The sequence below is a fragment of the Citrobacter sp. Cm038 genome, from assembly GCF_030333105.1.
Lineage (GTDB): Bacteria > Pseudomonadota > Gammaproteobacteria > Enterobacterales > Enterobacteriaceae > Citrobacter > Citrobacter murliniae.
In genome coordinates this window covers 689,806-805,148 of sequence record NZ_JAOWGO010000022.1, presented here as the reverse complement: position 1 = coordinate 805,148, position 115,343 = coordinate 689,806, and the positions used below count along the sequence as shown (strand labels likewise).

Sequence of the window (115,343 nt, the reverse complement as noted above, 5' to 3'; positions counted from 1 at the left end):
TAGGTGTATACACTATCGATGGATTGCACTGGTTCACCGCCAGTCGCAATATTCATTACGCCATTATTTATAAACGTTGCCGTGTCGTTCATCAGCAAAGCGTAAGCGTTATAAATATCCTGGTGAGAAGCGAGGTTGATAATGCCGTCATTCTGCACTTTTGTGGTACCTGTCGACAGAATCGCGGTATGTGCACCGACCCATGCGTTTTTCACATCAAGACTGGTACCCCCGTCAATAACACCGTTGTTATTCACGATGCTGTCCCGTGCCGAAATGACATAATCGCCCCCCGATGCACCAGCAGCGGTCCCTAACGTACCGTTGTTGTTCAGCGTGGCGCCTTTGGTCAATGTCACCACGGAGGTATCACTGAACACAGCCTGAATATTTGCATCAGCAGAAATATTAACGACAGAGTGCGCTCCGGTAGCTTTTATGAAACTATTCACATCCCGGTTTGCAAGCTGCAATACAGCATCGCCGGCCGGGATCTTGGTATCGAAGTGGATGCTTTTTTGTTCCGTGGAATAGGCTTTGTTTAACTCAGCCTGATAGTCTGCAGGTGAGAGTTGGCCCGCCTCAACAGCCTTCACCAGGGCATCATTATAGGTTTTTAAATCATCAATATTGTTAACGGTATACTGGCCTAACGCACTGGAGAAGGTGCCATTGTAAGTTGCGGTATTAAAGCTAAACGTTTTTCCAGAAGTATCCGCGACATTACCGATGCTACCGCTTTGCACGATAGTTTTAGAGTTGTAGTTCAGTACGGCATCTTTTGTATCGCTGGCGCTGGTCTCAACGTTATAAATCCCGGAAACCTTAGTGACAGCATTAAACTTGTTCTCTGTGTGTTCTGCCCAATCGTTTCCCTTTGAACCGATATTGACATCAAGCTCACCACCCGACTTTACGGTTGCCAGCTTCATATTGACATACTGTCCGTTGCCAACTGCAACCCCCAGATATGTCGTCAGATCGCCGATATTATTAGTGGAGAAATTATTACTGTCGTAAACCTGTATTGTGCGTGAGGCTCCAGTGACAGGATCGACATATTGAATACTGTGCGTACGACCACCTAATGTCGTTTGTTTCAGGTTTATATTTTCACTACCAGATGAAATATACCCGCTATCCATTGCCTGCTGAATTGTCATCGTCTGGAAACCAGATGCCCCGGAAGCAATACTGCCATATCCTTTAGCGCCTGTGACGATATTCATCGTTTCACCATCGCCAACAACAAGCTGACCAACACCATTACTATTGGTATATGGTGTGTATTCTGGCAGTACATAATCGGCGGCCAGAGCATTTACCGACTGCGTCGCGAATACTGCACCAATTATACTTAACGCCAACGTTGATAAATTAAAGCGATAGTTATTAACTCGAATACCTACGTCGCTATTAGTTTCTACTGAAGCACCAGATCGATTAGCCAATTCAGAAACAACAACTGCACACGAGCGCGACACACTCCATACCACTTTATAAATCTTATTCATAATTACCTTTCCGACGGACTCCACGATGCCTTTATTTACTGGCAAATTTTCGTGGTCACATAGCAGTAGATGAACTCATGAATATACAGCGGACGGACACGACTTCTTCGCTGGAAGTTTTCCGCTGAAACATTGAGCAACTTGTACTCGACGGATGGTATTACTCAAGCATAGCAATATCTATTTATATCGAAAGTGATACATTATATAGATAATATGACTATAAATTTAATACAGCAAAGATTTTTATGTTAATAAAGTACAAAAAACAACCAAATGATTGATAATCATATGTATAAATTTTGTAATTTACACAACACACTCACATCACAACAAATAAACAATTCCAGCTTATTAAAAGGCTGTAAAAATTCAAATGATAATAAGTCTCCATTCATTTAAAATGAGAATTTGAATATAGACAAAGATATCTATAAGACTAATCTCATACTATAATCTTTATAATAAAAAATTCAATCCACTTGATTTGCAAAAAATTACATTCATGGACGATGACTACGACTGCAGTTGGAAAAACTTCACTTCACAATTCGCCAATTTTGCAGGTTCAAAGACTTTGCTTGTCGTATATAATAAGCGAAAAGCATCACACGCTACTGGCCAATGTTTTAAGTCTCTTGATGCTTTGCAATTTTTCTATTATTTTATTAGTGTGATTTTTTAGCCCTTTCATGAAGGGTGAAACACCATCTTCTAAAAACATCGGTCATTTACAAATCAATCAATGACCTAATGACTCTGGAGAACCTTAATCGTTATGAGATAAATATTACCTCGCCACACGTTGATATTAACGCGCCTGATCCCTTATCAACTTGAGCAAATGAATAGCGATGCAGAAACACAAAATCTTGTCCGTATCAGCGCTTTTCAGTAACGTATCAATAGAATAATGAAGGTAAGAACCATGAGTAAGAACGAAGTAATTCCTGTTTAGCAGAACTGATAGCTCCTGTTGTGCGCCTTAACATTCCGGATATCCGAGGGAATAACGACATATTGGAACTGTATGTTTCAGGGAGTTTTTATCAAAAAAAAACGAGTCTAGAATAAAACCCCTCAAAAAAACCAGGTATTTGCATCAAAAAAACACGCATCTATAGATATTTAAACTGATACTTTAAATTTTTATGTCAAAAGACAAAAATAAAACACTACATTTTAGGCAATCAGGCAGTTCATCATTCTGCAACAAGAAAGAAGAATTGTGATGGTTTATAATTAAGTGATACTCTGTTAATGAATAAAAAATGAAATATATTATTAACAATGAAGTTACATTCAGAAGTGATGACGGTGTTTTGACAAGCCTGAGTATACCTGACAATTCAGTAATGCTATCTATTACAGCAAACCGAATCCTGACTTATCTGCTGCAGCAGGAAGGGAAAGTCGTCGCCAGAGAAGAGATGTTCATCAATGTCTGGGACAAAAATGGTCTGCAGGCATCAAATAACTCACTGAGCCAGTATATTTCCCTGATTCGCAAAGGATTGCTGGAGCTTGGTTGTGAGCAAGAAATCATTCAGACTGTGCCACGCGTAGGCTTTTTTATTGCTGAGGGTTTAATATCTGTGGCAGAAGAGCATCCTCGTGTCTCCTTCTCCCCCCCTCACATCGCTAAAATCATCCCTCCGATTTCGAAGCGAGTAAAAATAGCGCTGCTCACTACCATCTGCCTCTCGCTGTTTATGCTTTCTTACCCGGTAATGTCTTTATTTAGTGGCAAAGAAAACAGCATTCCTGTCCTGCCATTGCACAAACTCGGCAACATTGACCAATGTCCGGTTTATACCCTTTATAAAAGTTCGCAAGAAGTGGCTCCAGTCAAGCTTGAGCAGGCCAGAAAGATGGCTGATTTACACCTGAAATGTCAGCCCGGTGCATCATTTATTTTTCAGCCTGACGACCTGTATGTTTACGGCGAAAAGGGGCGTGTTTTCCTGTCCCGCTGTACTTTCAAAAATACAGAAAAAACGAAATTTGCCGGATGCAAGGATGTATATATACATGAATATTAAAAATAAAATATTGCTTTCTTCCTCAGCCATGTTGCTGGTATGCAGCGCCCTGTTAAGTCTTAATGGTGTGACAGTCATTCCTGCTCATCACGGGATAAGTGTGCGCTGCATTTCCATACTTTCGCTTCCTGAACTACCTGGAGGCGGGAAATACAATGGCAGCCTGATGGTTCAACTCCAGAAAGATAACACTGGCATTTTGGATTTTGCTGGCGTCATATCAACGCAAGCAGAATCAGGCAACCGTCCCGAAAAACAACTCATCTTGCAACGTTCTGTCAGCTTCGATTATCGAATTGAAGAAAACGGTACTGTGTTTATGAACGAGATGAAAATGAACAAACATAATATCGATGACGTTCCTGATAAGTTGTTTACCCGTAATATATTTGACCTGTCTATGCCTGAAAAACGCGTACAGATTTATGAAATTAACAACGCTTATCTGTTAGGGAATACCTTTTCTCCGACAAACGTTTGTGTCAGCAAAGCAGAGTACCAAAGCTAACGGCTTATCCTGACCTGTCCCTTTTCAAGGTCACCTCAACCCGTTCCTGTTTACCAGTAAACATATCCGATAAGCACACCTTCCAGCCTGGGTGTGGAGTTTCCCTTGCATATAGTATCGAATCAAAACTACATTGACAGGCGATTCTGCCTGCGCATACAATCGAATGATACCGAGTCGATACTATTATCCCACAGGGAGAGTCGCCATTTTCTTTCACGCGGGTTGGCCGGTATGACGGGCTAATGCATCCGTTCACGCGCTGCTGCTTTGCGTCGAGGATGTATTTAAAGTTACCTTCGTAAGCCAATGCTGCCGGGTAAAGTAAACCAGTAACTGATACTAACCCGCAGATCCATGCGGATTCTGGAGAGAACATGAATAAGATTCGTCATCCGCGCGCACCAGCCCTGACTGTTGAACGCTGGTTTAATACACCACAGCCGATAACCCTGGAGTCACTGCGCGGCAAGGTCGTGGTGATGGAATCATTCCAGATGCTGTGTCCAGGCTGTGTGTCTCACGGGTTACCGCAGGTTTCTCGCGTTTACGCCACTTTTCCGCAGGATAAGGTGGCAGTGATCGGGCTACACACTGTTTTCGAACATCATGATGTGATGACCGCACAAGCGCTGAAAACCTTTCTTTCAGAATACCGTATCCCCTTTCCCGTCGGAGTGGACATGCCGTCTGCGGAAAGCGACATTCCTCAAACCATGCAGGCCTACGCTATGCGCGGTACACCGACACTGACGTTAATTGATCAGCAGGGATACTTACGCCAGCAATATTTTGGTCAGGTAGACGACCTGGCACTGGGGGCAGAAATCGGCGCGTTGTTGAGCGAATCTCTGTCTGTTCCCACAGAAGAACCTGTAACATCAGGGTGCAGCGATGGCCAGTGTGCACTGTAAGTCCAGACCCAACACCACTATTCAAAAAAAACCGCCCTGATGGCGGTTTTTACTTTTTGGATTTTCGATTACGGCTCGCTCGTTAAAACCCCGCTATGGCAAATCAGCCAGCACGGGGATAACAAGGCTACGCTTTCACCACAATCAACGGTTCGATATCGCTCTCTTTTTTAATCACCAGCGACTCATCACCGCGCAGGCAGGTGCCACCGTAGTTACCGCCTACGGTGAACGTACAGACCTGAATATATTTACCAGCAACCTTTGGCAGACACCAAAGCTGTTGGTAAATGTTCTTCTGCTCTGCGAACTTACCGCTGGTCTTATCCAGTAACTCTTCCTCATGACTCACCAGATCGATGTTGCTGCCACAACGTCCTGCAATAGGTTTCACCGCATAACCGGTTTGTGCCAGTTCGTCGTTGACAGTGAAATCCGTATCAAGCAGATAGCGATGATGTGGGAACAGTTGCCACAGGATCGGCAATATCGCCTTGTTGCCAGGGATCACCGTCCACAGTGGCTCAAAGACCAGCACTTCCGGGCGCAGCAGCACGTCGATCAAGCGCACTTCCTGGTGGGTGTGTCCGGTACGAATCGGAACAGCGGCGTACTCGGTTTCGCTCACCTCGCGCACCTGCTCAATCGCGGTTTCCCATGCCCAGGTTTTCCAGACACAGTTCACCAGACGACCGTCGCCATCAATCAGTTGTCCCGCTTCATCCCAACGCAACTCGTCCAGACCACGCAGGATTTTGCTCTCGAAACCAGCCTGATGTAGCGCCTGCTGCATAAACTGCGCGTGGTAGTTCTCCTCAATGTCCTTATCCTGCATGATATGTACGAAAGGACGCGCACGACTGTGCTTCCAGGCGCCCGCCAGTTCGTTAATCAACCCTTCTGCAGGATTGTGCCCCTGCCCCGTGTAACCCCGTTCAGCCCATCTTTCAAGGATCAGGCCGGCTTCAGTATGGCACGATGCAGAATCTGCGTTGTATTCGTATACCTTCAGCCCACGCTCATCCATACAAAAATCCATACGACCGGTGATCATATGATGGCGACGACGCTGCCAGGAAAGGCGCAGTCGTGGCCAGAGGATTTTCGGGATATCAAACAGAGCCAGCAGATTATCGTCTTTCAGCACTTTATCAGTGGCGTGGAGATACATCAGATGCAGCTCGTTGGTCGCTTTTATCAGTTCCTGCTCTGCACTCTCGGTAATGGTGAAGTACTGATGTGGGTCCTGATTAATCACGTGTCCGTTCGCCAGCACGTAGGCTTTTTGTAGCGGATCCTGCTCATCCAGCCATTTGCCATCAAATTGCCCTTTATCTTCCAGGCGTGCACCGTCAATTTTCAATGACTCGTTGGCGATTTCCGGCTGCGGCAGGCTGTATCGGGTGTCGTCAGTCTGGATCATCCAGCCAAGGATCGTGGTGTCATCAAAGGTATCACGCAGCGTGTAGCAGCCATTTTCGACCACCATCTCCAGTTCGCGAGTCCATTGCTGTCCAGGAGGCAGCGGCGTGTGGATCACATTCTGTTCAGCAATGCGGATTTTATTTTCCAGTAGTTGAGTGATAATTGCCACATGGCCGGTATCTTTGAACTCGCCACCTTTTTGCCAAATAAGCAGCGCACCAGCTACCGGTGCCCGGGGTGAGCCGTTGGGGAATGCCTGAAGCGGCAGGATATTGTCATTCACGACTTCACGCAGAAAGCGCAAGGAGAAGATCTCCCACGCCATGCCCACATCCGTGAACACCACACCATAGTTGAGGAAAAGAAAGCGGCGCGCAAACTCAACGCACTGCCATTTGTGGCCCATATATTCATCGTCGATATAGCTGCGAAAGGCGGCATCATCGTCATAGTCCCGCGGGTCGAGGGAGCTGTAATCTGAAGAGTAGATTGCTACGCCGCCTGGGGCGTAGCCCAATAATGTCCCGAATGGGGCATCCTGACTGGTCGTTCCTTTGCTCATGCACCTTACCTCAAAACAATACAGCCTGAGCAGTCTGGCGTGAATTTTCGCTCTGATTGCCTGCTCTGCGACACTAACCGGACAGAGGTCGACCTATCATACACCTCAACGCAGCGACTGGCGCTCAGAGGAGAAAAATTCACATCAGGAACTACGCTTTCATCAGGATAACCGGTACGCTTTTATATGCCGGGGTCAAACTTTCCGTGTCGACCGCATCGAGTGACAGCAGCACGTTCGCTTCCGGCAAATACGCACCAATGGAACCCGCCGCCATGTCGTAAATCACCACCGTTAGCCCGTACATCATGCGTTCAACACAAGGCTGCCCGCTATCGTCCAGTGCCTGAACGTTCACAACATCACCTTGAATCAGACCACGAGCAGTCGCTTCATCTTCACTTAAAAAAACCACATCGCGCCGACCGGTAATGCCACGGTAACGGTCGTTCATCCCATAAATAGTGGTGTTGTACTGGTCGTGGCTACGCAACGTTGCCAGCACCAGCGCATCAGCAGGTTGGTTTTCACGTTCGATTGCGCGCTGACGGCTGACGACAAAGTTGGCTTTACCATTCGCAGTTCGCCACTCGCGACGTGATGCTGGCGTATCCATGCGAAACCCACCCGGCTCAGCGATACGTGCATTGTAATCATGAAACTCCGGGATAACGGCTTCGATAGCCTCGCGGATCAGCGCGTAATTACCTGCTAAGTCTTCCCAGTTTACCGGCGAATGAAGAAGTGTGGCGCGTGCCATTCCAGCCACAATGGAGGGTTCGGATTTTAACCATCTGGAGGCCGGCTTCAGCCCACCGCAGGAGGCATGCACCATCGACATCGAATCCTCGACGGTTACAGACTGAACACCGGTAGCCTGTATATCGCGTTCCGTTCTGCCCAGCGCAGGCAACAGGTAATTGTGTTTTGCCAGCAGCAAATGCGATCGGTTCAGCTTGGTCGCGATATGGACCTGCATATCCAGTTTTTTTATCGCCGCGAAGGTACGTTGCGGTTCTGGCATCGCCACCGCCAGGTTGCCTCCCATGCAAATGAGGGCTTTCGCCTCGCCCCGTTCGATTGCCCGAATACTTTCCACGCTGGATCGACCATGTTTACGCGCAACGGTGATAGAAAAATGTGCTTCGAGCCGCTGCAGGAAATCTTCTGATGCCGCCTCATTGATCCCCACAGAACGGTCACCCTGTACATTCGAATGACCACGCAGAGGGCAAATCCCCGCCCCCGTCTTACCGATGTTGCCTTTAAGCAACAGCAGGTTCACCAGTTGCTGAACATTTTCCGTACCGTTTTTATGCTGGGTGATACCCAGTCCGTAACAAATGATGGTGGCGCGGGACTTATTGTAGTTGTGTGCCAGATCTTCCATCTGGCTACGCGTCAGACCGGAATCCAGTTCCAGTTCCGCCCAACTACGCTGGCGTAAATCCTCATACAGCGCAGAATATCCGGCGGTATGTTCATCAATAAACGCATGATCGAGTGTCGGCGGTTGATCGAGCAAGATCCGCGCCTCATCCATTTCGATCAACGCCTTCATAATACCCTTGAGCAATGAGGCATCGCCGCCCATTTTGACCTGGTAGTAGTCGCTGCTGAGTTCCGTCGCCTGGCCGGTGAACATCTCTTTCGGACTCTGCGGGAAGCTAAAGCGCTCAAGCCCTCTTTCGGTCAGCGGATTGATGGAGATAATTTTGGCCCCACGGTTGGCGACATCGCGTAACGTGGTGAGCATGCGCGGATGATTAGTACCAGGATTATGTCCAATGCAAATCACCAGATCACAATGGTTAAAATCGTCAAGTTCTACGGTTCCTTTCCCCAAACCGATTGCCCGCGTCAGCCCGGCACTGGTTGGGCCGTGGCACATGTTTGAACAATCGGGAAAGTTGCTGCTGCCGTATTCGCGGGCAAACAACTGGTAAAGGAACGCTGCCTCGTTTGAGGTTCTGCCGGATGTGTAAAATTCTACTTGCTGTGCTGAATCATAGCTGCGCAGGCGTTCGCCAATTTCCTGAAACGCAATGTCCCACTCGACAGCCTGCCAGGTGTCAGTTCCGGCATCGTATTTCATCGGATGCGTCAAACGGCCTGTATTTTCCAGTTTATAATCGCTGTATTGCCACAAGGTTGAAACCGGATGGCGGCTAAAAAACGCCGGTGACGCTTTCTTCGTGGTGGTTTCCCAGGAAACTGCCTTTACGCCGTTTTCGCAAAGCTCCATCGGCGCACGATGACCCGGATCTGGCCATGCGCAGCCCGGGCAGTCGAACCCCTTCACCTGGTTCATTTTAAACATCGCGATAATGTCGCGCACGACTGCCTTTTGCGAAAACACTGAAGCAGTGACGGCTTTTACCGCGCCCCACCCACCCGCCGGTCCCTGATAACCGCTTACTCCTGGAACACCCTTTTTCATTATTACTGCTTATTGACCGCCAATGATTGATGGTGAGTACGGTAGCAATTTCCGTCTTACATTGATTTCCTCTTGATGGAGTACGGTCTGAGTACAATGAACGGGTTATATTTATCTTCCCCTTTCAGCACAAAGCGACATAAAGTCCCAATCTGTTAAATTGAGTTCTACCTAACTGCTACACTGCTTCAACACAACCACTCAGAAGGCAGGTCAACATGTCAGACAATACTTATCAGCCCGCGAAAGTCTGGACGTGGGATAAATCAAACGGCGGCGCATTCGCCAATATCAACCGCCCTGTTTCCGGTGCCACACACGAGAAAACGCTGCCAGTCGGCAAGCATCCATTGCAGCTTTACTCGCTGGGTACGCCAAACGGTCAGAAAGTCACGATTATGCTGGAAGAACTGCTGGCGCAAGGGGTGAAGGGCGCGGAATACGATGCCTGGATTATCCGCATTGGCGATGGAGATCAGTTTTCCAGCGGCTTTGTGGAAGTGAATCCCAACTCCAAGATCCCGGCTTTGCGCGATCATTCGCAAAACCCGCCAGTTCGCGTGTTTGAGTCTGGCGCCATCCTGCTTTATCTGGCGGAAAAGTATGGTTATTTCCTGCCGCAGGATCTGGCGAAACGCACCGAAACGCTGAACTGGTTGTTCTGGCTACAAGGAGCGGCGCCCTTCCTCGGCGGTGGCTTCGGACACTTCTATAACTATGCACCGGTTAAAATTGAGTACGCGATCAATCGCTTTACGATGGAAGCCAAGCGTTTACTCGACGTGCTGGATAAGCAGCTGGCGCATCATCAGTTTGTGGCAGGGGATGAGTACACTATTGCCGATATGGCAGTATGGCCATGGTTTGGCAATGTCGTTTTGGGGAACGTCTATGACGCGGCAGAATTCCTTGATGCGGGAAGTTATAAAAATGTTCAGCGCTGGGCAAAAGAGATTGCAGAACGCCCGGCGGTTAAGCGTGGTCGCATTGTAAACCGCACTAACGGTCCGCTTAACGAGCAGTTGCATGAACGCCATGACGCCAGCGACTTCGACATGAATACCGAAGATAAACGTCAGGGTTAAAATAAGATGCCGGATTAGCCTGTTCGCTATCCGGCATTTTCAGAAGTGGTCACGCGCTGGTGACGTCATACTCCATACGGCGAAGTGCATCTAACGTGGCTTTAGCTTCATCTTCATCAATGATGCTCATGGCGAACCCTACGTGCACCAGCACCCATTGCCCAACCAGCTCGGCAGTATCACCTTCACAAATCAGGGCAATATTGACATCGCGTTTGATGCCGCACACTTCAACCTGCGCAAGCTGGTGAATATCCTCACCAACGGCCAGAACCTGACCCGGGACTCCAATACACATATCTGACTCCGCCCCATAGCAACCTATGGGCTATTCGACTTCTATACTTTTAACTTTCAGTGAATCGCCGGCATCAACCCGCAAACGATCGCCCTGACAGAGTGGACACTGCGCATCATGCTGGGTGATCTCCACGACCTGACTGCAATCCCAGCACCAGGCCTGGGCAGGTTTGTAATCAATGTGTAGTTCACATCCCTGCGCCAGCGTGCCCTGGCAGACGATGTCAAAACTGAAACGTACGGCGCTCTCTTCAACACACGAGAGCGCCCCAATTTCCAGCCAAACGCCGGTAACACGTTTTACATCGTGCTGCTCTGCCTGCTGTTGAATAATTTCAACCGCGCTCTGGCAAAGAGACAGCTCATGCATTTTCGCTACTCCGGCGGCCCAACAACAGTGCCCGACGTCCCATTTGCGGCGCATTCGGGTCGCTAACAGGTAACGATAACAACATTCGTGCACAATCGTCAGTCAGACGGACACCCTCTTGTGCCGACATGCTGTGCGAAAGCGGTGACATCAACGAACAGGAAAAGTACTGCGATACGCCATCAAGTTCGCCAACGGTAAATGTCATCTCACCATACGGCAGACGCAGCCCGATTTTCTCACTGACCTTACGTACGGGCCAGACCTGGTCTGGCCCCGGGAAAATCAGTGCGCTGAGCATCCAGGGCGTGATAACACACCCCGTCCACTGCCCTTCAAACAGCGAAAAATCAGAAACATACACCGGCATATTCGGATGCAAGAAAGAAAGATCGTGCATCGAACGTCGGGCTACTTCTTCAAACGCAGCCTGAATCTGCTCCTTCGGGGCCGCCTGAAAGCCCAAAAACTCTTCAGCCATGGGCCGTCTCCCGAGGGATCGCTTCCACACCCGATTCGCGCAGCGCAGCAAGAACCTGCTCAAGAGCAGGTTCAATCATGGCTTCAACCGTCGGGGTGAGACCGATATGCGGCTCCAGCGATTCCGGAATAACACCAACCAGAGTCAGTTTTTTCGGGAACTCGCCGGTAAAGCGCAGTGCCGACAAAACATCGGCCAGGCCAAGCTGGTGCGGTGAGATTTTGTTGGTAAACAGCGCCGGAATCTCTTCATCCCGCAGGACCATCATGGTTCCCGGCGTGTTTTTTCTCGACACAATGGCGTCAGCAATGATCAGATGATCTCTGTTCGCCATGTCGCCGAGAAGTTCCATCCCAGCCGTACCGCCATCCAGAACGTCAACATAGTCTGGCAGGATGTATCGTTGTTCTAATGCCTCAACGATACGTACCCCGATGGCTTCGTCGGTCAGCAAAATATTGCCGACCCCTAAGACTAATATCCGCATTACAGAACCTTAACTGAGACCACTTCGTTCCCGTCAACGTCCACCACATGCACCGCACATGACATACAAGGGTCGAAGGAGTGAATGGTACGAACCACTTCCAGCGGTTTGTTTGGATCAGCGATTGGCGTGCCTACCAGCGAACGCTCGTACGGCCCTACTTCGTCATTGAAGTTACGTGGGCCAGAGTTCCAGGTTGACGGAACAACCGCCTGGTAATTACTGATAATGCCGTCTTTAATCACCATCCAGTGAGAAAGCATACCGCGCGGCGCTTCAAGGAAACCGACACCTTTGAATTCGCCTGTTGCCGGAATATCCGGTTTCACGAAGGTTGTGTGGTCGCCTTTACCGATGTTCACGATCAGCGCATTGTACTGATCCTGCAGAACGTTCTGCAGTTCACAGCAGTGAACGGTACGGCCAATAATACGGCCCAGCGTGGAATGCAGTTGCGCTACTTCGATCGTTTTACCGGTCAGCTTCGTATAGATTGCAACGATTTCATTCAGCTTGGCATGGGTAGATTCGCGTTTCGCTGCCAGCTTACACAGCATGTTGGCCAGCGGACCCACTTCAACCGTTTTACCGTAGAAGGTCGGTGCTTTAACCCAGGAGTATTTGCCATCATCTGACCAACCAGTGTAATCAGGAACCGTTGTGCCTTCCCACGGTGCCTGCGGCGCTTCGTCTTTGTACCACGCGTGTTTCGCACTCTCCTGGATCCCTTTAATCAGGTATTCATCAGAGTGAGAGGTGATCGGACGATAGGTCGACAGATCGGCATCGGTGATGTAACCGCCCGGGAACAGGAAGCTGCCGTTTTTACCGTCAGTCGGGAATTCCGGCGCGCTCAGATAGTTAACCGCACCCTGACCGCGTTCCAGCCACTCCGGATAGAACGCCGCAATGACAGCAGTATCCACCTTGTAAACCTGCTCAACAAAGTCGCTCAGCTTATCGATGAAGGACTTGATGTACATCAGGCGTTCAAGGTTCAACACGCCGAGACCGTCGAGGTTAATTGGGTTCGCAACCCCGCCTACCGCCAGGTTCTGAATGTGCGGTGTCTTACCGCCCAGCAGCGCCACGACGCGGTTTGCATCACGCTGGCATTCCAGCGCCTGCAGGTAGTGTGCGACCGCGATCAGGTTCACTTCCGGCGGTAACTGCATCGCCGGGTGTCCCCAGCAACCATTAGCAAAAATACCTAACTGGCCGCTGGCAACAAGGTCTTTAATCTTGTTCTGAACCTTGGTGAACTCTTCCGCACTGTTCAGGTGCCAGGTCGATACACCGTTCAGCATCGCCGAGGCCTTCGCTGGATCGGCTTTCAGCGCAGAGGTGATGTCCACCCAGTCCAGCGCAGACAGCTGGTAGAAGTGCACGATATGGTCATGCGTGGTGTGCGCTGCCAGAATGATGTTACGGATGTACTGTGCATTCACGGGAACATCAATGTTCAGTGCGCTTTCTGCTGCACGCACAGAAGAGATAGCGTGAGTCGTGGTGCAAACACCACAAATACGCTGCACAATCATCCATGCATCGCGCGGATCGCGATTCTTCACGATCTCTTCCATGCCGCGCCACATGGTACCGGACGCCCATGCTTTAGATACCACGCCATTTTCGATTTCGCAGTCGATGCGTAAATGGCCTTCAATACGGGTTACCGGATCAATAGTAATTCTCTGGCTCATGCTTTGCTCGCCTCATGACGATTTTGATCGTTTTGTTTTAAAGGAGGAAGTATCGGCAGTAGACGAATGAGTACGATGTATGCACAAATCTCAATAGCCACAAAACCAATAGAAATCAACAGTTCTTCCCATGTCGGGAAGTAGTGGTAGCCACCACCAGGATTAAATGCCACCAGCGAATAGGACAGACGCCATGTCGCACAGCCCAGCAATGCACTCAACGCGGACAGATACAGCATACGCGAGTCATTACGCAGCTTAGCGATGCGCAGGACTACCAGCGGGAAGACCATCAGCACGACTTCAATCCAGAACATCACGGAGTAAAGATCGCCTGCAAACGCATACGACAATTTGTCGCGATAGATCAACTCGCCAAAGCGCAGGACGACGAATATCGCCAGCAGGACGCTAATCGTATTTGTCAGCTTGATGAACAAACTTTTCTCGTCCGGACCGTTACCTTTCAGGCCGGCTTGTACCAACGAGCCTTCAAAAATGACGATCGAGAAGCCCATAATGAAGGCGGTTAATACAGAGAAAAGCGGCAACATTTCATAAGCTTGCCATAGCGGATGGACCTTATAGCCTGCAGAAATCATCAATGAACCCATTGAAGACTGGTGCATAGTCGGCAGCAGCGCACCGAGGGCGATAATAAAGAACATCACTTTGTTCAAACGCTTGAGGGAGACTTTCCACCCCAGACGCTCAAACAAGGCCGGAGCAAATTCCAGCGCCATAATGCCGATATAGATGGTCATACAGACCGCCGTTTCGAACAGTACCGAGTTCACGTTAAAGTGGCCCGGAATGTAGAAATACGGCAGGTTCCAGTAGCGACCAACGTCAATGGTGATCGACAGGCCGCCCAGCGAGTAACCAAACAGGCTCGCCAGTAGCGCCGGGCGAACCAGCGGATGATATTGCCCTCTGTTGAAAACATATACTGCCCACGCCAGCGCCCAACCGCCGCACGCGAAGCCAGTACCGATCAACAGGTCAAACGCGATCCACACACCCCATGGGAAACCGCCGTTCAGATCGGAGACAGACCCCAATCCGAAGACCAGACGTTTCACGATCAGGAGCATACACAGGACGATTAACGGCCCAAAAATAATGACCGGTTTGCTGACTATTTTTCCGCCCAGCGGTTTAGGATCATGACTCATGATCGTCTCCTCCATCGTGATGGTCGTTTTTCGTGTTACGACGAACCAGCACGGTTAAGCCCGCCAGCGCAGCCAGGGGTAAAATCATGCCCTTATACAGGGAATGTTGAACATGTTCGGAACGCGCACCGGTTGAAAGATCATCCAGTTTCGGCAGATCCAAATCTTCGTAAGGAACACCGGTCAGCACCATAACCTGCGTACCGCCGCCTTCCTTTTCACCGTACAGGTGCGGGTAGTACTTCGGTACCGTATGCAGATAGGTATCACCGGCTTTCACTGTCTGACGCGGATAGTGGTATTCGCTGCCAGGCTTCAGCGCGAGACGTTTTTTCGCCTCAGCCATCAGCTCTTCACGCGTACCAAAAATCACGGCACCAGCAGGACACACTTCAACACACCCCGGTAAACCACCTTTATCCAGCCGTTCAACACCTTTCTGGTTACAAAGCTCACACTTGTGCAGCGCACCAAACGGGTTGTTGTAGTCGTATTTAGGGACATTGTACGGGCAAGCAACCATGCAGTAGCGACACCCGGTACAAACATCTTTGTCATAGTGGACAATGCCGGTTTTCGGATCTTTTTTCAGCGCGGAGACCGGGCAAACAGAGACACAGTTAGGATCGACACAGTGCATACACTGTTTCTTAATGTATGCGTAACCGTTCTCTTCCTGATCTTTGTTAACGCCTGTTCCGCTACGCCACACCTGAATGATGTTGTTGGTATACGGTGACAATTTGTCATTGTTCGACCAGGTTTGCTCGCCTTCCGGGTTACGCGCCGGGAAGTTGATATCCTGACACTTGGTGACACAGGCCTGGCAGCCTACGCACAGCGTCGAGTCATAGAGCATCCCAAGAGAACCCGGGATCGGCGGACGGTTTTCTGCAGCCGCATGGCTGACGGACGGCGCAGCGCCCAACAGCAACGCTCCGCTGGAGGCTGCTTTAATAAAGTTACGTCTGTTCACGGTTATTCTCCCCGTGAGTCAGCGTTATCTTTCTTTTGCTGACGCCCCAGTTCACGTACCGCCATCACGCTGACGCCGGCAACCAGTCCTACTACGCCACCAAGCAGCCCAACAGCCCCGGCTGAAATGTTGCCGCCTTCTTTTATGTTGACATCAGGCTTCTCAGAACGCGGAGTCTGGTTTTCCACATGGGCGAGCTGGTGAATGCCTTTATGGAAACCAATGCCCTCTTCGTTACAGCCGTAGCACGGGTGACCAATTGCCACCGGCCACACGCCACCAACATCACAGAACTGCAATGTTGAGCAGTTGCCATACGTTTCTGGTCCTTTACAGCCCAGATGGTAGAGGCACCAACCTTCACGGTGACCTTCATCGCCAAACTCTTTGGCAAAGCGGCCAGCATCGAAGTGCGGACGACGTTCACAATGCTCGTGAATCAGACGACCGTAGGCAAATGTCGGACGGTTTTTCGCATCCAGCTTCGGTGGTTTGCCATAGGTGATGATATGCGCGACAGTCGCGAGGAAGTTATGCGGGTTCGGCGGACAGCCGGGGATATTGATGATGGTTTTGCCTGGCAGAACTTCTTGCAAACCGACGGCACCCGTTGGGTTAACGCCAGCGGCAGCAACACCACCCCATGCGGCACAAGAGCCGATAGCAATGATAGCTGCTGCACCTTCTGCCGCTCTACGGATGTGATCCACAATTGGCTCACCGGCAACCATGCAGTAAATACCATTATCTTTTAGTGGGATAGAACCATCTACCACCAAAACATATTGCCCTTTGTACTTCTCCAGAGCGTTATGTTTATTCTCTTCAACCTGATGGCCGAAGGCGGCGGAGAGCACCTCATGGTATTCCAGAGAGATTGTCTCAAGGACGAGGTTTTCCACTGTAGGGTGTGTCGCACGAAGCAGAGATTCAGTACAACCCGTACATTCCTGAGCACCGATCCAGATAACTGGCGGGCGCTGAGGACGGGAAACTGATTCTGCCATTTCTGCGGCGGCTTTGCTACTGAGCCCCATGGTAGCGGCCAGTGCTGCACAAAGCTTCATGAAATCACGGCGATTGATGCCGTTCGAATTGATGAGAGAATTATCTCCAGTCATTTTATTGTTATTCCGTTGCGAAGACCTGGCTTTTTATTTTGCACCATTCGCATGTTGCATATTGCGATCGGCGCGCCATTTACCACACTTTTTATATGGTTATGTGCATTATAATACTTCGGCGGAGCAACAAAACGAAGGCGTAGGTCAATAGTGTAATTAATTAAAGCAAGATAATACCCCTTTTGGATCAAGCTTCGAGCCGATAGCCGGCCATGAAAAACCGAATTGTTGTACTCGACTGGTTCTCTTTAAAGAAATCCATCACCATCTCTTTATCCAGTCCATAACGACGCGTCAGGATCCCCGCCTCCCACGCGCTAAGCTGTCGATCACCCGTTTTTTCAAACATACGATGCGAAAAACCGAGCACAAATCCGCGCTTATAGTCAGCACAAAAACCAGCCACTTTACGTGCACTGTCCGCACTTGAGGCGTTTAACCCGGCCATCAGGCCCTTACCAAAATGGTTGTCCATGCATATTCTCCAATCGCTATATAACAAATTATATAGCGATTTTTTAAGCAAAGACCAGAGGTATCACGCACTTTTTTGTGCCAGATTAAAAGGCCACCCATTCGTCCGTTTTAGGTGTCGCAGGTGTTCTGCTTTCTTCTGCAGAGGAAGCGGTGTTAGTTGAAGCGTATTGCACATCATTTGCAGAAAGCCGGAACTGCTGTACAGAGCGCTGTAGTTCTTCAGTCTGCCGCTCCAGTGCAACCGCCGCAGCAGAAACCTGTTCCACCAGCGCGGCGTTCTGCTGGGTCACGCTGTCCATTTGCGTAATCGCCACGCTGACCTGCGAAATACCTTTATTCTGTTCCTCAGAAGCAGAAGCGATTTGTTTCATAATGACGGTCACTTCGGTCGCACCGCGCAGAATTGCTTCCATCGTCGAGCCAGTCTCTTTAACCAGACGAGCCCCCTGATCGACACGGCGCGCCGATTCGCCAATTAATGTCTCTATCTCTTTCGCCGCCCCGGCACTACGACTGGCGAGATTGCGAACCTCACCGGCGACCACCGCAAAACCACGTCCCTGCTCGCCAGCTCTGGCAGCTTCGACTGCAGCATTGAGCGCCAGAATGTTCGTCTGGAAGGCGATACTATTAATAACTGAGGTAATTTCAGCGATCTGTTTCGAGCTGGCCGCAATACCATCCATTGTGTCGACCACTTGCGAAACTAACGTGCTACCTTTACCCGCCGTTTCTGTCGCAGTGTCGGCAAGCTGGCTGGCTTCGCGCGCGTTTTCAGCGTTCAGTTTTACCGTTGCGGTCAGCTGTTCCATGCTGGCTGCGGTCTCTTCCAGCGCAGCTGCCTGTTCTTCAGTACGTGAAGAGAGATCATTATTGCCGCTGGATATTTCAGTTGCCCCACGCCAGATGTTGTCGCTTCCCGAACGAATCGTGCTCACAGCTTCACGTAAGCTGTCCTGCATCGCGGACAGTAAAGGCACCAGTTGGCCCACGCAGTTACGCCCTAATTCTTCAATTGGATGACTGAGATCGCCCTGCGCAATCTGACGGAACTGTTGGCGAATACGCGCCAGCGGCTTCACCATCATTGAAACGAGGTAACGGTCGGTAAAGATAAGGATTGCAATCCCCAGGATGACGGCAGTGATAATTAACGTCCGGATGATAGACGTCTTGCTGTCAACCATAACACGTGTCGTATCCAGCCTCTCACCCGCAGTGGTATTAAAACGCTCGGCGCTGGCGCCAAATTCACGGCTCAGTGCAGGTGTGACGGTACTGGCATGTTCTGACCATGCCGTGAGGGTTCCCTGCTGCGCCAACTGCATTTGTGGGGTCACGCCTTTGTCCAGCAGTGCTTGCCACTTCGCCAGTACTGCGGCAGCAATTTCCGGATCCATCGGCCCTGGAGACAGTTTCTTCATCTCCTCAAGCTTTTTACTCATGTTATTCAGCGATTGTTGGGCAGGAGCAAAATCAGGTGTTCCCCCGCTAATTTTGACATCCATTGCCCGACTTAAACGCGTCACAAAACGGAAATACTGATCGTTTCCCTGGCTGAGAATCGTCATCTGCTGTACCAGATGGCGATCAATATCATTCCCTTCTGAGATTTTTGATAAAGAATGGAGACTGAATAAACCCACGCCCGACCAGAGCAGGCAAAAAAGTCCAAGTATTGCCAACATAACAATACGAATAGTGAAGTTTTTCAGCAAACGCATAATAATTTCCTTGCCGTTGATGAGGGGATTCGCCATCAGGCGAGACTTACCCTTGTTATCGGCAGAGAGCAGAGAAGATATAATGCGTTTGTTATTTTTTTACTTTTTTAAGTACATCTTGGTCTTTTCCGGCCATATCAATATGAATGCTAATGAAACCAGGTAGCATTCTTATTCAGATAACTAACCAGGTTAACTAAATAATGCCTTGTTTTTTATTGTAAATATTTTTTAAACCATGAGATAGTCCGCTCCCAGGCTAAATCGGCAGCGGCTTTATCATAACGCGGCGTTGAATCATTGTGAAAACCATGATTAACCCCAGGATAGATAAATGCTTCATAGACTTTCTTATTGGCCTTCAGCGCTTCTTCATAAGCTGGCCAGCCTTCATTAATACGCTCATCTAATGCTGCATAGTGTAATAACAAAGGTGCATTGATTTTAGGGACATCTGACGCAGGCACCTGCCGCCCATAAAAGGGAACGGCACAGGCCAGTTCAGGAAAGGTGACAGCCGCTGCATTTGATACGCCACCTCCGTAGCAAAATCCGGTTATGCCGACCTTCCCCGTCGCTGTCGGATAACGCTGCATAAATTCAACTGCGGCAAAAAAATCGTTCATCAACTTAACAGGATCAACCTGTTGCTGTAATTCCCGGCCTTTATCATCATTCCCCGGATAGCCCCCTACTGAACTTAATCCATCCGGTGCGAGTGCCATATAGCCAGCTTTAGCCACCCGCCGGGCGACATCCTCAATATACGGATTCAACCCACGATTCTCATGTACAACAATGACCGCAGGTATTTTCCCCGACACTTTCACAGGCTTAACCAGATAAGCCCGCACATCGCCGTGCCCTTCAGGTGACGGGTAGGTAATGTACTCTGCCAGAATATCGGGATCGGTAAATTCCACCTGCACCGCCTGGGCATAATTCGGTTTCAACAAATTAAATAATGCCAGCGCCGTCATGCCGCCAACTGCATATTTCGCCGCTATATTGAGGAACTCTCGTTTAGATATTTTACCGTGAGCATAATAGTCATAGTAATTGAGTAGCTCCTGTGGAAAGTCTTTGGCTGTCAAACGCGGCATAGTTCCACTCCTGCATGATGTTTTTTTAAGCAAAGCACAGCGGCCTGTTTTTGCCCAGTTTTTCATCCCAATGTGACTTGTGAACGGGATATTCATCGCTAACCCGCTAGAATAGAAACGTTGTTTCGAAATTCACCTGCACTAAGGAGATCTCATGGCCTGGTTTGCCAATACTGAACGTTATGAGCAGATGCTCTATCGCTACTGTGGCCGTAGCGGTTTGCGCTTACCCGCGTTGTCGCTGGGTTTATGGCATAGTTTTGGACACGTTCAAGCACTGGATTCACAGCGTGCCCTGCTGCGCAAAGCATTTGATCTGGGGATCACCCATTTTGATTTAGCCAATAACTACGGGCCGCCTCCGGGTAGCGCGGAAGAGAATTTTGGCCGATTACTGCGCGAAGATTTTGCTCAGTATCGTGATGAATTGATCATCTCCACCAAAGCAGGCTATGACATGTGGCCGGGACCATACGGTTCGGGCGGATCGCGCAAGTACCTGCTTGCCAGCCTTGACCAAAGCCTGAAACGGATGGGACTTGATTACGTTGATATCTTCTATTCTCACCGCGTGGATGAAAACACGCCAATGGAAGAGACCGCTGCTGCGCTGGCCCATGCCGTGCAAAGTGGCAAAGCGCTGTATGTCGGTATTTCATCCTATTCGCCCGAACGAACACAAAAAATGGCAGAGCTGCTGCGGGAATGGAAAATTCCGCTGCTGATCCACCAACCCTCCTACAACCTGCTTAACCGCTGGGTAGACAGCAGTGGTTTGCTCGATACGCTGGAATCCAACGGCATGGGCTGCATAGCTTTTACGCCACTGGCCCAGGGATTACTGACGGGGAAATATCTCAACGGCATTCCGGAAGGTTCGCGCATGCAGCGTGAAGGGAAAAAGGTCCGTGGACTGACGGAAAATATGCTGTCGGAGGCGAATATTAATAGCCTGCGCTTGCTGAACGAAATGGCGCAACAACGCGGACAGTCAATGGCGCAGATGGCGTTGAGCTGGTTACTGAAAGATAACCGGGTGACGTCAGTCTTAATCGGTGCCAGCCGACCTGAACAACTGGAAGAAAACGTTCAGGCATTAAGCAATCTGACATTCAGTGCAGAAGAGCTGGCGCAGATTGATAAACACGTCGCCGATGGTCAGCTTAATCTGTGGCAGGCGTCATCAGACAAATAATCGTCTTTAATACTGTGCCGGGTGGCGGCGTTGCCGGCCCCGGCCAGAATGTTTCAGTACTTATGTCATATCAGCTGGTCATCACAACTACCGAGAGCACAAAGTTCAGAGGCATGATGATGTAGTACAGTACTGAAATAACAGACGCCTCAAATCTCTTCCGCTTTGATCTGCGGACGCTGGTACTCCGGCCATACCAGCGCGACGAGTGTGGGGTAGGCTTCCAGACTGAACTCCCTGAAGCATTGTCGCAAATTGAGCACGTCCAGATCGGCATGTGGTACTTTCTCCCCACTCAGACAGCGCTTTTTGATGTTGTCGTAATATTTATACACCGCAGAGTTGAGATCGCTACAGCGTCGCTGTGAGTCAAATAGCCCAGGAGTTTCATTCAACTCCACCATTGTCATCCGTTTTATCGTCGAGTGAATAAAATCAATATATTCGTGGTTAACCCGCCAGTACCATACTGGGGTGATCGAATTCATCAGTACCGCAAAATGATCTTCACCCTCTTCTTTGCTGAGTATTTCTGGTTGGTTTGCTGATGTAAAATCCTCTGCATATCGGTTTTTATTTGTACTACGCATCAGAAAAAGTACACCGCAGGTAAGTAATAGCAGGGTAATAACAGAATAAAATATACTGTTCATATGCAGGCTCCGTTTTTTTTGATTTTAAATTTACCCCATGTTATTGTCAACGCGGCCTATCTTATTAAAAACATCCTATCATTGGCAGCAAAGGATATATCAACATGCTTCCCGAGCATCTTGTTCCCTCTCACTTTCATTTATCCACTTCCCCGAGCAATACCAGCACCACAGAAAATAGTGAAAATTTGACTCAGGGAAAGATTACGTTAAACGATTATGAAAAAGATATTTTGATCAGTTCCGCAGCGACCGGACAGTCACGAAATATGCTGTTTGAAGAGCGCGATCGTCATTTAAAAGAACGCCTTTTTCACGTAGCAAAAATTGAATCGTTCACGCGCTTGCTAAATGCCTTACAGGCAGAGGGTGACATTAACTCTCAAGAATTAAGTGAAATTCTGACCCAAAAAACGAACATGATAAATGAACATGGCAATAAAATTTGGCTTAATTTAATTACTCGTGAAACCGACGCCCCCATTTTTTATTCTCTGGTAGAAAAATAAGATGAAAGATGTTGAGGATAATAATGTTTATTTAGCTTTAGATAACCATAAAAGTGATGAGTTTGTCTTAAAGCAAAATCTGGCGGTGTTAATTGCCAATAAGAACGCGACGCTGGAAAGCGTAGCTCAGGATATGGTCTCAATACCCGCAGCGCTGGTACGTATGAAATGGCAAAATCGCCGTGAAATCTATGCCCTGCAGGTTAAAGAAGAGATCTACGGGGCCGCTATTGAAGCCATCATTGCCCGGCAACCAGAGTTGCGCGACAAAATCATGGCACGCCTGGAAAGCACATATCAACATATACTCGCTCGCGAAACAGCCACATTACGCCTGACACGCAAGCTGTCAGAGGGGAACTACGAAGCGACCAGAATCACTACAGTTGCATTGGACGAAGACAGATAGTCTAAGGTGATAACGGGGGAAGAAAACGCGGAAGTGGAAGGCCGGGTAAGGCTAACAGCATCACCCGGCAACAAAGAGGTTATTTTGCTTTCACAACCTCTTCACCAACCAAACCAATCTTCAGGAACCCTGCCTGGTGCAGCGTATCCATTACTTTCATCATGGTTTCATAGTCGACGGTCTTATCAGCACGGAAGAAGATAGTGGTATCTTTCTTCCCTTCCGTCAGCGCGTTCAGCTCGCTAATCATGGTTTCATCCGTCACCTGCTCGTTACCGATGAACATGGTGTTATCGGCTTTCACTGACAGGTAAACCGGTTTCTCCGGACGCGGTTGCGGCGTACTGGTGGATGCAGGGAGATTCACCTTCACATCCACAGTTGCCAATGGCGCTGCCACCATAAAAATGATCAACAAAACCAACATCACGTCGATAAACGGCGTCACGTTTATTTCGTGCATTTCACCGTTATCGTCCAGGTTTTCATTAAAACTCATTGCCATGGAACATTATCCTACACGTAATTTCTGCGCAGCACGTACCGGATGAGCAGCAGCACTTGCGCTCAGGTCCAGATCGCGACTTTGCAGCAACAACACCTGTGCCGCGACATCACCCAGCATAGCTTTGTAGCTGCCTATCTGACGTGCGAAGATGTTGTAGATAACAACTGCAGGAATTGCCGCTACCAGACCAATTGCAGTCGCTAGCAGAGCTTCTGCAATACCCGGTGCAACAACGGCCAGGTTAGTCGTTTGAGTTTGAGCAATACCGATGAAGCTATTCATGATGCCCCATACCGTACCGAATAGCCCCACAAACGGAGAAATGGCCCCGATGGTCGCCAGGTATCCATTACCGCGGCCCATCTGACGGCCGACTGCGGCGACACGACGCTCAAGGCGGAATCCGGTACGCTCTTTGATCCCTTCGTTGTCATCACTGCCTTCTGACAGTTCCAGCTCGTTCTGTGCTTCGTTAATTAGCAGTGAGCCCAGGCTTTTGGTATCAAATCCAGCGGCAATCTCACTTGCCTGATCTAAAGAGCGGGCTTCAGCCAGCATTTGCTGTTCACGCTTAAGGCGGCGCTTCTGTGTAAAGAACTCAAGGCTCTTGCTAAAGAAGATAGCCCAGGTGACCACTGATGCCAAAATCAGCCCAATCATCACGCACTTAACCACGATATCGGCGTGCTGATACATACCCCAGACGGAAAGGTCCGTCTGCATCAAATTATTACCCACTCTGTATCTCCAGGACGCAAATCACAAAATCTGAGCGTAATCATATCAAAACGACGTCGAATTGATAGTAGTTCTCATTACTATTTACATAGTGCCGCACCTTTGGTTTCTTTTCCTTGCGCTTACGCAGTAAAAAAGTCACCAGAATCATTTTGAGATTATTTTCTACTTTATGACCGCCGAGCAGGGTGCATGATGCTGGATCCATGCTAGTTTAGACATCCAGACGTATAAAAACAGGTATTAAAACATGGCAGACAAGCATCTTGAGACCAAACTTGTTCAGGCAGGGCGCAGTAAAAAGTACACGCTGGGCTCAGTTAATAGCGTGATCCAGCGCGCTTCTTCGCTGGTGTTTGAGTCCGTTGAGGCAAAAAAACAGGCTACGCACAACCGTGCTAACGGCGCTCTTTTCTATGGTCGTCGCGGAACGCTGACACATTTTTCACTACAGGAAGCAATGTGTGAACTGGAAGGCGGTGCGGGATGTGCCCTTTTCCCATGCGGTGCAGCAGCCGTCGCCAACACAATTCTGGCCTTTGTTGAACAAGGCGACCATGTGCTGATGACGAACACGGCCTATGAACCAAGCCAGGATTTCTGCACAAAAATTCTCGGCAAGCTCGGCGTCACAACCGGCTGGTTCGATCCGCTGGTGGGCGCCGATATTGTGAAACACATCCGGCCGAACACCAAAGTCGTATTTCTGGAGTCACCCGGCTCAGTCACGATGGAGGTACATGATGTTCCGGCCATCGTTGCCGCGGTCAGAAGCGCTGCACCTGACGCAATCATTATGATCGATAACACCTGGGCTGCCGGAGTACTGTTCAAAGCATTGGATTTTGGTATCGATATCTCGATTCAGGCTGGCACCAAATACCTGATTGGCCATTCCGATGCGATGGTCGGTACGGCGGTGGCAAATTCCCGTTGCTGGGATCAACTGCGCGAGAACGCTTATCTGATGGGACAAATGCTGGATGCAGATACCGCCTATATGACCAGCCGTGGATTACGTACCCTGGGCGTTCGCCTGCGCCAACATCATGAAAGCAGTTTAAAAGTTGCCGAGTGGCTGGCAAGCCATCCGCAGGTTGCCCGCGTAAATCATCCTGCGCTACCGGGCAGCAAAGGCCACGAATTCTGGAAACGTGATTTCACGGGCAGCAGTGGACTGTTCTCATTCGTGTTGAATAAAAAACTGAATAATGAAGAGCTGGCGGCATATCTTGACCACTTTAGCCTGTTCAGCATGGCTTACTCCTGGGGGGGGTTTGAATCACTGATTCTGGCGAATCAACCTGAACACATTGCGGCAATCCGTCCGGAAGGAGAAGTGGACTTCAGCGGGACACTCATTCGTTTACACATCGGTTTAGAGAATGTTGATGATCTGATTGTGGATTTAGCCGCAGGATTTGCCCGAATCGAGTAACATTGCCGCAGATGGACATATATGCAGACACTTCTGGTGGAAAAGTCTGCAATTGTTGCGTCCGGGATCAAGGCATCCCGGACAATTCAGGAGTACAATCCACTCATAAACGCTGTTCCACAGGAAAGTTCATGGTCGTCATTCAAGATATTATCTCCGCGCTCTGGCAACACGATTTTGCCGCGCTGGCAGATCCGCACGTTGTGAGCGTTGTGTACTTTGTAATGTTTGCCACACTGTTTTTAGAAAACGGCCTGCTGCCTGCCTCCTTTTTACCCGGAGACAGCCTGCTGTTGCTGGCAGGGGCACTGATTGCACAGGACGTGATGAGCTTTTTACCCACCATCGCTATTCTGACAGCTGCAGCCAGTCTGGGCTGCTGGTTGAGCTACATTCAGGGACGCTGGCTGGGCAACACGCGCACGGTAAAAGGCTGGCTGGCACAACTACCCGAAAAATATCACCAACGTGCCACCTGTATGTTTGACCAACATGGACTAATGGCGCTGCTCGCCGGGCGTTTCCTGGCGTTTGTTCGCACTTTGCTGCCTACGATGGCGGGAATTTCAGGCCTTCCTAACCGTCGATTCCAGTTTTTTAACTGGCTGAGCGGTCTGCTGTGGGTCAGCGTCGTCACCAGCTTTGGCTATGCGCTCAGCATGATCCCGTTCGTTAAACGCCATGAAGACCAGGTCATGACCTTTTTGATGATCCTGCCGATTGCACTGCTAACCGCAGGTCTGCTGGGAACCTTATTTGTGGTGATTAAAAAAAAATACTGTAGTGCCTGAGTAACAGCCATCGCCATCCGGTACACATTACCGGATGGCGCTTCTGCGACATCCTCAAAATCAACTCCCCTGCATCGTTCGAATTCTTGCCGCATCCTCACCCGGCGTCACACCAAAGTAGCGTTTGAACTCGCGGCTAAACTGCGATGCACTCTCATAGCCTACCCGCATCGCCGCCGCACTGGCTTTCATGCCGTCATGAATTATCATCATTCGCGCTTTATGCAGGCGATAACTCTTCAGATATTGCAGCGGGGAAGTGCTGGTTACCGATTTAAAATTATGATGAAACGCCGATACGCTCATATTGGCCTCTGCCGCCAGTTGCTCGACGTTGAGGTTCTCGGTGTATTTGTTCTCAATCCGCTTCAACACACGGCTTATCAAACTGAAATGCGTCTGGCGGCTGACCAGTGCGAGTAATGCGCCACCACGTGGCCCGGTCAGCACATGGTAAAGGATCTCGCGAATAATCTGTTTCCCCAGGATGCGCGCGTCCAGCGGTCGCTCCATTACATCCAGTAAACGCTCAGCTGCGCAGAGAATCTCGTCCGAAAGCGTGGCAGAGTTGATTCCGCTTGCCGCCATTGAGGGTTGAAACAACTCGTCCTCACCAATATCCATCAGCAACTCCTGCAATTGCAGAATATCAACATTCAGGCGGATACCGGCCAGCGGAACCTCCGGTGTCGCATAAGTTTCACATTCGAAGGGTAAAGGTACTGTCAGTAACAGGTATTCGTTGGCGTCATAACGAAATACACGTTCGTTTATGTAACCGATTTTATGCCCCGAGAAGAGAAATATGATGCCAGGCTGATACATCACTGGCGTACGCTGTCCCGGCTCAGTGCCATACAGTAAGCGCACATCAGGCAGTAGTTCGTTTAATCTATTTTCATTGTTTTTCAGTTTGTTAACTTTATCTGTCAACAGAAGACAGATCTCATCACGGTTCATAGAGCACCATTTCATTATCGGTTTTCGACCTTGATATAGTGCGCATATTTATCCGTTTTCTCCAGCAGTCTGTAGAAATGGGCAAGACATTGGCAGAAATGAGCATTGAGAGGAGCGCTTCTGGCGACCACAATGTTCACCATCAGGCAGACACTCGCCTGCCCTCTTTTTTACCCACATAAGGGAACGAGCAATGAACAACTTTAATCTACATACCCCTACTCGCATTTTGTTCGGTAAAGGCGCTATCGCAGAGCTGCGCGATCAAATCCCTCAGGACGCTCGCGTGTTAATTACCTACGGCGGCGGCAGCGTTAAAAAAACCGGCGTTCTGGCGCAGGTACAAGATGCCCTGAAAGGACTGGACGTACTTGAGTTTGGCGGAATTGAACCAAACCCGTCTTATGAAACCCTGATGAACGCAGTAAAAATTGTGCGTGATGAGAAAGTGACGTTCCTGTTGGCTGTAGGCGGCGGTTCTGTACTGGATGGCACAAAATTCATCGCAGCTGCTGCGCATTACGCTGATGGTATCGACCCATGGCGCATTCTGGAAACCCGCGGTAACGACGTGAAAAGTGCAGTACCAATGGGTTCTGTACTGACGCTACCAGCAACCGGTTCAGAGTCTAACTCCGGGGCCGTGATTTCCCGCAAAACCACCGGCGATAAACTGGCTTTTATGACCCCGTTTGTACAGCCTGTATTTGCCGTACTGGATCCGGTTTACACCTACACCCTGCCGCCGCGTCAGGTCGCTAACGGTGTGGTAGATGCGTTTGTCCACACCGTGGAACAGTACGTGACGTACCCGGTAGACGGGAAAATTCAGGATCGCTTTGCCGAAGGTATTTTGCTTACGCTGGTAGAAGATGGTCCGAAAGCGTTGCAGGAACCAGAAAACTACAACGTACGTGCTAACGTCATGTGGGCGGCAACGCAGGCACTGAATGGTCTGATTGGCGCAGGTGTACCGCAGGACTGGGCAACCCATATGCTGGGTCACGAGTTGACTGCGATGCACGGTCTCGACCACGCTCAAACGCTGGCGATCGTCCTGCCTGCACTGTGGAATGAAAAACGCGATACCAAGCGAGCCAAATTACTGCAGTACGCAGAGCGCATCTGGAATATCACCGAAGGTTCCGATGACCAGCGTATTGATGCTGCCATCGCTGCCACCCGTCGTTTCTTCGAGCAAATGGGTGTACCAACGCGTCTGTCTGACTACGGTCTGGATGGTAGCTCCATCCCGGCGCTGCTGGAAAAACTGGAGGCACACGGTGGTACTAAACTGGGCGAACATCAGGACATTACACTTGACGTCAGTCGCCGGATTTACGAAGCAGCACGCTAAGCTTTTTTCACCTCTGACTTTCGTTTTTGGTCATTTAGTCCAGACTTAAGTCACACAAACCTCACCGGAGCCTGCTCCGGTGAACTCAATTTACACCTAATCATTCATGATGCATCGAGGCGGCAATTGAGAGAATCCCCAGGAGCGTACATAAGTACGTGACTGGGGTAAACGAAAGCAGCCAACAAAGAGGCAGCTTGAAGGATTCAGTGTATGGGGGGAATTATGACTAATCCAACTGTTATCAAGCTACAGGATGGTAACGTAATGCCACAGCTGGGCCTGGGCGTCTGGAAGGCAAGTAATGAGGAAGTAATCTCCGCTATTCATAAAGCGCTGGAAGTGGGTTATCGCTCTATCGATACTGCCGCCGCGTATAAAAATGAAGAAGGTGTTGGGAAAGCGTTACGTAATTCGGGCGTACCCCGGGAAGAGTTGTTCATCACCACCAAACTGTGGAATGACGATCAGAAACGTCCCCGTGAAGCTTTGCTCGAAAGTATGGAGAAACTCCAGCTTGATTACCTTGACCTTTACCTGATGCACTGGCCCGTCCCGGCTATCGACCATTACGTTGAAGCGTGGGAAAACATGATTGACCTGCAAAAACAGGGTCTGATTAAAAGCATCGGCGTGTGCAACTTTCAGATCAACCACCTCCAGCGTCTGATGGATGAAACGGGCGTTTCGCCGGTGATCAACCAGATCGAGCTTCATCCACTGCTGCAACAACGTCAGTTACATTCATGGAATGCGACGCATAAAATCCAGACCGAGTCCTGGAGTCCACTGGCACAAGGTGGGAAAGATGTGTTCGATCAAAAGATTATTCGCGACCTTGCTGAGAAATACGGCAAATCGCCGGCACAAATAGTTATCCGCTGGCATCTGGATAACGGTCTGGTGGTTATCCCGAAATCGGTAACCCCTTCCCGCATCGCAGAGAACTTTGATGTTTGGGACTTCCGCCTGGACAAAGATGAATTAGGCGAAATAGCTAAACTCGATCAGAGTAAACGCCTGGGTCCTGATCCAGACCAATTCGGCGGTTAATTCCCCTCTCCCGCCCGGCATTCTGCTGGGCCTTTTCATTTCATGAAATATCAGGAAACAATAAAACACCTGTTTATATGTGTATTTCCTGCGTTCACAAGCGCAGCATTACTACCAAATAACCACCTAATTATTAATGGTTATTATACTTAAAGAATACACATATCAATTTTTTATAGGTGTCAAACTGTGGCGGAAAACAAATCCCAGGGAGTTAAATGGCTCCCATTGATTCTTATAATATTAATCTCTTCTGGTCTCTGGCAACTCACCCCACCAACAGGGTTAAGTGCCCCAGCCTGGCATTCGGCGATTATATTTGTCGCCACTATCGCCTCTATCGTGGCAAAAGTTCTGCCGATTGGCGCTGTCGGCATTATTGGCATTACCGTTTTTGCACTCGCCTATGCCGCGGGGGATAAAACGGCCAGTGGTGCTATAACTACAGCACTAAGCGAGCTGAACAGTTCGCTTATCTGGCTTATCGTCGTCGCTTTTATGATTGCCCGTGGATTTATCAAAACCGGTCTGGGTCGGCGTATTGCGTTACAGATGATCCGACTGCTCGGTAAACGCACGCTGGGGCTCGCCTACGGTCTGGCTTTTGCCGATCTGATCCTCTCTCCCGCCATGCCAAGTAATACGGCGCGCTGCGGCGGCGTTATCTATCCGATTGCCGATTCTCTGGCACGCAGTTTTAACTCAAACCCGGAAGATGAATCTCGCAGCAAAATCGGTACCTTTCTCATCACTTGTATCGGCAATGTCAACGACGTCACCGCCGCGCTCTTTATGACTGGGTATACCGGTAACCTGCTGGCGGTGAAACTGGCGGCAAACGCAGGAATCACGTTGACATGGGGAAGCTGGTTTATGGCAGCGCTGCTGCCTTGCCTGGTGTCACTACTGCTGGTTCCGCTGCTGGTCTACTGGCTGGTGCGCCCGGAAATTAAACATACGCCTGATGCCCCTAATCTGGCCCGTAAAGAGCTGGCAGAAATGGGCCACATGTCACGCGGCGAGTGGTTGATGCTGGCGACCGTCGGCGTTCTGCTGGTGTTGTGGATCTTCGGTGATACGTTAGGTGTCGATGCCACTACGGCCTCGTTTGTTGGCCTGTCGATTTTATTACTTAGCGGCGTTCTGAGCTGGGAAGATGTGAAAAGCGAAAAAGGCGCATGGGATACGCTGATTTGGTTCGCCGCGTTGCTGATGATGGCAAACCAGTTGAAAAAACTCGGCTTTACCACTTGGTTTGGTAACCTGATTGGCGATAGCCTTAGCAGCACCATGCACGGTACCAGTTGGGTGATCGTTCTGCTGCTGCTTAACGCCGCCTACTTCTACACCCACTACTTTTTTGCCAGCGGAAACGCGCAGATTGCCGCACTGTATGCCGTATTCCTTGGCGTCGGCCTGCATCTGAATATTCCGGCTGCTCCTACAGCATTAATGTTGGCCTTCACCAGCAGCCTGTACTGTTCTCTCACTCAGTATACTCACGCCCGTGGTCCGATCCTGTTTGGCGCGGGATATGTACCAACGGGAGTCTGGTGGCGAACAGGATTTGTCATCAGCCTGTTTAACCAGGCGGTCTTCTTGACCGTGGGTTTGATGTGGTGGAAGGTGTTGGGTCTGTACTAAGCTGAAGTGAAACTGGCCCGGTAAGCGTTGCGCCACCGGGCTACACATTTAGCGCCCTGCCACTTTCCCGCGTTTTTTATTCGCCGCCGGTGTCTGGCGTTGATGTGCCACTGGCGTATGTTTGGTCAGCGCCGGACGTGTATGTCGGTTCTGGCGACGCGCTTCACGCATCTCTTCCAGCGTAGGAGACGGAACCAGACATTCGCGACGACCACCAATCAGATGCTTTTTACCCATATCTTCCAGCGCCTGACGAATTAGCGGCCAGTTGGCTGGATCGTGATAACGCAGCAACGCTTTATGCAGACGACGTTGTTTGTCGCCCTTCGGCACCACCACATCCTCACTCTTATAACCAATTTTACCCAGAGGATTTTTCCCGGTGTAATACATGGTTGTCGAGTTCGCCAGCGGCGATGGGTAGAAGTTCTGCACCTGATCCAGACGGAAACGACGCTGTTTCAGCCACAGCGCCAGATTTACCATATCCTCGTCACGCGTACCCGGGTGCGCAGAGATAAAGTATGGGATCAGGTACTGCTCTTTACCGGCCTGTTTAGAGTAGGTATCGAATAGTTCTTTAAAGCGATCGTAGCTGCCCATGCCCGGCTTCATCATCTTCGACAATGGGCCTTCTTCGGTGTGTTCCGGCGCAATCTTCAGATAGCCCCCCACGTGGTGGGTCGCCAGCTCTTTGATATAGCGCGGATCTTCAACCGCGATGTCATAACGCACACCAGAGGCGATAAGGATCTTTTTAATACCTTTTAAATCACGCGCACGACGATAGAGATTAATGGTCGGCTCGTGGTTGGTATCCATATGCGGGCAGATATCCGGGTAGACGCAAGACAAGCGACGACAGGTCTGTTCCGCGCGCGGCGACTTACAGCGCAGCATATACATGTTGGCCGTTGGGCCGCCAAGATCGGAAATCACACCGGTAAAGCCCGGAACGGTGTCACGAATCGCTTCGATCTCGTTGATGATCGAATCTTCCGAGCGGCTCTGGATGATGCGTCCTTCGTGCTCGGTGATCGAACAGAAAGAACATCCGCCAAAACACCCACGCATAATGTTGATCGAGAAACGGATCATTTCATAAGCCGGGATGCGGCTGTTACCGTACGCCGGATGAGGAACACGTTGATACGGCAGCGCGAAGACGCTATCCATCTCTTCAGTCGACAGCGGGATCGCTGGCGGGTTGATCCAGATGTAGCGATCGCCGTGTTTTTGCATCAGGGCGCGCGCGCAGCCAGGGTTTGTTTCGTGGTGCAGAATTCGTGATGCATGTGCATACAACACTTTATCGCCCTTCACCTTCTCAAAAGACGGCAGCAGCACGTAGGTTTTCTCCCACGGCTTTGGACGTGGCGGCTGAACGGTGACCGCTTTTGCTTCCTGCTTTTTAGGTGCAACAGGCTTGTTATCCGCGCAAGGCAGATCTTCACCATACGGATGTGGGATAGGATCAATTTTCCCCGGCGTATCCAGACGCGTGGAATCCACACCGCTCCAGCCTGGCAGCGCTTCTTTGACCATGATCGCGGTGTTACGCACGTCGCGGATCTGATCAATTGTCTCGCCCATCGCCAGACGGTGCGCCACTTCTACCAGCGGACGTTCGCCGTTGCCAAACATCAGCATATCCGCTTTGGAATCCACCAGCACAGAGCGACGCACGGTATCAGACCAGTAATCATAATGCGCAGTACGGCGCAGGCTGGCTTCAATACCACCGAGGATCACCGGAACATCTTTCCAGGCTTCTTTACAGCGCTGGGTATAAACCAGCGTAGCGCGGTCCGGGCGTTTGCCTGCAACGTTGTCCGGCGTATAGGCATCGTCATGGCGCAGTCGGCGATCGGCGGTATAACGGTTGATCATCGAGTCCATATTGCCGGCAGTCACGCCGAAGAACAGGTTCGGTTTACCCAGACGCATAAAATCGTCTTTGTTGTTCCACTCCGGCTGCGCGATAATCCCGACACGAAATCCTTGGGATTCCAGCATACGACCACAAATGGCCATACCAAAGCTTGGGTGATCGACGTAGGCATCACCGGTAACCAGAATAATGTCGCAGCTATCCCAGCCAAGTTGGTCCATCTCTTCTCGCGACATCGGCAGAAACGGCGCGGGACCAAAACAGGCGGCCCAGTACTGCGGCCAGGAGAAAAGGTCTCTGTCCGGTTGGATCAGGGATATTGCGCTCATATTGCTTCCAAAAATGGTAAAAAAATAATCAAAGGCCGGGGATTATACGCTGTATGTCCGCAAGAAATGAAGTGGAGTCTGAGCCAGACGGGTAGAAAGCTTTATAAATTGTTAAATTTTACTACACCCATTTTTTTCAATCATAATTAACACCATGCCGACCTGTTGAGATATCTCTTTTTCGGCGGGGGATTTTTCATTGCGACTCAACGATTCACTGCATATTTCCCAGTTACGGGTTGTTGTTCATCTGTGCGGATTTTTGGTTCTTCTGTACAGCTTCTCTATGCTGCCACCGATGGCCATCGCTCTGTTGCATAAAGAGCGGAGCTTTTTCGCTTTTTTCAGTACATTTATGACTTTCTTTACCCTCGGCGGCGGTGCATGGCTGGTAACAAAACATGCCGGTATTCAGCTACGAACCCGGGATGGTTTCGTCATCATCGTTCTCTTCTGGCTGCTTTTTTCATTTATCAGCGCGATGCCGATGTGGATGGACGATGGCTTAAATCTCTCCTTTTCCGATGCCCTGTTTGAAGGGGTCTCCGGCATTACCACTACCGGAGCAACGGTGATTGGCGACGTCAGCGCCTTGCCAAAGTCCTATCTGTACTATCGGGCTCAGCTCAATTTTATTGGCGGCCTGGGGGTTATTGTCCTCGCCGTAGCGGTATTGCCGCTGCTGGGTATCGGGGGTATGAAACTCTATCAGTCTGAAATGCCCGGCCCCTTTAAAGAAGAACGCCTCACGCCAAGACTTGCTGACACTGCACGCACGCTGTGGCTAACCTATTTCATTCTGGGACTTATCTGTACTCTGGCTTACTGGATTGCCGGTATGTCGTTTTTCGACGCTGTATGCCACGGGCTTTCGACGGTCTCCCTTGGCGGATTTTCCACCCGCAGCGAGAGCATCGGCTTTTATAACAGCCATGCTATTGAGCTTGTCGCCGGGCTGTTTTCGCTGTTATCTGCATTTAACTTCACCCTCTGGTACGTCGCTATCGTAAAACGTACCTTCAAGCCATTTCGCCGTAATGCCGAACTGCAATTCTTCTTGATTATTGCGCTGGTTATCACCCTGATCAGCACCTGGCAGGTCTGGCGAGCGGGCATGTACGGTATATCAGACAGTCTGGTGCACGCCTTTTTTCTGGCCAGCTCCATGTTGACAGATAATGGCCTGTCGACGGCGGATTACGCACAGTGGCCCTCACACACAATTTTCATGCTACTCAGCGCCAGTTTCTTTGGCGGTTGTGTGGGCTCGACCTGCGGAGGAATTAAGGTGCTGCGCTTTCTAATTATGTTCAAGCAGTGTCGTCAGGAGTTACACCAACTCGCGCACCCTCGCGCATTGCTGAATATCAAAGTTGGCAACAACGTGGTTACCGACCGTGTGGTTCGCTCGGTATGGAGCTTCTTTTTTCTTTATGTTTTGTTTACCAGCTTTTTCATCTGGGCACTCAATTTGATGGGCTACGATCTCTTCTCATCTTTCGCCACCGTCGCCGCCTGCATCAATAATATGGGACTGGGATTTGGCGTAACCGCTACAACGTTTGGCACTTTACACGACGAGGCAAAGCTTCTGATGTGCGCAGCTATGATCATGGGGCGTCTGGAGATTTACCCCATTTTGATCCTTTTCTCGCGCATGTTCTGGCGGGCCTAACAGGCCCTCCTGCGCATTACGGTGCCGGATTCACCAGCATCTGTCCGATGGAGCCACGATCCGCCATTTCCAGCGTCTGGCTGTTGAAGTAGAACGGGAAATGGGCCCAGGAAGGCTGTCCGTAATAGACCAGCAACTCCACCTGACCATCCACCCAGACGGTATCTTTCCAGCCCCTGTCTTCCGGGAACGGCATTGCGCCATTCACATTACGGACCAGGAAAGAGACGCCTTCAATATGGAACGCCTGCGGCATATCCGCGCGTACTGTCCAGCGCTCCCAGGTTCCCTGCTGAGCGGTGATATCCATGCGGTTTACATCCCACAGTTGACCATTGATACCAGGGTCGTCATCGAGGCTGATATCGCGGCTACGAATCGGCGTTCCACTCAAAATTTCTGTTGGCAAAAGACGCATCGGCAGACTGTCAGTCACCAGCGGTAGCAGGCCTGTGGGTCGCAGCGTTAATACCAGTGTGGAGACCAGAATACTGGAAGGTTCAAAGAATCCCCGGATCCGGTCAACAATACTGGCTGCCTCACCACAGGTGATCGACACTTCGTCACCGTTAGTCATATCCACCAGAATCTCACGCCGCTCGCCAGGCGCCAGCGATAGCTGTTTCACCGACACCGGAGCCGGTAAAAAACCTTGATCGCCGGAAATAACATGCAGTGCGCGCCCGTCGCTCATTTGCAGTTGGTAACGACGAGAGTTAGACGCGTTCAGCAGACGCAAACGTACCCAGCCACGAGACACTTCCACATAAGGACTCTGCGCCCCGTTGACCAATAACGTATCACCGACAAAACCACCACTGCCCGGTTCGCTGTATTCCGGCGTACCAAAGTTATCCAGACGCTTATCCTGAATAATGATCGGAAAATCATCCACGCCATAATGGTTGGGAATAGGCAGTGATTTACTCACTTCATCTTCGACCAGCCACATCCCGGCAAGACCGTTATAGACCTGCTGTGCGGTACGGTTTGGCGTATTGGCGTGATACCACAACGTCGCGGCGCTCTGGCGAATCGGCAGGACCGGCGCCCAGTCCGCATTCGGCGACATCATTCGTGCCGGACCACCCATCAGTGGGCCAGGTACCTGCAATCCGGCGATGGTCATCGAGACATTTTCAGTCAGACGGTTGCTGTAGATAAGCTTAACGTCATCCCCTTTCCAGACGCGGATTGTCGGCCCCAGGTAGCGCCCGTTAATTCCCCAGACAGGCGCGCGCGTACCTTGTGTAAAGGACCAGTGAGCGCGTTGCAGGGTCATAAATAACGGCTGTCCCCGGCGGGACTCCAGCAGTGGCGGAACAGGTAGAGGTTGTTGCTGACCGGCAGCATTAGCCTTCAGCGGAACAGCACCTGCACACAGTGCGATTCCCGATGCCTGAATGAACTGACGCCGACTGAGTGACATATAAGCTCCATGTAAAACTGGCTATTAACACGCAGGAAATCACTTCCTGTAAAAAACTCGAATTGCGCGAATCAAACCTTACCGGCAGCTTCCCGCTCGGCAACTTCTTTGTCGAGTTCGGCGATTTTTTGTTCCATCAGCGTACGGCAATGCGCTGCCAGTTCACGAACCTGATCCTTACCAAAATGACTGATATCCACTGGCGGTAACATCTCTACGATCGCCAGACCATTATTCAGCCGGTTAAGTTTAATCTTATTCGAGGTCGTTGAAACACATACCGGGATAACAGGGACGCCAGCAGCAATTGCCGCATGAAACGCGCCAGTTTTAAATGGCAACAGGCCACGGCCACGGCTACGCGTTCCTTCCGGGAACATCCAGATGGAAATACGGCGTTTTTTGAAATGGTTTACCACCGCTGCAATCGTACTGTGCGCTTTCGCACGATTATTTCTGTCAATCAACAGATTACCGGTGAGCCAGTACAGCAGACCGAAGAAAGGGATCCACAGCAGGCTTTTTTTACCAACCGTTACTGTCGGTGGCTGAACAATATTCGCGGCAGTAACCATGTCGTAGTTATTCTGGTGGTTACAAATATAGATGGCATTACCATAGTCCTTCGCGTCCGCTGGCATACGGCACTCAACCTTCAGGCCGTAAAGAGGAGCCAGCCGACCAAACATATGGCCGAACGTCGCGACGTGTTTTGGATTTCGCGGGCTGAAAAGACAGTATATACAACCGAAAATACAGACCAGAATGCAGTAAATAACAGTAATGAATAAACGAAAAATATATAGCATAACAACCTCTAAGGCCTAAGAGCCTGGCATTTTACGTCACCTGATCCAGAACACAGTATCAGGTTAGGGCTTTGTTAAGAGCGGCTCTCTGGAAAAGCGTATTGTTAATCGCAACGCACGAATAAACAACGGTTTCACGGGAATTTTTAACGTTTGCTCTCCCTCCGTAAAAGAAGGGAGAGCCAAACGACAGCGTTATTCTTCGCTGTCGCCGTTGCTGGCACGTCGAGGCGAGTCAATCTCAATACGATCAATGCGCTGCAGACCGCGCATTAGCGTACCGCGACGACCACGCTCGCCGGTTACCTTCTGCAACTCTTCTGGACGCAGTTTAATTTTGCGTTTACCGACGTGAATTGTCAGCGTGCTTTGCGGCGGTAATACATAGAGCAGTGCCAGACCATCTTCACCTTTTGCCGCTTCCGCAGAAGGAATGTTGATTATCTTATTCCCTTTGCCTTTCGACAATTGCGGCAGATCGCTCACCGGGAACATCAACATACGTCCGGCCTGGGTGATCGCCAGCAACATATCGGTTTCATCTTCGATCACTACCGGTGGCATGACATGCGCATTCTCCGGTAACGTAATCAACGCTTTACCCGCACGGTTACGCGCTACCAGGTCATTGAAAGTACAGACGAAGCCGTAGCCAGCATCTGACGCCATTAATAGTTTCTGGTCATCGCCTTCCATCAGCATGTGCTCAACCGTCGCACCTGGCGGCAGCGTGAGTTTACCGGTCAGCGGTTCACCCTGACCACGTGCTGACGGCAGAGTAATCGGATCGATAGCATAGCTTCGCCCGGTCGAGTCAACAAAGACCACCGGTTGGTTGCTCTTACCTTTCACCGCAGCTTTATAGCTGTCACCCGCTTTATAGCTTAATCCCGGCGCATCGATATCGTGCCCTTTCGCGCTACGTACCCAGCCACTCTGAGACAACACAATGGTGACCGGCTCAGACGGCAGCATGTCATGCTCGCTCATTGCTTTGGCTTCTTCGCGCTCCTTCAGAGGGGAACGGCGATCGTCACCATAAGCGTCTGAATCCGCCTGCAACTCTTTCTTCAGCAGGTTACTCATTTTGCGTTCGGAGGCCAGAATGCCCTGCAGCTGATCGCGCTCTTTAGCCAGTTCATCCTGCTCGCCACGGATTTTCATCTCTTCGAGTTTGGCAAGATGGCGCAATTTCAGCTCAAGGATGGCTTCAGCCTGCGTTTCGGAAATACCAAACCGCGACATCAGCTCGGGTTTGGGTTCATCTTCATGACGAATAATTTCAATCACTTCGTCAATGTTGAGGAACGCCACCAGCAAACCTTCGAGGATATGCAGGCGCTTGAGTACTTTTTCCAGACGATAGTTCAGACGACGACGCACCGTGTCGCGACGGAACGCCAGCCACTCGGTCAGGATCTCCAGCAGGTTTTTCACCGCCGGGCGACCGTCGAGACCTATCATGTTCAGGTTGATACGGTAGCTTTTTTCCAGATCGGTGGTAGCAAACAGGTGGTTCATCACCTGCTCCATGTCCACGCGGTTAGAGCGCGGCACAATCACCAGACGGGTCGGATTTTCGTGATCCGATTCATCGCGCAGATCGTCCACCATCGGTAGCTTTTTATTGCGCATCTGGGCAGCGATCTGTTCCAGCACTTTTGCCCCGGAAACCTGGTGCGGTAGCGCAGAGATCACCACCGCGCCGTCTTCTTTCGTCCATACTGCACGCATACGTACAGAGCCGCGCCCGTTTTCATAAATCTTACGAATTTCTGCGCGAGGAGTGATGATTTCCGCTTCGGTCGGATAATCCGGTCCCTGTACGATATCCAGCAGTTGATCCAGCGTTGTTTTCGGCTGCTCAATCAGCGTAATCGCCGCTTTCGCCACTTCGCGCAGGTTATGCGGAGGAATGTCCGTAGCCATCCCGACGGCAATCCCGGTGGTGCCGTTAAGCAGAATATTCGGCAAGCGCGCAGGCAGCATCTTCGGCTCCTGCATGGTGCCGTCAAAGTTAGGCACCCAGTCCGACGTCCCCTGACCAAGCTCACCCAGCAGGATTTCCGCGTATTTGGACAGTCGGGATTCGGTATAACGCATCGCCGCGAAGGATTTCGGATCGTCCGGCGCCCCCCAGTTCCCTTGCCCGTCAACCAGCGGATAACGGTAAGAAAACGGTTGTGCCATCAGTACCATGGCTTCATAGCAGGCACTGTCACCATGTGGATGGTATTTACCCAGCACGTCACCGACGGTACGCGCGGATTTTTTAAATTTGGCGCTGGCATTCAGCCCCAGTTCGGACATCGCGTAAACGATGCGACGCTGAACGGGTTTCAAACCATCGCCAATAAACGGTAACGCCCTGTCCATGATGACGTACATGGAATAGTTCAGATAGGCGTTTTCCGTGAATTCATGCAGCGCAAGGCGCTCTGCCATATCGCTCATTAATCGTGGTTCCTCAACTGTAAGCCCGAACAATACCCAGTATCTGTCAGGCAATATTGCCGCAGATACTACCCTATCTGGCGTGTTGAGTCACAAAGTTCAGTGGTTTTACCGCCGCAGATAGCGACGGCAATCGTCTCCTTAGTACTTCGCTCTTAATGCGCCCGGATAAAGAGCTCTTTGCTATACACATAGTCTTGGGGATTATGCACAGGAAACCCTCCCACATAGGGTTTAAGTAATTTGATCAACGGCTGATAATAGATAGGGATGATGGGGGCTTGCTGGTTAATAATACCTTCCGCTTGCGCATACAGCTGGTTTCGCTGTGCAGCATCGGGCGTACGAGCCGCCTGCGCCAACAACGCGTCATAGCGCGCATCGCGCCACTGACCGACATTTTCTGCATTGCCTGACTGCAACGTATTCAGGAACGTTGACGCTTCATTATACGTCGCGTCCCACGACTGGCGAGACAACATGAAGTCCCCCTCGCGACGTGCATCCAGATATGTTTTCCACTCCATGGTGCGCAACTTAACATCAGCCCCAAGCCATTTTTTCCACTCTGAGGACAAGGCAATAGCCGTTTTCTCATGCAGGTCGTACTTATTGTAAAACAGCTCAAACGTTAACGGATGCTGCTCGTCAAATCCGGCTTGTTTCAATAACGCTTTCGCTTCGGCAACCCGCTCATTCCACGGTGCCTGAAGATCGGTCAGCACAGGCGGCGTGAAACCGGTAACCTGCGGCGGTGTTAGCGTCGTTGCAGGTGTACGCAATCCAAGGACTTTCTCAGCAATAAGCTGTCGATTGGCCGTTAAGTACAGTGCCCGACGCACCCGGACATCGTTGAACGGCGCTTTGCGGATGTTGAAGTTGTAATACTCGCTGTTCAGGCGAGGGATCACCCGTAGCTCGCCCGGCAAATTCTTTTTTATCGCCGGAATTTGCTGAGTCGGAACCCAGGTGAGATCAACATCGCCGGCACGATAGCGATTGTACCCCGTCACGGCGTTATCTAACGACAGATAGTCGACCTGCTGTAAAACAGTATGTTGCGCATCACGGTAACGAGGATTTTTACGCTCAACGATCTTCTCGTTCACCACCCATTTATCCAGCACAAATGCACCATTGGAAACCAGATGTTCAGGCTTACTCCACGCATCACCATATTGCACAATGGTGTGCTGCGGGACGGGAAATAACGTGGGCCACGCCAGCATGGTAGTGAACCACGGTACAGCCTGTTCGAGAAAGACTTCAAGGGTAACATCGTCCACAGCCTTCACCCCCAACGAACTAACGGGGGATTTACCGTCAACAATCGCCCGCGCATTTTTAATATGCGCCGCCGCCAGATATCCGGCAAACGGGCTGAGGGTATGCGGGTCAACCGCTCGCTGCCATCCCGCCACGAAATCCTGTGCAGTCAGCGCCACACCATCTGACCATTGCAGCCCTTTACGCAGGTGAAAAATATAGCGTTTACCGCCATCCAGAACGTCCCAGCGCTGAGCCTGAGCAGGCTGCACTTTCCCTTCACCATCCATCCAGACCAGCCCTTCAAAGAGATCGAGTACAATTTGCGCGGCGGTATTTTCTTCCACTTTTTGCGGATCCAGGGTGCCCGGATCGCTGTGGTTGTTGTAACGAAAAATTTGTTGTGGGGCGAGAGGTGTTCCGTCTGGGATCGTTGCGGCAAAAAGCGAGGGACTGCACATCAGGCTGACCAGCCATAATAATGGATGCGTTTTCATGATTTCTCTGTCGATAAAAATGATACCGCTACTTTACATGTTGTGGCCCTCTACAGGCTGATTTGTATCACATTTAGGACAAAGAAAAGGGCCGCGAATGCGGCCCTGATGCTGATTACTTGGCGACTTTAGTAATCTGTTTCACATCGATTTCGACGGAGTTCCAGTCTTTATCAACTTCCCCCTGGATTTCCACAACATCCTGCGGTGTTACGGTTACGCCATTCCAGCGTTTATGGTCAATATCTACATTCACCGTACCGGTGGCGTCTTTAAACAGGTACAAATCGTCGGAAATACGCTCGACGATATTACCGCGCAGGGTTACCCAGGTATCATCACGCAGGGATTTGGCACTTTCTACCGTCGTGCTGCTGCCGTTCGGACCAACGAACCCACCGCTTTGGCTTTGCGTCGCGGTCGGGCCAGAGAAGCCGCCCTGCTGCGCTGCCAAAACAGGTGCGGAACACAATGCCATCACGGCAACCATTGCAGCTAATTTTTTCATGTTCATGTCTCCCTTTCATGTTGTTTCACGACTATTTAATAAGTTAATCCTTAACAACTTCTTAAGCCAAAAAAAGATTCTTTTTTGCTGTACAGCATCCGCTGCCACAAGGTTTACTGACAGGCAACAGAGTTATCGCAGGGAAGAACATATGCGTATTTTACTGATAGAAGATGACACGTTGATTGGCGATGGTCTTAAGACAGGTCTGAGTAAAATGGGTTTCAGTATCGACTGGTTTACTGAAGGTCGTCAGGGTAAAGAAGCTCTCTACAGCGCCCCTTATGATGCTGTGATCCTCGATCTGACGCTACCGGGTATAGACGGGCGCGATATCCTGCGTGAATGGCGCGCAAAAGGGAAACAGGAGCCGGTACTTATTTTGACGGCCCGCGATGCGCTGGCAGAACGCGTTGAAGGCTTACGCCTGGGCGCGGATGATTATCTGTGCAAACCCTTTGCGCTAATCGAAGTTGCTGCCCGTCTGGAAGCTCTGGTGCGTCGCGCCAGCGGCCAGGCCAGTAGCGAACTGAGTCACGGACAGGTAACGCTTAATCCCGGCGCACTGACCGTCACGCTGACGGGGGAGCCGTTGTCGCTCAAACCAAAAGAGTTCGCGTTGCTGGAACTGCTCATGCGCAACAAAGGTCGGGTACTGCCGCGCAAACTTATTGAAGAGAAACTGTACAACTGGGACGAAAACGTCTCCAGTAATGCGGTTGAAGTACACGTCCATCATTTACGCCGTAAACTCGGCTGCGATTTTATCCGAACGGTGCATGGCATTGGCTACACCCTGGGTGACGCATGAAACTCACACAACGTCTCAGTCTGCGCGTCAGGCTCACACTTATTTTCCTTATCCTGGCCTCGATAACCTGGGCAATCTCCAGCTTTGTCGCCTGGAAACAGACAACGGATAACGTAGACGAACTGTTTGATACACAGCTGATGCTGTTCGCCAAACGGCTAAGTACGCTGGATATCAGCGACGTCACCGCCTCGCGTGATATGGCCCGCACGCCGAAGAAGCTGAAGCACGGTCATATTGATGACGACGCGTTGGCGTTTGCTATCTACTCCACCGACGGAAAAATGGTGCTGCACGATGGCGACAATGGCCAGGATATTCCCTACAGCTACCGCCGGGAAGGGTTTAGTGATGGCCAGCTCAATGGGGACAACGACCGATGGCGCTTTCTGTGGCTGAACTCTGCGGATGGTAAATATCGCATCGTGGTCGGTCAGGAGTGGGAATACCGGGAGGATATGGCACTGGCGATTGTTACCGCACAATTAACCCCGTGGCTTATTGCGCTCCCGCTGATGTTGCTTATTCTGGTGGTCATGCTCAGCCGTGAACTCAGGCCGTTAAAAAAACTGGCGCAGGCCCTGCGCTGGCGTTCCCCTGAATCGCAAGAACCGCTCGATCCTAAAGGCGTGCCAAGCGAAGTGCGACCACTGGTCGAGTCCCTCAACCAGCTATTTACCCGCACACACTCTATGATGGTCCGCGAACGGCGTTTCACCTCCGACGCAGCCCATGAGCTACGTAGCCCATTAACCGCGTTGAAGGTGCAAACTGAAGTGGTGCAACTGTCAGATGATGACCCGCAAACGCGAGAAAAAGCGCTCCTGCAGCTTCACGCAGGCATTGAGCGCGCCACGCGTCTGGTTGATCAGCTGCTGACGCTTTCACGACTCGACTCCCTCGACAATCTGCAGGATGTAGCAGACATCCCACTGGAGGAGTTGTTGCAGTCCGCCGTTATGGACATTTACCACCCGGCTCAGCTGGCTCATATCGACGTGCGTTTGCAGATTAACGCACACAACGTTAAGCGTACCGGTCAGCCACTCTTACTCAGCCTGATGGTACGCAATCTGCTGGATAATGCGATTCGTTATAGTCCCCAGGGTAGCATTGTGGAAGTGACGCTCAATGCCCGATTTTTTAGCGTCAAGGATAACGGCCCAGGCGTGGCAGCGGAAGTTCTGGCGCACATTGGTGAGCGTTTCTATCGCCCGCCGGGACAAAGCGTTACTGGTAGCGGTCTGGGTCTGTCGATCGTCCGTCGTATTGCGACTTTACACGGGATGTCAGCCTCGTTTGGCAACGCTCCGGAAGGCGGGTTTGAAGCAAAAATCAGCTGGTAGCAACAATATTATTGCTAATAATGCAAAAGACTTTGCACATTTTGCTAATTTCACCGCGCCACTGGTGGAGGTAAAATCGCCTTCAAACGTATATTCTTGAGGACGAAAAATGAGCAACATTCTGATTATCAACGGTGCGAAAAAATTCGGCCATTCCAATGGTCAACTGAATGACACCCTGGCCGAGGTCGCGGACGGCATCCTGCGCGACCTCGGGCATGATGTTAAAGTTGTACGCGCTGACAGCGATTATGACGTACAAACAGAAGTGCAGAACTTCGTCTGGGCAGATGCGGTTATCTGGCAAATGCCGGGCTGGTGGATGGGTGCTCCATGGACGGTGAAAAAATACATCGATGATGTTTTCACTGCAGGACACGGTACGCTGTATGCAAGCGATGGTCGCACACGTTCAGATGCTTCTAAAAAGTACGGTTCTGGTGGATTGATTCAGGGAAAAAAATACATGCTGTCCCTGACCTGGAACGCGCCAATGGAAGCTTTCACTGAAAAAGACCAGTTCTTCCATGGCGTTGGCGTTGATGGCGTGTATTTGCCGTTCCATAAAGCAAACCAGTTCCTGGGAATGGAATCGCTGCCGACGTTTATCACCAATGATGTGATTAAAATGCCGGATGTCCCGCGTTATATCGCAGAATATCGCAAGCATCTGACCGAGATTTTTGGTTAACTAGTTATTCAAAATTAGACCCAAATAATTCGAGTTGCAGCAAGGCGGTAAACGAGCGAGTCCCGATAAGCTTACTCAAGTATGTGATTTGGACGAGTAAACGCAGCTACAGCCTGAAGAATGCCGGTTATAGAAGGAGTTAACCATGCTTACAGTCATTGCAGAAATCCGCACACGTCCAGGTCAACATCACCGTCAGGCGGTACTGGACCAGTTTGCCAAAATCGTTCCGACCGTACTGAAGGAAGAGGGTTGCCACGGCTATGCACCGATGGTGGATCATGCCGCAGGTGTGAGTTTTCAGACTATGGCACCTGATTCCATCGTGATGATTGAACAGTGGGAAAGCATCGCGCATCTTGAAGCACATTTGCAAACCCCACATATGAAAGCCTACAGCGAAGCCGTAAAAGGCGATGTGTTGGACATGAATATTCGTATTCTGGAATCTGGTATTTAATTTTTCGTCATGGCCGCAAGGCCGGATGAGCACAGCGCCATCAGGCATTAGCATATTGCCGGATGGCGGCTTAAACCGCCTAATCCGGCCTACACAATGCCGCTCTACCCTTCGAGATCCGCCAGGTCGCCTTTTTCCTGCAACCAGTTGCGGCGGTCTTCAGAACGCTTCTTAGCCAGCAACATATCCATCATCGCGTTAGTACGCTGATCGTCTTCGTCATCAATGATAAGTTGCACCAGGCGACGGGTGTTCGGATCAAGCGTAGTTTCACGAAGCTGCATCGGGTTCATTTCACCCAGACCTTTAAAGCGCTGAACGTTCGGCTTGCCTTTCTTACGCTTCAACTGCTCCAGTACGCCTGCTTTCTCTTCTTCCGTCAGAGCGTAATAGACCTCTTTACCGAGATCGATACGGTATAACGGTGGCAACGCCACATAGACGTGTCCATGTTTGACCAGCGTGCGGAAATGCTTCACAAACAACGCGCAAAGCAGCGTCGCAATGTGCAGGCCATCGGAGTCCGCATCCGCCAGGATACAGATCTTGCCGTAGCGCAGCTGGCTCAGATCGTCGCTGTCCGGATCGATACCGATCGCCACCGAAATGTCATGTACTTCCTGGGATGCCAGCACTTCATCAGAAGAGACTTCCCAGGTGTTGAGGATCTTGCCTTTCAGCGGCATGATCGCCTGGTATTCACGATCGCGCGCCTGCTTGGCCGATCCGCCTGCCGAGTCCCCTTCCACCAGAAACAGCTCTGTACGATTAAGATCCTGCGCGGTGCAGTCCGCCAGCTTACCCGGCAACGCCGGACCACTGGTGAGCTTTTTACGCACCACTTTTTTCGCTGCGCGCAGGCGACGCTGGGCGCTGGAAATGGCCATTTCGGCCAGGAGTTCTGCTGACTGCACGTTCTGATTCAGCCACAGGCTGAAGGCATCTTTCACCACGCCAGAGACAAATGCCGCGCACTGACGCGAAGAAAGGCGTTCTTTAGTTTGGCCGGCGAACTGCGGGTCCTGCATTTTTACCGACAGCACGTAAGCACAACGGTCCCAGATATCTTCCGCCGACAGTTTCACGCCGCGCGGCAAAATATTGCGGTATTCACAGAATTCACGCATTGCATCCAGTAACCCCTGACGCAGGCCATTGACGTGCGTACCACCCTGCATGGTAGGGATCAGGTTGACGTAGCTTTCAGTCAGCAGCTCACCGCCTTCCGGTAGCCAGAGCAGCGCCCAGTCAACGGTCTCTGTTTCACCGCTAAAATTACCGATAAACGGTTTTTCCGGCAGCGTTGGTAAACCATTAACGGCTTCGCACAGGTAATCATTCAGACCGTCCTGGTAGCACCAGCGCTGCTCGCTGTTGTTGACCTCATCCTTAAACGTGATTTCAACGCCAGGGCACAGAACCGCTTTAGCTTTCAGCACATGCGTTAAGCGAGAAACAGAAAAACGAGGGCTGTCAAAGAAGCTTTCATCCGGCCAAAAGTGCACGCTGGTACCGGTATTGCGTTTACCGCAGGTACCGACCACCTGTAAATCCTGTACTTTGTCGCCGTTTTCAAACGCGATGTTGTAGACCTGCCCATCGCGGCGCACATTCACTTCCACACGCTTTGAAAGCGCGTTGACTACGGAAATACCGACCCCATGCAAACCGCCGGAAAACTGGTAGTTCTTATTGGAGAACTTACCGCCCGCATGCAGGCGGCACAGGATCAGTTCGACCGCCGGAACGCCTTCTTCAGGGTGAATATCCACCGGCATGCCGCGTCCGTCATCAATGACTTCCAGTGATTGATCGGCATGTAAAATCACGTCCACGCGTTTTGCGTGGCCCGCCAGTGCTTCATCCACACTGTTATCAATAACTTCCTGCCCAAGATGGTTAGGACGGGTCGTATCGGTGTACATCCCTGGGCGACGGCGTACCGGCTCAAGCCCAGTGAGTACCTCAATGGCATCAGCGTTATAAGTTTGCGTCATGGTTTAAATTAGCAATTCGAATTGATCGTCAGAAACTGTGCAGTCCAAGGAAATCGACAATCTGGTTGAAATAATCTTCGAAGCCCGTGAATGCGTGATTCCCGCCCTCAATAACTGTCTGACGGCAGGAGGCGTAATACGCCACCGCCTGGCGGTAGTCCAACACTTCATCGCCCGTTTGTTGTAGCAACCAGAGCAAATCCGGCGCTTCCAGCGGGTCAATCTGCATGACTTTAAGATCGTAAATATGGCGAGACTCTAGCACATATTGCTGCCCGGTGTAGGGGTTCTCGTTTTGGCCGAGGTAGTCAACCAGCAGTTCATAAGGCCGCACAGCGGGGTTCACCACCACTGCAGGCAGCATAAAACATTGCGACAGCCAGGTGGCGTAATAGCCCCCCAAAGAAGAACCGACAATCCCCAGCGACTCTCCGCCATGCTCAAGGATAATAGATTCCAGCATTTCTGCCGCCTGGGCAGGATACGGTGGCAGTTGCGGTACGATCATCTCAACGTGCGGATGATGCTCCGCCAGCCAGCTTTTCAGCAGGCATGCTTTCGCAGAGCGAGGCGAGCTATTAAATCCGTGTAGATAGAGGAGCGTAGACATCAATAACCTTCTGAAGCTGTATCAGGGTGGAACCGATTACCCTGCAGACGACAGACCTGGGTTTGCAGTGTACCGTCAGCAAAAAGTTCCAGCGTACGCCAGCCTGGGCTTATCGTATCTAACGTGAAATTGGAACAATGAGGCTTAAACTGCACGCAGGTCGACGGCGTAGCCAGCAGGCGGCGTCCGTTCCAGTCAAGGTCCAGTTCCTGATGAATATGCCCACAGAGCAGGTACTTTGCGCGCGGATAGTTCACCAGCACGTTGTCCAGTTCGGCAGCGTTACGCAGGCTGTGCTGATCGAGCCAACTGCATCCCGCAGGAAGTGGATGATGATGCAAAAGCAGCAAGGTATTACGCTCAGGCACATCAGCGAGTTTGCGCTCCAGCCATTCGAGCTGAAATTCGCTTAACTCACCATGTGGGACGCCGAAAACCTGGCTATCCAGCAACAAAATTTGCCACTGTTCGCCAATGAAGACGCGCTTGGCAGGGGAAATTCCTGCCTCCTGAAGGGCGCTGTACATTGCCGGCTGAAAATCATGATTGCCTGGCAACCAAACGCAGGGCGCACGAAAACTTGCGATGCCCTCAGCAAAGTGCTGATAAGCCGCAGCGGATTGATCCTGCGCCAAATCTCCAGTCGCCACGATCAGATCGTATTCAGGCGACTCAGCATGTATTGCATCCAGTACGGACTGATAGCTATCCCAGGTATTCACACCCAGCAGCGTTTCATGCTTTTCGGCAAACAGGTGAGTATCTGTAATTTGTAAGATCCTGACTCTGGCCTCACCAGCCAAAGGAAGGGTTAACAGGCTTTCCAAATGGTGTCCTTAGGTTTCACGACGCTAATAAACCGGAATCGCCATCGCTCCATGTGCTAAACAGTACCGTAACCAGTCGGCCAGAAACTGATTAATTTGATGCTTTTCGTCGCGTTGATGCAACTTTTTATTTGGATAATCATACCGCGCTTTGAAGCGAAAGATCTGCTGGCTTGAACACACTTCAGCCACCCTCGCATCATGATACAGGCGTACGGTCAGCGATGGCAGGCTCCAGTAAGTAACGGCTGGCGCCGTCTGTTCGATCGCAACAAGCGTAGTGTATCGGGTCGATTCAACAATCGTTAACCGATATTGTGCGTTTGCCACCTGATAGCTCACTGTTTCGCCGGCTGCGTCATTGCGCGGCAACAGGCGGCGCAATTGCGAAAAGTTGGTCTCGCACAGACGCATCATTTCAGGGAAGTCAGGTGTGTAACGCTTCATTTTTTCCACTCAGTTTTTAACTCTTGATAGTGCAGCTGTAACCATTGCAAAGCGATGACAGAGGCCGCGTTGTCGATTATCCCCTCTTCTACCCACTGGTAAGCCTGTTCCCGGCTAACCACATGAACACGAATATCTTCGTTTTCATCCGCCAGACCGTGGATCCCGCTTGCGGTCGTGGCGTCCACTTCACCTACCAAAATAGACAGGCGCTCACTGGTGCCACCAGGGCTTGCCAGATAGCTCAGAACGGGCTTCGTCCGCTTCACATCCAGTCCAGCTTCTTCCATTGCTTCACGGCGGGCAACATCCTCAACGGTCTCACCTTCTTCGATCATCCCGGCCACCATTTCCAGTAGCCACGGGCTTTCGCTGGTGTCATATGCCGCGATACGAATCTGCTCAACCAGTACAACTTCGTCCCGCTTAGGGTCAAAGGGTAGCAAGACTGCCGCATGTCCGCGCTCAAAAATTTCGCGCTTTACCTCTTCACTCATTCCGCCGTTAAACAGTCGATGGCGGAACCGATAAAGATCCAGTGAAAAAAAACCGCGGTGTAGCGTTTCTCGTGCAATAATTTCTACATCATTTTTAGTGAAAGTCATTGGCAAGTTGTCTGGTTTACGCATCGTGCTGTCCTGATACCAATAGTGATTAAAATGTGAATTTCAAGGTCGTTTGACTGCTGTTTGAGCGCCCTTGTGTTAAATTGATGCAAATTAACGCCGTATGGCACGTAACGCCAACTTTTTGAAGTGGCGGATTCTGCTAGAATCAGCAATTATTTTTACAATTTGATCAGCGCTAAATACTGCTTCACAACAAGGAATGCAAATGAAGAAATTGCTCCCCATCCTTATCGGCCTGAGCCTGTCGGGGTTCAGTGCTTTGAGCCAGGCAGAAAACCTGATGCAGGTTTATCAGCAAGCACGCCTGAGCAACCCGGAATTACGTAAATCCGCCGCCGATCGCGATGCTGCATTCGAAAAAATTAACGAAGCGCGTAGTCCTTTACTGCCGCAACTGGGTTTAGGTGCCGATTACACCTACAGCAATGGCTACCGTGACGCAAACGGCGTTAACTCCAACGCCACCAGCGCGTCGTTGCAGTTGACTCAGTCTCTTTTCGATATGTCGAAATGGCGCGCCCTGACGCTGCAAGAAAAATCAGCAGGCATCCAGGACGTAACTTATCAGACCGATCAGCAAACGCTGATCCTGAACACTGCCACAGCCTATTTTAACGTATTGAACGCAATCGACGTGCTTTCTTACACCCAGGCACAGAAAGATGCCGTCTACCGTCAGTTAGATCAGACCACTCAGCGTTTTAATGTTGGTCTTGTCGCCATCACTGATGTGCAGAACGCCCGTTCACAATACGATACCGTACTGGCAAATGAAGTTACCGCACGTAACAATCTGGATAACGCGGTAGAACAACTGCGCCAGGTAACCGGTAACTACTATCCGGAACTGGCTTCGCTGAACGTTGATGGCTTTAAAACCAACAAACCGCAGGCGGTTAATGCCCTGCTGAAAGAAGCGGAAAACCGCAACCTGACCTTATTGCAGGCGCGTTTAAGCCAAGACCTGGCACGTGAACAAATTCGTCTTGCGCAGGACGGTCATTTACCGACCCTGGATTTAACCGCCTCTACCGGTGTTTCCGACACCTCTTACAGCGGTTCTAAAACCCGTGGTGCTACTGGTTCCCAGTACGACGATAGCAATATGGGCCAGAACAAAATCGGTCTGAGCTTCTCATTGCCGCTGTACCAGGGCGGGATGGTTAACTCTCAGGTGAAACAAGCGCAGTACAACTTTGTTGGCGCGAGTGAGCAGTTGGAGAGCGCACACCGTAGCGTGGTGCAGACCGTCCGTTCATCCTTCAACAACATCAATGCTTCTATCAGTAGCATTAATGCGTACAAACAAGCGGTTGTCTCTGCGCAAAGCTCTTTAGATGCGATGGAAGCAGGCTATTCCGTGGGTACACGTACTATCGTGGATGTGTTGGACGCAACCACCACGCTGTACAACGCTAAGCAACAGTTAGCTAATGCGCGTTATACCTATCTGATCAACCAGTTAAACATCAAGTCTGCGCTCGGTACGTTAAACGAGCAGGATCTGGTAGCGTTGAATAATACGTTGGGCAAACCGATTTCTACCGCGCCCGAAGCGGTTGCACCGGAAAACTCACAGCAAGACGCAGCTGCTGATGGCTATACCGCGAATAACGCGGCGCCAGCGGCCCAGCCGACTGCAGCACGTACAACCAGCAGCAGTAACGGCAACAACCCGTTCCGTAACTGATGCTGATGACGGGGCTTCGGCCCCGTCTGAACGTAAGGCAACGTAAAGATCCGCCCCTTCTTCCGCATTCTCGCCTCTTCCCGCTTCAATTTCGACCAGTCATCCACTATTCTGAGCAGTATTTACTACTGGGTCCTGGAAGACATAAATGAAACGGACAAAATCTATACATCACGCGTCATTCCGCAAAAGCTGGAGCGCACGCCATTTAACTCCTGTCGCTCTGGCAGTGACTGCTGTTTTTATGCTGGCGGGCTGTGAGAAGAGTGACGAAACAGTTTCGCTTTATCAAAACGCAGATGACTGCTCTGCAGCGAATCCGGGTAAAAGCGCCGAATGTACTACCGCATTCAACAACGCGCTGAAAGAAGCAGAACGTACCGCGCCTAAATACGCCACTCGCGAAGACTGTATCGCTGAATTTGGCGAAGGCCAGTGCCAGCAAGCACCAGCACAGGCAGGTATGGCACCGACCGGTGAAGGCCAGGCTCAGGCGCAGAACCAAAGCAGTGGCAGCTTCTGGATGCCGCTGATGGCGGGTTATATGATGGGTCGTATGATGGGCGGCGGAATGGGCGCTCAGCAGCCTCTCTTCAGCTCGAAAAACCCAGCCAGCCCGGCATACGGCAAATATACGGATGCAGGTGGTAAGAACTACGGCGCTGCACAGCCAGGCCGCACGATGACCGTACCGAAAACGGCAATGGCGCCAAAACCGGCAACCACATCAACCGTAACTCGCGGTGGTTTTGGTGAGTCTGTGGCAAAACAGAGCACCATGCAGCGTAGCGCAAGCGGTACCACCACACGTTCAATGGGTGGCTAATCTACATGGAAAGAATCAGTATTGTCGAGCGCCCGGACTGGCGCGATAAGGCCACCGAATACGGTTTCAACTTCCACACCATGTACGGCGAGCCATACTGGTGTGAAGACGCCTACTACAAGCTCACGCTTGCTCAGGTTGAAAAGCTGGAAGATGTCACTGCTGAGCTGCACCAAATGTGTCTCAAAGTCGTTGAAAGAGTCATCGCCAGCGATGAACTGATGACGAAGTTTCGCATTCCCAAGCATGTCTGGGGCTTTGTCCGCCAGTCCTGGCAGACCCAGCAACCATCGCTCTATTCGCGCCTTGATCTGGCGTGGGATGGCACTGGTGAACCCAAGCTGCTGGAAAACAACGCTGATACGCCAACGTCTCTGTACGAAGCCGCATTTTTCCAGTGGATCTGGCTGGAAGATCAGCTCAATGCAGGGAACCTGCCGGAAGGTAGCGATCAGTTCAACAGCCTGCAGGAAAAGCTGATTGAGCGCTTTACCGAGTTGCGCGAACAGTATGGTTTTCAGTTGCTGCACCTGACCTGCTGTCGCGATACCGTCGAAGATCGCGGGACTATTCAGTATCTGCAGGATTGCGCGGCCGAGGCGGAAATCGCGACCGAATTCCTCTATGTCGAAGATATTGGCCTTGGCGAAAAAGGTCAGTTCACAGACTTAGAGGATCAGGTTATTGCCAACCTGTTTAAGCTCTATCCGTGGGAGTTTATGCTGCGCGAGATGTTCTCCACCAAGCTGGAAGACGCCGGTGTTCGCTGGCTGGAACCGGCCTGGAAAAGCATTATCTCTAATAAAGCGCTATTGCCTCTGCTGTGGGAAATGTTCCCCAACCATCCGAACCTGCTGCCTGCGTATTTCGCCGAAGATGACTATCCGCAGATGGAAAAATTCGTCGTGAAGCCGATCTTCTCCCGTGAAGGCGCTAACGTGTCCATCATTGAGAACGGTAAAACGATCGAAGCGGTAGAAGGTCCGTACGGTGAAGAAGGAATGATCGTACAACAGTTCCATCAGCTACCGAAGTTTGGCGACAGCTACATGTTGATCGGCAGTTGGCTGATTAACGATCAACCTGCCGGGATCGGCATTCGCGAAGATCGGGCATTGATCACTCAGGATCTCTCTCGCTTCTATCCGCATATCTTTGTCGAGTAATGTGCGTGTGCCGGGTGGCGATTTCGCCTGACCCGGCCTTCACTCAATTACTGCGGGTAAAAATCAGCCTACCTGCACCGACAGCATACTCAGGCTACCCATCTCAATACCGTCCACCGGGATCGTGACAGGTTCTTTGCCATCCCATGCACCTAAAACGTACAGCAGCGGCAGATAGTGATCCGGCGTCGGGTTCGACAGCGAACCGCCTTCATGGTCGAGATAGATGATCAGTGGATGCTGCTCAACAGGTCCCTGCCAGGTCAGGTTTGCCTTCACATAATCATTAAATGAGGTCGCCCATGGGTATGGCGTATTCTCGCCGTGCCAACGTGCTGTCCGCAGGTTATGCACCACGTTACCGCTGGCAATCAGCATGATGCCCTCATCACGCAGCGCCGCCAGTTTGCGTCCTGTTTCAAAATGCCAGGCAGCAGGCTTAGTGCTGTCGATGCTTAGCTGTACCATCGGAATATCTGCATTCGGGTACATCTTGATCAACACACCCCATGAGCCGTGGTCGAAACCCCAGGCTTCTTTGTCTAACGTAACCGGTACGGGTGAAAGCAAATCCACCAGATGTTGCGCCAGTTCGGGTGAACCGGGAGCCGGATAATGGGTGTCATACAATGCCTGTGGAAACCCACCAAAATCGTGAATCGTTTTTGGTGCTTCCATGGCGGTCACGCCAGTCCCACGAGTGAACCAGTGCGCCGATACCACAACGATGGCTTTTGGACGCGGCAACGTTTCCCCCAGTTGCTGCCAGGCACGGGTATAAACGTTATCTTCCAGAACATTCATCGGGCTGCCATGACCCAAAAACAATGCTGGCATACGAGTTGAAGACATGATGATATCCTTACTGAGGGAGTCATTTTGATATCACCACAATACGCTTTTTCGGTTGATGAAGAACTCAGATAACCATGATGGAGATCATCAGTTATTTTGACGATCTGGCCGGATAGCAGATTGATAAGGAGTTGGATTTGTCGATGTCAGTACCTTTACTTCTGACTTTGCTGGCGGGGGCTGCCACCTTTATTGGCGCGTTTCTTGGCGTTCTGGGACAAAAACCCTCTAATCGCGTCCTCGCCTTTTCTCTGGGTTTTGCCGCAGGTATTATGCTGCTTATCTCCCTGATGGAAATGCTGCCCGCCGCGCTGGCCGCTGAAGGGATGTCGCCAGTACTCGGCTACGGGATGTTTATTGTTGGTTTGCTGGGCTATTTTGGTCTGGATCGCCTTCTGCCACACGCACATCCTCAGGATCTGGTGCAAAAAACAAAACTGCCTTTACCCAGCTCCATAAAACGTACCGCAATTTTATTAACTCTTGGCATTAGTCTGCACAACTTCCCGGAAGGGATTGCTACTTTTGTTACCGCCAGTAGCAATCTCGAACTGGGTTTTGGCATCGCCCTGGCTGTTGCATTACATAATATTCCTGAAGGTCTAGCCGTTGCCGGACCAGTCTATGCCGCAACCGGCTCCAAACGCACAGCGATATTCTGGGCAGGGATCTCAGGTATGGCGGAAATACTGGGTGGGGTGCTGGCGTGGTTAATTCTGGGTAGTCTGATTTCACCGGTTGTGATGGCAGCAATTATGGCCGCTGTAGCCGGTATTATGGTCGCATTATCAGTAGATGAATTGATGCCGCTGGCTAAAGAAATCGACCCCAATAATAATCCGAGCTATGGCGTGCTCTGTGGAATGTCAGTAATGGGGATGAGCCTGGTGATCCTGCAATCAATGGGCATCGGGTAATACAGATGGCGGATGTTACGCTGTAGTTCAGCCATCCGCCTCAACTACAGCAGAAATTATTCCTGATCCCTGACCGTGCTGCCATCTTCGCCCGTGCGACGAAAGAGCTTGTTACGTGCCTCCAGTAATGCATCTCTGTCTTGTCGAAACGCTTTGCAATAACGCTTCATATGGCAATAATAACCAACAGCAACGAGTGCAATTAATACAATCCAATACCAGGCAATAAACATTCTTTTACCCTTAAAATTTAACATCATTAAACATTTAACGTTAAAATTTCACATAACCTTATTTTGACCTACCCCTATAGTGGCATAATGTAGAAACAAATATATGATTTCGATCATATAAACCAGTAGACAAGGTCAATCACAGAACATGTATTAAAAAGAAAACAATGTCGAAACGATCACACTCCATAATAATATTTATTGTTCTGAAAATATCACTCACTTACTATCAAAAGTATTAAAGACACCGAATATTGATAATTTATATATTTCAAAAAACAAATAAATTATAAAGCTATGCTCTCCCCTATATTTTAATCAAGTCATACATCACTACAAACATAATATATTCATCGTCATTATATTTACAGGTAATATAAGGAGATATATCCATGTTTAAGCAATACCGTAAAAAACTACTGGTCGGTACTATTGCCCTGGCATGCGGATTAACCTCAGCAAATTCTTTTGCTGCAGGTTTTAAACCGGCACAACCAGCAGGAAATCTGGGCGCGGTAATTGTTGACCCTTATGGAAATGCACCGCTAACCGCATTGGTTGAATTAGACAGCCATGTCATTTCAGATGTCAAAGTAACCGTACACGGCAAAGGTGAAAAAGGAGTTCCCATTACCTATAACGTAGGCAAAGAATCGTTAATCACTTATGATGGCGTACCTATTTTTGGCCTTTATCAAAAGTTCGCCAATAATGTTACCGTTGAATATAAAGAAAATGGTAAACCGATGAAAGATGATTATGTAGTGCAAACTTCTGCCATCGTTAATCATTATATGGATAACCGTTCTATATCCGATCTGCAACAAACCAAGGTTATTAAAGTCGCGCCAGGTTTTGAAGATCGCCTTTATCTTGTAAATACCCACACCTTTACTTCCCAAGGATCAGATATTCACTGGCATGGCGAAAAAGATAAAAATGCCGGCATTCTTGATGCAGGACCTGCAGGAGGTGCACTTCCCTTCGACATCGCTCCGTTTACCTTCGTCGTTGACACAGAAGGTGAGTACCGCTGGTGGTTGGATCAAGAGACGTTCTATGACGGGCATGATGTTAATATCAATAAACGTGGTTACCTGATGGGGATTCGTGAAACGCCTCGCGGAACGTTCACAGCTGTACAGGGGCAACACTGGTACGAATTCGATATGATGGGGCAGATTCTGGAAGATCATAAACTGCCACGCGGCTTCCTTGACGCTACGCATGAGTCTATCGAAACGGTTAAGGGCACGGTATTACTGCGCGTAGGAAAACGCAATTACCGTAAAGAAGATGGAGTACATGTACATACCATCCGTGACCAAATCCTCGAAGTCGACAGATCCGGCCGCGTTGTTGACGTATGGGACCTGACAAAAATTCTCGACCCGCTACGCGATGCGTTACTGGGGGCACTGGACGCAGGTGCGGTATGCGTGAATGTCGACCTCGCTCATGCCGGTCAACAAGCAAAACTGGAGCCAGATACCCCTTACGGCGATGCTCTGGGTGTGGGGGCTGGCCGTAACTGGGCGCACGTCAACTCTATCGCCTACGACGCCAAGGATGACTCGATTATTCTTTCCTCTCGCCACCAGGGCGTCGTCAAAATTGGTCGTGATAAGCAGGTTAAGTGGATCCTCGCACCATCTAAAGGCTGGAATACAAAGCTGGCGAGCAAGCTGTTAAAACCGGTAGATGCGAAAGGTAATGCACTGAAGTGTGACGAAAATGGCAAGTGCGAAAACACCGATTTCGATTTTACCTATACCCAACATACCGCCTGGCTATCCAGTAAAGGAACATTAACCATCTTTGATAATGGTGATGGCCGAGGGCTTGAGCAACCAGCATTACCAACCATGAAGTACTCCCGTTTCGTCGAATATAAAATTGACGAGAAAAAAGGAACCGTCCAACAAATCTGGGAATACGGTAAAGAGCGTGGTTATGATTTCTATAGTCCCATAACTTCCGTTATCGAATATCAAAAAGACCGTGACACAATGTTTGGATTCGGCGGTTCTATTAATTTATTTGATGTTGGCAAACCGACAATCGGCAAGATCAATGAAATTGACTACAAAACAAAAGAAGTCAAAGTTGAAATTGATGTCCTTTCAGATAAACCCAACCAGACCCACTACCGGGCATTACCGATTCGTCCACAACACATATTTAAATAAAATCGTTGTATTAAGGATAAACTATGTCAGCTAAATGGATTACTTCATTATTTAAAAGCATGGTGTTAACTGCAGCGCTTGTCGCGCCTTTTACGGTGTCCGCTTTTACCGAAGGCACCGATTATATGGTTCTGGAAAAACCTATTCCTAATGCCGATAAAACATTAATCAAAGTATTTAGTTACGCCTGTCCGTTCTGCTACAAATACGATAAAGCCGTCACCGGCCCTGTATCAGATAAGGTTGCAGATCTCGTCACCTTTACGCCGTTCCATCTGGAAACTAAAGGTGAATATGGCAAACAAGCCAGCGAAGTGTTTGCCGTGATGATATCCAAAGATAAAGCAGCAGGTATTTCATTATTTGATGCGAAGTCACAGTTCAAAAAAGCGAAATTTGCTTACTACGCAGCTTATCATGACAAAAAAGAACGCTGGTCAGATGGCAAAGATCCAGCATCATTCATCAAAACAGGTCTGGATGCTGCAGGTATGAGCCAGGCAGACTTTGAAAGCACCTTAAAAGAACCTGCCGTTCAGGAAACACTAGAGAAATGGAAAGCGGCCTATGATGTTGCCAAAATTCAGGGCGTTCCGGCTTACGTCGTCAATGGTAAATACCTGATCTACACCAAGAGCATCAAATCCATTGATTCTATGGCTGAACTTGTCAGGGAACTGGCAGCGAAATAAACAGGGATAAGGCTATGGCTTTCATAAAGGGATTGTGGCGGAATTTACGTACTACGCCGGTTGATACTCTGGTGAGATGGCAGGAACACCGCTTTCTGTGGTTGTTTATGGCACTCGCAATGGGTGGGTTAATTATACTGGCGCACTCTTTCTTCCAGATCTATCTCTACATGGCACCCTGCGAGCAGTGTGTTTACATTCGCTTTGCCATGTTCGTGATGGTTTTTGGTGGGTTGATTGCGGCAGTAAACCCGAGAAATATCATTCTGAAGCTCATTGGCTGTATCGCGGCGTTTTACGGCAGCATCATGGGTGTTAAGTTCTCGATCAAGCTTAATAGCATTCATCATGCAGTACATAACCCAGACCCGGATTCACTGTTTGGTGTGCAGGGATGTTCCACCGATCCGACATTCCCTTTCAATTTGCCACTGGCAAACTGGGCACCAGAATGGTTTAAACCCACTGGAGATTGCGGGTATGACGCGCCTGTCGTTCCTGATGGCGTAACGCTTAGTAGCACACAGCAATGGTTTATCGATCTCTACCAGCAATCCGAAGGCTGGTATTTGATCCCGCCATGGCAATTTATGAATATGGCGCAATCCTGTTTGCTGGCCTTTGGTTTATGTTTAGCGTTTTTACTGGTGATGAGTTGTGCGTGGATACTCAAGCTGATCAGCGCAAAATAGCCTGGCCGCAGTAACAAAAAACCGAAGTCAGAAAACTGACTTCGGTTTTTTTATGCATCGCCACGACAGGCATGGCCAAAAACTCAGCTGGCTTTACGCTCGTGCGCCTGACGGTAAGCCACTAAATCTTCGATAGTGACAACTGCCATATTGTGCTTGCCTGCAAATTCGATGCACTCTGGCGCACGCGCCATGGTGCCATCATCATTGGTCAATTCACACAACACACCAGCCGGTTTAAAACCTGCCAGCGTCATCAGATCAATGGTGGCTTCAGTATGACCACCACGCGTTAACACACCGCCTGCCTGAGCGCGCAGCGGGAAAACGTGTCCCGGACGGTTCAGATCAGAAGGTTTCGCACCATCCTTAATCGCAGCGCGAACCGTGGTGACACGGTCAGCAGCGGAAACACCGGTAGTTACGCCTTCTGCAGCTTCGATAGTCACAGTAAAACCAGTACCGTAAGCACTGGTGTTATTTTCCACCATCATAGGCAGATCGAGCTGTTTACGGCGGTCTTCAGTGATGCACAGGCAGACAATACCACTGCCGTGACGGATGGTCAGCGCCATCTGTTCAACGGTCATGGTTTCTGCCGGGAAAATCATATCGCCTTCGTTTTCACGGTCTTCATCGTCAAGCACCATTACACCGCGTCCTTCACGCAGCGCAGACAGCGCATGTTCAACACGTTCGAAAGGCGTACCAAAAGAGGAAAGTAGCGTCTGATTCATGGTAAAAAAACCTCACTAAAATTATGGTTACCAGAATCAGGGCAGTCTTAGGAGTACCGTTTAAGCGGCAAAAAAATAACGTGAGCGGGTCCATGCCCGGCTGGATCGTTACTCTCTCCCATCCGGACTCTAACCGTCGGCCCCGGAATTACACCGGATCTGCTGACCTTTGAGTTTGCACTCAAAGCGCTCGCGGGCTTTCAACATCAGTTGATTTACCGCCGGTGGGGAATTTCGCCCCGCCCTGAGAATAAGCGGGTTAACTATAACGCTATTGATTACTGTCATCAACGCCTTTACTCGACTTAGCTTCACACAATTCTGGTTTATGCCTGTGCCATATCGCACTACAATAGGCAGCAACACGTACCAGTTCAGGGAAACCACCATGATTGACCCGAAAAAAATTGAGCAGATTGCTCGTCAGGTTCACGAGTCGATGCCGAAAGGGATCCGCGAGTTTGGGGAAGACGTCGAGAAGAAAATCCGCCAAACACTGCAGTCACAGCTGACGCGTCTGGATCTGGTTAGCCGCGAAGAATTTGACGTACAAACCCAGGTTTTACTGCGCACCCGTGAAAAGCTGGCGCTGCTTGAGCAACGTCTTACTGAGCTGGAAGCACGTGAAAAACCGGCCGAAGTTAAGCCTGCTCCGACGATCCCGCCAGTCGATCCACAAGAGTAAAAATGGCAACGGGCCGCAAGGCCCGTTGATCTGTTAGTGTTCCAGCTCTAATTTCTTCGCCTCTCTGGCCTGCTGGCAATAAAGTGCGTAGCGTTTGCAAAACCAGCTGCGATGTTCCTCATCCATGTTTCCAGTCACCGCCTGGATATCAACAGCGTGGCCCTCAGCCTGCATCCTGGCAAAACTCCGGGCCAGGAAATCAAAATTGTTCAGTGAATACATATTGCTGTTCATGAGCATACCCTCCAGTTATTGAATATCTGTTAAGGCTATATGCTTTTTCTGATCTCAGTATTTACCTATATGCGAAGCTGTTCTGTGCATTAAGTGCGCACATTAAAGGCCTTGCTTCACACTTTTCTACGAAATCTGTGAGGGGATAATCGTTGAGCCAATGAAGTCCAACGACGGCATTAAGATCACGAACAGTTCTCCAGGAAAATCTCTGTTTTGCGTAACCGATCCAGCAATAGAAAAGTGAGACGAGGAAGCCCTTGCGCCGCATAGACGCACACCAACAATCGCCTTGTCAGCAAGGGGTTGCAACGAGAAACCCCCTCTCGAAGAAGGGGCTTTAATAGGGAAAGGGTTATGATGAAGCGAGTCATCGTACTGGTTGTGCTGTTACTGATAAGTTTCCAGGCTTATTAACAGTCAATCAGAGGGGGAAAAATCCCCTCTCACCCTTATTCCTGCACTCAGGTTGAAAAAACAGCAGCGTCAACAGGAGGAAGCGCACCGCAACGAAAAGTTCGGCGCATTTCCGGCATTCATCACTTATCGCTGTCTTTCTGGATCTTTTTGATAATATTTGTTGTTGAGCAACCGTCTTCGAAGTTCAGCACCAGAACTTCACCACCGTTAGCCCACACCTCTTCACTGCCCGCAATCTCGTCTGGCTTATAATCACCGCCTTTCACCAGCAGATCCGGCAGAATGCCAGCAATCAGGCGTTGCGGAGTATCTTCTTCAAAAGAGACCACCCAGTCGACGGATTCCAGCGCACCCAGCACGATCATTCGCTGTTCGAGCGGGTTGACCGGACGGGTTTCGCCTTTCAGACGTTTGGTGGAAGCATCGCTGTTCACCGCAACGATCAGACGATCGCCAAGCTTACGCGCATTCGCCAGATAAGAGACATGGCCTGCGTGCAGGATGTCAAACACACCGTTGGTCATCACCACTTTCTCACCACGCTTACGGGCGCTGGCTACGGCTTGCTTCAATTCTGTTTCACTCATCACGCCAAAACCGGTCTCCGCCCGACCACGCACGGCGTTTTCCAGCTCAATAGGTGAAACGGTTGATGTCCCAAGCTTACCAACGACAACACCCGCTGCGGCATTAGCAAAATAGCATGCTTCCTCCAGCGTGTTACCTGCTGCAAGCGTTGCCGCCAGCACGCCGATAACCGTATCCCCCGCACCGGTAACGTCATACACTTCCTGTGCCTGGGTTGGCATATGCAGCGGTGCTTTACCCGGCTGCAACAAGGTCATGCCCTGCTCAGAGCGCGTTATCAGCAGTGCGGAAAGGTCGAAATCAGCAATCACCTTCATACCACGTTCAACGAGGTCGTCTTCGCTTTTGCACTTACCGGCAACAGCTTCAAACTCAGACAGGTTCGGCGTCAGCAGCGTCGCACCACGATAGCGCTCAAAATCAGTGCCTTTCGGATCAATCAGCACAGGAACGCCAGCATTACGCGCCAGTGCAATCATCTGCTGTACGCTGGCCAGAGCGCCTTTGGCGTAATCAGAAAGTACCAGAGCACCAATTGAACCCAGAGCCTGGTTAATACGTTCATGCAGCGGCTGCGGATCCACACCTTCAAAGCCTTCCTCAAAGTCCAGGCGAATCAGCTGTTGGTTGCGGGAAAGTACGCGTAGTTTAGTGATTGTCGGATGCGTCGGCACGGAAACAAAGTCACATTTCACGTTCACATCAGCCAGCGTTTTACTCAGCGCACGAGCCGCATCATCAATACCGGTCAGCCCAACCAGACGAGAATTCGCTCCCAGAGAGGCAATGTTCATCGCCACGTTTGCCGCGCCGCCTGGACGTTCTTCAATGGTATCCACTTTGACCACCGGCACCGGCGCTTCTGGCGAAATACGGCTGGTAGGCCCGTACCAGTAGCGATCCAGCATCACATCACCGACAACCATGACTCCTGCACGTTCAAACTCTGGCAGCGTTACTTTCATTCCTGTCTCCTGAGAGATTCTCTGAGGGTCTTAAAATTTGCGCGCGATAATAGCACACTTCACTCAGCAACCAGCCACTTCTGCCAGCTACTCCGCACCAGTGAGCGCTCTGCACTAAAGCACTCCGGCGCGACATGTCCCGGAAGCTCCTGCAGAGCAAGGTGGTGAAGCTCATCACGCAACGTCGTGTAGGCGCGGGTAAGCGCCAGTGCTTCCTGCTCATCCATAATGTCGTTCTGCGCCAGTAATTCCAGAATGCGCACATTATCCGACCAGCGCGTCAACTTCGGTTTTTCATGGGCATAGCGCAACACCAGATATTGCGTAATAAACTCAATATCGGTGATCCCACCTTCATCGGCTTTGATATCAAAACGATCGCGATGTTTATTGCCCAAATGTGCACGCATTTTCTCACGCATTTCGCGCACGTCAGTCTGTAAAGTTTTCCCGTCGCGGGCGAGTGTCATGATATCGCGGCGCACCGCGTCAAACTGAGAGGTCAATTGCGGGTCGCCATAAACCACACGAGCGCGTACCAGTGCCTGATGCTCCCACGTCCAGGCTTCATTGCGCTGATAATCGGCGAAGGCTTCGGTGGATGTTACCAGCATTCCTGCAGCACCGGATGGGCGCAGCCGAGCATCCACTTCATACAAAATGCCGGAAGAAGTACGGGTGCTGAAAAGATGCATAATGCGCTGCGACAAACGCAGATAAAACTGCCGACCGTCAATCTCACGTTCACCGTCAGTCATCACATCCATCGGGCAATCATGCAGGAAGATCAAATCCAGATCGGAGCTGTAACCCAGCTCCCAGCCACCCAGCTTGCCATAACCGACAACGGCAAAACCACGACCATCGCGATCGCCAAGATGGGTTGGTTGCCCATAACGGGCGACCATTTGCATCCAAGCCTGCTGCACCACGGCATCAATAATGGCTTCCGCCAGCCAGGTCAGATGGTCACTCACTTTCATCACCGGTAGCGTACCAGCGATATCAGCCGCTGCGATACGCAGCAGTTGCGTTTGCTTAAACTGACGCAGCGCTTCCAGTTGCTGTTCTTCATCATCTTCCGGCACACGCAGTAAATACTGGCGTAACTCGTCACGATAAGCGTCGGTTGCGGTTGGTTGGTACAAGGTATTAGGGTCAAGCAGCTCGTCAAGCAGCAACGGATACCGCGCCAGCTGGCTGGCCACCATCGGCGAGGCGGCACATAACGAAATCAAATGCTTCAGCGCGCCAGGGAATTCACTCAGCAGCTCCAGATAGGTGGTGCGGGTGACAATGCCCACCAGTAGCGGGGTAATACGCGACAACGGTACGGAAGCATCATCGCGGGAACAGACATCGCTCAGCAGGTGCGGCATCAAATGATCCAACACCTGTCGCCCCCGTGGGCCAATCGTACGTTTATCCAGCTCTTTGCGAAAATCCGCAATAAGAGCCAGCACGCGGCGACGATCGTCATCCGCCAGATGCGTCAGCACTGGTGTGGTGTCATCTTCCTGCAACGCGTCCTGCCAAAGTTCACGCCACTGTTCCGACAGCGACTCTTCCTGTGTATCAGTTTCATCATCGCCAATTAATTCGTTAAATACCCGACGCACGTTGCCCATATGTATTGCCAACGTATCGGTTAACTGCTGCCAGTCATCCGCCCCCATACCCCATGCCAGGCGGGCCCTATTTAGCTCATCACCCGGCAGCGTCTGGGTCTGTTCGTCATTGATGCTCTGCAGCAGATTTTCCAGACGACGTAAAAAGAGATAGGCGGTTCGCAGGTGTTCCGCATCATTATCAGACAGCAGATGCAGTGCATTGATCGCACTAAGCGTAGGGAGTAACGAGCGGGATTGCAGCGAGGGTTCGCGCCCGCCGCGAATGAGCTGGAATACCTGAACGATAAATTCGATTTCACGAATGCCGCCCGCCCCCAGCTTTATGTTGTCCTTCAGGCCGCGCCGGCGGACTTCACGGGCAATCATCCCTTTCATGTTACGCAGAGATTGAATCACGCTGAAATCGATGTAGCGACGGAAAACAAAAGGCCGCAGCATAGCGCGAAGCTCGCTGACGTAGGTGCCGTCAGCATCCCCCATAATACGCGCTTTAACCATCGCGTAACGTTCCCAGTCACGCCCCTGCTCCTGGTAGTAATCTTCCAACGCAGAGAAACTCAGTACCAGCGGACCACTGTCGCCAAACGGACGTAAACGCATGTCCACCCGATAGACAAAACCATCCATCGTTGGCTGATCCAACACTTTGATGAGGCGCTGTCCCATGCGGGTGAAAAACTGCGCGTTATCCAGTTCACGCCGCCCGCCCTGCGTAGATCCATGTTCCGGCCAGGCAAAAATCAGGTCGATATCAGAGGAAAAATTCAGCTCGCCCCCGCCCAGTTTCCCCATGCCTAAAATCAGCAGCGGTTGCGCAACGCCGTCCGAATTACAGGGTGTTCCCCATTCTCGACAGCAGGCGTCATACAGCCAGTCACGCGCTGCGATAATCAACGTCTCCGCCAGATGACTTAACTGTTGCAAAATACTCTCTTCAGCCACCAGCGACAGCGTCTGTGCCCAGGCAATACGCACCATGATGCGACGACGGAACAGTCGAAGCTCGCGCATTAACGCCGTTTCATCGTGTACGTCTGACAGCGCGCGCTGTAACCAGGCGGCATAGTGCTGCCATTCATCAGCCTGGACTGGCGCGCTTTCCAGCTCCTTTAGCCACTCAGGATGAGCAATAATGCTATCGCGGACAAAATCGCTGAATGTAAGTACTGACTTCGCCTGAATACTCAGCGATGCCTCAGGAAGTGCTGTTGGCAGACGCTCAACAACGGTCGGCCAGTACTGCTGTAATGGTGAAGAGAGCTGCTTCATTTAAGGCTTATCCTTTCAATGATGCCGGATGGCTATGTTTCTCCTTATCCGGACTACATGATACATGCACCTATCGCGTAGGCTGAATAAGTAGAGCACCATCAGGCATCCCTGCTTCGGCTCTGATTAACGTTTTCCGCTATGCAGCCAGAACGGTTCCTGAGAGATCGCTTCATTGCGGAAGTGTTCAATTTCAATATGTTGACGGGTTTTGATGGCATGAAGTAAACCCTGCCAGTTGGCAATCCATTCCGACGCGACATGTTCGTCGTAGTATCCCGCCAGCATCAGAACGCTATCAATGTTGCGGCTCAGACGCGGGATCTGATCGGTATATTGATCGCCCAACGGCTGACCAAAAACAGTTTTCAACTCAGCCGCATGACGTGAAAGATGGGTATCAGAAAAACGCTTGAAGGAATCGGCAATTTTGCCCTGCGCCTTAGCATCCAGAAACGGTTGCCACGCTTTGGTCACTAACCATTCGGTAAGCGCCAGTTTTGCCATCGCCGTTTGCGTACTATACACCGCTGAAACAGCAGAAACTTCCGAGGCAATGGTCGCTTCCGACTGGGTCAGTAAATCACGTAAGTGAGCGCTCGCTTTACGCGGAACATTACCGCCAAACAGCATCAGGATGTGACGAACCAACCCCATCGCCGCCAGCACCTCGGCTTTCGCCCCTTTGATACCGCGAACCCACAACTCTTCATGGTACTGCCATTGTGACAGCGCCAGCTCCAGCGCAACTTCCAACCCTTGTTCAATGCTCGCCTTCGCAGGCACTTTCAGAATGCTCGTGGGTTTGAGTTCGCGTGGCGCATTTCCCTGAGCCAAATGATAACCGCGTGCCGCCTTACTCAGGCTGCCCTGGCGTAAACCCGTTTGCGAAACCAGTTGGTTCGCCAGCTTCAGCACTGCACGGGTATCGCCGCTTAAGAGCTCAAGTTCCAGCTCACAGATAGGCTCAGCGAACTCTCCCGCCTTCACGTCCCCAAGGTCAAGGGCGATTTCAATCTGGCTACCGTCAACATCAAGGCGCCATTTCTCACGGTAAAAATCGGTGCTAAACAGCGGTTGTACCTGGGAAGCGAGATCGGCTGGCAGCTCGCCATTGGGCCAGATTTCCACAGGAAACTGTGCGAGATCCAGCACTGGTTCACTCAGCGCAATGTTATATTCCGGTCGCTGATGCAGGCCGCCCGTCACTCTTCCGGCAATTTTCATGGTCATTTCATAACAACCATTCTCACCGCGAATACGCAGCCCCATATCGTGAGCACGCAGCCACGCATCCGGCGTTTCGTAATAAATATTCAGTAACTGGCTGGGCGCATGGTGCTCTCCCCCCAGCGTATTCAGATGTTCACGTAGCGCATCTACGGCATCACTATTGACGATAAACTTTAATTCGATTTCCTGGGCCATGATCTTGTACTTATGGGTTATGTCACAGTTGAGAAGACAGACTGCGAACTAAGTGCTTTCTTAATTGTCAGTAGATAGTATTTTGCGCCAAATTGCCATGCAACGGACAATTTGACGGGCGTAAAAGTTTCGAGTGGTGGCAAAAAGGACACAGATGATTCCGATTGATGTCTAATGCTTTGCGTAGAGACACTGTTGCCACTACTATCGTTCCACTTTCTATGACAACAACGACAGCCTGATGCCAAAATTACGCCTGATTGGATTAACTTTACTCGCACTTAGCGCCACTGCCGTCTCCCATGCCGAAGAAAAGCGCTATGTTTCTGACGAACTGAACACCTGGGTCCGCAGTGGTCCAGGAGATAACTATCGCCTCGTGGGTACGGTTAACGCCGGCGAGGAAGTTACGCTATTACAGACCGACGCCAGCACCAACTACGCGCAGGTCAAAGACAGTACCGGGCGTACCGCCTGGATCCCACTGAAAGAGCTGAACAGTACGCCAAGCCTGCGCACCCGCGTCCCGGACTTAGAAAATCAGGTTAAAGTTCTGACCGATAAGCTCACTAATATCGATACCACCTGGAATCAGCGCACCGCCGATATGCAGCAAAAAGTGGCGCAAAGCGACAGCGTGATCGATGGATTGAAAGCAGAAAACCAGAAGCTGAAGAACGAGCTTATTGTGGCACAAAAGAAAGTCAGCGCAGCCAACCTTCAGCTTGATGACAAGCAGCGTACCATCATCATGCAGTGGTTTATGTATGGCGGCGGCGTGCTAGGACTCGGTCTGCTGCTCGGTCTGGTGCTGCCACATATGATCCCAACACGTAAACGCAAAGATCGCTGGATGAACTGAATCGCCTTCTCTGCCACACTGACATATTATTAAGGGATTAACTTTTTCAAAAGGAAAGTGGCGTGAAGATTTATCTGGTCGGTGGTGCTGTTCGGGATGCGTTATTAGGGCTACCGATTAAAGATAAAGACTGGGTTGTTGTCGGTACCACGCCACAAGAGATGCTTGACGCGGGCTACCAGCAGGTAGGCCGCGATTTTCCTGTTTTTCTCCATCCGAAAACTCGTGAAGAGTATGCGCTGGCGCGTACCGAAAGAAAATCAGGCTCAGGCTATACCGGTTTTACCTGTTATGTCGCTTCAGACGTGACGCTGGAAGCTGATCTCCAACGACGAGACCTGACGATAAACGCCCTGGCTCGCGACGATGACGGGGAAATTATCGACCCGTATAACGGACGTAGCGATCTCGAAAACCGCCTGTTGCGCCATGTTTCTCCAGCCTTTAGCGAAGATCCGCTGCGTGTGCTGCGTGTGGCGCGCTTTGCTGCCCGCTATGCACATCTTAGTTTTCGTATCGCCGACGAAACGATGGCGCTGATGCGGGAGATGACCCACGCAGGGGAACTGGAGCACCTTACGCCAGAACGTGTGTGGAAAGAAACTGAGAGTGCCTTAACCACCCGCAATCCGCAGGTCTTTTTCCAGGTGCTTCGCGATTGCGGTGCCTTACGCGTACTGTTTCCTGAAATAGACGCTCTGTTTGGCGTACCGGCACCGGCAAAATGGCATCCAGAAATCGATACCGGAATACACACCCTAATGACACTGTCGATGGCCGCCATGCTGAGCCAGGAAGTTGACGTGCGTTTCGCCACACTTTGTCATGATCTTGGTAAATCACTCACACCGCCCTCACTCTGGCCTCGCCATCACGGCCATGGCCCGGCAGGTGTTAAGCTTGTAGAGCAATTGTGCCAGCGTTTGCGCGTACCAAATGACATTCGTGATTTAGCCAAACTGGTGGCCGAGTTTCACGATCTCATTCATACCTTCCCGATACTGCAGCCGAAAACCATCGTTAAGCTATTCGATTCCATCGATGCCTGGCGTAAACCACATCGTGTGGAACAAATAGCTCTGACCAGTGAGGCCGATGTGCGTGGTCGAACCGGTTTCGAAGCGGTAGATTACCCGCAAGGCCGCTGGCTGCGCGAAGCCTGGCTGACAGCGCAGGCAGTTCCTACAAAAGATGTCGTCGAAGCAGGATTTAAAGGACCGGCAATTCGCGAGGAGTTGACCCGACGTCGCATTGCCGCAGTAGCGGCCTGGAAAGAGCAACGTTGCCCGAAAACGTAATAACTGACGCAGCGTTCAGCGCTTACCCAGCAGGCGTGGCCGGATAAGACGCGTAAGCGTCACCATCCGGCACCATGGCAAACTCAGAAGAACACAACGTAAACAGCGGCAGCCACAATAAAGCGGTAAATCGCAAACGGAATGAACGAAATACGTTTAATCAATTGCAGGAAGGTTTTGATCGCCACCAGCGCCACGACAAAAGCCGTCACGAAACCCACAGCAAACATAGGAATATCAGCTGTCGTCAGGAACGACCAGCTTTTGTAGAGATCCAGCGCCGTTGCGCCCATCATCATCGGTACTGCCAGCAGGAACGAAAATTCAGATGCGGCATAACGACTCACCCCCATCAGCATCCCACCAGAGATGGTCGCACCAGAACGCGAAAAGCCAGGCCACAGAGCCAGACACTGGAAACAACCGATCATAAATGCCTGACGATAAGTCATATCATCCAACCCCGGTGCTCGCGGTTCCTTGGGTTTCAGGCATTCTGCAGCAATCAACAACAAACCGCCGACCACCAGTGCGTACATAACGTTAATTGGGTTAAACAGCGACTTAATCATGTCGTGGAACACTAATCCCAACACGACTGCCGGAATCATCCCCAGCAAAATATGTCCCAACGTCAGACGTCCTTTGCCAGTGCCTTCATGCGGGGTTTTGCCGAAATGGATGCCAATCAGGCCAAACAAACGCCGCCAGAACATCACCACAACTGCCAGAATAGATCCCAGTTGGATCACCACCTCAAATGTTTTTGCGGTATCACCTTCAAACCCCAGCAGATGACCAACAATAATCATATGGCCTGTACTGGAGACAGGTAAAAACTCCGTCAGCCCCTCAACCACACCCAAAATGGCCGCCACCAGCAGCGAGTGCATATCGCTCATCAATAAACCCCTAAATAAAAAAAAACGGACAATAAAAAAAGAGCCTGCTTTAAGACCCTTTTATACACGTTTGGTTTATATATTATTAAGTTAATTATTTTCTTTCAGAGTATTGCCACGCTCAATGATCACCCCAACGTTTGCCGCGCGTGCCACCGCCCCAGGTTTACTGAGTTTGATACGCACCCATGGAGAATTAAAACGACTCAATAGCAACTCCGCCACTTCTTCTGCCACACGTTCGACCAGCGCAAATCGCCCGCCTTCCACGTGGCTGACAACGGTTTGAGCTATATCAGCATAGCTTAGACAATCAGCAACATCGTCGCTTTTGGCCGATTTGCGGTTATCCCACGCCATTTCGATATCGAACACCAGTTTTTGTTCGATGGTTTGTTCCCAGTCGTAAACACCGATAGTGGTGATTACCGAAAGTTGCTCTATAAATACAATATCCATCACGACCTGCCTGCTTTTTGGCTAACCCGGATACCACTTCCGGCGAAATATGCGTATTATCCACAGAAGTAGCGTTTTACACGACATTTTCAAAACGGAACAGCTTATGAGTGCAATCGCGCCTGGAATGATCATCTTCGCGTACCTCTGCGGCTCAATTTCCAGTGCCATTCTGGTCTGCCGCCTCGCGGGTTTACCCGACCCACGCGACAGCGGCTCCGGTAACCCCGGCGCAACAAACGTGTTGCGTATAGGTGGCAAGGGAGCAGCCGTAGCCGTGCTGATTTTCGACGTCCTGAAGGGTATGTTACCCGTGTGGGGCGCATATGCGCTAGGCGTCAGTCCCTTCTGGTTGGGATTGATCGCTATCGCCGCCTGTCTGGGCCACATTTGGCCGGTATTCTTTGGCTTTAAAGGCGGTAAAGGCGTAGCCACTGCGTTTGGTGCGATAGCGCCAATAGGCTGGGACCTTACTGGCGTAATGGCGGGAACGTGGCTGCTAACCGTATTATTGAGCGGCTATTCTTCGTTAGGGGCTATCGTCAGCGCCCTGATTGCCCCGTTTTATGTCTGGTGGTTCAAACCCCAGTTCACTTTCCCGGTCTCTATGTTGTCGTGCTTAATTCTGCTGCGCCATCATGACAATATCCAGCGTCTGTGGCGTCGTCAGGAACCGAAAATCTGGACCAAGTTGAAGAAAAAACGCGAAAAAGATCCCGAGTAATTGCTGCCGGATGGCGAGGCTAGCGCGTCTTATCCGGCCTAAGGAACCTGATATCCTTCACCAGGTTTACCCAATCGGTGCTGACACCATGTCGCCAGAAACTCCACACACACTCTTAGCTTGGTGCTACGGTATAACGGCTCCCGATATACCGCCCAAATATTGGCGCTTTGCGCATAATCCGGTAGCACACGTACCAGCTCGCCGCTTTTCAGGAATGGCAGAACATCCCACTCGGAGCGCAACATAATTCCCTTTCCTTGCAGCGCCCACTGCAACACAATCTCACCGCTGTTAGAAGACAGATGCCCTGCGACCTTAACCGATTTTTTCTCCTGCCCATTATTAAGTTCCCATATCCCATGCGTCATATCGCGTTCTTTCGTCACCAGGCAATCATGGTGGCTTAATTCCTGTAGCGTCATCGGCTGACCGTATTTATGTAAATACATCGGTGCTGCACACAATATTCTTTTATTTTTCGTTAACAAATGCGCAATATAATAGTCTGGGATTTCATCATTAATACGAATATCCAGATCGATATTATCCTGAGCTAAATCAATTTGCCGATCGTAAAGCTCAAAATGTACCTGTAATTCGGGATAACTGTGCATTAATTCGGTAATAGCCGGGGCGATATAACTACGCCCAAACCCAAAACTACAGCCGATACGGATCATCCCTTCCGGGCGTGTTTTGATTCGTGTGACGTCATCCACCAGGTGCTGATAACGGGCGAGGATCTCCAGCGCATGTTCATAACATCGCTGCCCACTTTCCGTTAGTGTCACACCCCGAGCAGAGCGGCTCAGCAGTGTAGTCCCCAACGTTTGCTCAAGGATCTGAATGCGTTTCGTCACAAACGCAGGTGTTTGCCCCAGCGTCGCGGCGGCAGCGCTAAAGCTTCCAGTATGAACAATGTCCACCAGTACCTGCAGGTCTTTGGCTAAGGGATAAGTGTTCAGCATGTTCTGAATATCCGTGGATAGTGTTAGTCGCAGTGTAATTCCCCGTAACAAATTAAACCCTGCCCTTGCGCAATTTTCAGCGCCTTATTTTGACATCATTCACGAACTGTTAATTAGATATTCACAGCAGCAAAAAATATAAAACCACATTTTTAGTGGTAGTTTGTGGCGGAGAATTTATTTCCAGATAAATAAAAGAACTGGAGTTGACATGATGAGCAATCAAAATAACCAAAATGCGATAAAGACGTTGACTAACATTGTCGCTGATTTTACCGCCATGATTTCTACCCGGATGCCCGATGACGTTGTGGATAAATTAAAACAGCTACGGGAAGGCGAAACCTCGCCCATGGGCAAAATTATCTATCACACCATGTTCGATAACATGCAAAAAGCTATCGACCTGAATCGCCCGGCGTGTCAGGACACCGGTGAGATCATGTTCTTTGTGAAGGTCGGTTCACGTTTTCCTCTCCTGGGTGAACTGCAAAGCATTCTTAAGCAGGCCGTTGAAGATGCCACGGTAAAAGCACCGCTGCGCCATAACGCAGTAGAGATTTTTGACGAAGTAAATACCGGGAAAAATACCGGTACCGGCGTGCCGTGGGTGACCTGGGACATCATCCCTGACGGTGATGATGCTGAAATCGAAGTCTATATGGCAGGTGGAGGCTGTACGTTACCAGGACGTTCCAAAGTGTTAATGCCCTCCGAAGGTTATGAAGGCGTGGTGAAATTTGTCTTCGAAAACATTTCAACACTGGCGGTAAACGCCTGCCCGCCAGTGCTGGTAGGCGTTGGTATCGCCACTTCCGTGGAAACCGCTGCCGTGCTCTCACGTAAGGCCGTTCTGCGTCCTATTGGAACACGCCACCCAAATCCAAAAGCCGCTGAGCTGGAACTGCGTCTGGAAGAGGGACTTAACCGTCTGGGGATTGGTCCACAGGGGCTAACCGGCAATAGTTCCGTCATGGGTGTACATATTGAATCCGCTGCACGTCATCCATCGACGATTGGTGTCGCCGTTTCTACCGGCTGCTGGGCGCATCGTCGCGGCACGCTGCTGGTTCATGCCGATCTCTCCTTCGAAAATCTGTCTCACACCCGGAGCGCGTTATGAAAAAGATCCTGACAACCCCGATCAAAGCCGAAGACCTGGAAGATATTCGCGTTGGCGATGTGATTTACCTTACCGGTACGCTGGTCACCTGCCGTGACGTATGTCATCGCCGCCTGATCGAGCTTAAACGTCCTATTCCTTTCGACCTCAACGGTAAAGCGATCTTCCACGCCGGGCCTATCGTGCGTAAGAACGGGGAAAAATGGGAGATGGTCTCCGTCGGTCCAACCACCAGCATGCGTATGGAGGCCTTTGAGAAAGAGTTCATTGAGCAAACTGGCGTGAAACTGGTCGTCGGTAAAGGTGGCATGGGGCCGTTGACTGAAGAAGGATGTAAGCAGTTTAAAGCGCTGCATGTGATCTTCCCCGCAGGGTGTGCGGTAGTTGCCGCAACGCAGGTTGAAGAGATCGAAGAAGTGCACTGGACAGAGCTTGGGATGCCGGAATCGCTATGGGTTTGTCGGGTAAAAGAGTTCGGTCCGCTGATTGTCTCCATCGATACCCACGGTAACAACCTGATCGCTGAAAACAAAAAGCTGTTCGCTGAACGTCGCGACCCTATCGTGGACGAGATCTGCGAGCACGTGCACTACATCAAATAACCCTCCCGGAGAGGCGTGATGCCTCTCCTCTTTTCGCAGGGATACAACAATGGCACCTTTAGCTGGTTGGTGGCGATACCTGGCTCCGCTGGTGGTCATCGCCATTATTGCTGTTCTGCCCGTTCCCACTGGTCTTGAGAGTCATACCTGGCTCTATTTTGCCGTCTTTACCGGTGTGATTGTGGGACTCATTCTGGAACCTGTACCAGGCGCTGTGGTGGCAATGATCGGGATCTCGATCATCGCTGTACTTTCGCCATGGCTGTTATTTAGCCCTGAACAACTTGCCCAGGACGGTTTTAAATTTACCGCCAAATCATTGTCGTGGGCAGTTTCTGGTTTTTCAAACTCGGTTATCTGGCTGATTTTCGCAGCATTTATGTTCGGTACCGGTTATGAGAAAACCGGTCTGGGTCGGCGTATTGCGCTATGGCTGGTGAAAAGAATGGGACATCGCACGCTGTTTCTCGGCTATGCGGTGATGTTTTCTGAGCTGATCCTCGCTCCCGTCACCCCTTCCAACTCTGCGCGTGGTGCAGGAATTATCTATCCGATTATTCGTAACCTGCCGCCGCTGTATAATTCACAACCGAATGATTCCAGTTCTCGCTCTATTGGCTCCTATATTATGTGGATGGGAATCGTCGCTGACTGCGTCACCAGCGCCATTTTCTTAACGGCAATGGCGCCAAACCTGCTGCTGATTGGCCTGATGAAAGGCGCTTCTCATACCGCACTAAGCTGGGGCGACTGGTTCTTAGGTATGCTGCCGCTGAGCATTTTACTGGTGTTGTTAGTGCCATGGCTAGCGTATGTGCTGTACCCACCGGTGCTGAAATCAGGCAATCAGGTTCCTCTCTGGGCAGAGTCGGAACTTAACGCGATGGGCCCCCTCTGCTCGCGAGAAAAGAAAATGCTGGTACTGATGGTCGGGGCACTGGTGCTGTGGATCTTTGGCGGCGATTATATCGATGCCGCAATGGTCGGTTACAGCGTCGTCGCACTGATGCTGGTGCTACGTATCATATCCTGGGATGACATTGTCAGTAATAAAGCAGCATGGAACGTCTTTTTCTGGCTGGCCTCACTGATTACCCTGGCGACCGGGCTAAATAACACCGGCTTTATTACCTGGTTTGGTAAATTACTGGCGAACGGACTAAGCGGTTACTCGCCCATCATGGTAATGGTGGCACTGATCGTGGTGTTTTACCTGCTGCGCTACTTCTTTGCCAGTGCCACAGCTTATACCTCCGCACTGGCTCCAATGATGATTGCTGCCGCACTGGCAATGCCGGCAATCCCGCTGCCAGTATTCTGCCTGATGGTAGGGGCTGCAATTGGTCTGGGCAGTATTCTTACACCATACGCAACAGGTCCAAGCCCGATCTATTACGGCAGCGGCTATTTACCAACGGTTGATTACTGGCGGCTGGGCGCAATTTTCGGCCTGATCTTCCTGGTGCTGTTGGTGATAACCGGTCTGGTCTGGATGCCTCTCGTTTTGCTGTAAACCTCGTTGGGGCGACATGATGCCGCCCCTTTTTTCCATAAGCTTCTTGTATGACCGTTTACCTGTGCGCTGAGGCATACTTTTTGGTATGCACACATCCTCACGTTGATAAGGGAAACGCTCTGGACACCGCGGCGCACGAGACACTCACACGGGGCTGGCAGGCTGAACTGGACCTGCGGTTCACCCGTTCCGCGCACAAAACAGTGCTCGCTTCAGCTCGCCATGTTGGTCCACTAACGGTACAACGCCCGTTCTACCCGGAAGAAGACGTGTGCCACCTCTATTTACTTCATCCGCCCGGCGGGATTGTCGGAGGCGATGAGTTACATATCTCCGTCGCTCTGGATAACAAAAGCCACGCGTTAATCACCATGCCCGGTGCAGGGAAGTTTTATCGCAGTTCAGGTCCACTGGCAGTACTGCGCCAGGATTTTACACTCGCTCCGCAAAGCACGCTGGAATGGCTCCCGCAGGATACGATCCTCTTTCCCGGCGCACACGCGAACCTTCAGTCCGCGTTTCATCTTGCCAGTAACAGCCGTCTGCTGGCCTGGGATCTCTACTGTCTGGGGCGACCGGTGATGCAGGAAGCCTTCAACCACGGCTCGCTACACAGCCGTCTGGAGGTGTGGCGAGAGGGTTTGCCGTTGCTGATAGAACGGCTACATATTCAAAACGGTGAACTGAATGCCCTTGCCTGTCAGCCCTGGGTTGGCACGCTGTTGTGCTATCCGGCCACAGAAAACATGTTGGATGGCATTCGCGAACGGCTTGCGCCTCTCGGTGATTATACCGGGGCAACGGTGGTCGACTCATTGTTGACGGTACGCGTTCTCGCCAATGACAACCTGGTCGTTCAGCGCGTAATGCGCAACCTCTGGCAGTTTCTGCGCCCGCTGCTGACTCAAAAACCCCCTGTACTACCCCGAATCTGGCAAACATAAGAGAACCACTATGGAACTGACTCCCAGAGAAAAAGACAAGTTGTTGCTCTTTACTGCTGCGCTGGTGGCCGAGCGCCGCCTGGCCCGCGGACTGAAGCTCAATTACCCGGAATCGGTAGCGTTGATTAGCGCCTTCATCATGGAAGGTGCGCGTGACGGCAAAACCGTTGCATCACTGATGGAAGACGGTCGCCACGTTCTGACCCGCGATCAGGTGATGGAGGGGGTGCCGGAAATGATCCCGGACATTCAGGTTGAAGCCACCTTCCCGGACGGTTCGAAGCTGGTCACCGTTCACAACCCGATCATATAAGGAGCGGTCATGATCCCTGGTGAATATAAAATTCTGGCGGGAAATATCGTCATCAACGCAGGAAGAGAAACCCGCACGATCGTGGTGGAGAACCATGGCGATCGCCCCGTTCAGGTCGGATCGCATTATCACTTTTATGAGGTCAATCCGGCGCTGCGTTTTGATCGTCCAAAAGCATTAGGTTTTCGTCTGAATATTCCTGCAGGTACAGCAGTACGTTTCGAGCCTGGTCAAAAGCGGAAAGTCGAACTGGTTCGCGTGGCGGGTGCACAGCGGATCTTTGGTTTTCGCGGCGACGTGATGGGCGCGCTGGAGGCAGACAATGAGTGATCTATCCCGGCAGGCCTACGCCGACATGTTTGGCCCCACCACTGGTGACAAAGTCCGTCTGGCAGATACCGAACTGTGGATCGAAGTAGAAAACGATCTCACCACTTACGGTGAGGAGGTCAAATTCGGCGGTGGAAAGGTGATCCGCGATGGTATGGGCCAGGGGCAAATGAACGCTCAGGCGTGCGTGGACCTGGTGATCACTAACGCGTTGATCATCGATCACTGGGGGATCGTCAAAGCAGATATCGGCATAAAAGAGGGCAGGATCGTCGCTATAGGCAAAGCGGGCAACCCGGATATACAGCCCGATGTCACGATCCCGATCGGTGTAGGGACGGAAGCGATAGCCGGTGAAGGAAAGATCGTCACCGCAGGCGGCGTGGATACCCATATTCACTGGATCTGCCCACAACAGGCAGAAGAGGCGCTGGTCTCCGGCGTGACAACAATGATCGGTGGCGGCACAGGTCCTGCTGCCGGGACCCATGCGACAACCTGCACGCCAGGTCCGTGGTATATCGCCCGAATGTTACAGGCGGCAGACACGCTACCGGTCAATATTGGTCTTCTGGGCAAAGGCAACGGCTCGAGTCCTGATGCTCTACGCGAACAGGTAATGGCAGGTGCGATCGGTCTGAAGATCCATGAGGACTGGGGCGCAACACCTGCGGCGATCGACTGTGCATTGTGCGTGGCCGAAGAGATGGACATTCAGGTCGCGCTACACAGCGATACGTTGAATGAGTCCGGCTTCGTCGAAGATACACTGGCAGCGATCGGCGATCGCACTATTCATACCTTCCACACTGAAGGTGCTGGCGGCGGGCATGCACCGGATATCATCACTGCTTGCGCATATGCCAATATTTTACCCTCTTCCACCAACCCGACGCTGCCTTATACCGTCAATACCATCGATGAACATCTGGACATGTTGATGGTCTGCCATCACCTCGACCCGGATATTGCCGAAGACGTGGCGTTTGCCGAGTCACGCATTCGCCGGGAAACGATCGCTGCCGAAGACGTCCTGCATGACATTGGCGCGTTTTCTCTGACGTCATCAGATTCCCAGGCGATGGGACGTGTCGGGGAAGTGATCCTGCGAACCTGGCAGGTAGCCCACCGGATGAAGATCCAGCGCGGCGCGCTGGCGGAAGAGACCAGCAACAACGATAACCAGCGTGTTAAACGTTATATCGCCAAATACACCATCAACCCGGCGCTGACACACGGCATCGCCCATGAGGTTGGCTCGATAGCGGTCGGAAAACTGGCGGATCTGGTGCTCTGGTCACCCGCATTTTTTGGCGTGAAGCCCGCCACGATCATTAAGGGGGGCATGATTGCCTGCGCGCCGATGGGCGATATCAACGCCTCGATTCCCACTCCACAGCCGGTGCATTACCGCATGATGTTCGGGGCACTCGGCGCAGCACGCCATCACAGCCGCCTGACGTTTATTTCGCAAGCTGCTGCTACACATAACATCCCACAGCAGCTCAATTTGCAAAGCGCTATCGCGGTGGCAAAAGGCTGCCGGACGGTAAAAAAAGCCGACATGATCCACAACTGTCTGCAACCCAATATTACCGTCGATGCCCAGACCTATGAGGTACGCATCGACGGTGAATTAATTACCAGCGAACCGGCAGACGTGCTGCCGATGGCGCAACGTTACTTTTTATTTTAAGGAGTCGAGATGCTGTTTCTGACGCAACGTATTGAAACCTCTGCCGCTGTAACCGCCACGCTGACGCTGCCCATCGATGTTCGCGTCAAAAGCCGCGCGAAAGTGCGGCTGAACGACGGGCGTGAGGCGGGTTTACTGCTGCCACGTGGTCTGTTGTTACGCGGGGGTGATCGTCTGAGCACGGCAGAAGGTACAGAAGTGGTAGAAATTATCGCAGCAAACGAAGCAGTCTCCGTCGTGCACTGCGCCAATCCGTTCCTGCTCGCTAAAGCCTGTTATCACCTGGGAAACCGTCACGTACCGCTGCAAATTCTGCCCGATGAACTGCGCTATCACCACGATCATGTGCTGGATGACATGCTGCGCCAGTTCGATCTACAGGTCACGTTTGCCCACCTGCCCTTTGAGCCGGAAGCGGGCGCGTATGCCAGCGAGTCCCACGGGCACCATCACAGTCATGCACACTGATGCGTGAAACCCAACAGCTGCGCCTGATGCAGCTCGCCAGCAGTAGCTTACCGGTGGGATCGTTTACCTGGTCCCAGGGTCTGGAGTGGGCGGTGGAAATCGGCTGGGTAACAGATACCGAAACCTTCGCGCAGTGGCAAATCCAACAGATGGAACAGAACTTTTTTTCCGTCGATTTACCACTGCTGGCCCGCCTTTACCATGCCTGTGAGCTGGATGATATCAGTACTGCCCGCCGCTGGACGGCATATCTGCAGGCCTGTCGGGAAACCCGAGAACTGCGTGAGGAAGAACGCAGCAGAGGTGCAGCCTTCGCACGCCTGGTGGTCGACTGGGAACCGGATTGCGCCCAGGAATGGCGCGCGATCTTCGCCGACAGCCAGCTTTGCGGTTTGGCCTGGCTGGGCGTGCGCTGGAAAATCCCTCTGATCAGTCTCGCTCTGAGTTTCGGCTACAGCTGGATCGAGAGCGCCGTCATGGCCGGGGTCAAACTGGTTCCCTTTGGGCAACAGGCGGCGCAGCGATTGATTCTTTTGCTTTGCGATCGATATGCGCAGGGCCTGGATCAGGCACTGACATGTCCTGATGACGGACTGGGATCCGCAACACCGCTGGCCGCTATCGCCTCTGCCCGACATGAAAACCAATATTGCCGATTATTCCGCTCCTGAGGAGAAAAAATGAGTGAATACAAACATCCCCTGCGCGTTGGCGTGGGTGGTCCGGTCGGTTCCGGTAAAACGGCGTTGCTGGAGGCATTATGCAAAGCCATGCGCAACACATACCAACTGGCTGTGGTGACCAACGATATTTACACCAAAGAAGATCAGCGCATTCTCACCGAAGCGGGGGCGCTGGAGCCGGAAAGAATTGTGGGAGTGGAAACCGGCGGCTGTCCACATACGGCGATCCGTGAAGATGCTTCGATGAATCTGGCTGCGGTGGAAGCGCTGAGCAAAAAGTTTGGCAATCTGGAGCTGATCTTTGTGGAAAGCGGCGGCGACAACCTGAGCGCAACCTTCAGCCCGGAATTAGCGGATCTGACGATCTACGTGATCGACGTCGCCGAAGGCGAAAAGATCCCACGTAAAGGCGGGCCAGGGATCACTAAATCTGATTTTCTGGTGATCAACAAAACCGATCTCGCCCCTTACGTCGGAGCCTCACTGGCAGTTATGGAGCGCGACACTATGCGCATGCGCGGCGAGCGTCCGTGGACGTTTACTAATTTAAAAACGGGCGCGGGTCTGGAAAAAATAATCACATTTCTGGAAGAAAAAGGGATGCTGCGGGAGTAGTTTTCTTGCCCGGTAACGTTGTGCTTACCGGGCCTACGGAATCTGTAGGCCGGATACTGCTATCCGGCACTATATCAACTTATGCTGCCGGTAATTCCGCCAGCGGCCAGCGTGGGCGCACCGTTACGCCAAGGTCTGCCGTAGCACCGGCTTTAAAACGCACCATGCCGGCATAGGCGATCATCGCCCCGTTATCAGTACAAAATTCCGGGCGCGCATAGAACACTTCACCACGGCGTTTTTGCATCATCTCCGCCAGTTTCGCACGCAGAGTACGGTTCGCACTCACTCCACCCGCCATCACCAGACGTTTAAAACCGGTTTGATCCAACGCGCGTTTGCACTTGATCATCAGCGTATCGACTACTGCATCTTCAAAGGCACGAGCGATATCCGCGCGAGTCTGATCGTCATTTTCGTTATTACGGATGGTGTTCGCGGCAAAGGTCTTCAGACCGGAGAAGCTGAAATCCAGTCCCGGACGATCGGTCATCGGGCGCGGGAAGACAAAGCGCTTTTCCACACCTTGCGATGCCAGCTTAGAGAGCATCGGGCCGCCAGGATAATCCAGCCCCAACAGCTTGGCCGTTTTATCGAACGCTTCGCCTGCGGCATCATCAATCGATTCGCCCAGCAGTTCATACTGGCCAATACCAGTGACGCTAATCAGTTGTGTGTGTCCACCGGAAACCAGCAGTGCTACAAAAGGGAATTCCGGCGGATTATCTTCCAACATCGGTGCCAGCAGATGGCCTTCCATATGGTGAACAGGAATTGCAGGCACGTTCCATGCGAACGCCAGCGAGCGCCCAACCGTTGCCCCAACCAGCAGCGCGCCAACCAGACCTGGGCCTGCAGTATAGGCCACCGCATCAATATCTTTTGCCGTCAGGTTCGCTTCTTTTAACGCAGCCTGAATCAGCGGCACAGTTTTACGCACGTGATCGCGCGAGGCCAGTTCAGGCACAACACCACCGTAGTCAGCGTGCAATTTCACCTGACTATACAATTGGTTGGCTAAAAGACCTTTTTCATCGTCGTAAATGGCGATGCCGGTTTCATCACAGGATGTTTCAATTCCCAGTACACGCATGTCTTGTTTTACCTCGCTCTAATACCGCGCAGTGTAGGTCGAATGCGGGTTGATGTAAAACTTTGTTCGCCCCAGGAAGAAGCGTCGTGTATACTCCTCACCCTTATAAAAGTCCCTTTCAATATCGTGTCGGTGCTTTACAAAGCAGCAGCAATTGCAGTAAAATTCCGCACCATTTTGAAATAAGCTGGCGTTGATGCCAGCGGCAAACCGAATTTATTAAAGGTGAGAGTTACATGCCGGTAATTAAAGTACGTGAAAACGAGCCGTTCGACGTAGCACTGCGTCGCTTCAAGCGTTCCTGCGAGAAAGCAGGTGTTCTGGCGGAAGTTCGTCGTCGTGAGTTCTATGAAAAACCGACTACCGAACGTAAGCGCGCTAAAGCTTCTGCTGTGAAACGTCACGCGAAGAAACTGGCTCGCGAAAACGCACGCCGCACTCGTCTGTACTAAGTCTTCTGAGAGCTAAGTCTCTCAATTCAGACCGAGTTGTAGTTGTAAGGCCGTGCTTCCGAAAGGAATGCGCGGCTTATTTTCGTTTATAGTCATCAGAAATAACGGGGCTTATGGCTGGACGAATTCCACGTGTTTTTATTAATGATCTGCTAGCAAGAACCGACATTGTCGATCTGATCGATGCGCGGGTGAAGCTGAAAAAGCAGGGCAAAAATTATCATGCGTGCTGTCCGTTCCATAACGAAAAAACCCCCTCTTTCACCGTAAACGGTGAAAAACAGTTTTATCACTGCTTTGGATGTGGCGCGCATGGCAACGCCGTCGATTTTCTCATGAACTACGACAAGCTCGAGTTTGTGGAAACCGTCGAAGAACTTGCCGCAATGCACAACCTCGAAGTGCCTTATGAAGCAGGCAGTGGCCCCAGTCAGATAGAGCGCCATCAACGGCAAAGTCTTTATCAATTGATGGATGGCCTGAACACGTTTTATCAACAGTCTCTGATGCAACCCGCCGCTACACCTGCGCGCCAGTATCTGGAAAAGCGAGGACTCAGTAGCGACGTGATCACCCGTTTTGCTATTGGTTTTGCGCCCCCCGGCTGGGACAACGTCCTGAAACGGTTTGGCGGTAATCCTGAAAATCGCAAATCGCTGATCGACGCGGGTATGTTGGTCACCAACGATCAGGGACGCAGTTACGATCGTTTCCGTGAACGGGTTATGTTCCCCATCCGCGACAAACGTGGTCGGGTGATTGGTTTTGGTGGACGCGTGCTGGGCGATGCCCTGCCGAAGTACCTGAACTCCCCGGAAACCGATATTTTCCATAAAGGTCGCCAGTTGTATGGCCTTTATGAAGCCCAACAGGATAACGCCGATCCACAGCGCCTGTTAGTGGTTGAAGGCTATATGGATGTGGTCGCGCTGGCACAATTCGGCATTAACTACGCCGTGGCATCCCTTGGGACGTCAACCACCGCCGATCACATTCAACTGCTGTTCCGTGCGACGAACAACGTCATTTGCTGTTACGACGGAGACCGTGCCGGACGCGATGCTGCCTGGCGCGCGCTGGAAACCGCACTGCCTTATATGACAGACGGACGTCAGCTGCGCTTTATGTTTTTACCTGATGGCGAAGATCCCGATACGCTGGTGCGTAAAGAAGGGAAAGAGGCATTTGAAACCCGGATGGAGCAGGCCTTACCGCTCTCCGCGTTTTTATTTAACAGCCTGCTGCCCCAGGTGGATTTGAGTACTCCGGATGGACGTGCACAGCTAAGCACTTTAGCACTGCCGCTGATCACTCAGGTTCCAGGCGAAACGCTGCGTATTTATCTGCGGCAGGAGTTAGGGAACAAGCTCGGCATTCTGGATGACAGCCAGCTTGAACGTTTAATGCCAAAACTGGCAGAAAATGGGGCTTCCCGCCCTGTTCCACAGCTAAAACGCACTACCATGCGTATACTGATAGGGTTACTGGTGCAAAACCCGGACTTAGCACCGCTGGTTCCGCCGTTAGGCGCCCTGGACCAAAATAAGCTACCCGGACTTGGCTTATTTAGAGAACTGGTCAACACTTGTCTGTCTCAGCCAGGTCTGACCACCGGACAACTTTTAGAGCACTATCGCGGCACAAATGATGCTGCAACCCTTGAAAAACTGTCGATGTGGGACGATATAGCAGATAAAGATATCGCAGAAAAAACCTTCACCGACTCACTCAACCATATGTTTGATTCGATGCTTGAACTGCGCCAGGAAGAGTTGATAGCTCGTGAGCGCACACACGGTTTAAGCAGCGAAGAACGCCGGGAACTCTGGACACTGAACCAGGAGCTGGCTAAAAAATAAGCGAAAGACAAAATCATTCGCGTTGTATCAAGGCAGTAAGTGAACGAACTCCAGGGAGTGTACATCAGTACATGACCAGGATGAGTGAACGCAGCTAACGCAGAGACAACGTGAAGGATGAAGTATTTAACGGCTTAACTGCCGAATATCGTTCGGGAAGACCCCGACAGCCGCACGGAGAGGCAGCGGCAAATATAAGTATGCCCTCGTTTTGCCGTTGGCGGTTTTACCGCCCAACACCAATCAAACGAATTAAGTGTGGATACCGTCTTATGGAGCAAAACCCGCAGTCACAGCTGAAGCTTCTTGTCCAACGTGGTAAGGAGCAAGGCTATCTGACCTATGCCGAGGTCAATGACCATCTGCCGGAAGATATCGTCGATTCAGATCAAATCGAAGACATCATCCAAATGATCAATGACATGGGTATTCAGGTGATGGAAGAAGCACCGGATGCCGATGATCTGCTGCTTGCCGAAACCTCCAACAGCACCGATGAAGACGCGGAAGAAGCGGCTGCCCAGGTTCTGTCCAGCGTTGAGTCCGAAATCGGCCGTACAACTGACCCGGTACGCATGTATATGCGTGAAATGGGTACCGTTGAACTGTTAACCCGTGAAGGCGAAATCGACATCGCTAAACGTATTGAAGACGGGATTAACCAGGTTCAATGCTCCGTTGCCGAATACCCGGAAGCCATCACCTACCTGCTTGAACAATACGATCGCGTTGAAGCTGAAGAAGCGCGTCTTTCCGATCTGATCACCGGCTTTGTTGATCCGAACGCGGAAGAAGACCTGGCACCAACAGCGACGCACGTTGGCTCTGAACTCTCTCAGGAAGAGATGGATGACGACGAAGACGAAGATGAAGAAGAAGACGACGACAGCAGCGATGACGACAACAGCATCGATCCTGAATTAGCGCGTGAGAAATTCGGTGAGCTGCGTACTCAGTACGAAATCACCCGTGACACGATCAAAGCGAAAGGCCGCAGCCATGCAGCCGCGCAGGAAGAAATTCAGAAGCTGTCTGAAGTGTTCAAACAGTTCCGCCTGGTGCCGAAGCAGTTCGACTACCTGGTAAACAGCATGCGCGTCATGATGGACCGTGTGCGTACTCAGGAACGTCTGATCATGAAGCTCTGCGTTGAGCAGTGCAAAATGCCGAAGAAAAACTTCATTACTCTGTTCACCGGCAACGAAACCAGCGAAACCTGGTTCAACGCAGCAATCGCAATGAACAAGCCGTGGTCTGAAAAACTGCACGACGTTGCAGATGATGTTCACCGCGGCCTGCAGAAACTGCAGCAGATCGAAGAAGAAACCGGACTGACCATTGAGCAGGTCAAAGATATCAACCGTCGTATGTCAATCGGTGAAGCGAAAGCCCGCCGTGCGAAAAAAGAGATGGTTGAAGCAAACTTGCGTCTGGTTATCTCTATCGCCAAAAAATACACCAACCGTGGTCTGCAGTTCCTGGATCTGATTCAGGAAGGCAACATCGGTCTGATGAAAGCGGTAGATAAGTTTGAATACCGTCGTGGTTACAAGTTCTCCACCTATGCAACCTGGTGGATCCGTCAGGCGATCACCCGTTCTATCGCGGATCAGGCACGTACCATCCGTATCCCGGTACATATGATTGAGACTATCAACAAGCTCAACCGTATCTCCCGCCAGATGCTGCAAGAGATGGGTCGCGAGCCGACGCCGGAAGAACTGGCAGAACGTATGTTGATGCCGGAAGATAAGATCCGCAAAGTGCTGAAGATCGCCAAAGAGCCTATCTCCATGGAAACGCCAATTGGCGACGACGAAGATTCGCATCTGGGTGATTTCATCGAGGATACCACCCTCGAGCTGCCGCTGGATTCTGCGACCACTGAGAGCCTGCGTGCCGCTACGCACGACGTACTGGCTGGCCTGACCGCACGTGAAGCGAAAGTCCTGCGTATGCGCTTCGGTATTGATATGAACACCGACCACACGCTGGAAGAAGTGGGTAAACAGTTCGACGTTACCCGCGAACGTATCCGTCAGATCGAAGCGAAGGCGCTGCGTAAACTGCGCCACCCGAGCCGTTCTGAAGTGCTGCGTAGCTTCCTCGACGATTAATCTCGCCGTATAAGCACAAACGCCACCGCAAGGTGGCGTTTTTCTTTACAGCCCGCGAACAACCAGGGCGTCATCTAATTCCCGATACGCTTGCACCAGCTTTTCCAGCGAAATCCGGCTCAACCCGCTGGGGTTTGGCAACACCCAGATCTGCGTACCACCAATCGTGAACGTCTGTTTTCCCCACTGCGCCCCACGCTGGCTGAAACCTTGTTCAAACGCCTGTTTACCCAGAATAGCTAACGCCGAAGGCTGATAGTCTTCAATTTTCTCAATGAGTTTACGGCCACCGCTACGCATTTCCTGTAGCTTCACTTCATTGGCCTGTACCGTCGGTCTGTCGACAAATTTGGTAACACCACAGCGGAAATCCAGCAAATGTTCCGCCTCTTCCGGCTTTAGCTGGCGATCGGTAAATCCCGCCTGATGGATGACTTTCCAGAAGCGGTTTGCAGGATGTGCAAATGGAAACCCTGTCCCCGCCGAAGATAGCCCCGGATTGATGCCGCAAAAAATTACTCGCAGCCCCGGCGCCAGTATGTCCTTAACCATAATCACTCCCAGCAATACATCAATGGACAAGTATAACGGACTGAAAATACATTGTTTATAAAAACAGCATCCGTACGCTTATGGCTGGATTGCAGCACAGAGTTACTTTATAATCCACCGCCACGGCCCCTTAGCTCAGTGGTTAGAGCAGGCGACTCATAATCGCTTGGTCGCTGGTTCAAGTCCAGCAGGGGCCACCAAATTTCAAGGACTTGCGAGCAATCGCAGGTCCTTTTTGTTTTGTGTGCTCTCTGAATATTTGCGCAAGTCCCCAGAGGAGGCGCTAATCAATAACGAAACTGAAATTTGTATACCTGAACAGGTAATGACGATCGGAAAAAACTGGGGGATGTCGATGGAGTCCTGAGCAGTACAGTGATAATCCGTACTCACCAGCATGTTGATAACGCTTTTGGACGCCACCACTCTGAAAGTGGAAACGTCCGGTTAGCGTCTAATTCAAACGATCAGCTCACACTAACGCCTGGAGCTGTTCCTGCATGTAGGCTGTAAAAAACTCAGGATTCTTGATGAGGATACGATTACCGGAGGCAATTTTTTCTGCCCATCCGGCCACTTTTTTCGTGAACTCTGGATTCCATCCCTCTTGTTCACCGCGAGCCATAATATCGGCTGCGCTAGCTGGCACACCTAACTCATTCAAATATTTTAAAATTCCCTTGGCCGTACTTTCATCCATTGAATGTGGTACTGACGCCGATGTGTTCATACCACCAATAAAATCCAATGCTTTCTCAATTGCTGTTGGCATGCTCTTATCCTTAAAATTAACCGCGTAATAAACACATTTATAATATGAACCCAAGTCAGCCGGGATATCAAAGAGAACGTTACCTTTATTTGATTCATGCCTCAGCCAAACGCTTGCGGTGGCGATTTTCTGCACTATTGTTACGCTTCGTCGGCTAAAACCAGCCCGGTTGCCACCGCATTGCGCGGCCCTTCTGTGCCTCGAATATTGCCCTGACCGGCAACGACGCCGTAATGCGACAGCGCTTCGGTGATCATTTGTGGGATTTCAAAATCCAGCGATGAGCCCCCCACCAGCACCACAAAGGTAATATCGCGGATAGAGCCGCCGGGTGAGACCTGGCGCAACGCGCGCAGGCAATTAGTCACAAAGACCTTATCCTTTGCCTGACGACGCACCAGGCGGATTTTCTCCAGCGACGTCTGGTTATCAATAGGGATAAGTTCACCATCTTTCAGATATACCACTTTGGCGAAAACAGAGGGACTTAGCGGCTCGCGAAAAAACTCCACTGCACCATTCTCGTGACGAATACTGAACAGACTCTCCACTTTCGCCAGCGGGTATTTCTTAATCTCCTCAGCCAGAAAAGGATCGTTCAGCCCCAGCTCCGTTTTAATCAGTAAACTGACCATGTTTCCTGCTCCTGCCAGATGCACCGCCTTAACGACACCATCACCATTAATAATGGCGGCATCGGTAGATCCTGCGCCTAAATCAAGGATCGCCAGTGGTGCTGCACATCCGGGAGTGGTTAACGCCCCAGCTACTGCCATATTGGCCTCCACACCGCCAACTTCAACGGACGTACCCAGTCGCGTACTCAGTTCGCTGGCGATCGCCTGCATCTGTAACCGATCGGATTTCACCATCGCCGCAATGCCAACGGCATTCTCCATCGAATGTTCCCCGGCGATACCGCCCAGGACTTTACGGGGGATAAAGGTATCTGCCGCCAACAGATCCTGGATATGTACTGTGTTCATATCGTGGCCGCTCAACGAGGCCATCACCTTACGCACGCGCTCAAGCATACCGCCCGCGTGCGTACCAGCCTCACCACGAATATCGCGTACAGGAGCACATCCGTTCATCGCCTGCATAATCGCCTGTGCCCCTTGCGACACATCGGCTTCGCCACTGCGCTTTTCTCCGCTGATAAAGATCTTTCCTGCCGGGATCACTCGCGACTGTACATCCCCCTGTGGCGTTTTCAACACCACGGCGGAACGGTTGCCAATCAGCGCCCTGGCAATCGGCACGATCGTCTGGGTCTCCTCAGGCGTCAGGGCAAAGAAGGTGGCGATGCCGTAGGGATTCGACAGCACCCGAACAACCTGCCCTGCCGCAGCGACTTCCACCGCAGCCAGCACACCTTCCGGTACCTTTTCCAGCAGCGTCACTTCATCGACTACCGGCAATGTTCGGTGTAGGCGATTGTTAACCAGCACGCCATCATCCTTTTTCAGGATCGCCGCCACGACGTTAACACCACGATCCAGTGCCTCATTCAACAACCAGACCGCCTCGAGAAAATCTATCTTTTCACCAACCAACGGGATCCAGCCCTGCGCAAACTGATCTTTGTTTAACAAAGCCAACTTTTCCAGAGCGATAGTGGTACCCATCCCTACCCCAACGCCACCCGGAGTTTGTGGGTTATGGCCAATCATTGTCGATTCCGTAATGATGGTTTCAGTGATCGTTTCCATCGCGACATCGCCAATCACTGGTGCGGCCTCGTTGATGCAAACTTTCACCACATCGCTAAGTGACCATGGCGTTTTATCCAGCGCCTGCTGCAAAGAGGCTATCACCCCGGCGATGTTGTCCCGCGTGCCTTTCATACCCGTCGTGGCGACAATCCCGCTGGCAACAAACCTGCCACGCTGTGCCAGCGCCACTTCTGTCGTGGCGTTGCCGATATCAATCCCCGCAACTAACGACATACTGCCTCCGTTATTGGCTGCCTTTCCGCAGCTTGTTTCTCTGCTGATACACCTCTGCTGACTCACGGATAAAACCGGCATTCACCGTAGCGTGCCAGGTGTGTTCAAGCTCATCAGCAATAGCCAGTAATTCCGTCATTGAAGAGCGAAACGGGCGTAGCGCGTTGTAAATTTCCAGAATACGGGCATCCGGAATGGCAATCAGTTCCGCCGCACGACGGAAATTGCGCGCAACGGCGTGACGCTGCATTTGCTCAGCTATCTGTGCTTGATACTCCAGCGTTTGCTGAGAAATACGCACATCCTGCGATCCCACACGCCCCGCCAACACATTCTCAAGGGTGATGTCAGTTAACGGTTTACCGGTAGGCGTAAGGATTTTCTCCGGACAACGAGTCGCTAACGGATAATCCTGCGCGGTCATGATGTTTTCGCTCATGGTCATTCCCTTACTAATGCAACGTGCAGCGTGACAGGAGAGGCGTCCTGCACCACATGTTTGGTTTCTTTAATATGAAACAACGCGGCTTTAGCCATAAATTTCGGCCTCACCATCTGATCATTCACCACCGGAACAGGCGAGGGTGACTCTTTACGCGCATAACGCGCAGCGTTCTTGCCGATCTGCCGGTAGGTTTCCAGCGTCAGTAGCGGTGCCTGAGAAAAAAGCTCAAGGTTGCTCAGCGGCAGTAAATCGCGCTGATGAATAACCGTTGTTCCTTTTGACTGGATACCAATACCAATGCCGGAACCGCTAAGGTTCGCCGCATCCCAGGCCATAAACGAAACATCCGAGGTACGCAGGATCCTGACCACCCGCGCATGCAGTCCCTCTTCTTCAATCCCGGCAACCAGCTCTTTCAGGATCGCCTTGTGCGGCATATCAATCAGGGTTTTATGCTGGTATTTATCAAAGGCCGGACCAACGCCAATCACCACCTCATCTGCGCGTTCGTCTGCCTTTGCCGCCTCTCCTTCACTGACCTGCAATGTGAAAACTGGCTTACGTTCAGTTGTGCATTCCACAGGAGTACCGCCTTATTCAATGGAGTTGGGCTGAACCACGCCCGCAATGTTTTTAATTTCCGCCCAGCGTTCAGCGGAAATGCGATAGCCGGTGCCAGGCCCCTGATAATCATTGATATCGTTGACGGCGCTAACCACATCGAACTGACGGTCAAGAATGGCAGATGTTTGCAGGTAATCGCCGGTGACACGCTGTCTCAACATATTGAGAATATTGCTGGCGATATCTTCAAAGCCACTGGCGCTTAATGCACCAACAATATCCAGCCCGGTAATATTGCGCTTCATCATCTCTTCCACCGCTGCCAGATCTTCCACGACATTGCGCGCAGGCATATCTTTGCTGCCGTGGGCATAGGTCGCGGCTTCAACTTCCTCATCACTAATCAGCGGCAGGCCCAGCTCGCGGAATACCGCCTGAATGGCGCGGGCGGCTTTATTACGGATAGCGATGGTTTCCTCTTCAGTGACCGGACGCAGACCACCGTCAACCATCAGATCGCGCTGCAGAATGTTGTAATCATCGAAGTCTTCGGCGTCAAAGTTCGACCCGGCAAACATGTTGTCGTAGTTCGGTACTGCGCTGTAGCCGGAGAAGATAAAGTCGGTGCCGGGCAACATCTGCATCAAGGTGCGCGCAGTGCGACGAATATCGGAGTGCGAGAAGGTCTGGTCATTCGCTGATGCCACTTCAAGGTCGAGCATCGAGGCAATCAGGTTTTCCGCCAGCACCGCGCGGATCCCCGACGGCACCGCGCCGGTCATCCCGATACAACTAACCGCACCGTTTTGCAGCCCCTGAACGCCCGCTCCCTTGGTGATAAAAATGCAGCGCGACTCGAGATAGAGCATTGATTTACTTTCTGAATAACCCATCAGCGCTTCAGATCCAGTACCGGAGGTATAGCGCATTTTCAGTCCGCGAGAAGCATAAGCCGAGGCGAGAAAGGCTTTTGACCATGGGGTATCATCGCCATCGGTAAACACCGACTCAGTCCCGTATACCGATACCGTTTCGGCGTAACTGGTGAATCCACGCATCCCCAGTTCCAGCTCCGTGGCTTCTTCAACAGAACATTGCGTAAGCACGCCAGGGCGACCACACTGTGAGCCAACCAGTAGCGCCAGTGCGTTAAACGGCGCATAGCGAGCGATACCCACTGTCGTTTCCTGTTCGGAAAAGCCACGGATCCCCGCCTCGGCAGCGTCGGCGGCAATCTGGACCGGATTATCTTTCAGGTTGGTGACGTGGCACTGGTTTGAGGGAGTTCGTCTGGCACGCATTTTTTGCAGCGCCATCATCATCTCCACCACGTTCATTTGCGCCATCACTTCCACCGCCTTCGCCGGAGTGATTGCGGTAGTAATCGCAATGATCTCTTCCCGACTGACGTGGATATCCACCAGCATTCTGGCTATGTCCAGCGCATCGAGCTGCATCGCTTGCTCTGTCCGGGAGACATTAATGGCATAGTCGGCAATAAAACGGTCAATCATGTCGAACTGTGCGCGGCTCTTGCCGTCCAGCTCAACAATACGACCATTTTCCACCTTCACCGACGACGCCGGATCGTAGGGGCTTTCCATGGCGATTAGCCCTTCTTCCGGCCATTCGCCAATAAGCCCATCCTGGTTTACAGGCCGCCGGGCAAGGGCTTCGAATCGTTTTGATCTTCTCATAATTTATAGACTCAAAAGATAAAGAATAGAGACGCTGGGCCAGATCGCCGGAGGATTAAATCCCCGGCAATCGCCTTTCATCAGCAATAGCCGAACTTTAAATGAGCAGACCAATAAAAAAATTAAATTAATTTCGTTCCAATTTGGTACGTAATTAAACTTCTTCGTTCCACATTGAAACGGCTATCTGAAATATTCACAGCGAATTGTGACAGGGTTAAATGATCATTATCAACAAATGCCAAAAGCAGTAAATAAACTTAATTTTTTAGAAAACCTCACCCTATTGACTTAATAACACGCAGCGCGAGAATAAAGAAAACCCACTAAAAAAATAGCTGACGCACAATATTTTTCGCGACCTCAGCCCTACAATCTTGTCAGGAGATAATGTGAATAAGACCCAACCCATCGCCACCATCACACTGGCGGCAGCAAAGAAAATGGCAGCCACAGTCGAGGCGAAAGCGCATGAAATCAACGTTCCGGTGGTCTTTTCTGTTGTTGATCACGGCGGAAATACGCTGCTGATGCAACGTATGGACGAGGCGTTTATCACCAGTTGTGACATTTCTCTCAATAAAGCGTATACCGCCTGCTGCCTGCGACAAGGTACTCACGAAATTACTGATGCGGTACAGCCTGGTGCTTCTCTATATGGTTTACAGCTAACCAACCAACAGCGAATAGTTATTTTTGGCGGCGGCTTGCCTGTCATATCAAACGGAAAAACAATCGGTGCTGTCGGCGTCAGTGGCGGCACTGTTGAACAGGATATGTTATTAGCCCAAAGCGCACTGAATTGCTTCTCTGAATTATAAATTAAACTTAAGAAGGTATATTATGAGCTATCGTATGTTTGATTACCTGGTGCCAAATGTGAACTTTTTTGGCCCTAATGCTATTTCCGTCGTCGGCGAACGCTGCAAACTACTGGGTGGGAAAAAAGCACTTCTGGTTACTGATAAAGGCCTGCGGGCAATTAAAGACGGTGCGGTAGATAAAACCCTCAGCCATCTGCGTGAAGCCGGTATTGAGGTAGTGGTTTTTGATGGCGTCGAGCCGAATCCTAAAGACACCAACGTACGTGATGGCCTGGCAGTTTTTCGTAAAGAGCAGTGCGATATTATCGTCACCGTCGGTGGCGGTAGCCCGCATGACTGCGGTAAAGGCATTGGCATCGCAGCCACTCATGAAGGCGATCTCTACAGCTACGCCGGAATTGAAACACTGACCAACCCGCTGCCCCCAATCGTTGCGGTCAATACCACCGCCGGTACCGCCAGCGAAGTGACCCGCCACTGCGTGCTGACTAACACCAAAACAAAAGTGAAATTCGTTATTGTCAGCTGGCGCAACCTGCCGTCTGTCTCTATTAATGATCCACTGCTGATGCTCGGCAAACCTGCACCACTCACCGCCGCCACCGGGATGGATGCATTGACTCACGCCGTTGAGGCGTATATTTCAAAAGATGCCAACCCGGTCACCGATGCCGCTGCTATCCAGGCGATTCGCCTGATCGCCCGTAATTTACGTCAGGCCGTCGCGCTGGGCAGCAACCTGAAAGCCCGCGAAAATATGGCCTATGCCTCTCTGCTGGCGGGTATGGCCTTTAACAACGCCAACCTCGGCTACGTGCATGCCATGGCACACCAGCTAGGTGGCCTGTATGACATGCCGCACGGCGTGGCAAATGCTGTTCTGCTGCCACACGTGGCGCGTTATAACCTGATTGCCAACCCGGAAAAATTCGCTGATATCGCCGGTTTTATGGGCGAGAACACAGATGGCCTGTCCACCATGGACGCCGCTGAACTGGCGATTCATGCGATTGCCCGCCTCTCTGCCGATATCGGGATTCCGCAGCATCTGCGCGAGCTTGGCGTAAAAGAAGAAGATTTCCCGTATATGGCGGAAATGGCGCTGAAAGACGGCAACGCGTTCTCGAACCCGCGTAAAGGGAATGAGAAAGAGGTTGCCGAAATCTTCCGCCAGGCGTTCTGACTGAAAAAGGGGGGACGCAATGTCACTTTCATCTCCAGGTGTGCATCTTTTTTATCACTCGCGCTGGCAGGATACTCGCGTGCTTGATGAGCTGTGCTGGGGACTGGAAGAGCAAGGCGTCCCCTGCAAGGCCATCAGTTACGACGAGAATGAGAGCGCGTTGGCGCTCAGCAAACGGGCAGCAAAAAGCTCGGCGCTGCGCGTTGGTCTCGGCCTCAGCGTGACGGGGGATATTGCCTTAACCCATGCCCAGTTACCCGAGGATCGTGCGCTGGTCTGTGGGCATATCGCTGCCGGAATCGAACAGGTTCGCACCCTTGGCGCCAACGCCGGTCAACTGGTCAAAGTTCTTCCCTTCAGTGAGATAACATAAATGTATCGCATCTATACCCGAACCGGCGATAAGGGCACTACCGCGTTGTTTGGTGGCAGTCGTATCGACAAAGATGATATCCGCGTTAATGCCTACGGCACCGTAGATGAGCTGATTTCCCAGCTTGGCGTCTGCTACGCTACGACCCGGCAAACAGAGCTACAGCAGGATCTACACGCCATCCAGAAAACACTGTTTGTGCTGGGCGCCGAGCTAGCCAGTGATGAAAAAGGTCTTTCCCGTTTAAAACAGACCATTGGCGAAGGGGATATTCAGACACTGGAGCAACTGATTGACCGCAATATGGCGCAAAGTGGCCCGCTTAAAGAGTTTGTGACTCCAGGGAGAAATCTGGCATCTGCGCAATTGCACGTTGCGCGAACGCTGACACGACGACTGGAGCGTATTCTCACAGCAATGGACAGAACAATTGCCGTACGCGGAGAGCTTAAGCGTTACATCAATCGCTTATCGGATGCACTCTTCTCAATGGCCAGAATTGAAGAAACTACTCCAGATGTTTGCGTTTAAACTGGCTGGCATCGATGTCGTACTGTTTCATCTTGCGCCACAGCGTGGTACGCCCAATGTTCAGCAGTTGCGACATCTCCTGCACACGCCCACTGGTAACACGAGCAGCGTGGATGATCGCCTCTTTTTCGATGGCGGTAAACGTCAGGCTGGCAGGAAGCAGCGACGATGCGGCCTCCAGACCTGGACGTTCGGCAAACAGATAATCAGGCAGATTGCTCAGGCGAATATGGCCGTTATCGCTGCTGATGGCGATATTCTCGATAATGCTGTTTAGCTCGAAGTCATTGCCCGGCCACGAATAAGCTACCAGTTGTGCCAGCGCGTCGTCGTCCAGTTTCAGACTGGATGAAAAGCGTTTCTTCAGGCTGTTAAGGCGCGTATGAATCAGTGCCGGAATACTGTTACGCCGCGCCCGCAGCGGTGGAATAACAATCTCAAAGGAGTGTAGTGCGTAATACAGCTGGCGGCTAAAGCGGTTTTGCTCCACCAGATTAGCAAGATCTACCGTGGTAGTGGCGATCACTTTCACATCAACCGGGATCAACCGACGGGCATCGAGGCGAGTCAACACCCCCTGCTTGATCACCTGTAACAGAGCAGATTGTAGCTCCGGCGCCAGATACTCAATTTTTTCCAGAAACAGCGTGCCACCGTTCGCCAGTTCGAGGCGACTCAGTCGACCATTTTCATCATCGGTTGGTGCACTGCCCGTAAAGTCCTGCCCCAGTACGCTGTTGGCATACAGCTGGCAGTTCACGGCAATATAAGGGCCGCTGGCACGTTCGCTTTCATTGTGAATGGCCTGACTGAGAAGCTCTTTACCCACCCCCTCTTCACCGCACAACAGGATCGGGAAACTTCCCCTGGCCGCCTGGCGACCAAAATGAATCAAACGCCGGGTTTCCGGATCATCCGTCGACATCTGTTCAAAAGTATGGCTAACCTTGCCCAGTTGACTGGTCATCAACTGACGCATTTGCTCAACCGGATGCAACAGCAAAATAAAGCTGTTGCCCTGTTCTTCTACAATCGGCTTCAGGGTAATGACCGCATCAACAAACTGATGCTGACTCTCAAAGGTGACTTCGACGTGATTCAGGCCGCGGGCATGTTTAATCGCACGACGCAGCAGGGTGGGTAAATTGACCAGGTCATTAATGTTTTTCCCCTGGCTGGCTTGGGCATCCAGATGCAACAGCATGGCGGCGCGTGCATTGAGAAACTGCAGTACGCCCTGCTCGTTCCAGGCCATCACGCCGTCATCCATACTCTCCAGCAATCCGTACATCTGATTGAGATGTCGGTTAGATTCGGCTAACAGGCTGTCGGTCAGCAAAGAATTACCGACTTCCCTGGCAATCGCCAGCGTCAGCGATAAATCAGAAATGGATTCATGCTCTACCAGGCAGCAAAGCGAAATCGAGCCAAACAGTCGCCCGTGGTTATCAAACACCGGCGTTGAGCAAAATGACCACGGATGTAGCGCCTGTTTAAAGTGCTGATCCCCGCTGGTTTTTGTCGGTTGTCCTGGCATTGTCGCCAGCGACAATGCACAGCTGCCAATGATGCTCTCAGCACAGTAGCTACCATCCAGAAACCCAAGTTCCGCCAGTTGTTCTACCGTCTGTGGATCGCCGCAACGGCTGAGAATACAGGCAGACTCATCCAGAATAAGCAGCGCGCAGGGACGTCCGTCCATAAACTCCCAGGCATCTTCCAGCGCAGCCTGGCCTATCGTCAGCAGCGCGGTCTTGCGTCGACAAATCGACTCAAAAGTCAGTCCCTGCGCCTGATGCGGCGCCTGCCACGTTTCCCGCTGCATAAACTTGCTGCAACGATGCCATGACTGGGCGATGACCGAAGAGACTTCCTTCCCGATGTCCTGAGTGTGCGCCGTCATATCCATTTCCGCTGTTTTACCATAGACAACCCCTCCGGCAGAGACTGTCAGAGGGGAGAAAAGATGCCGGAAAGAGGCTTACCGACGCCTGATTAACGTGCCAGCCACTGCTGCCCCAGCAGGTCCGCCGTCAGAATAGCGGCATGAACACTTTCTGGTGTCACCGGGAACGGCATATTGTGAATGGTTTCACCTTCCGCACAGGTCGCTTTAGCAACGGCATGAATCTTGTCGTCGATGCCTTCTTTTACGCCCATTTGCGCCAGCGTGACCGGCAGGCCAACTTTCTGGCAGAAATCCAGCACGGTTTCTATCTCTTCCATTGGGCTATTTTGCAGGACCAGTTGTGCCAGCGTACCAAACGCAACTTTTTCACCATGGTACAAATGGTGGCACTCTTCCAGAATCGTGAAGCCGTTATGGATCGCATGTGCGCCCGCGAGACCGCTGCTTTCAAAGCCGATGCCGCTGAGATAAGTATTCGCTTCCACGATACGCTCCAGTGCATCCGTCACCACGCCAGCCTGCGCTGCGCAGCGTGCCTTTTCGCCTTCTGCCAGCAACGTATCATAGCACAGGCGTGCCAGGCTCAGTGCCGCCGCCGTGGACTGCCCGCCCGCCATGCTGGTCGCTCTGGCATCGTAACAGGCTTTCGCTTCAAACCAGGTTGAAAGCGCATCGCCCATTCCGGCAACCAGCAGACGCACCGGCGCCCTGGCGATAATCGCCGTATCCATCACCACCATATCCGGGTTTTTCGGGTAGATCAGATACTCTTCAAACTCACCGGCTTCAGTATAGATAACGGACAGCGCACTGGTTGGTGCATCAGTAGAGGCAATAGTCGGAATCACCACCACCGGCAGCTTCTGGTAATAGCCAATCGCTTTGGCTGTATCCAGCGTTTTCCCGCCGCCAATCCCCACAACGCCACGGCAGCCATGTTGTTTCAAAATGGCAATCAGACGATTAATTTCCACATGGCTGCATTCACCATTAAAGCGTTCCGCATGACAGCTAATGTCGTGGCTGTGCAGGCCGTTGAGCACTTTCTCCCCCGCCAGCTTCATCACGAAGTCATCTGCAATCACGAAAAAGCTGTCCGCCAGATTTTTAGCGTATTGACCAAATAAGATAGAAGCGTCAGGACCCTGGAGATATTTGGCTGGAGATTGAATAACTTTTAGCATTCCTTTCATCCTCAAATAAGTACATGTTTTTACATGATGAGCCCTGGCGTTCACCTGTTTAGCCTGATGTAGATAGCAAAACGAAGGGGTACCGGAGCGATGCAATAACTGTATGGCGAGGCGTGAACAAAAAAATCTTTCGTCTTTTTGTTCTGATATGAAACAGATAAAAATGACTGACGTTCCATATTGGAACGATTAGCCCTGAAATTAATAAGGTTTGCGATCCCGATCCGCTCATTTAGCGCCGATGCCGCGCGGGTAACTAAAATCAGGTTTTGCGTTTCCTCCCCACCACCGTCGTAACCATCCGAAAATAGCATCCTGCAACGTATTACCCTCTCTAATACAAAGAGAAAAAAGTTGTTCGGGTTCGCATTGTGTAATTTTTTCGCACAATTACGTTCCATTTCGGAACAAAAAAGAACATTCACGTTCCGTAATGAAACTCATTTTGCATGTGTTTTTTTCCGCACTGACTCAGCCAAAATCTCTCCATCGCCTCCGCACCATGTCCATGCATCCGGGGGTTTGTTTTACTCTTAATCTCCAGGAGCCGTTATGTCTCAATTCTTTTTTAATCAGCGCAACCATCTCGTAAACGACGTTATCGACGGTACGATCATCTCCAGCCCGTGGAACAACCTGGCACGTCTGGAGAGCGATCCAGCCATTCGTATCGTGGTACGTCGCGACCTCAATAAAAATAACGTGGCAGTGATCTCCGGCGGTGGCTCAGGGCACGAACCCGCTCATGTCGGGTTTATCGGCAAGGGCATGTTAACCGCAGCTGTCTGTGGCGACGTATTTGCTTCGCCAAGCGTGGATGCGGTACTGACAGCCATTCAGGCGGTAACCGGTGACGCAGGTTGCCTGTTGATCGTTAAGAATTACACTGGCGACCGTCTTAACTTTGGTCTTGCGGCAGAGAAAGCCCGTCGGCTTGGCTATAACGTCGAGATGCTGATCGTCGGTGATGACATTTCGCTGCCGGATAACAAACATCCTCGCGGTATCGCCGGGACTATTCTGGTACATAAAATTGCCGGCTATTTTGCCGAGCGCGGCTATAACCTCGCCACCGTCCTGCGTGAAGCGCAATATGCGGCAAACAACACCTTCAGCCTTGGTGTTGCGCTCTCCAGTTGTCATCTGCCGCAGGAAACCGAGACTGCACCACGTCATCATTCGGGGCATGCAGAACTGGGAATGGGTATTCACGGTGAGCCGGGCGCATCCGTGATCTCCACCCAAAACAGTGCGCAGATTGTCAATCTGATGGTAGATAAGCTGATTGCCGTGCTGCCTGAAACCGGTCGCCTGGCAGTGATGATTAATAACCTCGGCGGCGTGTCGATTGCGGAAATGGCTATTCTGACCCACGAACTGGCAACCAGCCCACTGCACTCGCGCATCGACTGGCTGATTGGCCCAGCCTCGCTGGTCACAGCTCTGGATATGAAAGGCTTTTCGCTGACGGCCATCGTGCTGGAAGAGAGCATCGAAAAAGCGCTGTTAACCGAGGTGGAAACCACCAGTTGGCCAACCCCCGTACCACCACGTGAAATCACTACCGTGCCATCATCTCAGCGCAGTGCACGCGTGGAATTCCAGCCTTCAGAGAACGCGCTGGTAGCCGGAATCATTGAACAGGTCACCGGGACGCTTTCCGGCCTGGAAGCACATCTCAACGCGCTGGATGCCAAAGTGGGTGATGGTGATACCGGTTCAACCTTTGCGGCAGGCGCACGTGAAATTGCCGACCAGCTACAGCGTAAGCAACTACCGCTTGCTGATCTGGCCACGCTGTTCGCGTTGATTGGGGAGCGTCTGACTGTGGTTATGGGAGGTTCCAGCGGCGTGCTGATGTCCATCTTCTTTACCGCAGCCGGGCAGAAACTGGAACAAGGTGCTGAGGTTGCCGAAGCGCTGAATACGGGTCTGGCTCAGATGAAGTTTTACGGTGGCGCGGATGAAGGCGATCGCACGATGATTGATGCGTTGCAGCCCGCACTAACCTCTCTGTTGGCACAACCGCAAAACCTGCAAGCTGCTTTTGAGGCCGCACAAGCTGGCGCAGAACGCACTTGTCTGTCGAGCAAAGCCAACGCGGGTCGCGCGTCTTACCTCAATAGCGAAAGCCTGCTCGGTAATATGGACCCCGGCGCACATGCTGTCGCGATGGTGTTTAAAGCGCTGGCTGAGAATGCTCTCAAATAGTCCTTCAAAAAACTCAGGTGGTGAGGTGTGGCGGGTCCGGCTGAAAATTGCCGACGCGTTTCCGTAAGGCCAGGAGAGCCAGCATGAATGCTGGCTCAGGGCGCGCTTTACGGTGAGCGGAACTCGATTCAGGAATCAAATGTTCTCGATAAATGCGACAGGCGTTGGCACGAGTTCGCATGAATCTCTCTACTAACCCTATTAGCGATAAACGCGAATACCGCCCTCGACGCCACGGCTAAACAGTACCTGCCAAAGCTCAATGTCTCGGGCGCGGAAAGCTCCGGCGCATGCGCATAAATAGTAATTGAACATTCTTCTAAAAGTGGCGGAGTAATGTGAAGACAACTCTGGCCATGCCTGATTAAAACGCTGGTGCCAGGCCATCAGCGTTTTATCATAATCACTACCGAAGTTATGCCAGTCCTCCATCACAAACCGCGACTCACTGGCCTCGGCAATATGTGATATCGCCGGTAAACATCCGTTCGGGAAAATATATTTATTGATCCACGGATCTACACTCATCCCTTTTTTATTGCTGCCAATGGTGTGAAGCAGAAAGAGGCCATCAGGTTTTAAACAGCGGTCAGCGATACTGAAATAGGTATCGTAGTTTTTCGGCCCCACATGTTCGAACATCCCCACGGAGACAATACGATCGTAGTGCTTATCAAGGTCACGATAGTCCTGAAGCAGAATGGTAACATCCAGCCCGTCACAGCGCTGCTGCGCCATTTTCTGTTGCTCTTTCGAGATGGTGACACCCTCTACCGCCACGCCATAATGGCGCGCTGCATATTCTGCCAGGCCACCCCATCCGCAACCGATATCCAGTAAACGCATCCCCGGCTTCAGTTGCAACTTCTCGCAGATCATTTTTAATTTGGCATTTTGCGCATCCTCTAATGAGGTCGCATCTTTCCAGTAGCCACAGGAATATTGCATGTATGGATCAAGCATCAGGGCGAAGAGATCATTACCAATATCATAATGCTCTTTGCCGACAATCCAGGCCCGGCTGCGCGACTGCAAATTAAAAAGGCGTGCACTGGCAATGCGTAAAATATCTTTCAGATTGCCCGGCATTTTTTGATCGAGTTTTGCTTTGAGGATCTTGCAGAACAGAATATCGAGCCGTTCGCAGTCCCACCAGCCTTCCATATAGCTTTCGCCAAGCCCTAAAGAACCTTGTTGCAGTACCCGTTTAAAGAAACCGGCATGATGAAGTTGAATATCCCAGGCACGCGAACCATTGATCTGGATATCAGCCTGCTGGAGCAGCTCTTTCCCCATCCGCGTCCAATTATCATTTGTTTCATTTACGATTACAGCATCTGAACAAAGCGTGTCCATGGTCTTTACCAAAAGTGGGCTAATAATTCTTAGGCAAGATTATTATGGAAAACAGAGTGTATGTATTATGATTTGCGGACAAGATCTATCGAGTAGAGGCCACATAACCGGGAGCATTACGTATTTCTTTATGGAAACCATCAAGCAGAAACAGTGGAATTCCTTCCCGGATGACTCAATGGCAGAACTGCCGCAGGATGTTTACTTTCGCTCATATGTCCTTGAAGCGAATAACCATGTACCGCAGCACTCACACTCTTTTACCCAGTTTCATTTTGCCCGCAAGGGAAGCATGCGTATTGATGTCGCCGGCAAATGCTGGATAATCCCCGCGCATTATGGAATCTGGATCCCTCATAATATTGAACATGCGGTATGGGCGCTGGATGATGTTCATTTAGAGAATCTGGATATTAAACCGGACTTTCTGGAGAAACGTATTGATGAGTGTAAAGTGGTCGCCATCAGTGATTTCGCCCGAGAGTTTATTCATTACGCGACCAACTTAATTTCGGGCCATTACGATCGTCAGTCAAAAGAAGGGAAGCTGGTCAGCGTATTGGTCGATATTATTTTGCAGTTACCGGAAGTTGCCTTTGTATTACCCTGGCCACAGGATCGCGAATTAACAAAAATCTGCCGGACAATACAGGAATCCCCCGCGCTGGAGCATTCGTTAGAGTACTGGGCGCAGCATCTCGGCATGTCGCCTCGCACATTTTCGCGCCATTTCAAAAAAGAAACGGGATTACCTTTCAGCGTCTGGAAGCAAAAAATGCGGATTCTGGAATCCGTATTAATGCTTAAGAAAAATAAAAGCGTGACCGCCGCCGCACTCGACGTGGGTTATTCGAGCACCGCGGCATTTAGCTACGCGTTTCGCCAGGCCTTTGGCGTTCCTCCGTCTAATTATTGATCAGCGGCTTTGCGTTGGTGCCAGTAAGCAGCTGCACGTACCAGTTGCTGATCGAACTCCTCGGTTTCAAAGCGGGCACTCAGGTTTTTCACCACTTTTCCTTCGCCTGTTATCCAGATGAAATAATCTTCTGCAGGTACATTTAGTTGCGCCAGCACGTCGTTCACCGCCTGCTCGTTGTGACCGACAAACCACTGGATAGCAAACCCGTCGAGGTGGGAAAGATAATCCTGGCAGGCTGCATCCTGCACGCTCACCAGTGCAGTCACCTCTGGACGCACCGCTAAACGACTCAGCGCTTCCAGGCGGCGGCGCAGAGCTGGCATTCCCGACTCATCACACACGTAAACCTGATACGCATAGTCTTCTGGTACCACCAGAGAACCGCGTGGTCCACCGATTGTCAGCTTGTCACCTTCACGGGCGTTCATCGCCCAGGTACTCGCCACGCCGCCGTCATGAATGAAGAAATCCAGCGCCAGCTCATGACGCGATTCATCATACAGCGGCGTGTAATCCCGGGATGCAGGACGGACTCCCTCTGCCCAGACAATGCCCTCATCCGTCACCACTGGTGGCACAAAATGCGTACCCGGTTCAGGAAAAAAGACTTTGGAGTGATCATCAAAACCGCGTGAGCTAAAGCCATCCAGTGCGTCACCGCCAAGAACGATACGCTGAAAACCCGCGCTTATGCGTTCAACGCGCAGGACTGAGAGTTCGCGAAAGCGCAGTTCATTACGAACGCGCTGTGGGTAGCGTGGGGTATTTTTTGTCATTTTTCCGCCTTCGTGAAAATAATACGATATATCTAATTTAATTTTTAAATGATAATGATTGCTAGTTACAAATATTGCAAGCACTTTTTTTGATATAGTCTCGCTCTGCTTATCAGAACGACAATACCGAATCAAAAGCCATAAAAATCAATATATTATAATCAATAAAAATAACACCCTTGCAAAACACCAATTTTTAGATATAAATTAGATATATCTAAACAACATCAGGAGAAGATGATGCAAAACCAACATGAAGGTTGCTGCAAAAATGCAGAACACCAACACGAAGGATGCTGCAAAGGTGAAGGGCATCACCACGAAGGCCATGACACCGAGCATCACCATCAGGGTTGCTGCAAAAGTGAAGAACATCGCCACGAAGGTTGTAACAAAGAGCACCACCACGAGCACGGCTGCGGACATCGCCATGGCCGGGGCGGCGGCGGCCGTCGTCAGCGCTTTTTCGGCCACGGCGAATTGCGCCTGGTGATTCTGGATATTTTGACCCGCGATGCCAGCCACGGCTATGAACTGATCAAAGCCATCGAAACACTGACCCAGGGTAATTACACACCAAGCCCCGGCGTGATTTATCCGACGCTGGATTTTTTGCAGGACCAGGAACTGATTGTCATCAACGATGAAGAAAGCGGACGTAAACAGATAACGATCACCACGCAAGGTCAGCAGTGGCTTGATGAAAACCGTGAGCATCTGGAACATATCCACGAACGCATTAAAGCGCGTTGTGTGGGTTTTGAATTACGTAAAAATCCGCAAATGAAACGGGCGCTGGATAACTTCAAGGCCGTACTGGATCTGCGGGTTAATCATGGTGATACCAGCGATGCGCAGATCAAAAAAATCATCGGTATTATCGATCGTGCCTCACTGGACATCACCCAGTTAGATTAAAACAAACCGGTCAAAAGGCGGAACCCGTTGTTCCGCCTTCACACCTGAGGTTAATGCAGGACCGTTACGGCATCTTCCAGACGCCCGGCACGATGTTTCACCATCGCTGAAATGTGGGCACTCTCTTCGACAAGTTCTGCATTTTTCTGCGTAATGCTGCTTAATTCATTCACCGCGCGAGTCAGGCTGGAAAGCCCATCCGCCTGTTCCAGCGTGGAGTGGCTGATTTGGGCAATCAGTTGGGTAACGTTTTGTACCTGCGCCACAATGTCGTCCATTGTGCGCCCGGCTGCGTGAACCTGATCGGAACCGGACTGCACTTTGTCAGCGCTGGCATCGATCAATTTGCGGATGTCATTCGCCGCACTGGCGCTACGGCTGGCAAGATGGCGTACCTCTCCCGCCACCACGGCGAACCCTTTCCCCTGCTCACCCGCTCGCGCGGCTTCAACCGCTGCGTTCAACGCCAGAATGTTAGTCTGGAAGGCAATATCGTTAATCAGAGTAGTGATAGTGCCGATCCGCTGGGTGCTATTAGCAATATCGTCCATTGTTTTAATGACGGTGTCCATCGCCTCACCACCCTGCGTTGCCGCACTGCTGGCTGCAATGGAGAGCTTGTCGGCAGCGGATGCAGTCGCTGAGTTTTGCTTCACCGACGCCGCCATCTGGTTCATCGTCGTCACCGTTTCCTGCACATTTTCTACCGTCTGTTGCGTGTGCCGGTTCAAATCATCACTGCCTTTTGCCAGCGTTTCGCTGTCGTTACGCACACAGGAAACCTGGCTTGAAACATCATGGATAAGCCAGCGACACATTAATCCCAGTTGCCCCACTGACCGTAACATCAGCCCCAATTCATCGCTGCGGTTAAGGTGCGACACGCTATTGCGCTCTCCGGTCGCGACTTTCAGCGCCTGACGGGCAACATTCTCGATTGGGCGTACAATTTGCCATTCGAAGATCGTCGTTCCAGCCAGCATCACCAGCGCACTCATCAGCAGTAGCGGCCATTCAGCCCCCATCTGCTGCAACGCAACGGCCAGCACGGCAAACATCAATGCCATCACACTACGTACCCGCCAGCGAACCGGAAGCGACGGGAGTTTACCCAGCCAGCCTTTACGCACCACCAGCCCTTTATGAATACGCCTGTTACAACGCCCTTCATTCAGCGCCTTATATAAAGGCTCTACCGCAGCGATCTCTTCATCCGTCGCCCGGGTCCGGATGGACATATACCCGGTAACATGTCCTTCCCGCACCATCGGCACCGCGTTGGCTCTCACCCAATAGTGATCGCCATTTTTACGCCGGTTTTTCACAATCCCACTCCACGGCTCGCCCTGCTGCAGCGTGTACCACATATCCGCAAACGCCGCTTTTGGCATATCCGGATGACGAACCAGGTTATGCGGCTTACCGAGCAATTCGTTCAGCTGATAGCCGCTGACCTGAACAAAGGTATCGTTCGCATGGGTAATATAGCTTTGTAAATCGGTGGTCGACATGAGGGTGATATCATCATCCAGCGGTGTATTTTGCTGACTAACGTAGGGATGAGAAGACATGGTTGCGTCCTGTGCAGGTTATCTGGTTGTTAACTCTTTCGGCTTATGTTATTTCGGCGCTAATCTTTTTAACTTTAGTTGTTAAATTTGATTTAGATCGCAATTTGCGATTAAACCTCAAAATCTGTATGTTTTCTAATTCATTGATTTAAAATACTTTCATAACGAAACTATTCAACAACACTTCACTCCACGCACTGCAATAGTGCAATTTTTGCCCACTTTTAGCGCAGTAGGCCACTTTTCCCGTCTGTTTTCTGGCTGTAAACCTGGGCAAAATACCAGCAAATGTTAATGCTTGAGATTAAATGTTGCACAAGCGAGTTATTTCCTGGCGTTTATCCCGATTTTCGTTAAGCGCGCCGGGATGGCGCAATCCCTGCAATACTTAATTCAGTATCATGTGATACGCGAGCTCCGGGAGCATATTTTGAACAGGTTACCTTCCAGCGCATCGGCTCTGGCCTGCAGCGCACACGCACTGAATCTCATTGAGAAGCGAACGCTTGATCATGAGGAGATGAAAGCACTTAACCGAGAGGTGATTGATTACTTCAAAGAGCATGTTAATCCGGGGTTTTTAGAGTATCGAAAATCTGTAACTGCCGGCGGGGATTACGGAGCCGTAGAGTGGCAAGCGGGAAGCCTGAATACGCTTGTCGACACCCAGGGACAGGAGTTTGTCGATTGCCTGGGGGGTTTTGGAATTTTCAACGTGGGGCACCGTAATCCAGTAGTGGTCTCCGCCGTACAGAATCAACTCGCGAAACAACCTCTGCACAGCCAGGAATTGCTTGATCCATTACGAGCCATGCTGGCAAAAACGCTTGCCGCGCTGGCACCCGGAAAGCTGAAATACAGTTTCTTCAGCAACAGTGGGACCGAGTCAGTCGAAGCGGCACTGAAGCTGGCGAAAGCGTACCAGTCACCGCGCGGCAAATTTACGTTTGTTGCCACCAGTGGCGCTTTCCACGGAAAATCGCTGGGCTCGCTGTCCGCCACGGCTAAATCCACCTTCCGTAAACCATTTATGCCGCTGCTGCCGGGCTTCCGTCATGTTCCTTTTGGCGATACTGACGCGATGCGCACCGTACTCAGCGAGTGTAAAAAAACAGGTGACGATGTGGCTGCCGTTATTCTGGAGCCGATTCAGGGTGAAGGCGGAGTGATCCTACCGCCGCAGGGGTATTTGACCGCCGTACGTAAACTCTGCGATGAGTTTGGCGCGCTGATGATCCTCGACGAAGTACAAACAGGCATGGGGCGTACCGGTAAGATGTTCGCCTGCGAACACGAAAACGTGCAGCCCGACATCATGTGTCTGGCAAAAGCGCTGGGCGGCGGTGTAATGCCCATTGGGGCGACAATCGCGACTGAAGAGGTGTTCTCCGTTTTGTTTGATAACCCCTTCCTGCACACCACCACCTTTGGCGGCAACCCGCTTTCCTGTGCGGCGGCGCTGGCAACTATCAATGTTCTGCTGGAGCAAAATTTACCAGCCCAGGCAGAACAGAAAGGCGATATGTTGCTGGATGGCTTCCGACAGCTGGCGCGGGAATACCCGGACCTTGTGCATGACGTACGTGGGAAAGGCATGCTAATGGCGATTGAATTTGTCGATAATGAGATAGGTTACAACTTTGCCAGTGAGATGTTCCGCCAGCGGGTACTGGTGGCCGGAACACTGAATAACGCAAAGACGATCCGTATCGAACCGCCGTTAACATTAACAATCGAGCAATGCGAACTGGTAATACGATCAACGCGCAAAGCCCTGGCTGCATTACGGGTGAGCGTGGAGCAAGTGTGACAGATGCCGGATGGCGGCTACGCCTTCTCCAGCCTACAGCAGCACCATACCGTAGGTCGGAGTAGATGCGTTAGTACTGCCATCCGGCAATTTCTTCGCAGGCATACGCATCTTTTTTGAATCCCATCACAATCACGCCATTCCCCTTTTCCCTTTTACGCAGCGCCAGCTAAATTAGTAACTCATCCGACCACATAACAATAATTTTACATACTGGACACCTTTATGAGCTATCCGTCGCTGTTCGCCCCGCTCGATCTGGGATTCACCACGCTTAAAAACCGTGTGCTGATGGGTTCGATGCATACCGGGCTGGAAGAGTATCCCGATGGTGCAGAACGGCTGGCCGCGTTCTACGCCGAACGCGCCCGCCACGGTGTAGCCCTGATTGTGACCGGGGGTATTGCTCCTGCATTATCTGGCGTCGGTATGGAGGGTGGCGCGACGCTGAACGATACCAGCCAGTTGCCGCACCATCGCATCATTACTGATGCCGTTCACGACGAAGGTGGCAAAATTGCGCTACAAATCCTGCATACCGGGCGCTACAGCTATCAGCCACATCTGGTCGCGCCTTCAGCCATTCAGGCCCCGATCAACCGCTTTACACCGCATGAACTGACCCATGATGAAGTTCTACAACTGATTGAGGATTTTGCTCACTGCGCGCAACTGGCGCGGGAAGCAGGTTATGACGGCGTAGAAGTGATGGGTTCGGAAGGGTATCTAATCAACGAATTCCTGACATTGCGCACCAACCAGCGTAATGACGAATGGGGAGGCGATTATACCAATCGCATGCGTTTTGCTGTGGAGGTTGTTCGGGCGGTACGCCAACGTGCCGGTAATGACTTTATTATTATCTTTCGGCTGTCGATGCTCGACCTGGTGGAAAATGGTGGAACCTTTGACGAAACGGTCCAGCTGGCGCAGGCAATAGAAGAGGCAGGTGCCACCATAATTAATACTGGTATTGGCTGGCATGAAGCACGTATACCTACCATCGCCACGCCGGTTCCACGCGGTGCTTTTAGCTGGGTGACACGTAAGCTGAAAGGCCATGTGACGATCCCATTGGTCACCACGAACCGTATCAACGATCCAACCGTGGCCGACGACATTCTGGCTCGCGGCGATGCCGATATGGTGTCGATGGCGCGTCCGTTCCTTGCCGATGCCGAACTTCTTTCAAAAGCACAAACCGGACGAGCGGATGAGATCAATACCTGTATCGGCTGCAACCAGGCCTGCCTGGATCAGATCTTCGTTGGCAAAGTCACTTCCTGCCTGGTGAACCCACGCGCTTGCCATGAAACCAAAATGCCGATCCTTCCGGCCACTCAACTGAAAAACCTGGCGGTTGTCGGTGCTGGCCCTGCGGGGCTCGCCTTTGCCATTAACGCTGCTGCACGTGGGCATCACGTGACGCTGTTCGATGCGCATGGTGAGATCGGCGGACAGTTTAATATCGCCAAACAGATCCCCGGTAAAGAAGAGTTTTATGAAACGCTGCGCTACTACCGCCGAATGATCGACGTGACCGGCGTGACGCTGAAACTGAATCATTTTGTCACCGCACACGATCTGCACGCATTTGATGAAGTGATCCTCGCCAGTGGGATCGAGCCACGCATGCCGCCGATCGACGGTATTGATCACCCAAAAGTGTTGACCTATCTTGACGTCCTGCGCGATAAAGCGCCGGTGGGCAAACGCGTCGCGATTATTGGCTGCGGTGGGATCGGTTTTGATACCGCCATGTATCTGAGCCAACCGGGCTCCCCTACCAGTCAAAATATTGCTGAATTCTGTGTGGAATGGGGGATCGACACCAGTCTGCAACAGGCAGGCGGTTTACGCCTGGAAGGGCCGCATTTATCCCGCAGCCCACGTCAGATAGTCATGTTGCAACGCAAGGCCAGTAAACCAGGACAAGGCTTAGGTAAAACAACGGGCTGGATCCATCGCGCCACCCTGCTTTCACGCGGCGTAAAAATGATCCCATCAGTGAGCTATCAAAAGATCGACGATGACGGACTGCACGTACTGATCAACGGTGAACCGCTGATCTTCGACGTGGATCATGTGGTGATCTGCGCCGGTCAGGAACCCAAACGAGAACTGGTCGATCCGCTGAATGCGGCAGGTAAAACGGTGCATCTGATTGGCGGGTGCGATGTGGCGATGGAACTGGATGCCCGACGCGCTATTGCGCAAGGCACCAGGTTAGCGCTGGAGATTTAAGCTTTTGTCGGCCGGATACGGCATTTACGCCGCCATCCGGCACTCGAATTTAGCGGCGGCGGCCCGTTTTAACCGCTTTCAACACCACAAATTTGTTGTTAGTGGCGATGGTGACGCAGTTGCCAAAAATCTTCTTCAGCTTGTGGAAGTAATCCAGGTGGCGGTTGGCCACGATATACAGCTCACCGTTGATCTTCAGGCAGCGGCGGGCATGGTGAAACATCTCCCAGGCGATGTTATCGGTCAGCGCATGTTTCTGGTGGAACGGCGGGTTACACAGTACGGCGTTAAAACGGAAAGGTTCCACGCCAGAGAGCGCGTTGTTGATCATAAACTCACAGCGATCCAGCGCTTCAGGCATGTTGGTTTCAACGTTCAAACGGCTTGATGCCACTGCCATTGGCGATTCATCAACAAACACTACGCTCGCTTGCGGGTTTTTCTCCAGCAATGTCAGGCCAATCACGCCGTTACCACAGCCGAGATCGACAATTTCGCCTTCCAGATTTTCCGGCAGATGCTCAATAAAGAAACGCGCGCCAATATCCAGTCCGGTGCGTGAAAACACGTTACCGTGGTTGTGGATAGTCCAGTCGGTGCCTTCCAGCTTCCAGCTTAACGTTTGTGAGGCTTCAGCCAGCTCAGGATTGCTAAAGGTACAGTTGATCAGACGGGCTTTTTTCCATGCCAGCGTCGTGGTGGTTGGGCCTAGCACCTTTTCAAACAGCTCCAGCGTCGAGGTGTGGATATCACGCGCTTTCGCACCAGCGATGATCCGCGTTTGCGGCGTAACAACCTCACGCAGTGCACGAAGTTGCTGTTCCAGCAGAGCCATGGTTTTTGGCAGCTTAATCAGCACCACACCCGGTGCTTGCGGGTATTCAGCGGTACTATCAAGAAACTTGACGCTGGATTCCGCGATATCGTTGTGACGCAGGTTTTCACGCGTCGCCAGCTCGCTTAAATAGGAGTCGCCAATGCTGTAAGGTGTATGTTCCGCCAGCGCACAGCCCAGCGCGCCGAAAGTATCATTCAGGATAATCACCGGGCCGCTAATCTCGGTATCATCCAGCTGTTGCAGCAGATATTCATCTGCAGCTTCCCACGCCAGCAGCGGGTTAACGTCATCCGTTTCCGGGAAACGTTTAAGTGACAGCGAACGGAAACCGTTGTCTATGTGGCTCATCGGCCCTCCTGAATGGTAAAATTTCGGCGTATCCCTGAAAAGGGTGCGTGAGTATACACTTTTATGATTTGCGTGGACATGAATGAACCAACTAACTTATCTCCAGGGCTACCCGGAACACCTGCTGGCCCAGGTTCGCACGTTAATTAGCGAGCAGCGGCTGGGCGCAGTGCTGGAAAAACGCTATCCGGGCACACATGATTTCGCGACCGACAAAGCGCTCTGGCAATATACTCAGGATCTGAAAAGTCAGTTTCTGCGTAATGCCCCACCGCTCAATAAAGTGATGTATGACAGTAAGATCCACGTGCTAAAGAATGCGCTTGGGTTGCATACTGCAGTGTCGCGCGTACAGGGCGGCAAGCTAAAAGCCAAAGCAGAGATCCGCGTCGCAACCGTGTTTCGCACCGCCCCGGAGCCATTTCTGCGCATGATCGTCGTCCATGAACTGGCACACCTGAAAGAAAAAGAGCACGACAAAGCGTTTTACCAACTGTGCTGCCATATGGAACCTCAGTATCATCAACTGGAGTTCGATACCCGTTTGTGGTTAACGCAACAATCACTCAAGCAAACTGCGTAGTAGCGCACTGGCATTGACCGCAAGGCATGCTAAATTGGCGAAAGGATCCCTTTTCTCAGCCTGAAGGCCTTTATGATACGTTTCGCAGTGATTGGCACAAACTGGATCACCCGCCAGTTTGTGGATGCCGCCCATGAAACCGGCAAATATAAGTTAACCGCTGTTTATTCCCGTAGCCTTGAACAGGCACAAACCTTCGCCAACGATTATCTCGTCGAGCATCTGTTTACCTCACTGGAAGCGATGGCGCAAAGCGACGCGATCGACGCTGTATATATTGCCAGCCCAAATTCTCTACACTTTCCGCAGACAGAGCTGTTTCTGACGCACAAAAAGCATGTGATTTGCGAAAAACCGCTGGCATCAAATCTGACTGAAGTCGATGCCGCAATCGCCTGCGCGCGCGAAAATCAGGTCGTGCTGTTTGAAGCGTTCAAGACCGCCAGCCTGCCCAATTTCCTGCAGTTGCAGCAATCCCTGCCAAAGGTGGGAAAAATCAGGAAGGCGTTTATCAATTACTGCCAGTACTCGTCGCGCTACCAGCGTTACCTGGACGGTGAAAATCCGAACACGTTTAATCCGGCGTTCTCTAATGGCTCGATTATGGATATCGGTTTTTACTGTCTGGCCTCAGCGATTGCGCTTTGGGGTGAGCCACAAAGTGTGCAGGCCAGCGCCAGTCTGCTGGATAGCGGCGTCGATGCCCACGGCGTTGTGGTACTGAACTACGGTGATTTTAGCGTCACCTTGCAGCATTCCAAAGTGAGCGACTCTGCGCTGGACAGTGAAATTCAGGGCGAATCGGGATCTCTGGTTATTGAGAAAATCTCTGAGTGCCAGAAGGTGTGCTTTGTTCCACGTGGCGGTAAAACGCAGGATCTTACTGTGCCTCAACACATCAATACTATGCTTTATGAGGCAGAGGTTTTTGCTCATCTGGTAGAAACTGGCGAAGTGGATCACCCGGCACTGGCCGTCAGCCGTATTACCGCTAAACTGCAAACGGAAATTCGTCGTCAGACTGGCGTCATCTTCCCTGCAGACCATGCGGATACATCGCTGACTGCGTAAAATTATGTAAAACAGATGTTACAGGCCATTGACTGAATACGTGGCCTGTAATACTTTGTTACCCGCAAAGGGGAGTAACTTCGTTGTCGGTTGATCGTCATTACGATGTGTGAAAAACCACATCCGGTCACCGGGCGATAACAAAGGAATACGCTACCGTATTCCTTTGTTGTTGTAAGTGAGACCTTGCCGAATGGCAAGGTCTATGCATAAAAAGCAGCGGCTAACGTCATTCGGCGTTGGCCGTTTTTTTATGCATGGGGAAATATAATGAATACTGTCGGCACACCGTTGTTATGGGGTGGCTTCGCTGTTGTGGTGGTGATTATGCTGGCCATCGACCTGCTGCTGCAGGGCCGTCGTGGCGCGCATACGATGTCAATGAAGCAGGCGGCGGTCTGGTCAATCGTCTGGGTAACACTGTCGTTACTGTTTAACGCCGCATTCTGGTGGTATCTGGCTGAAACCCAGGGCCGTGCCGTCGCCGATCCACAGGCTCTGGCGTTCCTTACCGGCTATTTGATCGAGAAATCGCTGGCGGTTGATAACGTCTTTGTCTGGCTGATGCTGTTCAGTTACTTCTCTGTACCGCCGGCGCTACAACGTCGGGTACTGGTCTATGGTGTACTGGGCGCGATTGTCCTGCGTACGATTATGATCTTCGCCGGCAGCTGGCTTATCGCCCAATTCGAATGGCTACTGTATGTGTTCGGTGCGTTCCTGCTGTTTACCGGTGTGAAAATGGCGCTGGCAAAAGAGGATGCTTCCGGCATTGGCGACAGACCGTTAGTTCGCTGGCTGCGCGGTCATTTACGCATGACCGATACCATCGAGAACGAGCATTTCTTCGTACGTAAAAACGGCCTGCTGTTCGTAACGCCGCTGATGCTGGTACTGATTCTGGTTGAGCTGAGCGATGTGATTTTTGCCGTCGACAGTATTCCAGCCATCTTTGCCGTCACCACGGACCCGTTCATCGTGCTGACCTCTAACCTGTTTGCGATCCTGGGTCTGCGCGCAATGTACTTCCTGCTGGCTGGCGTGGCGGAGCGTTTCTCCATGCTGAAATACGGTCTGTCTGTCATTCTGGTATTTATCGGTATCAAGATGCTGATCGTTGATTTCTACCATATCCCTATCGCTATCTCGTTAGGCGTGGTGTTCGGTATTCTGTTTGTGACGCTGATTGTAAATGCGTGGGTCAACCACCAGCACGATAAAAAACAGCAAATGCAGTAACGTTCATCCAGCTTTCTGACAAGGCCCGACGCGCACTATACGCATCGGGCTTTTTGTTTAACATGTCATCAAAATGTTAATTCAAAGTTATAAAATATGATCTCGCCGCGAAATCAAGGATAATTCTCTTCCGCAACCTCTTTCTTTCCTTATACTCAGCTATGCAAACATTTGCCTCATTCTGAAAGATGCGTCGACTGAACGCACAAAGACCGGGCAACAACACAATGAAAGGATTATGAAATGACTACGCAACGTTCATCGGGGCTGATCTCGCGTTTGGCGCAAGGGAGCCTGGTTAAACAAATTTTGGTGGGTTTAATACTGGGGATTTTGCTGGCGCTGATCTCAAAACCATCGGCAGAAGCCGCTGGCTTATTAGGAACTCTGTTCGTCGGCGCATTAAAAGCCGTCGCCCCAATCCTGGTTCTGATGCTGGTAATGGCCTCTATCGCTAACCACCAGCATGGACAAAAAACCAATATCCGTCCCATTCTGTTTCTCTACCTGCTCGGTACATTTTCTGCGGCATTAGCCGCCGTCGTGTTCAGCTTCGCTTTCCCGTCCACACTGCATCTTTCCAGTAGTGCGAACGATATTGTGCCGCCATCAGGTATTGTCGAAGTCATGCGTGGTCTGTTGATGAGCATGGTTTCTAACCCGATTGATGCTCTGCTCAACGCGAACTATATCGGTATTCTGGTATGGGCTGTCGGGCTGGGTTTTGCACTGCGCCACGGTAATGACACGACCAAAAATCTCGTCAACGATATGTCCAATGCCGTTACTTTTATGGTGAAACTGGTGATTCGTTTCGCGCCGATCGGTATTTTTGGTCTGGTTTCTTCCACTCTGGCAACCACCGGTTTTGCAACGCTTTGG

Annotated in this window: 107 protein-coding genes, 1 tRNA gene and 1 riboswitch (2 of these 109 only partly in view); of the genes, 56 read left to right on the top strand and 52 right to left on the bottom strand. The window is 51.2% G+C overall.

Translation table 11 applies throughout. The features are described from left to right. A protein-coding gene (locus OGY01_RS15150; RefSeq protein ID WP_286493297.1) for an autotransporter outer membrane beta-barrel domain-containing protein crosses the window boundary here: on the bottom strand, positions 1 to 1,514 show its beginning. It extends 5,404 nt beyond the left edge of the window; the window shows 1,514 of its 6,918 coding nt (coding positions 1–1,514); it begins with the start codon at positions 1,512 to 1,514; its stop codon lies off the left edge, out of view. A 1,271-nt stretch (positions 1,515 to 2,785) separates the two neighbouring features. Here OGY01_RS15150 and OGY01_RS15145 point away from each other — a divergent pair. From OGY01_RS15145 to OGY01_RS15135, 3 genes are all read left to right on the top strand, one after another. Continuing rightward, positions 2,786 to 3,556 carry a winged helix-turn-helix domain-containing protein gene (locus tag OGY01_RS15145; protein WP_284096779.1) on the top strand — a complete coding sequence of 257 codons (771 nt, stop codon included), beginning with the start codon at positions 2,786 to 2,788 and terminating at the stop codon, positions 3,554 to 3,556. Further along, positions 3,546 to 4,064, top strand: coding sequence for a FidL-like protein (locus OGY01_RS15140; protein WP_048220566.1), 519 nt, complete (start codon positions 3,546 to 3,548; stop codon positions 4,062 to 4,064). Before OGY01_RS15145 ends, OGY01_RS15140 begins: the two co-directional genes overlap by 11 nt. A gap of 377 nt (positions 4,065 to 4,441) precedes the next feature. Further along, complete coding sequence (locus OGY01_RS15135) at positions 4,442 to 4,978, top strand: redoxin domain-containing protein (protein ID WP_286493296.1); 537 nt, start codon at positions 4,442 to 4,444, stop codon at positions 4,976 to 4,978. Positions 4,979 to 5,105: 127 nt separating this feature from the next. Here OGY01_RS15135 and gss read toward each other — a convergent pair whose 3' ends face one another. Beyond that, positions 5,106 to 6,965, bottom strand: a complete 1,860-nt coding sequence (gss, locus tag OGY01_RS15130) for a bifunctional glutathionylspermidine amidase/synthase (RefSeq protein ID WP_048220563.1) — start codon at positions 6,963 to 6,965, stop codon at positions 5,106 to 5,108. Positions 6,966 to 7,116: 151 nt separating this feature from the next. Then, complete coding sequence (locus OGY01_RS15125) at positions 7,117 to 9,405, bottom strand: FdhF/YdeP family oxidoreductase (RefSeq protein ID WP_286493295.1); 2,289 nt, start codon at positions 9,403 to 9,405, stop codon at positions 7,117 to 7,119. Between the two features lie 218 nt (positions 9,406 to 9,623). Between OGY01_RS15125 and yghU the strand changes: the two genes are divergently transcribed. Further along, positions 9,624 to 10,490: a glutathione-dependent disulfide-bond oxidoreductase gene (gene yghU, locus OGY01_RS15120; RefSeq protein ID WP_286493294.1), complete on the top strand. Its 867-nt coding sequence runs from the start codon at positions 9,624 to 9,626 to the stop codon at positions 10,488 to 10,490. A 49-nt stretch (positions 10,491 to 10,539) separates the two neighbouring features. On the opposite strand, the gene hybG is transcribed toward yghU, so the two are convergent. From hybG to yghX, 11 genes are all read right to left on the bottom strand, one after another. Then, positions 10,540 to 10,788 (bottom strand): hydrogenase maturation factor HybG, encoded by a 249-nt coding sequence (hybG, locus tag OGY01_RS15115; RefSeq protein ID WP_003024459.1) that lies wholly within the window; start codon positions 10,786 to 10,788, stop codon positions 10,540 to 10,542. 30 nt (positions 10,789 to 10,818) lie between these two features. Next, complete coding sequence (gene hypA / locus OGY01_RS15110) at positions 10,819 to 11,160, bottom strand: hydrogenase maturation nickel metallochaperone HypA (RefSeq protein WP_045447504.1); 342 nt, start codon at positions 11,158 to 11,160, stop codon at positions 10,819 to 10,821. Continuing rightward, positions 11,153 to 11,641, bottom strand: coding sequence for a hydrogenase-2 assembly chaperone (hybE, locus tag OGY01_RS15105; protein ID WP_045447507.1), 489 nt, complete (start codon positions 11,639 to 11,641; stop codon positions 11,153 to 11,155). Before hybE ends, hypA begins: the two co-directional genes overlap by 8 nt. After that, the gene (locus OGY01_RS15100; protein ID WP_045447510.1) at positions 11,634 to 12,128 is read right to left on the bottom strand and encodes a HyaD/HybD family hydrogenase maturation endopeptidase; all 495 of its coding nucleotides are present in this window, start codon (positions 12,126 to 12,128) and stop codon (positions 11,634 to 11,636) included. The genes hybE and OGY01_RS15100 overlap by 8 nt, the downstream gene beginning before the upstream one ends. Further along, entirely contained in the window at positions 12,128 to 13,831 is a 1,704-nt protein-coding gene (gene hybC, locus OGY01_RS15095) for a hydrogenase 2 large subunit (protein ID WP_045447513.1), read from the bottom strand. Before hybC ends, OGY01_RS15100 begins: the two co-directional genes overlap by 1 nt. Continuing rightward, positions 13,828 to 15,006 carry a Ni/Fe-hydrogenase cytochrome b subunit gene (gene hybB, locus OGY01_RS15090; protein ID WP_045447516.1) on the bottom strand — a complete coding sequence of 393 codons (1,179 nt, stop codon included), beginning with the start codon at positions 15,004 to 15,006 and terminating at the stop codon, positions 13,828 to 13,830. The genes hybC and hybB overlap by 4 nt, the downstream gene beginning before the upstream one ends. Further along, the gene (hybA, locus tag OGY01_RS15085; protein WP_045447519.1) at positions 14,996 to 15,982 is read right to left on the bottom strand and encodes a hydrogenase 2 operon protein HybA; all 987 of its coding nucleotides are present in this window, start codon (positions 15,980 to 15,982) and stop codon (positions 14,996 to 14,998) included. The genes hybB and hybA overlap by 11 nt, the downstream gene beginning before the upstream one ends. A gap of 2 nt (positions 15,983 to 15,984) precedes the next feature. Continuing rightward, positions 15,985 to 17,103, bottom strand: a complete 1,119-nt coding sequence (gene hybO / locus OGY01_RS15080) for a hydrogenase 2 small subunit (protein ID WP_045447522.1) — start codon at positions 17,101 to 17,103, stop codon at positions 15,985 to 15,987. A 190-nt stretch (positions 17,104 to 17,293) separates the two neighbouring features. Next, positions 17,294 to 17,581: a DUF2623 family protein gene (locus OGY01_RS15075; protein ID WP_045447525.1), complete on the bottom strand. Its 288-nt coding sequence runs from the start codon at positions 17,579 to 17,581 to the stop codon at positions 17,294 to 17,296. An 85-nt stretch (positions 17,582 to 17,666) separates the two neighbouring features. Further along, positions 17,667 to 19,307, bottom strand: a complete 1,641-nt coding sequence (locus tag OGY01_RS15070; RefSeq protein ID WP_048220552.1) for a methyl-accepting chemotaxis protein — start codon at positions 19,305 to 19,307, stop codon at positions 17,667 to 17,669. Positions 19,308 to 19,522: 215 nt separating this feature from the next. Next, complete coding sequence (yghX, locus tag OGY01_RS15065; RefSeq protein ID WP_045447530.1) at positions 19,523 to 20,410, bottom strand: YghX family hydrolase; 888 nt, start codon at positions 20,408 to 20,410, stop codon at positions 19,523 to 19,525. Positions 20,411 to 20,564: 154 nt separating this feature from the next. Here yghX and OGY01_RS15060 point away from each other — a divergent pair, with 154 nt between their 5' ends. Beyond that, on the top strand, positions 20,565 to 21,605 hold the full coding sequence (locus OGY01_RS15060; RefSeq protein WP_045447533.1) for an aldo/keto reductase: 1,041 nt from the start codon (positions 20,565 to 20,567) through the stop codon (positions 21,603 to 21,605). 149 nt (positions 21,606 to 21,754) lie between these two features. On the opposite strand, the gene OGY01_RS15055 is transcribed toward OGY01_RS15060, so the two are convergent. After that, entirely contained in the window at positions 21,755 to 22,258 is a 504-nt protein-coding gene (locus tag OGY01_RS15055; protein WP_048220549.1) for an ESA_00282 family adhesion-associated protein, read from the bottom strand. A 104-nt stretch (positions 22,259 to 22,362) separates the two neighbouring features. On the opposite strand from OGY01_RS15055, the gene OGY01_RS15050 reads away from it, so the two are divergent. Beyond that, positions 22,363 to 22,767, top strand: a complete 405-nt coding sequence (locus OGY01_RS15050; RefSeq protein ID WP_048220548.1) for a hypothetical protein — start codon at positions 22,363 to 22,365, stop codon at positions 22,765 to 22,767. Between the two features lies 1 nt (position 22,768). Beyond that, entirely contained in the window at positions 22,769 to 23,176 is a 408-nt protein-coding gene (locus tag OGY01_RS15045; protein WP_286493293.1) for a cytoplasmic protein, read from the top strand. Positions 23,177 to 23,255: 79 nt separating this feature from the next. On the opposite strand, the gene exbD is transcribed toward OGY01_RS15045, so the two are convergent. Together exbD and exbB are read right to left on the bottom strand one after the other, a co-directional pair. Then, the gene (gene exbD, locus OGY01_RS15040) at positions 23,256 to 23,681 is read right to left on the bottom strand and encodes a TonB system transport protein ExbD (protein ID WP_045447545.1); all 426 of its coding nucleotides are present in this window, start codon (positions 23,679 to 23,681) and stop codon (positions 23,256 to 23,258) included. A 6-nt stretch (positions 23,682 to 23,687) separates the two neighbouring features. Then, positions 23,688 to 24,422 (bottom strand): tol-pal system-associated acyl-CoA thioesterase, encoded by a 735-nt coding sequence (gene exbB / locus OGY01_RS15035; protein WP_045447548.1) that lies wholly within the window; start codon positions 24,420 to 24,422, stop codon positions 23,688 to 23,690. 250 nt (positions 24,423 to 24,672) lie between these two features. Here exbB and metC point away from each other — a divergent pair, with 250 nt between their 5' ends. Both metC and yghB read left to right on the top strand, forming a co-directional pair. After that, entirely contained in the window at positions 24,673 to 25,860 is a 1,188-nt protein-coding gene (metC, locus tag OGY01_RS15030; protein ID WP_048220546.1) for a cystathionine beta-lyase, read from the top strand. A gap of 131 nt (positions 25,861 to 25,991) precedes the next feature. Then, the gene (gene yghB / locus OGY01_RS15025; protein ID WP_045447552.1) at positions 25,992 to 26,651 is read left to right on the top strand and encodes a DedA family general envelope maintenance protein YghB; all 660 of its coding nucleotides are present in this window, start codon (positions 25,992 to 25,994) and stop codon (positions 26,649 to 26,651) included. 60 nt (positions 26,652 to 26,711) lie between these two features. On the opposite strand, the gene OGY01_RS15020 is transcribed toward yghB, so the two are convergent. Beyond that, complete coding sequence (locus OGY01_RS15020) at positions 26,712 to 27,611, bottom strand: AraC family transcriptional regulator (protein ID WP_045447565.1); 900 nt, start codon at positions 27,609 to 27,611, stop codon at positions 26,712 to 26,714. Positions 27,612 to 27,804: 193 nt separating this feature from the next. Here OGY01_RS15020 and yqhD point away from each other — a divergent pair, with 193 nt between their 5' ends. From yqhD to OGY01_RS15005, 3 genes are all read left to right on the top strand, one after another. After that, positions 27,805 to 28,968 carry an alcohol dehydrogenase gene (gene yqhD, locus OGY01_RS15015; protein WP_045447568.1) on the top strand — a complete coding sequence of 388 codons (1,164 nt, stop codon included), beginning with the start codon at positions 27,805 to 27,807 and terminating at the stop codon, positions 28,966 to 28,968. 225 nt (positions 28,969 to 29,193) lie between these two features. Next, complete coding sequence (gene dkgA / locus OGY01_RS15010) at positions 29,194 to 30,021, top strand: 2,5-didehydrogluconate reductase DkgA (RefSeq protein ID WP_045449780.1); 828 nt, start codon at positions 29,194 to 29,196, stop codon at positions 30,019 to 30,021. Between the two features lie 189 nt (positions 30,022 to 30,210). Further along, positions 30,211 to 31,665 (top strand): DASS family sodium-coupled anion symporter, encoded by a 1,455-nt coding sequence (locus OGY01_RS15005; protein WP_045447571.1) that lies wholly within the window; start codon positions 30,211 to 30,213, stop codon positions 31,663 to 31,665. 48 nt (positions 31,666 to 31,713) lie between these two features. On the opposite strand, the gene OGY01_RS15000 is transcribed toward OGY01_RS15005, so the two are convergent. Next, positions 31,714 to 33,885: a YgiQ family radical SAM protein gene (locus tag OGY01_RS15000; protein WP_045447574.1), complete on the bottom strand. Its 2,172-nt coding sequence runs from the start codon at positions 33,883 to 33,885 to the stop codon at positions 31,714 to 31,716. A gap of 199 nt (positions 33,886 to 34,084) precedes the next feature. Here OGY01_RS15000 and OGY01_RS14995 point away from each other — a divergent pair, with 199 nt between their 5' ends. Beyond that, on the top strand, positions 34,085 to 35,560 hold the full coding sequence (locus OGY01_RS14995; protein ID WP_048220544.1) for a TrkH family potassium uptake protein: 1,476 nt from the start codon (positions 34,085 to 34,087) through the stop codon (positions 35,558 to 35,560). A gap of 16 nt (positions 35,561 to 35,576) precedes the next feature. On the opposite strand, the gene ftsP is transcribed toward OGY01_RS14995, so the two are convergent. The 5 genes from ftsP to OGY01_RS14970 all read right to left on the bottom strand — a co-directional run bounded on the left by ftsP (position 35,577) and on the right by OGY01_RS14970 (position 42,523). Continuing rightward, positions 35,577 to 36,989: a cell division protein FtsP gene (gene ftsP, locus OGY01_RS14990; protein WP_045447580.1), complete on the bottom strand. Its 1,413-nt coding sequence runs from the start codon at positions 36,987 to 36,989 to the stop codon at positions 35,577 to 35,579. 71 nt (positions 36,990 to 37,060) lie between these two features. Then, entirely contained in the window at positions 37,061 to 37,798 is a 738-nt protein-coding gene (gene plsC / locus OGY01_RS14985) for a 1-acylglycerol-3-phosphate O-acyltransferase (protein ID WP_045447583.1), read from the bottom strand. 195 nt (positions 37,799 to 37,993) lie between these two features. After that, positions 37,994 to 40,252, bottom strand: a complete 2,259-nt coding sequence (gene parC, locus OGY01_RS14980; RefSeq protein WP_048220542.1) for a DNA topoisomerase IV subunit A — start codon at positions 40,250 to 40,252, stop codon at positions 37,994 to 37,996. Positions 40,253 to 40,407: 155 nt separating this feature from the next. Further along, positions 40,408 to 42,015: an ABC transporter substrate-binding protein gene (locus OGY01_RS14975; protein ID WP_286493292.1), complete on the bottom strand. Its 1,608-nt coding sequence runs from the start codon at positions 42,013 to 42,015 to the stop codon at positions 40,408 to 40,410. 115 nt (positions 42,016 to 42,130) lie between these two features. After that, positions 42,131 to 42,523 carry a YgiW/YdeI family stress tolerance OB fold protein gene (locus OGY01_RS14970; RefSeq protein ID WP_045447592.1) on the bottom strand — a complete coding sequence of 131 codons (393 nt, stop codon included), beginning with the start codon at positions 42,521 to 42,523 and terminating at the stop codon, positions 42,131 to 42,133. A gap of 151 nt (positions 42,524 to 42,674) precedes the next feature. Between OGY01_RS14970 and qseB the strand changes: the two genes are divergently transcribed. The 4 genes from qseB (at position 42,675) to OGY01_RS14950 (ending at position 45,831) form a co-directional block, all read left to right on the top strand. Further along, positions 42,675 to 43,334, top strand: a complete 660-nt coding sequence (gene qseB / locus OGY01_RS14965; protein ID WP_286493291.1) for a quorum sensing response regulator transcription factor QseB — start codon at positions 42,675 to 42,677, stop codon at positions 43,332 to 43,334. Continuing rightward, on the top strand, positions 43,331 to 44,680 hold the full coding sequence (gene qseC / locus OGY01_RS14960) for a quorum sensing histidine kinase QseC (RefSeq protein WP_286493290.1): 1,350 nt from the start codon (positions 43,331 to 43,333) through the stop codon (positions 44,678 to 44,680). The genes qseB and qseC overlap by 4 nt, the downstream gene beginning before the upstream one ends. Positions 44,681 to 44,789: 109 nt before the next feature. Further along, positions 44,790 to 45,371: an NAD(P)H-dependent oxidoreductase gene (locus tag OGY01_RS14955; protein ID WP_286493289.1), complete on the top strand. Its 582-nt coding sequence runs from the start codon at positions 44,790 to 44,792 to the stop codon at positions 45,369 to 45,371. Positions 45,372 to 45,516: 145 nt separating this feature from the next. Next, a complete protein-coding gene (locus tag OGY01_RS14950) occupies positions 45,517 to 45,831 on the top strand; it encodes a putative quinol monooxygenase (protein WP_048220539.1) in 315 nt (104 codons plus the stop codon). Positions 45,832 to 45,935: 104 nt separating this feature from the next. On the opposite strand, the gene parE is transcribed toward OGY01_RS14950, so the two are convergent. The 5 genes from parE to nudF are packed head-to-tail and all read right to left on the bottom strand — an operon-like array spanning position 45,936 to position 50,341. After that, positions 45,936 to 47,828, bottom strand: coding sequence for a DNA topoisomerase IV subunit B (parE, locus tag OGY01_RS14945; RefSeq protein WP_045447608.1), 1,893 nt, complete (start codon positions 47,826 to 47,828; stop codon positions 45,936 to 45,938). Positions 47,829 to 47,856: 28 nt separating this feature from the next. Next, entirely contained in the window at positions 47,857 to 48,438 is a 582-nt protein-coding gene (yqiA, locus tag OGY01_RS14940; RefSeq protein WP_045447611.1) for an esterase YqiA, read from the bottom strand. Further along, complete coding sequence (gene cpdA / locus OGY01_RS14935; protein WP_045447614.1) at positions 48,438 to 49,265, bottom strand: 3',5'-cyclic-AMP phosphodiesterase; 828 nt, start codon at positions 49,263 to 49,265, stop codon at positions 48,438 to 48,440. Before cpdA ends, yqiA begins: the two co-directional genes overlap by 1 nt. A gap of 24 nt (positions 49,266 to 49,289) precedes the next feature. Then, positions 49,290 to 49,712, bottom strand: coding sequence for a DUF1249 family protein (locus OGY01_RS14930; RefSeq protein ID WP_005123087.1), 423 nt, complete (start codon positions 49,710 to 49,712; stop codon positions 49,290 to 49,292). Then, entirely contained in the window at positions 49,709 to 50,341 is a 633-nt protein-coding gene (gene nudF / locus OGY01_RS14925) for an ADP-ribose diphosphatase (protein ID WP_286493288.1), read from the bottom strand. Before nudF ends, OGY01_RS14930 begins: the two co-directional genes overlap by 4 nt. 205 nt (positions 50,342 to 50,546) lie before the next feature. Here nudF and tolC point away from each other — a divergent pair, with 205 nt between their 5' ends. From tolC to OGY01_RS14910, 3 genes are all read left to right on the top strand, one after another. Next, a complete protein-coding gene (gene tolC, locus OGY01_RS14920) occupies positions 50,547 to 52,031 on the top strand; it encodes an outer membrane channel protein TolC (protein WP_045447624.1) in 1,485 nt (494 codons plus the stop codon). Between the two features lie 148 nt (positions 52,032 to 52,179). Then, positions 52,180 to 52,857, top strand: coding sequence for a DUF1190 family protein (locus tag OGY01_RS14915; protein ID WP_045447627.1), 678 nt, complete (start codon positions 52,180 to 52,182; stop codon positions 52,855 to 52,857). Positions 52,858 to 52,862: 5 nt separating this feature from the next. Further along, complete coding sequence (locus tag OGY01_RS14910; RefSeq protein WP_200010008.1) at positions 52,863 to 54,023, top strand: glutathionylspermidine synthase family protein; 1,161 nt, start codon at positions 52,863 to 52,865, stop codon at positions 54,021 to 54,023. A 63-nt stretch (positions 54,024 to 54,086) separates the two neighbouring features. Here OGY01_RS14910 and ygiD read toward each other — a convergent pair whose 3' ends face one another. Further along, positions 54,087 to 54,875, bottom strand: coding sequence for a 4,5-DOPA-extradiol-dioxygenase (gene ygiD / locus OGY01_RS14905; RefSeq protein WP_286493287.1), 789 nt, complete (start codon positions 54,873 to 54,875; stop codon positions 54,087 to 54,089). A 146-nt stretch (positions 54,876 to 55,021) separates the two neighbouring features. Between ygiD and zupT the strand changes: the two genes are divergently transcribed. Next, positions 55,022 to 55,795 carry a zinc transporter ZupT gene (zupT, locus tag OGY01_RS14900; protein ID WP_286493285.1) on the top strand — a complete coding sequence of 258 codons (774 nt, stop codon included), beginning with the start codon at positions 55,022 to 55,024 and terminating at the stop codon, positions 55,793 to 55,795. A 56-nt stretch (positions 55,796 to 55,851) separates the two neighbouring features. Here the strand turns inward: zupT and OGY01_RS14895 are convergent, their stop codons facing one another. After that, entirely contained in the window at positions 55,852 to 56,028 is a 177-nt protein-coding gene (locus OGY01_RS14895; protein ID WP_071829036.1) for a hypothetical protein, read from the bottom strand. A gap of 392 nt (positions 56,029 to 56,420) precedes the next feature. Between OGY01_RS14895 and assT the strand changes: the two genes are divergently transcribed. From assT to dsbI, 3 genes are read left to right on the top strand one after another with little or no spacing between them, the layout of a single operon-like run. Beyond that, entirely contained in the window at positions 56,421 to 58,217 is a 1,797-nt protein-coding gene (gene assT / locus OGY01_RS14890; RefSeq protein WP_048220536.1) for an arylsulfate sulfotransferase AssT, read from the top strand. Between the two features lie 23 nt (positions 58,218 to 58,240). Then, positions 58,241 to 58,909, top strand: a complete 669-nt coding sequence (locus tag OGY01_RS14885) for a thiol:disulfide interchange protein DsbA/DsbL (RefSeq protein WP_045447642.1) — start codon at positions 58,241 to 58,243, stop codon at positions 58,907 to 58,909. Between the two features lie 14 nt (positions 58,910 to 58,923). Further along, positions 58,924 to 59,601, top strand: a complete 678-nt coding sequence (gene dsbI, locus OGY01_RS14880) for a protein-disulfide oxidoreductase DsbI (protein WP_200010012.1) — start codon at positions 58,924 to 58,926, stop codon at positions 59,599 to 59,601. A gap of 83 nt (positions 59,602 to 59,684) precedes the next feature. On the opposite strand, the gene ribB is transcribed toward dsbI, so the two are convergent. Then, positions 59,685 to 60,338 (bottom strand): 3,4-dihydroxy-2-butanone-4-phosphate synthase, encoded by a 654-nt coding sequence (gene ribB / locus OGY01_RS14875; protein WP_003828424.1) that lies wholly within the window; start codon positions 60,336 to 60,338, stop codon positions 59,685 to 59,687. 106 nt (positions 60,339 to 60,444) lie between these two features. Next, positions 60,445 to 60,594: riboswitch (FMN riboswitch) on the bottom strand. A 132-nt stretch (positions 60,595 to 60,726) separates the two neighbouring features. Here ribB and ubiK point away from each other — a divergent pair. Next, the gene (gene ubiK, locus OGY01_RS14870; protein WP_286493284.1) at positions 60,727 to 61,023 is read left to right on the top strand and encodes a ubiquinone biosynthesis accessory factor UbiK; all 297 of its coding nucleotides are present in this window, start codon (positions 60,727 to 60,729) and stop codon (positions 61,021 to 61,023) included. A 33-nt stretch (positions 61,024 to 61,056) separates the two neighbouring features. Here the strand turns inward: ubiK and glgS are convergent, their stop codons facing one another. Beyond that, a complete protein-coding gene (gene glgS, locus OGY01_RS14865; protein WP_136345237.1) occupies positions 61,057 to 61,263 on the bottom strand; it encodes a cell surface composition regulator GlgS in 207 nt (68 codons plus the stop codon). Positions 61,264 to 61,614: 351 nt separating this feature from the next. Between glgS and OGY01_RS23690 the strand changes: the two genes are divergently transcribed. Then, positions 61,615 to 61,674: a type I toxin-antitoxin system Ibs family toxin gene (locus OGY01_RS23690; protein ID WP_353622514.1), complete on the top strand. Its 60-nt coding sequence runs from the start codon at positions 61,615 to 61,617 to the stop codon at positions 61,672 to 61,674. Positions 61,675 to 61,796: 122 nt separating this feature from the next. Here the strand turns inward: OGY01_RS23690 and hldE are convergent, their stop codons facing one another. The 3 genes from hldE to OGY01_RS14850 all read right to left on the bottom strand — a co-directional run bounded on the left by hldE (position 61,797) and on the right by OGY01_RS14850 (position 67,558). After that, a complete protein-coding gene (gene hldE / locus OGY01_RS14860; RefSeq protein ID WP_045447661.1) occupies positions 61,797 to 63,230 on the bottom strand; it encodes a bifunctional D-glycero-beta-D-manno-heptose-7-phosphate kinase/D-glycero-beta-D-manno-heptose 1-phosphate adenylyltransferase HldE in 1,434 nt (477 codons plus the stop codon). A gap of 59 nt (positions 63,231 to 63,289) precedes the next feature. Then, positions 63,290 to 66,130, bottom strand: a complete 2,841-nt coding sequence (glnE, locus tag OGY01_RS14855; RefSeq protein ID WP_200010013.1) for a bifunctional [glutamate--ammonia ligase]-adenylyl-L-tyrosine phosphorylase/[glutamate--ammonia-ligase] adenylyltransferase — start codon at positions 66,128 to 66,130, stop codon at positions 63,290 to 63,292. Positions 66,131 to 66,256: 126 nt separating this feature from the next. Further along, a complete protein-coding gene (locus OGY01_RS14850; RefSeq protein WP_286493282.1) occupies positions 66,257 to 67,558 on the bottom strand; it encodes a CYTH domain-containing protein in 1,302 nt (433 codons plus the stop codon). A gap of 241 nt (positions 67,559 to 67,799) precedes the next feature. Here OGY01_RS14850 and OGY01_RS14845 point away from each other — a divergent pair, with 241 nt between their 5' ends. Both OGY01_RS14845 and OGY01_RS14840 read left to right on the top strand, forming a co-directional pair. Next, entirely contained in the window at positions 67,800 to 68,420 is a 621-nt protein-coding gene (locus OGY01_RS14845; RefSeq protein ID WP_045447669.1) for a TIGR04211 family SH3 domain-containing protein, read from the top strand. Positions 68,421 to 68,482: 62 nt separating this feature from the next. Next, a complete protein-coding gene (locus tag OGY01_RS14840; RefSeq protein WP_286493280.1) occupies positions 68,483 to 69,718 on the top strand; it encodes a multifunctional CCA addition/repair protein in 1,236 nt (411 codons plus the stop codon). A gap of 83 nt (positions 69,719 to 69,801) precedes the next feature. Here the strand turns inward: OGY01_RS14840 and bacA are convergent, their stop codons facing one another. After that, on the bottom strand, positions 69,802 to 70,620 hold the full coding sequence (bacA, locus tag OGY01_RS14835; protein WP_045447674.1) for an undecaprenyl-diphosphate phosphatase: 819 nt from the start codon (positions 70,618 to 70,620) through the stop codon (positions 69,802 to 69,804). Positions 70,621 to 70,710: 90 nt separating this feature from the next. Further along, entirely contained in the window at positions 70,711 to 71,079 is a 369-nt protein-coding gene (gene folB, locus OGY01_RS14830; protein ID WP_045447677.1) for a bifunctional dihydroneopterin aldolase/7,8-dihydroneopterin epimerase, read from the bottom strand. Between the two features lie 106 nt (positions 71,080 to 71,185). On the opposite strand from folB, the gene plsY reads away from it, so the two are divergent. After that, positions 71,186 to 71,803: a glycerol-3-phosphate 1-O-acyltransferase PlsY gene (gene plsY / locus OGY01_RS14825; protein WP_045449781.1), complete on the top strand. Its 618-nt coding sequence runs from the start codon at positions 71,186 to 71,188 to the stop codon at positions 71,801 to 71,803. 38 nt (positions 71,804 to 71,841) lie between these two features. On the opposite strand, the gene ttdR is transcribed toward plsY, so the two are convergent. Then, complete coding sequence (ttdR, locus tag OGY01_RS14820; protein ID WP_200010017.1) at positions 71,842 to 72,774, bottom strand: L-tartrate utilization transcriptional activator TtdR; 933 nt, start codon at positions 72,772 to 72,774, stop codon at positions 71,842 to 71,844. Between the two features lie 211 nt (positions 72,775 to 72,985). On the opposite strand from ttdR, the gene ttdA reads away from it, so the two are divergent. The 10 genes from ttdA to ureG are packed head-to-tail and all read left to right on the top strand — an operon-like array spanning position 72,986 to position 81,064. Next, positions 72,986 to 73,897, top strand: coding sequence for a L(+)-tartrate dehydratase subunit alpha (gene ttdA / locus OGY01_RS14815; protein ID WP_370637214.1), 912 nt, complete (start codon positions 72,986 to 72,988; stop codon positions 73,895 to 73,897). Beyond that, positions 73,894 to 74,499: a L(+)-tartrate dehydratase subunit beta gene (gene ttdB / locus OGY01_RS14810; RefSeq protein ID WP_045447683.1), complete on the top strand. Its 606-nt coding sequence runs from the start codon at positions 73,894 to 73,896 to the stop codon at positions 74,497 to 74,499. Before ttdA ends, ttdB begins: the two co-directional genes overlap by 4 nt. A gap of 49 nt (positions 74,500 to 74,548) precedes the next feature. Further along, positions 74,549 to 76,012, top strand: a complete 1,464-nt coding sequence (locus OGY01_RS14805; protein WP_045447686.1) for an anion permease — start codon at positions 74,549 to 74,551, stop codon at positions 76,010 to 76,012. Between the two features lie 50 nt (positions 76,013 to 76,062). Then, entirely contained in the window at positions 76,063 to 76,959 is an 897-nt protein-coding gene (locus tag OGY01_RS14800) for an urease accessory protein UreD (RefSeq protein ID WP_197086119.1), read from the top strand. A gap of 10 nt (positions 76,960 to 76,969) precedes the next feature. Beyond that, positions 76,970 to 77,272 (top strand): urease subunit gamma, encoded by a 303-nt coding sequence (locus tag OGY01_RS14795; protein WP_045447688.1) that lies wholly within the window; start codon positions 76,970 to 76,972, stop codon positions 77,270 to 77,272. Between the two features lie 9 nt (positions 77,273 to 77,281). Further along, the gene (locus tag OGY01_RS14790) at positions 77,282 to 77,602 is read left to right on the top strand and encodes an urease subunit beta (RefSeq protein ID WP_286493278.1); all 321 of its coding nucleotides are present in this window, start codon (positions 77,282 to 77,284) and stop codon (positions 77,600 to 77,602) included. Next, positions 77,595 to 79,298, top strand: coding sequence for an urease subunit alpha (ureC, locus tag OGY01_RS14785; protein WP_286493277.1), 1,704 nt, complete (start codon positions 77,595 to 77,597; stop codon positions 79,296 to 79,298). Before OGY01_RS14790 ends, ureC begins: the two co-directional genes overlap by 8 nt. Before the next feature lie 9 nt (positions 79,299 to 79,307). Next, positions 79,308 to 79,766 carry an urease accessory protein UreE gene (gene ureE, locus OGY01_RS14780; RefSeq protein ID WP_045447708.1) on the top strand — a complete coding sequence of 153 codons (459 nt, stop codon included), beginning with the start codon at positions 79,308 to 79,310 and terminating at the stop codon, positions 79,764 to 79,766. After that, entirely contained in the window at positions 79,766 to 80,437 is a 672-nt protein-coding gene (locus OGY01_RS14775; protein WP_045447711.1) for an urease accessory protein UreF, read from the top strand. The genes ureE and OGY01_RS14775 overlap by 1 nt, the downstream gene beginning before the upstream one ends. A gap of 9 nt (positions 80,438 to 80,446) precedes the next feature. Then, entirely contained in the window at positions 80,447 to 81,064 is a 618-nt protein-coding gene (ureG, locus tag OGY01_RS14770; protein WP_045447714.1) for an urease accessory protein UreG, read from the top strand. Between the two features lie 79 nt (positions 81,065 to 81,143). On the opposite strand, the gene tsaD is transcribed toward ureG, so the two are convergent. Next, a complete protein-coding gene (tsaD, locus tag OGY01_RS14765) occupies positions 81,144 to 82,157 on the bottom strand; it encodes a tRNA (adenosine(37)-N6)-threonylcarbamoyltransferase complex transferase subunit TsaD (RefSeq protein WP_045447717.1) in 1,014 nt (337 codons plus the stop codon). A gap of 236 nt (positions 82,158 to 82,393) precedes the next feature. On the opposite strand from tsaD, the gene rpsU reads away from it, so the two are divergent. From rpsU to rpoD, 3 genes are all read left to right on the top strand, one after another. Further along, a complete protein-coding gene (gene rpsU, locus OGY01_RS14760) occupies positions 82,394 to 82,609 on the top strand; it encodes a 30S ribosomal protein S21 (RefSeq protein ID WP_001144069.1) in 216 nt (71 codons plus the stop codon). 113 nt (positions 82,610 to 82,722) lie between these two features. Continuing rightward, positions 82,723 to 84,468 (top strand): DNA primase, encoded by a 1,746-nt coding sequence (gene dnaG / locus OGY01_RS14755; protein WP_045447725.1) that lies wholly within the window; start codon positions 82,723 to 82,725, stop codon positions 84,466 to 84,468. Between the two features lie 272 nt (positions 84,469 to 84,740). Continuing rightward, entirely contained in the window at positions 84,741 to 86,585 is a 1,845-nt protein-coding gene (rpoD, locus tag OGY01_RS14750) for an RNA polymerase sigma factor RpoD (RefSeq protein WP_045447727.1), read from the top strand. A gap of 45 nt (positions 86,586 to 86,630) precedes the next feature. Here rpoD and mug read toward each other — a convergent pair whose 3' ends face one another. Beyond that, positions 86,631 to 87,137 (bottom strand): G/U mismatch-specific DNA glycosylase, encoded by a 507-nt coding sequence (gene mug, locus OGY01_RS14745; RefSeq protein WP_045447729.1) that lies wholly within the window; start codon positions 87,135 to 87,137, stop codon positions 86,631 to 86,633. A gap of 124 nt (positions 87,138 to 87,261) precedes the next feature. Here mug and OGY01_RS14740 point away from each other — a divergent pair. Then, positions 87,262 to 87,337, top strand: a tRNA-Ile gene (locus OGY01_RS14740). Between the two features lie 272 nt (positions 87,338 to 87,609). Here OGY01_RS14740 and OGY01_RS14735 read toward each other — a convergent pair. The 5 genes from OGY01_RS14735 to OGY01_RS14715 all read right to left on the bottom strand — a co-directional run bounded on the left by OGY01_RS14735 (position 87,610) and on the right by OGY01_RS14715 (position 92,564). Further along, the gene (locus tag OGY01_RS14735; RefSeq protein ID WP_045449790.1) at positions 87,610 to 87,909 is read right to left on the bottom strand and encodes a DUF1889 family protein; all 300 of its coding nucleotides are present in this window, start codon (positions 87,907 to 87,909) and stop codon (positions 87,610 to 87,612) included. 140 nt (positions 87,910 to 88,049) lie between these two features. Then, positions 88,050 to 89,858: a diol dehydratase reactivase subunit alpha gene (locus tag OGY01_RS14730; RefSeq protein ID WP_286493275.1), complete on the bottom strand. Its 1,809-nt coding sequence runs from the start codon at positions 89,856 to 89,858 to the stop codon at positions 88,050 to 88,052. 10 nt (positions 89,859 to 89,868) lie between these two features. Further along, entirely contained in the window at positions 89,869 to 90,297 is a 429-nt protein-coding gene (locus OGY01_RS14725) for a glycerol dehydratase small subunit DhaB3 (RefSeq protein ID WP_045447790.1), read from the bottom strand. Positions 90,298 to 90,299: 2 nt separating this feature from the next. Then, positions 90,300 to 90,884: a propanediol/glycerol family dehydratase medium subunit gene (locus OGY01_RS14720; RefSeq protein ID WP_048220523.1), complete on the bottom strand. Its 585-nt coding sequence runs from the start codon at positions 90,882 to 90,884 to the stop codon at positions 90,300 to 90,302. A 12-nt stretch (positions 90,885 to 90,896) separates the two neighbouring features. Further along, entirely contained in the window at positions 90,897 to 92,564 is a 1,668-nt protein-coding gene (locus tag OGY01_RS14715; protein ID WP_045447796.1) for a propanediol/glycerol family dehydratase large subunit, read from the bottom strand. 392 nt (positions 92,565 to 92,956) lie between these two features. On the opposite strand from OGY01_RS14715, the gene OGY01_RS14710 reads away from it, so the two are divergent. Genes OGY01_RS14710 through OGY01_RS14695 form a run of 4 tightly spaced genes read left to right on the top strand, consistent with a single transcriptional unit; the run spans position 92,957 to position 95,475 of the window. Next, the gene (locus OGY01_RS14710; RefSeq protein WP_200010031.1) at positions 92,957 to 93,385 is read left to right on the top strand and encodes a GlcG/HbpS family heme-binding protein; all 429 of its coding nucleotides are present in this window, start codon (positions 92,957 to 92,959) and stop codon (positions 93,383 to 93,385) included. Positions 93,386 to 93,407: 22 nt separating this feature from the next. Then, on the top strand, positions 93,408 to 94,571 hold the full coding sequence (gene dhaT / locus OGY01_RS14705; RefSeq protein WP_045447806.1) for a 1,3-propanediol dehydrogenase: 1,164 nt from the start codon (positions 93,408 to 93,410) through the stop codon (positions 94,569 to 94,571). A gap of 19 nt (positions 94,572 to 94,590) precedes the next feature. Further along, complete coding sequence (locus tag OGY01_RS14700) at positions 94,591 to 94,944, top strand: glycerol dehydratase reactivase beta/small subunit family protein (protein ID WP_045447809.1); 354 nt, start codon at positions 94,591 to 94,593, stop codon at positions 94,942 to 94,944. After that, complete coding sequence (locus tag OGY01_RS14695; RefSeq protein ID WP_225761440.1) at positions 94,945 to 95,475, top strand: cob(I)yrinic acid a,c-diamide adenosyltransferase; 531 nt, start codon at positions 94,945 to 94,947, stop codon at positions 95,473 to 95,475. Here the strand turns inward: OGY01_RS14695 and dhaR are convergent. Beyond that, complete coding sequence (gene dhaR / locus OGY01_RS14690) at positions 95,453 to 97,378, bottom strand: dihydroxyacetone kinase operon transcriptional regulator DhaR (protein ID WP_045449791.1); 1,926 nt, start codon at positions 97,376 to 97,378, stop codon at positions 95,453 to 95,455. The two genes, OGY01_RS14695 and dhaR, sit on opposite strands and share 23 nt — an antisense overlap. A gap of 92 nt (positions 97,379 to 97,470) precedes the next feature. Next, positions 97,471 to 98,568 carry a glycerol dehydrogenase gene (locus tag OGY01_RS14685; protein WP_045447815.1) on the bottom strand — a complete coding sequence of 366 codons (1,098 nt, stop codon included), beginning with the start codon at positions 98,566 to 98,568 and terminating at the stop codon, positions 97,471 to 97,473. A 561-nt stretch (positions 98,569 to 99,129) separates the two neighbouring features. Between OGY01_RS14685 and OGY01_RS14680 the strand changes: the two genes are divergently transcribed. Beyond that, on the top strand, positions 99,130 to 100,788 hold the full coding sequence (locus OGY01_RS14680) for a glycerone kinase (RefSeq protein WP_045447818.1): 1,659 nt from the start codon (positions 99,130 to 99,132) through the stop codon (positions 100,786 to 100,788). Between the two features lie 201 nt (positions 100,789 to 100,989). Here OGY01_RS14680 and cfa read toward each other — a convergent pair whose 3' ends face one another. Beyond that, positions 100,990 to 102,144, bottom strand: a complete 1,155-nt coding sequence (cfa, locus tag OGY01_RS14675; protein WP_045447821.1) for a cyclopropane fatty acyl phospholipid synthase — start codon at positions 102,142 to 102,144, stop codon at positions 100,990 to 100,992. 67 nt (positions 102,145 to 102,211) lie between these two features. On the opposite strand from cfa, the gene OGY01_RS14670 reads away from it, so the two are divergent. Then, entirely contained in the window at positions 102,212 to 103,060 is an 849-nt protein-coding gene (locus OGY01_RS14670; protein ID WP_045447824.1) for a helix-turn-helix domain-containing protein, read from the top strand. Here the strand turns inward: OGY01_RS14670 and OGY01_RS14665 are convergent. Further along, positions 103,054 to 103,839: a siderophore-interacting protein gene (locus OGY01_RS14665; protein ID WP_286493274.1), complete on the bottom strand. Its 786-nt coding sequence runs from the start codon at positions 103,837 to 103,839 to the stop codon at positions 103,054 to 103,056. The genes OGY01_RS14670 and OGY01_RS14665 overlap by 7 nt on opposite strands. 237 nt (positions 103,840 to 104,076) lie before the next feature. Here OGY01_RS14665 and OGY01_RS14660 point away from each other — a divergent pair, with 237 nt between their 5' ends. Continuing rightward, positions 104,077 to 104,757 carry a PadR family transcriptional regulator gene (locus OGY01_RS14660; protein WP_167493935.1) on the top strand — a complete coding sequence of 227 codons (681 nt, stop codon included), beginning with the start codon at positions 104,077 to 104,079 and terminating at the stop codon, positions 104,755 to 104,757. A 50-nt stretch (positions 104,758 to 104,807) separates the two neighbouring features. Here the strand turns inward: OGY01_RS14660 and OGY01_RS14655 are convergent, their stop codons facing one another. After that, positions 104,808 to 106,328: a methyl-accepting chemotaxis protein gene (locus tag OGY01_RS14655; RefSeq protein ID WP_200010037.1), complete on the bottom strand. Its 1,521-nt coding sequence runs from the start codon at positions 106,326 to 106,328 to the stop codon at positions 104,808 to 104,810. Between the two features lie 430 nt (positions 106,329 to 106,758). Here OGY01_RS14655 and ygjG point away from each other — a divergent pair, with 430 nt between their 5' ends. After that, positions 106,759 to 108,138 carry a putrescine aminotransferase gene (gene ygjG, locus OGY01_RS14650; RefSeq protein WP_167493934.1) on the top strand — a complete coding sequence of 460 codons (1,380 nt, stop codon included), beginning with the start codon at positions 106,759 to 106,761 and terminating at the stop codon, positions 108,136 to 108,138. Between the two features lie 225 nt (positions 108,139 to 108,363). Beyond that, entirely contained in the window at positions 108,364 to 110,382 is a 2,019-nt protein-coding gene (locus tag OGY01_RS14645; RefSeq protein WP_048220515.1) for an oxidoreductase, read from the top strand. 49 nt (positions 110,383 to 110,431) lie between these two features. On the opposite strand, the gene rlmG is transcribed toward OGY01_RS14645, so the two are convergent. Beyond that, on the bottom strand, positions 110,432 to 111,568 hold the full coding sequence (gene rlmG / locus OGY01_RS14640) for a 23S rRNA (guanine(1835)-N(2))-methyltransferase RlmG (protein WP_286493273.1): 1,137 nt from the start codon (positions 111,566 to 111,568) through the stop codon (positions 110,432 to 110,434). 82 nt (positions 111,569 to 111,650) lie between these two features. Between rlmG and OGY01_RS14635 the strand changes: the two genes are divergently transcribed. The 4 genes from OGY01_RS14635 to sstT all read left to right on the top strand — a co-directional run. Continuing rightward, entirely contained in the window at positions 111,651 to 112,151 is a 501-nt protein-coding gene (locus OGY01_RS14635; RefSeq protein ID WP_045447843.1) for a M48 metallopeptidase family protein, read from the top strand. Between the two features lie 72 nt (positions 112,152 to 112,223). Further along, positions 112,224 to 113,222: a Gfo/Idh/MocA family protein gene (locus tag OGY01_RS14630; RefSeq protein ID WP_286493272.1), complete on the top strand. Its 999-nt coding sequence runs from the start codon at positions 112,224 to 112,226 to the stop codon at positions 113,220 to 113,222. 270 nt (positions 113,223 to 113,492) lie between these two features. After that, entirely contained in the window at positions 113,493 to 114,461 is a 969-nt protein-coding gene (locus OGY01_RS14625; RefSeq protein ID WP_045447852.1) for a TerC family protein, read from the top strand. Positions 114,462 to 114,704: 243 nt separating this feature from the next. Next, on the top strand, positions 114,705 to 115,343 hold the 5' portion of the coding sequence (gene sstT / locus OGY01_RS14620; protein ID WP_200010041.1) for a serine/threonine transporter SstT. 606 nt of this gene lie beyond the right edge of the window; 639 of the gene's 1,245 nt are visible here — the first part of the coding sequence; its start codon is at positions 114,705 to 114,707; its stop codon lies beyond the right edge, outside the window.

Coding starts and splice junctions, on each gene's coding strand:
- OGY01_RS15145 (WP_284096779.1), top strand. CDS start 2,786: ATGAAATATATTATTAACAATGAAGTTACATTCAGAAGTGATGACGGT.
- OGY01_RS15140 (WP_048220566.1), top strand. CDS start 3,546: ATGAATATTAAAAATAAAATATTGCTTTCTTCCTCAGCCATGTTGCTG.
- OGY01_RS15135 (WP_286493296.1), top strand. CDS start 4,442: ATGAATAAGATTCGTCATCCGCGCGCACCAGCCCTGACTGTTGAACGC.
- gss (WP_048220563.1), bottom strand. CDS start 6,965: ATGAGCAAAGGAACGACCAGTCAGGATGCCCCATTCGGGACATTATTG.
- OGY01_RS15125 (WP_286493295.1), bottom strand. CDS start 9,405: ATGAAAAAGGGTGTTCCAGGAGTAAGCGGTTATCAGGGACCGGCGGGT.
- yghU (WP_286493294.1), top strand. CDS start 9,624: ATGTCAGACAATACTTATCAGCCCGCGAAAGTCTGGACGTGGGATAAA.
- hybG (WP_003024459.1), bottom strand. CDS start 10,788: ATGTGTATTGGAGTCCCGGGTCAGGTTCTGGCCGTTGGTGAGGATATT.
- hypA (WP_045447504.1), bottom strand. CDS start 11,160: ATGCATGAGCTGTCTCTTTGCCAGAGCGCGGTTGAAATTATTCAACAG.
- hybE (WP_045447507.1), bottom strand. CDS start 11,641: ATGGCTGAAGAGTTTTTGGGCTTTCAGGCGGCCCCGAAGGAGCAGATT.
- OGY01_RS15100 (WP_045447510.1), bottom strand. CDS start 12,128: ATGCGGATATTAGTCTTAGGGGTCGGCAATATTTTGCTGACCGACGAA.
- hybC (WP_045447513.1), bottom strand. CDS start 13,831: ATGAGCCAGAGAATTACTATTGATCCGGTAACCCGTATTGAAGGCCAT.
- hybB (WP_045447516.1), bottom strand. CDS start 15,006: ATGAGTCATGATCCTAAACCGCTGGGCGGAAAAATAGTCAGCAAACCG.
- hybO (WP_045447522.1), bottom strand. CDS start 17,103: ATGACTGGAGATAATTCTCTCATCAATTCGAACGGCATCAATCGCCGT.
- OGY01_RS15075 (WP_045447525.1), bottom strand. CDS start 17,581: ATGGACAACCATTTTGGTAAGGGCCTGATGGCCGGGTTAAACGCCTCA.
- OGY01_RS15070 (WP_048220552.1), bottom strand. CDS start 19,307: ATGCGTTTGCTGAAAAACTTCACTATTCGTATTGTTATGTTGGCAATA.
- yghX (WP_045447530.1), bottom strand. CDS start 20,410: ATGCCGCGTTTGACAGCCAAAGACTTTCCACAGGAGCTACTCAATTAC.
- OGY01_RS15060 (WP_045447533.1), top strand. CDS start 20,565: ATGGCCTGGTTTGCCAATACTGAACGTTATGAGCAGATGCTCTATCGC.
- OGY01_RS15055 (WP_048220549.1), bottom strand. CDS start 22,258: ATGAACAGTATATTTTATTCTGTTATTACCCTGCTATTACTTACCTGC.
- OGY01_RS15050 (WP_048220548.1), top strand. CDS start 22,363: ATGCTTCCCGAGCATCTTGTTCCCTCTCACTTTCATTTATCCACTTCC.
- OGY01_RS15045 (WP_286493293.1), top strand. CDS start 22,769: ATGAAAGATGTTGAGGATAATAATGTTTATTTAGCTTTAGATAACCAT.
- exbD (WP_045447545.1), bottom strand. CDS start 23,681: ATGGCAATGAGTTTTAATGAAAACCTGGACGATAACGGTGAAATGCAC.
- metC (WP_048220546.1), top strand. CDS start 24,673: ATGGCAGACAAGCATCTTGAGACCAAACTTGTTCAGGCAGGGCGCAGT.
- yghB (WP_045447552.1), top strand. CDS start 25,992: ATGGTCGTCATTCAAGATATTATCTCCGCGCTCTGGCAACACGATTTT.
- OGY01_RS15020 (WP_045447565.1), bottom strand. CDS start 27,611: ATGAACCGTGATGAGATCTGTCTTCTGTTGACAGATAAAGTTAACAAA.
- yqhD (WP_045447568.1), top strand. CDS start 27,805: ATGAACAACTTTAATCTACATACCCCTACTCGCATTTTGTTCGGTAAA.
- dkgA (WP_045449780.1), top strand. CDS start 29,194: ATGACTAATCCAACTGTTATCAAGCTACAGGATGGTAACGTAATGCCA.
- OGY01_RS15000 (WP_045447574.1), bottom strand. CDS start 33,885: ATGAGCGCAATATCCCTGATCCAACCGGACAGAGACCTTTTCTCCTGG.
- ftsP (WP_045447580.1), bottom strand. CDS start 36,989: ATGTCACTCAGTCGGCGTCAGTTCATTCAGGCATCGGGAATCGCACTG.
- plsC (WP_045447583.1), bottom strand. CDS start 37,798: ATGCTATATATTTTTCGTTTATTCATTACTGTTATTTACTGCATTCTG.
- parC (WP_048220542.1), bottom strand. CDS start 40,252: ATGAGCGATATGGCAGAGCGCCTTGCGCTGCATGAATTCACGGAAAAC.
- OGY01_RS14975 (WP_286493292.1), bottom strand. CDS start 42,015: ATGAAAACGCATCCATTATTATGGCTGGTCAGCCTGATGTGCAGTCCC.
- OGY01_RS14970 (WP_045447592.1), bottom strand. CDS start 42,523: ATGAAAAAATTAGCTGCAATGGTTGCCGTGATGGCATTGTGTTCCGCA.
- qseB (WP_286493291.1), top strand. CDS start 42,675: ATGCGTATTTTACTGATAGAAGATGACACGTTGATTGGCGATGGTCTT.
- qseC (WP_286493290.1), top strand. CDS start 43,331: ATGAAACTCACACAACGTCTCAGTCTGCGCGTCAGGCTCACACTTATT.
- OGY01_RS14955 (WP_286493289.1), top strand. CDS start 44,790: ATGAGCAACATTCTGATTATCAACGGTGCGAAAAAATTCGGCCATTCC.
- OGY01_RS14950 (WP_048220539.1), top strand. CDS start 45,517: ATGCTTACAGTCATTGCAGAAATCCGCACACGTCCAGGTCAACATCAC.
- parE (WP_045447608.1), bottom strand. CDS start 47,828: ATGACGCAAACTTATAACGCTGATGCCATTGAGGTACTCACTGGGCTT.
- yqiA (WP_045447611.1), bottom strand. CDS start 48,438: ATGTCTACGCTCCTCTATCTACACGGATTTAATAGCTCGCCTCGCTCT.
- OGY01_RS14930 (WP_005123087.1), bottom strand. CDS start 49,712: ATGAAGCGTTACACACCTGACTTCCCTGAAATGATGCGTCTGTGCGAG.
- nudF (WP_286493288.1), bottom strand. CDS start 50,341: ATGCGTAAACCAGACAACTTGCCAATGACTTTCACTAAAAATGATGTA.
- tolC (WP_045447624.1), top strand. CDS start 50,547: ATGAAGAAATTGCTCCCCATCCTTATCGGCCTGAGCCTGTCGGGGTTC.
- OGY01_RS14915 (WP_045447627.1), top strand. CDS start 52,180: ATGAAACGGACAAAATCTATACATCACGCGTCATTCCGCAAAAGCTGG.
- OGY01_RS14910 (WP_200010008.1), top strand. CDS start 52,863: ATGGAAAGAATCAGTATTGTCGAGCGCCCGGACTGGCGCGATAAGGCC.
- ygiD (WP_286493287.1), bottom strand. CDS start 54,875: ATGTCTTCAACTCGTATGCCAGCATTGTTTTTGGGTCATGGCAGCCCG.
- zupT (WP_286493285.1), top strand. CDS start 55,022: ATGTCAGTACCTTTACTTCTGACTTTGCTGGCGGGGGCTGCCACCTTT.
- OGY01_RS14895 (WP_071829036.1), bottom strand. CDS start 56,028: ATGTTTATTGCCTGGTATTGGATTGTATTAATTGCACTCGTTGCTGTT.
- assT (WP_048220536.1), top strand. CDS start 56,421: ATGTTTAAGCAATACCGTAAAAAACTACTGGTCGGTACTATTGCCCTG.
- OGY01_RS14885 (WP_045447642.1), top strand. CDS start 58,241: ATGTCAGCTAAATGGATTACTTCATTATTTAAAAGCATGGTGTTAACT.
- dsbI (WP_200010012.1), top strand. CDS start 58,924: ATGGCTTTCATAAAGGGATTGTGGCGGAATTTACGTACTACGCCGGTT.
- ribB (WP_003828424.1), bottom strand. CDS start 60,338: ATGAATCAGACGCTACTTTCCTCTTTTGGTACGCCTTTCGAACGTGTT.
- ubiK (WP_286493284.1), top strand. CDS start 60,727: ATGATTGACCCGAAAAAAATTGAGCAGATTGCTCGTCAGGTTCACGAG.
- glgS (WP_136345237.1), bottom strand. CDS start 61,263: ATGCTCATGAACAGCAATATGTATTCACTGAACAATTTTGATTTCCTG.
- hldE (WP_045447661.1), bottom strand. CDS start 63,230: ATGAAAGTAACGCTGCCAGAGTTTGAACGTGCAGGAGTCATGGTTGTC.
- glnE (WP_200010013.1), bottom strand. CDS start 66,130: ATGAAGCAGCTCTCTTCACCATTACAGCAGTACTGGCCGACCGTTGTT.
- OGY01_RS14850 (WP_286493282.1), bottom strand. CDS start 67,558: ATGGCCCAGGAAATCGAATTAAAGTTTATCGTCAATAGTGATGCCGTA.
- OGY01_RS14845 (WP_045447669.1), top strand. CDS start 67,800: ATGCCAAAATTACGCCTGATTGGATTAACTTTACTCGCACTTAGCGCC.
- bacA (WP_045447674.1), bottom strand. CDS start 70,620: ATGAGCGATATGCACTCGCTGCTGGTGGCGGCCATTTTGGGTGTGGTT.
- folB (WP_045447677.1), bottom strand. CDS start 71,079: ATGGATATTGTATTTATAGAGCAACTTTCGGTAATCACCACTATCGGT.
- plsY (WP_045449781.1), top strand. CDS start 71,186: ATGAGTGCAATCGCGCCTGGAATGATCATCTTCGCGTACCTCTGCGGC.
- ttdR (WP_200010017.1), bottom strand. CDS start 72,774: ATGCTGAACACTTATCCCTTAGCCAAAGACCTGCAGGTACTGGTGGAC.
- ttdA (WP_370637214.1), top strand. CDS start 72,986: ATGATGAGCAATCAAAATAACCAAAATGCGATAAAGACGTTGACTAAC.
- ttdB (WP_045447683.1), top strand. CDS start 73,894: ATGAAAAAGATCCTGACAACCCCGATCAAAGCCGAAGACCTGGAAGAT.
- OGY01_RS14805 (WP_045447686.1), top strand. CDS start 74,549: ATGGCACCTTTAGCTGGTTGGTGGCGATACCTGGCTCCGCTGGTGGTC.
- OGY01_RS14800 (WP_197086119.1), top strand. CDS start 76,063: ATGACCGTTTACCTGTGCGCTGAGGCATACTTTTTGGTATGCACACAT.
- OGY01_RS14795 (WP_045447688.1), top strand. CDS start 76,970: ATGGAACTGACTCCCAGAGAAAAAGACAAGTTGTTGCTCTTTACTGCT.
- OGY01_RS14790 (WP_286493278.1), top strand. CDS start 77,282: ATGATCCCTGGTGAATATAAAATTCTGGCGGGAAATATCGTCATCAAC.
- ureC (WP_286493277.1), top strand. CDS start 77,595: ATGAGTGATCTATCCCGGCAGGCCTACGCCGACATGTTTGGCCCCACC.
- ureE (WP_045447708.1), top strand. CDS start 79,308: ATGCTGTTTCTGACGCAACGTATTGAAACCTCTGCCGCTGTAACCGCC.
- OGY01_RS14775 (WP_045447711.1), top strand. CDS start 79,766: ATGCGTGAAACCCAACAGCTGCGCCTGATGCAGCTCGCCAGCAGTAGC.
- ureG (WP_045447714.1), top strand. CDS start 80,447: ATGAGTGAATACAAACATCCCCTGCGCGTTGGCGTGGGTGGTCCGGTC.
- tsaD (WP_045447717.1), bottom strand. CDS start 82,157: ATGCGTGTACTGGGAATTGAAACATCCTGTGATGAAACCGGCATCGCC.
- rpsU (WP_001144069.1), top strand. CDS start 82,394: ATGCCGGTAATTAAAGTACGTGAAAACGAGCCGTTCGACGTAGCACTG.
- dnaG (WP_045447725.1), top strand. CDS start 82,723: ATGGCTGGACGAATTCCACGTGTTTTTATTAATGATCTGCTAGCAAGA.
- rpoD (WP_045447727.1), top strand. CDS start 84,741: ATGGAGCAAAACCCGCAGTCACAGCTGAAGCTTCTTGTCCAACGTGGT.
- mug (WP_045447729.1), bottom strand. CDS start 87,137: ATGGTTAAGGACATACTGGCGCCGGGGCTGCGAGTAATTTTTTGCGGC.
- OGY01_RS14735 (WP_045449790.1), bottom strand. CDS start 87,909: ATGCCAACAGCAATTGAGAAAGCATTGGATTTTATTGGTGGTATGAAC.
- OGY01_RS14730 (WP_286493275.1), bottom strand. CDS start 89,858: ATGTCGTTAGTTGCGGGGATTGATATCGGCAACGCCACGACAGAAGTG.
- OGY01_RS14725 (WP_045447790.1), bottom strand. CDS start 90,297: ATGAGCGAAAACATCATGACCGCGCAGGATTATCCGTTAGCGACTCGT.
- OGY01_RS14715 (WP_045447796.1), bottom strand. CDS start 92,564: ATGAGAAGATCAAAACGATTCGAAGCCCTTGCCCGGCGGCCTGTAAAC.
- dhaT (WP_045447806.1), top strand. CDS start 93,408: ATGAGCTATCGTATGTTTGATTACCTGGTGCCAAATGTGAACTTTTTT.
- OGY01_RS14700 (WP_045447809.1), top strand. CDS start 94,591: ATGTCACTTTCATCTCCAGGTGTGCATCTTTTTTATCACTCGCGCTGG.
- OGY01_RS14695 (WP_225761440.1), top strand. CDS start 94,945: ATGTATCGCATCTATACCCGAACCGGCGATAAGGGCACTACCGCGTTG.
- dhaR (WP_045449791.1), bottom strand. CDS start 97,378: ATGACGGCGCACACTCAGGACATCGGGAAGGAAGTCTCTTCGGTCATC.
- OGY01_RS14685 (WP_045447815.1), bottom strand. CDS start 98,568: ATGCTAAAAGTTATTCAATCTCCAGCCAAATATCTCCAGGGTCCTGAC.
- OGY01_RS14680 (WP_045447818.1), top strand. CDS start 99,130: ATGTCTCAATTCTTTTTTAATCAGCGCAACCATCTCGTAAACGACGTT.
- cfa (WP_045447821.1), bottom strand. CDS start 102,144: ATGGACACGCTTTGTTCAGATGCTGTAATCGTAAATGAAACAAATGAT.
- OGY01_RS14670 (WP_045447824.1), top strand. CDS start 102,212: ATGATTTGCGGACAAGATCTATCGAGTAGAGGCCACATAACCGGGAGC.
- OGY01_RS14665 (WP_286493274.1), bottom strand. CDS start 103,839: ATGACAAAAAATACCCCACGCTACCCACAGCGCGTTCGTAATGAACTG.
- OGY01_RS14660 (WP_167493935.1), top strand. CDS start 104,077: ATGATGCAAAACCAACATGAAGGTTGCTGCAAAAATGCAGAACACCAA.
- OGY01_RS14655 (WP_200010037.1), bottom strand. CDS start 106,328: ATGTCTTCTCATCCCTACGTTAGTCAGCAAAATACACCGCTGGATGAT.
- OGY01_RS14645 (WP_048220515.1), top strand. CDS start 108,364: ATGAGCTATCCGTCGCTGTTCGCCCCGCTCGATCTGGGATTCACCACG.
- rlmG (WP_286493273.1), bottom strand. CDS start 111,568: ATGAGCCACATAGACAACGGTTTCCGTTCGCTGTCACTTAAACGTTTC.
- OGY01_RS14635 (WP_045447843.1), top strand. CDS start 111,651: ATGAACCAACTAACTTATCTCCAGGGCTACCCGGAACACCTGCTGGCC.
- OGY01_RS14630 (WP_286493272.1), top strand. CDS start 112,224: ATGATACGTTTCGCAGTGATTGGCACAAACTGGATCACCCGCCAGTTT.
- OGY01_RS14625 (WP_045447852.1), top strand. CDS start 113,493: ATGAATACTGTCGGCACACCGTTGTTATGGGGTGGCTTCGCTGTTGTG.